The organism is Nocardia sp. NPDC058658, from assembly GCF_042716665.1.
Classification (GTDB): domain Bacteria; phylum Actinomycetota; class Actinomycetes; order Mycobacteriales; family Mycobacteriaceae; genus Nocardia.
The window spans coordinates 1-114,025 of the sequence record NZ_JBHXRR010000020.1 but is presented as its reverse complement, the minus strand read 5'-3'; the positions used below and the strand labels follow the sequence as shown (position 1 = coordinate 114,025).

General features: G+C 66.3%; 114 protein-coding genes (1 of these 114 cut by a window edge). 72 read left to right on the top strand and 42 right to left on the bottom strand.

Annotated elements, in window-relative coordinates; genetic code table 11:
* From ACFWUP_RS24110 to ACFWUP_RS24095, 4 genes are all read left to right on the top strand, one after another.
* On the top strand, nt 1–387 hold the 3' portion of the coding sequence (locus tag ACFWUP_RS24110; RefSeq protein ID WP_379237896.1) for a metal-sulfur cluster assembly factor. The gene continues 18 nt to the left of window position 1, outside the view; the window shows 387 of its 405 coding nt (coding positions 19–405); the start codon falls outside the window, past its left edge; its stop codon occupies nt 385–387.
* A 177-nt stretch (nt 388–564) separates the two neighbouring features.
* The gene (locus tag ACFWUP_RS24105; protein WP_379237894.1) at nt 565–993 is read left to right on the top strand and encodes a DUF4189 domain-containing protein; all 429 of its coding nucleotides are present in this window, start codon (nt 565–567) and stop codon (nt 991–993) included.
* Nucleotides 993–1,421: a DUF4189 domain-containing protein gene (locus ACFWUP_RS24100; protein WP_379237892.1), complete on the top strand. Its 429-nt coding sequence runs from the start codon at nt 993–995 to the stop codon at nt 1,419–1,421. The genes ACFWUP_RS24105 and ACFWUP_RS24100 overlap by 1 nt, the downstream gene beginning before the upstream one ends.
* A gap of 174 nt (nt 1,422–1,595) precedes the next feature.
* Nucleotides 1,596–2,021, top strand: a complete 426-nt coding sequence (locus ACFWUP_RS24095) for a DUF4189 domain-containing protein (protein WP_379237890.1) — start codon at nt 1,596–1,598, stop codon at nt 2,019–2,021.
* Between the two features lie 60 nt (nt 2,022–2,081).
* Here the strand turns inward: ACFWUP_RS24095 and ACFWUP_RS24090 are convergent, their stop codons facing one another.
* On the bottom strand, nt 2,082–2,705 hold the full coding sequence (locus ACFWUP_RS24090) for a TetR/AcrR family transcriptional regulator (RefSeq protein WP_379237888.1): 624 nt from the start codon (nt 2,703–2,705) through the stop codon (nt 2,082–2,084).
* Nucleotides 2,706–2,861: 156 nt separating this feature from the next.
* Here ACFWUP_RS24090 and ACFWUP_RS24085 point away from each other — a divergent pair, with 156 nt between their 5' ends.
* From ACFWUP_RS24085 to ACFWUP_RS24075, 3 genes are all read left to right on the top strand, one after another.
* A complete protein-coding gene (locus ACFWUP_RS24085) occupies nt 2,862–4,139 on the top strand; it encodes a PucR family transcriptional regulator (RefSeq protein ID WP_379237886.1) in 1,278 nt (425 codons plus the stop codon).
* A 113-nt stretch (nt 4,140–4,252) separates the two neighbouring features.
* Complete coding sequence (locus ACFWUP_RS24080) at nt 4,253–4,807, top strand: NADAR family protein (protein ID WP_379237884.1); 555 nt, start codon at nt 4,253–4,255, stop codon at nt 4,805–4,807.
* A gap of 242 nt (nt 4,808–5,049) precedes the next feature.
* On the top strand, nt 5,050–5,550 hold the full coding sequence (locus tag ACFWUP_RS24075) for a DUF4189 domain-containing protein (RefSeq protein ID WP_379237882.1): 501 nt from the start codon (nt 5,050–5,052) through the stop codon (nt 5,548–5,550).
* A gap of 45 nt (nt 5,551–5,595) precedes the next feature.
* On the opposite strand, the gene ACFWUP_RS24070 is transcribed toward ACFWUP_RS24075, so the two are convergent.
* The 6 genes from ACFWUP_RS24070 to ACFWUP_RS24045 all read right to left on the bottom strand — a co-directional run bounded on the left by ACFWUP_RS24070 (nt 5,596) and on the right by ACFWUP_RS24045 (nt 11,010).
* Nucleotides 5,596–6,258 (bottom strand): methionine ABC transporter permease, encoded by a 663-nt coding sequence (locus tag ACFWUP_RS24070; protein ID WP_379237880.1) that lies wholly within the window; start codon nt 6,256–6,258, stop codon nt 5,596–5,598.
* Nucleotides 6,258–7,262, bottom strand: coding sequence for a methionine ABC transporter ATP-binding protein (locus tag ACFWUP_RS24065; RefSeq protein WP_379237878.1), 1,005 nt, complete (start codon nt 7,260–7,262; stop codon nt 6,258–6,260). The genes ACFWUP_RS24070 and ACFWUP_RS24065 overlap by 1 nt, the downstream gene beginning before the upstream one ends.
* A complete protein-coding gene (locus ACFWUP_RS24060) occupies nt 7,259–8,128 on the bottom strand; it encodes a MetQ/NlpA family ABC transporter substrate-binding protein (protein ID WP_379237876.1) in 870 nt (289 codons plus the stop codon). The genes ACFWUP_RS24065 and ACFWUP_RS24060 overlap by 4 nt, the downstream gene beginning before the upstream one ends.
* Before the next feature lie 98 nt (nt 8,129–8,226).
* Entirely contained in the window at nt 8,227–9,486 is a 1,260-nt protein-coding gene (locus ACFWUP_RS24055; protein WP_379237874.1) for an NAD(P)/FAD-dependent oxidoreductase, read from the bottom strand.
* A 78-nt stretch (nt 9,487–9,564) separates the two neighbouring features.
* Nucleotides 9,565–10,101 carry a GNAT family N-acetyltransferase gene (locus tag ACFWUP_RS24050; RefSeq protein ID WP_379237872.1) on the bottom strand — a complete coding sequence of 179 codons (537 nt, stop codon included), beginning with the start codon at nt 10,099–10,101 and terminating at the stop codon, nt 9,565–9,567.
* Nucleotides 10,102–10,116: 15 nt separating this feature from the next.
* Complete coding sequence (locus tag ACFWUP_RS24045; protein ID WP_379237870.1) at nt 10,117–11,010, bottom strand: Ku protein; 894 nt, start codon at nt 11,008–11,010, stop codon at nt 10,117–10,119.
* Nucleotides 11,011–11,144: 134 nt separating this feature from the next.
* Between ACFWUP_RS24045 and ACFWUP_RS24040 the strand changes: the two genes are divergently transcribed.
* The 5 genes from ACFWUP_RS24040 (at nt 11,145) to ACFWUP_RS24020 (ending at nt 18,447) form a co-directional block, all read left to right on the top strand.
* A complete protein-coding gene (locus ACFWUP_RS24040; protein WP_379237868.1) occupies nt 11,145–11,441 on the top strand; it encodes a hypothetical protein in 297 nt (98 codons plus the stop codon).
* A 79-nt stretch (nt 11,442–11,520) separates the two neighbouring features.
* The gene (locus tag ACFWUP_RS24035) at nt 11,521–12,573 is read left to right on the top strand and encodes a lycopene cyclase family protein (protein WP_379237922.1); all 1,053 of its coding nucleotides are present in this window, start codon (nt 11,521–11,523) and stop codon (nt 12,571–12,573) included.
* Between the two features lie 205 nt (nt 12,574–12,778).
* Complete coding sequence (locus ACFWUP_RS24030; protein WP_379237866.1) at nt 12,779–14,350, top strand: glycosyltransferase; 1,572 nt, start codon at nt 12,779–12,781, stop codon at nt 14,348–14,350.
* Entirely contained in the window at nt 14,347–15,921 is a 1,575-nt protein-coding gene (locus ACFWUP_RS24025) for an ArnT family glycosyltransferase (RefSeq protein WP_379237863.1), read from the top strand. Before ACFWUP_RS24030 ends, ACFWUP_RS24025 begins: the two co-directional genes overlap by 4 nt.
* 180 nt (nt 15,922–16,101) lie before the next feature.
* Nucleotides 16,102–18,447 (top strand): MMPL family transporter, encoded by a 2,346-nt coding sequence (locus tag ACFWUP_RS24020; RefSeq protein WP_379237862.1) that lies wholly within the window; start codon nt 16,102–16,104, stop codon nt 18,445–18,447.
* A 71-nt stretch (nt 18,448–18,518) separates the two neighbouring features.
* Here the strand turns inward: ACFWUP_RS24020 and ACFWUP_RS24015 are convergent, their stop codons facing one another.
* Entirely contained in the window at nt 18,519–19,283 is a 765-nt protein-coding gene (locus ACFWUP_RS24015; RefSeq protein WP_379237861.1) for an SDR family oxidoreductase, read from the bottom strand.
* 123 nt (nt 19,284–19,406) lie between these two features.
* Here ACFWUP_RS24015 and ACFWUP_RS24010 point away from each other — a divergent pair, with 123 nt between their 5' ends.
* Nucleotides 19,407–21,038: an ABC-F family ATP-binding cassette domain-containing protein gene (locus ACFWUP_RS24010; RefSeq protein ID WP_379237859.1), complete on the top strand. Its 1,632-nt coding sequence runs from the start codon at nt 19,407–19,409 to the stop codon at nt 21,036–21,038.
* A gap of 129 nt (nt 21,039–21,167) precedes the next feature.
* Nucleotides 21,168–21,440, top strand: a complete 273-nt coding sequence (locus tag ACFWUP_RS24005; RefSeq protein ID WP_379237857.1) for a helix-turn-helix domain-containing protein — start codon at nt 21,168–21,170, stop codon at nt 21,438–21,440.
* Nucleotides 21,441–21,452: 12 nt separating this feature from the next.
* Here ACFWUP_RS24005 and ACFWUP_RS24000 read toward each other — a convergent pair whose 3' ends face one another.
* The 4 genes from ACFWUP_RS24000 to ACFWUP_RS23985 all read right to left on the bottom strand — a co-directional run bounded on the left by ACFWUP_RS24000 (nt 21,453) and on the right by ACFWUP_RS23985 (nt 24,135).
* Complete coding sequence (locus tag ACFWUP_RS24000; protein WP_379237856.1) at nt 21,453–22,412, bottom strand: hypothetical protein; 960 nt, start codon at nt 22,410–22,412, stop codon at nt 21,453–21,455.
* A 15-nt stretch (nt 22,413–22,427) separates the two neighbouring features.
* Entirely contained in the window at nt 22,428–22,847 is a 420-nt protein-coding gene (locus ACFWUP_RS23995; RefSeq protein ID WP_379237854.1) for a hypothetical protein, read from the bottom strand.
* Nucleotides 22,848–23,132: 285 nt separating this feature from the next.
* A complete protein-coding gene (locus ACFWUP_RS23990; RefSeq protein WP_379237852.1) occupies nt 23,133–23,552 on the bottom strand; it encodes an acyl-CoA thioesterase in 420 nt (139 codons plus the stop codon).
* A gap of 88 nt (nt 23,553–23,640) precedes the next feature.
* The gene (locus ACFWUP_RS23985) at nt 23,641–24,135 is read right to left on the bottom strand and encodes a cupin domain-containing protein (RefSeq protein ID WP_379237850.1); all 495 of its coding nucleotides are present in this window, start codon (nt 24,133–24,135) and stop codon (nt 23,641–23,643) included.
* Nucleotides 24,136–24,200: 65 nt separating this feature from the next.
* Between ACFWUP_RS23985 and ACFWUP_RS23980 the strand changes: the two genes are divergently transcribed.
* Both ACFWUP_RS23980 and ACFWUP_RS23975 read left to right on the top strand, forming a co-directional pair.
* A complete protein-coding gene (locus ACFWUP_RS23980; RefSeq protein ID WP_379237848.1) occupies nt 24,201–24,701 on the top strand; it encodes a MarR family winged helix-turn-helix transcriptional regulator in 501 nt (166 codons plus the stop codon).
* 179 nt (nt 24,702–24,880) lie between these two features.
* Nucleotides 24,881–25,672 carry an alpha/beta fold hydrolase gene (locus tag ACFWUP_RS23975; RefSeq protein WP_379237846.1) on the top strand — a complete coding sequence of 264 codons (792 nt, stop codon included), beginning with the start codon at nt 24,881–24,883 and terminating at the stop codon, nt 25,670–25,672.
* A gap of 10 nt (nt 25,673–25,682) precedes the next feature.
* Here the strand turns inward: ACFWUP_RS23975 and ACFWUP_RS23970 are convergent, their stop codons facing one another.
* The 5 genes from ACFWUP_RS23970 to acnA form a co-directional block, all read right to left on the bottom strand.
* Nucleotides 25,683–26,288 (bottom strand): response regulator, encoded by a 606-nt coding sequence (locus ACFWUP_RS23970; RefSeq protein WP_379237844.1) that lies wholly within the window; start codon nt 26,286–26,288, stop codon nt 25,683–25,685.
* A complete protein-coding gene (locus tag ACFWUP_RS23965) occupies nt 26,285–27,442 on the bottom strand; it encodes a sensor histidine kinase (RefSeq protein WP_379237842.1) in 1,158 nt (385 codons plus the stop codon). Before ACFWUP_RS23965 ends, ACFWUP_RS23970 begins: the two co-directional genes overlap by 4 nt.
* Nucleotides 27,435–28,628, bottom strand: coding sequence for a hypothetical protein (locus ACFWUP_RS23960; RefSeq protein WP_379237840.1), 1,194 nt, complete (start codon nt 28,626–28,628; stop codon nt 27,435–27,437). Before ACFWUP_RS23960 ends, ACFWUP_RS23965 begins: the two co-directional genes overlap by 8 nt.
* A gap of 229 nt (nt 28,629–28,857) precedes the next feature.
* Nucleotides 28,858–29,427, bottom strand: coding sequence for a TetR/AcrR family transcriptional regulator (locus ACFWUP_RS23955; RefSeq protein WP_266290299.1), 570 nt, complete (start codon nt 29,425–29,427; stop codon nt 28,858–28,860).
* A 146-nt stretch (nt 29,428–29,573) separates the two neighbouring features.
* Nucleotides 29,574–32,387 carry an aconitate hydratase AcnA gene (acnA, locus tag ACFWUP_RS23950; protein ID WP_379237838.1) on the bottom strand — a complete coding sequence of 938 codons (2,814 nt, stop codon included), beginning with the start codon at nt 32,385–32,387 and terminating at the stop codon, nt 29,574–29,576.
* Between the two features lie 282 nt (nt 32,388–32,669).
* On the opposite strand from acnA, the gene ACFWUP_RS23945 reads away from it, so the two are divergent.
* From ACFWUP_RS23945 to ACFWUP_RS23900, 10 genes are all read left to right on the top strand, one after another.
* Nucleotides 32,670–33,212 carry a DUF6676 family protein gene (locus ACFWUP_RS23945; protein WP_379237836.1) on the top strand — a complete coding sequence of 181 codons (543 nt, stop codon included), beginning with the start codon at nt 32,670–32,672 and terminating at the stop codon, nt 33,210–33,212.
* Between the two features lie 266 nt (nt 33,213–33,478).
* Nucleotides 33,479–34,903 (top strand): NlpC/P60 family protein, encoded by a 1,425-nt coding sequence (locus ACFWUP_RS23940; protein WP_379237834.1) that lies wholly within the window; start codon nt 33,479–33,481, stop codon nt 34,901–34,903.
* Between the two features lie 308 nt (nt 34,904–35,211).
* Nucleotides 35,212–36,153 (top strand): nitroreductase/quinone reductase family protein, encoded by a 942-nt coding sequence (locus ACFWUP_RS23935; protein ID WP_379237832.1) that lies wholly within the window; start codon nt 35,212–35,214, stop codon nt 36,151–36,153.
* Between the two features lie 298 nt (nt 36,154–36,451).
* Complete coding sequence (locus tag ACFWUP_RS23930) at nt 36,452–37,612, top strand: AAA family ATPase (protein WP_379237830.1); 1,161 nt, start codon at nt 36,452–36,454, stop codon at nt 37,610–37,612.
* Nucleotides 37,613–37,641: 29 nt separating this feature from the next.
* On the top strand, nt 37,642–38,592 hold the full coding sequence (locus tag ACFWUP_RS23925; RefSeq protein ID WP_379237828.1) for a DUF58 domain-containing protein: 951 nt from the start codon (nt 37,642–37,644) through the stop codon (nt 38,590–38,592).
* A complete protein-coding gene (locus ACFWUP_RS23920; protein WP_379237826.1) occupies nt 38,589–39,593 on the top strand; it encodes a VWA domain-containing protein in 1,005 nt (334 codons plus the stop codon). The genes ACFWUP_RS23925 and ACFWUP_RS23920 overlap by 4 nt, the downstream gene beginning before the upstream one ends.
* Before the next feature lie 85 nt (nt 39,594–39,678).
* On the top strand, nt 39,679–40,395 hold the full coding sequence (gene fabG1, locus ACFWUP_RS23915) for a 3-oxoacyl-ACP reductase FabG1 (RefSeq protein ID WP_379237824.1): 717 nt from the start codon (nt 39,679–39,681) through the stop codon (nt 40,393–40,395).
* A 123-nt stretch (nt 40,396–40,518) separates the two neighbouring features.
* Nucleotides 40,519–41,355, top strand: a complete 837-nt coding sequence (gene inhA / locus ACFWUP_RS23910; protein ID WP_379237822.1) for an NADH-dependent enoyl-ACP reductase InhA — start codon at nt 40,519–40,521, stop codon at nt 41,353–41,355.
* Nucleotides 41,355–42,404 (top strand): ferrochelatase, encoded by a 1,050-nt coding sequence (locus ACFWUP_RS23905; RefSeq protein ID WP_379237820.1) that lies wholly within the window; start codon nt 41,355–41,357, stop codon nt 42,402–42,404. Before inhA ends, ACFWUP_RS23905 begins: the two co-directional genes overlap by 1 nt.
* A gap of 86 nt (nt 42,405–42,490) precedes the next feature.
* A complete protein-coding gene (locus ACFWUP_RS23900; RefSeq protein WP_379237818.1) occupies nt 42,491–42,883 on the top strand; it encodes a hypothetical protein in 393 nt (130 codons plus the stop codon).
* A 20-nt stretch (nt 42,884–42,903) separates the two neighbouring features.
* Here ACFWUP_RS23900 and ACFWUP_RS23895 read toward each other — a convergent pair whose 3' ends face one another.
* Complete coding sequence (locus tag ACFWUP_RS23895; RefSeq protein ID WP_379237816.1) at nt 42,904–43,716, bottom strand: hypothetical protein; 813 nt, start codon at nt 43,714–43,716, stop codon at nt 42,904–42,906.
* Nucleotides 43,717–43,788: 72 nt separating this feature from the next.
* The gene (locus ACFWUP_RS23890) at nt 43,789–44,613 is read right to left on the bottom strand and encodes a DUF3097 domain-containing protein (RefSeq protein ID WP_379237814.1); all 825 of its coding nucleotides are present in this window, start codon (nt 44,611–44,613) and stop codon (nt 43,789–43,791) included.
* A 107-nt stretch (nt 44,614–44,720) separates the two neighbouring features.
* On the opposite strand from ACFWUP_RS23890, the gene ACFWUP_RS23885 reads away from it, so the two are divergent.
* Together ACFWUP_RS23885 and ACFWUP_RS23880 are read left to right on the top strand one after the other, a co-directional pair.
* The gene (locus tag ACFWUP_RS23885) at nt 44,721–45,152 is read left to right on the top strand and encodes an NfeD family protein (protein WP_379237812.1); all 432 of its coding nucleotides are present in this window, start codon (nt 44,721–44,723) and stop codon (nt 45,150–45,152) included.
* Nucleotides 45,153–45,155: 3 nt separating this feature from the next.
* Nucleotides 45,156–46,391: an SPFH domain-containing protein gene (locus tag ACFWUP_RS23880; RefSeq protein ID WP_379237810.1), complete on the top strand. Its 1,236-nt coding sequence runs from the start codon at nt 45,156–45,158 to the stop codon at nt 46,389–46,391.
* Nucleotides 46,392–46,502: 111 nt separating this feature from the next.
* Here the strand turns inward: ACFWUP_RS23880 and ACFWUP_RS23875 are convergent, their stop codons facing one another.
* From ACFWUP_RS23875 to ACFWUP_RS23865, 3 genes are all read right to left on the bottom strand, one after another.
* Nucleotides 46,503–47,711 carry a molybdopterin-binding protein gene (locus ACFWUP_RS23875; protein ID WP_379237808.1) on the bottom strand — a complete coding sequence of 403 codons (1,209 nt, stop codon included), beginning with the start codon at nt 47,709–47,711 and terminating at the stop codon, nt 46,503–46,505.
* A 276-nt stretch (nt 47,712–47,987) separates the two neighbouring features.
* Nucleotides 47,988–49,061: a tartrate dehydrogenase gene (locus ACFWUP_RS23870; protein WP_379237806.1), complete on the bottom strand. Its 1,074-nt coding sequence runs from the start codon at nt 49,059–49,061 to the stop codon at nt 47,988–47,990.
* Between the two features lie 9 nt (nt 49,062–49,070).
* Nucleotides 49,071–50,564 carry an NAD-dependent succinate-semialdehyde dehydrogenase gene (locus ACFWUP_RS23865; protein WP_379237804.1) on the bottom strand — a complete coding sequence of 498 codons (1,494 nt, stop codon included), beginning with the start codon at nt 50,562–50,564 and terminating at the stop codon, nt 49,071–49,073.
* A 107-nt stretch (nt 50,565–50,671) separates the two neighbouring features.
* On the opposite strand from ACFWUP_RS23865, the gene ACFWUP_RS23860 reads away from it, so the two are divergent.
* Both ACFWUP_RS23860 and ACFWUP_RS23855 read left to right on the top strand, forming a co-directional pair.
* Nucleotides 50,672–51,913 (top strand): aspartate aminotransferase family protein, encoded by a 1,242-nt coding sequence (locus ACFWUP_RS23860; protein WP_379237802.1) that lies wholly within the window; start codon nt 50,672–50,674, stop codon nt 51,911–51,913.
* A 157-nt stretch (nt 51,914–52,070) separates the two neighbouring features.
* Nucleotides 52,071–52,565 carry a DUF3830 family protein gene (locus ACFWUP_RS23855; RefSeq protein WP_379237800.1) on the top strand — a complete coding sequence of 165 codons (495 nt, stop codon included), beginning with the start codon at nt 52,071–52,073 and terminating at the stop codon, nt 52,563–52,565.
* 83 nt (nt 52,566–52,648) lie between these two features.
* Here the strand turns inward: ACFWUP_RS23855 and ACFWUP_RS23850 are convergent, their stop codons facing one another.
* On the bottom strand, nt 52,649–54,043 hold the full coding sequence (locus tag ACFWUP_RS23850; RefSeq protein WP_379237798.1) for an amidase: 1,395 nt from the start codon (nt 54,041–54,043) through the stop codon (nt 52,649–52,651).
* A gap of 11 nt (nt 54,044–54,054) precedes the next feature.
* On the bottom strand, nt 54,055–55,020 hold the full coding sequence (locus ACFWUP_RS23845) for a D-2-hydroxyacid dehydrogenase (RefSeq protein WP_379237920.1): 966 nt from the start codon (nt 55,018–55,020) through the stop codon (nt 54,055–54,057).
* A gap of 101 nt (nt 55,021–55,121) precedes the next feature.
* On the opposite strand from ACFWUP_RS23845, the gene ACFWUP_RS23840 reads away from it, so the two are divergent.
* The 5 genes from ACFWUP_RS23840 (at nt 55,122) to ACFWUP_RS23820 (ending at nt 60,646) form a co-directional block, all read left to right on the top strand.
* On the top strand, nt 55,122–55,862 hold the full coding sequence (locus ACFWUP_RS23840; RefSeq protein ID WP_379237797.1) for an Asp/Glu/hydantoin racemase: 741 nt from the start codon (nt 55,122–55,124) through the stop codon (nt 55,860–55,862).
* Between the two features lie 218 nt (nt 55,863–56,080).
* Nucleotides 56,081–56,812, top strand: a complete 732-nt coding sequence (locus ACFWUP_RS23835) for a maleate cis-trans isomerase (protein ID WP_379237796.1) — start codon at nt 56,081–56,083, stop codon at nt 56,810–56,812.
* Nucleotides 56,799–57,455, top strand: a complete 657-nt coding sequence (locus tag ACFWUP_RS23830) for a GntR family transcriptional regulator (protein ID WP_379237795.1) — start codon at nt 56,799–56,801, stop codon at nt 57,453–57,455. Before ACFWUP_RS23835 ends, ACFWUP_RS23830 begins: the two co-directional genes overlap by 14 nt.
* 226 nt (nt 57,456–57,681) lie before the next feature.
* Nucleotides 57,682–58,536 (top strand): isocitrate lyase/phosphoenolpyruvate mutase family protein, encoded by an 855-nt coding sequence (locus ACFWUP_RS23825; RefSeq protein WP_379237793.1) that lies wholly within the window; start codon nt 57,682–57,684, stop codon nt 58,534–58,536.
* Nucleotides 58,537–58,918: 382 nt separating this feature from the next.
* Nucleotides 58,919–60,646: a BCCT family transporter gene (locus ACFWUP_RS23820; protein WP_379237791.1), complete on the top strand. Its 1,728-nt coding sequence runs from the start codon at nt 58,919–58,921 to the stop codon at nt 60,644–60,646.
* Here the strand turns inward: ACFWUP_RS23820 and ACFWUP_RS23815 are convergent.
* From ACFWUP_RS23815 to ACFWUP_RS23800, 4 genes are all read right to left on the bottom strand, one after another.
* Nucleotides 60,643–61,557: a 3-methyladenine DNA glycosylase gene (locus ACFWUP_RS23815; protein WP_379237789.1), complete on the bottom strand. Its 915-nt coding sequence runs from the start codon at nt 61,555–61,557 to the stop codon at nt 60,643–60,645. The two genes, ACFWUP_RS23820 and ACFWUP_RS23815, sit on opposite strands and share 4 nt — an antisense overlap.
* 141 nt (nt 61,558–61,698) lie before the next feature.
* Nucleotides 61,699–62,892 carry a tyrosine-type recombinase/integrase gene (locus ACFWUP_RS23810; RefSeq protein ID WP_379237787.1) on the bottom strand — a complete coding sequence of 398 codons (1,194 nt, stop codon included), beginning with the start codon at nt 62,890–62,892 and terminating at the stop codon, nt 61,699–61,701.
* Nucleotides 62,893–63,127: 235 nt separating this feature from the next.
* Nucleotides 63,128–63,319 (bottom strand): helix-turn-helix domain-containing protein, encoded by a 192-nt coding sequence (locus ACFWUP_RS23805; RefSeq protein ID WP_379237785.1) that lies wholly within the window; start codon nt 63,317–63,319, stop codon nt 63,128–63,130.
* 700 nt (nt 63,320–64,019) lie between these two features.
* The gene (locus ACFWUP_RS23800; RefSeq protein ID WP_379237783.1) at nt 64,020–64,796 is read right to left on the bottom strand and encodes a helix-turn-helix domain-containing protein; all 777 of its coding nucleotides are present in this window, start codon (nt 64,794–64,796) and stop codon (nt 64,020–64,022) included.
* 781 nt (nt 64,797–65,577) lie between these two features.
* On the opposite strand from ACFWUP_RS23800, the gene ACFWUP_RS23795 reads away from it, so the two are divergent.
* The 23 genes from ACFWUP_RS23795 to ACFWUP_RS23685 all read left to right on the top strand — a co-directional run bounded on the left by ACFWUP_RS23795 (nt 65,578) and on the right by ACFWUP_RS23685 (nt 88,933).
* Nucleotides 65,578–66,270: a hypothetical protein gene (locus tag ACFWUP_RS23795; RefSeq protein ID WP_379237781.1), complete on the top strand. Its 693-nt coding sequence runs from the start codon at nt 65,578–65,580 to the stop codon at nt 66,268–66,270.
* A complete protein-coding gene (locus tag ACFWUP_RS23790; RefSeq protein ID WP_379237779.1) occupies nt 66,267–67,490 on the top strand; it encodes a cutinase family protein in 1,224 nt (407 codons plus the stop codon). Before ACFWUP_RS23795 ends, ACFWUP_RS23790 begins: the two co-directional genes overlap by 4 nt.
* A complete protein-coding gene (locus ACFWUP_RS23785; RefSeq protein WP_379237777.1) occupies nt 67,487–68,611 on the top strand; it encodes a lipase family protein in 1,125 nt (374 codons plus the stop codon). Before ACFWUP_RS23790 ends, ACFWUP_RS23785 begins: the two co-directional genes overlap by 4 nt.
* A gap of 57 nt (nt 68,612–68,668) precedes the next feature.
* Nucleotides 68,669–70,357, top strand: a complete 1,689-nt coding sequence (locus tag ACFWUP_RS23780; protein ID WP_379237775.1) for a cutinase family protein — start codon at nt 68,669–68,671, stop codon at nt 70,355–70,357.
* Between the two features lie 398 nt (nt 70,358–70,755).
* Nucleotides 70,756–71,286: a hypothetical protein gene (locus ACFWUP_RS23775; protein ID WP_379237773.1), complete on the top strand. Its 531-nt coding sequence runs from the start codon at nt 70,756–70,758 to the stop codon at nt 71,284–71,286.
* 1 nt (nt 71,287) lies between these two features.
* Nucleotides 71,288–71,947, top strand: coding sequence for a hypothetical protein (locus ACFWUP_RS23770; RefSeq protein WP_379237771.1), 660 nt, complete (start codon nt 71,288–71,290; stop codon nt 71,945–71,947).
* Nucleotides 71,944–72,237, top strand: coding sequence for a hypothetical protein (locus tag ACFWUP_RS23765; RefSeq protein WP_379237769.1), 294 nt, complete (start codon nt 71,944–71,946; stop codon nt 72,235–72,237). Before ACFWUP_RS23770 ends, ACFWUP_RS23765 begins: the two co-directional genes overlap by 4 nt.
* Before the next feature lie 2 nt (nt 72,238–72,239).
* Nucleotides 72,240–73,064 carry an alpha/beta fold hydrolase gene (locus ACFWUP_RS23760; protein ID WP_379237767.1) on the top strand — a complete coding sequence of 275 codons (825 nt, stop codon included), beginning with the start codon at nt 72,240–72,242 and terminating at the stop codon, nt 73,062–73,064.
* A complete protein-coding gene (locus ACFWUP_RS23755) occupies nt 73,061–73,291 on the top strand; it encodes a hypothetical protein (protein WP_379237765.1) in 231 nt (76 codons plus the stop codon). Before ACFWUP_RS23760 ends, ACFWUP_RS23755 begins: the two co-directional genes overlap by 4 nt.
* 16 nt (nt 73,292–73,307) lie before the next feature.
* A complete protein-coding gene (locus ACFWUP_RS23750) occupies nt 73,308–73,928 on the top strand; it encodes a hypothetical protein (protein WP_379237763.1) in 621 nt (206 codons plus the stop codon).
* Between the two features lie 9 nt (nt 73,929–73,937).
* Complete coding sequence (locus ACFWUP_RS23745; protein WP_379237761.1) at nt 73,938–74,726, top strand: hypothetical protein; 789 nt, start codon at nt 73,938–73,940, stop codon at nt 74,724–74,726.
* Entirely contained in the window at nt 74,723–76,150 is a 1,428-nt protein-coding gene (locus ACFWUP_RS23740; protein WP_379237759.1) for a hypothetical protein, read from the top strand. Before ACFWUP_RS23745 ends, ACFWUP_RS23740 begins: the two co-directional genes overlap by 4 nt.
* Nucleotides 76,147–77,622 (top strand): SCO6880 family protein, encoded by a 1,476-nt coding sequence (locus ACFWUP_RS23735; protein WP_379237757.1) that lies wholly within the window; start codon nt 76,147–76,149, stop codon nt 77,620–77,622. The genes ACFWUP_RS23740 and ACFWUP_RS23735 overlap by 4 nt, the downstream gene beginning before the upstream one ends.
* A complete protein-coding gene (locus ACFWUP_RS23730) occupies nt 77,619–79,328 on the top strand; it encodes a hypothetical protein (protein WP_379237755.1) in 1,710 nt (569 codons plus the stop codon). The genes ACFWUP_RS23735 and ACFWUP_RS23730 overlap by 4 nt, the downstream gene beginning before the upstream one ends.
* 32 nt (nt 79,329–79,360) lie before the next feature.
* Entirely contained in the window at nt 79,361–80,446 is a 1,086-nt protein-coding gene (locus ACFWUP_RS23725; RefSeq protein ID WP_379237753.1) for a C40 family peptidase, read from the top strand.
* Nucleotides 80,443–80,991, top strand: coding sequence for a hypothetical protein (locus ACFWUP_RS23720; RefSeq protein ID WP_379237751.1), 549 nt, complete (start codon nt 80,443–80,445; stop codon nt 80,989–80,991). Before ACFWUP_RS23725 ends, ACFWUP_RS23720 begins: the two co-directional genes overlap by 4 nt.
* A complete protein-coding gene (locus ACFWUP_RS23715; RefSeq protein ID WP_379237750.1) occupies nt 80,988–81,968 on the top strand; it encodes a hypothetical protein in 981 nt (326 codons plus the stop codon). The genes ACFWUP_RS23720 and ACFWUP_RS23715 overlap by 4 nt, the downstream gene beginning before the upstream one ends.
* Before the next feature lie 27 nt (nt 81,969–81,995).
* On the top strand, nt 81,996–82,871 hold the full coding sequence (locus ACFWUP_RS23710; RefSeq protein WP_379237748.1) for a hypothetical protein: 876 nt from the start codon (nt 81,996–81,998) through the stop codon (nt 82,869–82,871).
* A gap of 43 nt (nt 82,872–82,914) precedes the next feature.
* Nucleotides 82,915–83,847, top strand: coding sequence for a hypothetical protein (locus tag ACFWUP_RS23705; protein ID WP_379237746.1), 933 nt, complete (start codon nt 82,915–82,917; stop codon nt 83,845–83,847).
* The gene (locus ACFWUP_RS23700; RefSeq protein ID WP_379237744.1) at nt 83,847–84,779 is read left to right on the top strand and encodes a hypothetical protein; all 933 of its coding nucleotides are present in this window, start codon (nt 83,847–83,849) and stop codon (nt 84,777–84,779) included. The genes ACFWUP_RS23705 and ACFWUP_RS23700 overlap by 1 nt, the downstream gene beginning before the upstream one ends.
* 203 nt (nt 84,780–84,982) lie before the next feature.
* Complete coding sequence (locus ACFWUP_RS23695) at nt 84,983–86,215, top strand: hypothetical protein (protein WP_379237742.1); 1,233 nt, start codon at nt 84,983–84,985, stop codon at nt 86,213–86,215.
* A gap of 73 nt (nt 86,216–86,288) precedes the next feature.
* Nucleotides 86,289–88,094 (top strand): type IV secretory system conjugative DNA transfer family protein, encoded by a 1,806-nt coding sequence (locus tag ACFWUP_RS23690; protein WP_379237740.1) that lies wholly within the window; start codon nt 86,289–86,291, stop codon nt 88,092–88,094.
* The gene (locus tag ACFWUP_RS23685) at nt 88,091–88,933 is read left to right on the top strand and encodes a DUF4913 domain-containing protein (RefSeq protein ID WP_379237738.1); all 843 of its coding nucleotides are present in this window, start codon (nt 88,091–88,093) and stop codon (nt 88,931–88,933) included. Before ACFWUP_RS23690 ends, ACFWUP_RS23685 begins: the two co-directional genes overlap by 4 nt.
* Here the strand turns inward: ACFWUP_RS23685 and ACFWUP_RS23680 are convergent.
* From ACFWUP_RS23680 to ACFWUP_RS23665, 4 genes are all read right to left on the bottom strand, one after another.
* Nucleotides 88,930–90,372, bottom strand: a complete 1,443-nt coding sequence (locus ACFWUP_RS23680) for a serine/threonine-protein kinase (RefSeq protein WP_379237736.1) — start codon at nt 90,370–90,372, stop codon at nt 88,930–88,932. The genes ACFWUP_RS23685 and ACFWUP_RS23680 overlap by 4 nt on opposite strands.
* Before the next feature lie 782 nt (nt 90,373–91,154).
* Nucleotides 91,155–91,547 (bottom strand): hypothetical protein, encoded by a 393-nt coding sequence (locus tag ACFWUP_RS23675; protein ID WP_379237734.1) that lies wholly within the window; start codon nt 91,545–91,547, stop codon nt 91,155–91,157.
* Between the two features lie 35 nt (nt 91,548–91,582).
* Nucleotides 91,583–92,149: a hypothetical protein gene (locus ACFWUP_RS23670; protein ID WP_379237732.1), complete on the bottom strand. Its 567-nt coding sequence runs from the start codon at nt 92,147–92,149 to the stop codon at nt 91,583–91,585.
* A gap of 70 nt (nt 92,150–92,219) precedes the next feature.
* Nucleotides 92,220–93,332 (bottom strand): hypothetical protein, encoded by a 1,113-nt coding sequence (locus tag ACFWUP_RS23665; RefSeq protein WP_379237730.1) that lies wholly within the window; start codon nt 93,330–93,332, stop codon nt 92,220–92,222.
* Between the two features lie 659 nt (nt 93,333–93,991).
* Between ACFWUP_RS23665 and ACFWUP_RS23660 the strand changes: the two genes are divergently transcribed.
* Nucleotides 93,992–94,258 (top strand): DUF6083 domain-containing protein, encoded by a 267-nt coding sequence (locus ACFWUP_RS23660; RefSeq protein WP_379237918.1) that lies wholly within the window; start codon nt 93,992–93,994, stop codon nt 94,256–94,258.
* A gap of 201 nt (nt 94,259–94,459) precedes the next feature.
* On the opposite strand, the gene ACFWUP_RS23655 is transcribed toward ACFWUP_RS23660, so the two are convergent.
* The 6 genes from ACFWUP_RS23655 to ACFWUP_RS23630 all read right to left on the bottom strand — a co-directional run bounded on the left by ACFWUP_RS23655 (nt 94,460) and on the right by ACFWUP_RS23630 (nt 97,763).
* On the bottom strand, nt 94,460–94,591 hold the full coding sequence (locus tag ACFWUP_RS23655) for a hypothetical protein (protein WP_379237728.1): 132 nt from the start codon (nt 94,589–94,591) through the stop codon (nt 94,460–94,462).
* 177 nt (nt 94,592–94,768) lie between these two features.
* A complete protein-coding gene (locus ACFWUP_RS23650; RefSeq protein WP_379237726.1) occupies nt 94,769–95,113 on the bottom strand; it encodes a hypothetical protein in 345 nt (114 codons plus the stop codon).
* Nucleotides 95,114–95,295: 182 nt separating this feature from the next.
* The gene (locus ACFWUP_RS23645; RefSeq protein WP_379237725.1) at nt 95,296–95,751 is read right to left on the bottom strand and encodes a type III secretion system effector protein; all 456 of its coding nucleotides are present in this window, start codon (nt 95,749–95,751) and stop codon (nt 95,296–95,298) included.
* The gene (locus tag ACFWUP_RS23640; RefSeq protein ID WP_379237723.1) at nt 95,726–96,427 is read right to left on the bottom strand and encodes a M91 family zinc metallopeptidase; all 702 of its coding nucleotides are present in this window, start codon (nt 96,425–96,427) and stop codon (nt 95,726–95,728) included. The genes ACFWUP_RS23645 and ACFWUP_RS23640 overlap by 26 nt, the downstream gene beginning before the upstream one ends.
* A gap of 311 nt (nt 96,428–96,738) precedes the next feature.
* Entirely contained in the window at nt 96,739–97,047 is a 309-nt protein-coding gene (locus ACFWUP_RS23635) for a WXG100 family type VII secretion target (RefSeq protein ID WP_379237721.1), read from the bottom strand.
* 488 nt (nt 97,048–97,535) lie between these two features.
* Nucleotides 97,536–97,763 carry a hypothetical protein gene (locus ACFWUP_RS23630; protein WP_379237719.1) on the bottom strand — a complete coding sequence of 76 codons (228 nt, stop codon included), beginning with the start codon at nt 97,761–97,763 and terminating at the stop codon, nt 97,536–97,538.
* Between the two features lie 227 nt (nt 97,764–97,990).
* Here ACFWUP_RS23630 and ACFWUP_RS23625 point away from each other — a divergent pair, with 227 nt between their 5' ends.
* Nucleotides 97,991–98,476: an ankyrin repeat domain-containing protein gene (locus ACFWUP_RS23625; protein ID WP_379237717.1), complete on the top strand. Its 486-nt coding sequence runs from the start codon at nt 97,991–97,993 to the stop codon at nt 98,474–98,476.
* An 84-nt stretch (nt 98,477–98,560) separates the two neighbouring features.
* On the opposite strand, the gene ACFWUP_RS23620 is transcribed toward ACFWUP_RS23625, so the two are convergent.
* Nucleotides 98,561–98,968, bottom strand: a complete 408-nt coding sequence (locus ACFWUP_RS23620) for a hypothetical protein (RefSeq protein WP_379237715.1) — start codon at nt 98,966–98,968, stop codon at nt 98,561–98,563.
* A gap of 320 nt (nt 98,969–99,288) precedes the next feature.
* Nucleotides 99,289–99,900 (bottom strand): hypothetical protein, encoded by a 612-nt coding sequence (locus ACFWUP_RS23615; RefSeq protein WP_379237713.1) that lies wholly within the window; start codon nt 99,898–99,900, stop codon nt 99,289–99,291.
* Nucleotides 99,901–100,023: 123 nt separating this feature from the next.
* Between ACFWUP_RS23615 and ACFWUP_RS23610 the strand changes: the two genes are divergently transcribed.
* From ACFWUP_RS23610 to ACFWUP_RS23580, 7 genes are read left to right on the top strand one after another with little or no spacing between them, the layout of a single operon-like run.
* On the top strand, nt 100,024–100,341 hold the full coding sequence (locus tag ACFWUP_RS23610; RefSeq protein WP_379237711.1) for a hypothetical protein: 318 nt from the start codon (nt 100,024–100,026) through the stop codon (nt 100,339–100,341).
* A complete protein-coding gene (locus ACFWUP_RS23605; protein ID WP_379237709.1) occupies nt 100,338–102,119 on the top strand; it encodes an alpha/beta hydrolase in 1,782 nt (593 codons plus the stop codon). The genes ACFWUP_RS23610 and ACFWUP_RS23605 overlap by 4 nt, the downstream gene beginning before the upstream one ends.
* Nucleotides 102,119–102,739 (top strand): LppA family lipoprotein, encoded by a 621-nt coding sequence (locus ACFWUP_RS23600; RefSeq protein WP_379237707.1) that lies wholly within the window; start codon nt 102,119–102,121, stop codon nt 102,737–102,739. Before ACFWUP_RS23605 ends, ACFWUP_RS23600 begins: the two co-directional genes overlap by 1 nt.
* Nucleotides 102,740–102,772: 33 nt before the next feature.
* Nucleotides 102,773–103,144: a hypothetical protein gene (locus tag ACFWUP_RS23595; RefSeq protein ID WP_379237705.1), complete on the top strand. Its 372-nt coding sequence runs from the start codon at nt 102,773–102,775 to the stop codon at nt 103,142–103,144.
* Nucleotides 103,141–103,779: a DUF3558 domain-containing protein gene (locus ACFWUP_RS23590; RefSeq protein WP_379237703.1), complete on the top strand. Its 639-nt coding sequence runs from the start codon at nt 103,141–103,143 to the stop codon at nt 103,777–103,779. The genes ACFWUP_RS23595 and ACFWUP_RS23590 overlap by 4 nt, the downstream gene beginning before the upstream one ends.
* Before the next feature lies 1 nt (nt 103,780).
* The gene (locus ACFWUP_RS23585; RefSeq protein ID WP_379237701.1) at nt 103,781–105,265 is read left to right on the top strand and encodes a hypothetical protein; all 1,485 of its coding nucleotides are present in this window, start codon (nt 103,781–103,783) and stop codon (nt 105,263–105,265) included.
* A complete protein-coding gene (locus tag ACFWUP_RS23580; RefSeq protein WP_379237699.1) occupies nt 105,262–105,993 on the top strand; it encodes an ESX secretion-associated protein EspG in 732 nt (243 codons plus the stop codon). The genes ACFWUP_RS23585 and ACFWUP_RS23580 overlap by 4 nt, the downstream gene beginning before the upstream one ends.
* Here ACFWUP_RS23580 and ACFWUP_RS23575 read toward each other — a convergent pair.
* Complete coding sequence (locus tag ACFWUP_RS23575; RefSeq protein WP_379237697.1) at nt 105,954–107,057, bottom strand: DUF1152 domain-containing protein; 1,104 nt, start codon at nt 107,055–107,057, stop codon at nt 105,954–105,956. The genes ACFWUP_RS23580 and ACFWUP_RS23575 overlap by 40 nt on opposite strands.
* Before the next feature lie 71 nt (nt 107,058–107,128).
* Here ACFWUP_RS23575 and ACFWUP_RS23570 point away from each other — a divergent pair, with 71 nt between their 5' ends.
* The 3 genes from ACFWUP_RS23570 to ACFWUP_RS23560 all read left to right on the top strand — a co-directional run bounded on the left by ACFWUP_RS23570 (nt 107,129) and on the right by ACFWUP_RS23560 (nt 109,441).
* Entirely contained in the window at nt 107,129–107,878 is a 750-nt protein-coding gene (locus ACFWUP_RS23570) for a GntR family transcriptional regulator (protein ID WP_379237695.1), read from the top strand.
* Between the two features lie 211 nt (nt 107,879–108,089).
* Entirely contained in the window at nt 108,090–108,554 is a 465-nt protein-coding gene (locus ACFWUP_RS23565) for a hypothetical protein (protein WP_379237693.1), read from the top strand.
* An 8-nt stretch (nt 108,555–108,562) separates the two neighbouring features.
* On the top strand, nt 108,563–109,441 hold the full coding sequence (locus tag ACFWUP_RS23560; RefSeq protein WP_379237691.1) for a hypothetical protein: 879 nt from the start codon (nt 108,563–108,565) through the stop codon (nt 109,439–109,441).
* Between the two features lie 136 nt (nt 109,442–109,577).
* Here the strand turns inward: ACFWUP_RS23560 and ACFWUP_RS23555 are convergent, their stop codons facing one another.
* On the bottom strand, nt 109,578–110,411 hold the full coding sequence (locus ACFWUP_RS23555; protein WP_379237689.1) for an HNH endonuclease: 834 nt from the start codon (nt 110,409–110,411) through the stop codon (nt 109,578–109,580).
* Between the two features lie 1,023 nt (nt 110,412–111,434).
* On the opposite strand from ACFWUP_RS23555, the gene ACFWUP_RS23550 reads away from it, so the two are divergent.
* A complete protein-coding gene (locus tag ACFWUP_RS23550) occupies nt 111,435–111,761 on the top strand; it encodes a hypothetical protein (RefSeq protein ID WP_379237687.1) in 327 nt (108 codons plus the stop codon).
* Complete coding sequence (locus ACFWUP_RS23545) at nt 111,758–113,650, top strand: tetratricopeptide repeat protein (protein ID WP_379237685.1); 1,893 nt, start codon at nt 111,758–111,760, stop codon at nt 113,648–113,650. The genes ACFWUP_RS23550 and ACFWUP_RS23545 overlap by 4 nt, the downstream gene beginning before the upstream one ends.
* Nucleotides 113,651–114,025 lie beyond the last annotated feature (375 nt).

Genomic DNA, 114,025 nt, shown 5'->3' with positions numbered 1-114,025 from the left:
ACCGCACAGACCCCGGAAGCCGTCGAGGCCGAGGTCGCCAAGCCCGCCGAGGTCGAGTTGACCCCCGAGCAGGCCCAGCACATCGACGACCTCGAGGAAGCGATGCGCGACGTCGTCGACCCCGAACTCGGCATCAATGTCGTCGATCTCGGCCTGGTCTACGGCCTTTCGGTCGACGACGAGAACATCTGCACCCTCGACATGACGCTCACCTCGGCGGCCTGCCCGCTGACCGACGTCATCGAAGACCAGTCCCGCAACGCGCTGGTCCGCAGCGGTCTGGTCGAGGACCTCAAGATCAACTGGGTCTGGATTCCGCCGTGGGGCCCGGACAAGATCACCGACGACGGCCGCGAACAGCTGCGGGCCCTCGGTTTCACGGTGTAGCACGGTCTTTCACGAGCCCGGATCCCGCGTGGATCCGGGCTCTTTCATGTGCTGACGGTATTGCACCGCAAGCTTCGATTGTGACCTTGCGCCGTGAGGTTGGCTATCACCGGGCATTCGGTGATGATCTTGAAGGTTCCGGACTTCCGGAACAGCTTTCAAGAGGAGAACTTTCGAATGAGTTTCATGGGTAAGGTCGGCTTCGCCGTCGCGGCGTCGGTTCTTGCGGCCGGGTCGGTGCTGGGCCCCGGTACGGCGAATGCGGCGGGCGACCAGTGGGGCGCGATGGCCGTAGACGGTGACTGGACGAACTTCGGTCGTTCGGTCGACTACCCCACGCGTGCCGAGGCCGAGGCCGCCGCGATGGATCAGTGTGCCGCCGACGGTTGCTTCATCGAGGTCACGTGGGCCAACGGCTGCCTGGCCCTGGTCGACAACGAGGAGTTCATCGCCTGGGGCAAGGGCTCGACCCGCGCCGAGGCCGAGCGTGAGGCCCACCTCGCGCTCACCGAGGGCACCCCGCAGCACCTGCTCGTCAACCTCGGCTCCTCGCAGCTGGCAGGCGGTCGCGTGATCGACACCCTCTGCACCAGTAACGCGGGCTGATGCGTTTCATGGGTAAGGCCGGCTTCGCCGTCGCGGCCTCGGCTCTTGCGGCCGGGTCGGTGCTGGGCGCCGGTGCGGCGAACGCGCAGAGTCTGTACGGCGCGATCGCCTACAGTCCCTCGCACATGACTTTCGAGTCGAGCTTCGACTGGCCGAGTGTCGAGGCAGCAGGTGACCGGGCGGTGGTTCGCTGTGTATACGACGACTGCGAGGTGCTTTTCACCTGGTCCAACGGCTGCGCGGCGGTCGTTACGAACACGCAGGGTTATACGGGCGTGGCATCGGGACCCAACCGCGCCGAGGCCGTGCGAAACGCCATCGCCAAGGTGTCCGAGCTCGCTCCGATGGCATTGCTGGCCAACGTCGGTTCGTCGGAGCTGAGCGGTAACAAGGTCGTCGACGTGATCTGCACGTCGAACGCCGGCTGATCTGGGTTCCCGAGTGCCCGGTGCCGGAGGGGCCGGGCACTCGGTGTTCGGGGTGATCATGTGCCGACCGTGGTGCTGTGATGTTTCACCGTGCGGTTGGCTATCACCGGGCCTTCGGTGATGATCTTGAAGGTTCCGGACTTCCGGAACAGCTTTCAAGAGGAGAACTTTCGAATGAGTTTCATGGGTAAGGCCGGCTTCGCCGTCGCGGCGCTGGGTCTTGCGGCCGGGTCGGTGCTTGGTGCCGGTGCGGCGAATGCGGCGAGCATGCACGGCGTGATCGCGTTCAGCCCCGAGGAATGGGCCTACGCGGTCAGCGTCAACGAGGCTCGCTTCGACGACGCCTACAACGAGGCGATGGAGATCTGTGACGCCGCGGATTGCTCGGTCATGATCTCCTGGACCGATGGTTGCGCCGCGATCGTGGAAAGCGATGAGGGCGTCGCCGCCGGAGCGGGCGCCACTTCGGCGGACGCGACGCGTGCGGCGTTCCAGCGGCTCACCGAGATCACCCCGACCGCCCTGCTGGCCAACGTGGGGTCCTCGGACCTCAGCGGTGCCGAGGTCGTCAAGGTCATCTGCACGGCGAACGCACGCTGACCATCGCAGAGCGAACAGGCCCGGATCCTCATCGAGGGTCCGGGCCTTTGTCGTTGTGCGCTAAGCGTTTTCGGCCGCGGCGACCTGGTCGAACCAGGCGCTGATCATGTCGGCGGTACCGACGATGATGGCGTCGAGTTCGGCGTCGTCGAGTTCGACCGAACGCAACGCGGTGGCGAAGCCCGCGTTGAGTACGACGAAGGCCATCACGTCGATGTCGGCGTGCTTGATCGGGCCGACGATCTGGAGGATGTAGAGCTTGATCAGCATCCGCAGCCGGGGTTCGAATTCGGGGATGCCGCTGCCGTGGAACTGCAGATCGGTGACAAGGGCCCGCACGAGCGGTCCGTTCGAGACGAGAATGTCCACGGCCGAGCGGATCAGGCTGACCACTGCCTCGCGCGGGGATTGCTCGGAGCTGTTGGTCAGCAGCTGGCTGTAACGCTCTTCTACCTGCAGAAACAGGCTGTCGTTGAGTTCTTTGACGATCTCGTCGCGGTCGTTGAAATACCGGTACAGTGTGCCGATGCTCATGCCCGCTTCGGTGGCGATCCGGTTGGTCGAGGTGTTGCCGATGCCGCGGGTGCCGAAAAGATGAGCGGCTACCGAGAGAATGCGCGTTCTCGTCTCCTTCGCCCGGTCCTGCTTGGGGTGTTTGCGCTGCTTATCGGCCTGCGTGGGCATTTATCAACCTCGACGGAAAGAAGAGTAGAAGGTGAGCTGGTGCTCACCCTACAGTCATGATCACAGAGAAACCGAAGTGCGGGTCATCACATAGGCCAACACGACGGAGGCACAACCACCACCGGCGACGCCGGGGTGTAGAAGGAGGAGTCGACGATGACGATCCCACTGGACGAGACGGCACTGTGGCAGCCCCTGCGTGACGTCCGGACGATGACCAGCCGATTGGTCGGTCATTTCGTCGACAACGTCGCGACCTGCCGGACGCTACCCGGCGATGTGATCGCCGGCGACGTCACCTCGGTCACCCGGATGTGCCTGGAAATCGTCGGCGGCATGCTCGACGGCCGCGACGAGGAGGTGAAACTGAACCGGCTCGCGGTGGCGGCGGCCGGCTGGGCGCGCGAGGGCGTGCCGATCGACACGATCCTGCACGCCTTCCACGAGGGCTTCCGGCTCGCGTTCGACGCGGTCTACGACGAGGTAGCCGACACCGATCGCGCGAGCTTGATCCACGGCTTCCGCCGGACCGTCGAGATCTCGGATCTGTTGTGCACCACCGTGACCCGGTCCTACATCCGCGAGCACCGTGAGGCCGTCGGCGAGCATCACACCGCCGTGCACACACTCACCTCGGCGCTGCTGGCCGGTCAGTCGACCGTCACGATGGCCCGCGAGGTCGGGATCACCGTCGCCGACGCGTACTCGGTGTTGGCCATCTCGATCGGGACGCATCCCGACGAGCGTGACCCGCGCGTGAACGGCGCGGTGGTGGCCCGGCGCAAGCTGCGCAGGGTGCAGACCGCGCTGGCGCACCGCTGCGGTGAGCAGGTGTTGTCGCTGCTGTCGGTCGACGGTGGCACCCTGCTGATCCCGTCCGATCTGATGGTCGACGAGCAGCTCGACGCACTGGTCGAGGGTCTGTCGCGGGCCGCGCACGTCGACATCACGGCCGCCCTGGTACCCGCCACCACCGACGAGATCCCCGACGCGGCCCAGCGCGCCCACGAACTCCTCGACATGGTGGAGCGTCTCGACAGCGCCCCCGGCCTGTATCGCTTCGGCGATCTCGCCCTGGAATACCAGCTCACCCGCCCCGGCCCCGGCCGTGCCCGCCTCGGCGAGCTCCTGGCCCCCCTCGACAACCACCCCGAGCTCTACGAAACCCTGCGCGTGCACATCGCCAACAACATGAACCGCCAGCGCACCGCGCGCCTGCTGCACATCCACACCAACACCGTCGACTACCGGCTGCGCCGAGTAGCCCAACTCACCGGCCTCGACCCCGCCCAGTCCTCCGGCCTGTGGCAATTGCGCTCCTCGATGATCGCCCGCAGCTTCCATACCGGCCCCGCCCCCCAATCGACCACCGCCGCCGACACCAGAATCCGCCGCCACCCCTACCCTGACCTGGACGGCGCCCGATCGGCCTGACCCTGGAATCCGCTACATCGAACACCTCGACACAACCGTGCCGAGGTGTTCGCGTGCAGGGGGTAGCACCATCTTCCTTTATATGGTTGCATTGACCAAAACGAGGAGGGGTGATGGCTTTCGAATCCGTAGAGCAACTGTGCCAGGCGATCTCGCAGGGTGCTACGCCGAAGTACCTGGCGTTCTGGGGGCACAGTCCACGTCGGGACGGGACACTCGGCTCGAGTCGCCTGAGTCAGTGGTGGCCTGCGAGTTTCGTGGTCGACGGGGTGGAATTCGCCAGTGCTGAGCACTACATGATGTGGCGCAAGGCGTTGCTGTTCGATGACGCGGCCACGGCGGCGAAGGTGCTCGAGGTCGGTCACCCGAGCCAGGCGAAGAAGCTCGGAAGGCAGATCAGGGACTTCGACGAAAATGTTTGGGTGGGTGCGCGATTCGACATCGTTGTCGCGGGGAGTGTGGCCAAGTTCGGGCAGGATGACGCGCTGCGGAAGTTCCTGACCGGGACCGGTTCTCGCGTGCTCGTCGAGGCGAGCCCGGTGGACCGGATCTGGGGGATCGGGTTGGCCGCCGACGATCCGGACACGACTGAGCCGGGTCGGTGGAAGGGGTTGAACCTGCTCGGGTTCGCGTTGATGCGGGCGCGGGATGAGCTGATTCGTCAGTAGGTGGTTCGACGCTACTTGTCGGTGGGCGTTGTTAGTCTGTGGCGGATGAACGATCCGGGAGGAATCGGACGTCACAATGTGCGAAAACCGCTGTGCCCGGGGCTGTCTCGGTGCCACGGTGGGATTCGCTGATGGGCCGTCGCCGCTATGCCGGAAAACTATTTCCGGGGGAGTGGGCGGGGAGTTCATGATTGGTTCGGCTTCGAGGCGCGGAGTCGGTATTTCGATGGGGAGAATCTCTGATGTCTGTGCTGGGCAAATATGCCCTTGGTGTGGCTGCTGTGTCGGCGGTGGCGGCGTTCACCGTGGTGACCGCGGGGCCTGCTTCCGCGGGGGCGAGCGGGGTCGCGATCGCGGAGGTGCCGGGGTACACCGCCGTGTCACGTGATGGTGGATTCCAGGCCGCGGCGGGCGATCTCTACGGGGCGCTGGCGTTGTCGCCGGGCAACGCGGTGGTGGCCTCGGCGGTGAATTACGGCAGCTGGGCGGCGGCCAGCCGGGCCGCACTCGACGAGTGTGGGGTCAGGGACTGCCAGGTGGTCGTCGAATTCCGCAATGCCTGCGGTGCGGTGGCCCAGGGTGCGGACTACCGGTTCGGCTGGGCATGGGATCACTCCCTGGCCGCAGCCGAGCGGGCCGCGGTGGATGTGCTCGGCTTCAGCGCCCCGCCCTTCCCCGACCTGGGTTCGGCGTCGCCCCGCGCGGCGAGCGTGATCCTGTCGGCCTGCACGGCCAACGTCTGACGCAAGTAGGGGCACAGAGTGAACAACTCTGTGCCCCTACTGTTTTCAGCGGCGCAGCACTTTTCTGGCCAGCCAGTTGCCGAAGAACTGCACACCCTGCACGCCGACGATGATGATCAGCACCGCGACCAGCGTGACCTGCCACTGGAACTGCTGATACCCGTAGACGATGGCGAAATCACCGAGCCCACCACCGCCGACCGTCCCCGCCATCGCGGAGATGTCGACGATCGAGATCACCACGAACGTGTAGCCGAGGATCAACGGCCCCAACGCTTCCGGGATGATCAGCGTGACAATGATCCGCAGCGGTCCCGCGCCGACCGCGCGAGCCGCCTCGATCACGCCGGGATCGACCGTCACCAGGTTCTGCTCGACGATCCGCGCGATACCGAACGACGCCGCGACGATCATCACGAACAGCGCCGCCTCGGAACCGATTGTCGTGCCGACCACCTCCAGGGTGACCGGACCGAGCGCGGCCAGCAGAATGATGAACGGAATCGGGCGCACGATATTGACCAACACATTGAGCACGAAGTAGGTCGGCGCGTTCGCCAGCAACCCGCCCTTGCGGGTCGTGTAGAGCGCGGTTCCCAGGACGAGCCCGATCACCCCGGCCACCACGAATGTCACGCCGACCAGGTAGACGGTGGTCCCGATCGCCTCGAACAGTGTGGGCCGCAGCTTCTCCCAGTTCGTTTCCATCAGCGGGCCTTCCGTTCCAGGTCGGCGACAACACGATCCAGCGCGGCATCGGGGCCGTGCAGCGCCAGTGTGACGCTGCCGAAGGTCTTGTCCTGCAACGTGCTCACCCCGCCGTAGACGATCTCGAAGCGCACGTCGGCGGCGGTCGCGGCGGCCAATGCCGCGCCGAGCCCGCTGTCGTCATCGATGTCGACGGTGACCAACCGCCCGCCGTGCAGTTCGCGCAAGCGATCCAGTTCCGTCGCATCGGGCCGATTGTGCAGCACGGTCGCCACGAACGACCGTGTCGGCGCGGCCTGCGGTGCCGCGAAAACATCGAAGGTGGAAGCCAATTCGACGATCCGCCCCTCGGCCAGCACCGCGACCCGGTCGGCGACCGCCCGGATCACATCCATCTCGTGGGTGATCACCACGATGGTCACCCCGAGTTCGGCGTTGATCTTCTTCAGCAGTCGCAGCACCTCACCCGTGGTTTCCGGGTCGAGCGCGGAGGTGGCCTCATCGGCGAGCAACAGTGAAGGCGACGTCGCCAGCGCCCTGGCGATCCCGACCCGCTGCTTCTGCCCACCCGACAGCTGATCGGGGTACGCGCGCGCCTTGTCGGCGAGCCCGACGAATTCCAGCAGTTCGGCGACCCGGGCCTTGCGCTCGGCCCGCTTCCAGCCCGCCACCTTCAGCGGATACTCGATATTGCCTGCGGCAGTGCGGGATCGGAACAGATTGAACTGCTGGAACACCATGCCGATATCGCGGCGCAGCCTGCGCACCTGCGCCTCCGGCACCCCGGTGATGGGGGTGGCGGAGATCGTGACAGTGCCGGAGGTGGGCTTGTCGAGGGCGTTGATCAGCCGCACCAGCGTGGACTTGCCCGCGCCCGCGTAGCCGATCACCCCGAAGATCTCACCGGGTTCGATCCGCAGGTCGATGTTCTCCAGTGCGGTGTGCTGGTCTTTGCCGCTGCCGAAAACCTTCGTGACGGAACGGAATTCGACCGCCGCGTTCACTTGGTCGTACGGATGCCCTGCTGCACCCGGTCCAGGATCTGCTCGAGCTCGGGGCCGGTGCGGTTCACCGCGACCGCGGTGCCCTTGGTGACCTCGGCGTGCGCGGTGGCCACGGCCTGGTCTTTCCAGATCTCGGTCAGCTTCAGATAGGTCGGATTGTTCTTGTCCTCGGCGCGGCTGACGATCACATTGATGTAGGGCTCGGCGGCCGGATTCTTCGGATCATCCTTGTACAGCGCCGATTTCGGATCGACACCCGAGCGCTCCAGGAAGGTGTTGTTGATCACCGAGCCGTCGACCGACGGCAGCGACAGTGCGGTCTGGGCGGCGTCGACCGGGGTCACCCGCACCTTGGAAGCGGCCTTGTCGATATCGGCCGGGGTCGGCTGGGTCGGCGTGCCGCTGAGCTTCAGCAACCCGGCCGCCTGCAGCACGAACAGCGCGCGCGCCTGGTTGGTCGGATCGTTGGGAATCGCGATCTCGCCGCCGGCCGGGATATCGGCCAGCGTCTTGTGCTTCTTCGAGTAAAGACCCAGCGGCACAATGTAAGTCGAGCCGATCGGGGTGAGCGTGTCCGAGCTCGCCACGTTGTACTGGCCGAGGAACTGCAGGTGCTGGAACAGGTTGAGGTCGATCTGCTTCTGCGACAGCGCCGTGTTCGGCTGCTTGTAGTCGGAGAAATTGGTGACCTTCAGGGTGATGCCCTGCTCCTTGGCCTTCTGTTCGAAGACCTCGAACGCCTTGTCCTTGTCGGTGGTGCCGATCCGCACCACCGTGCCCGACGCGTCATCGGAACCGCACGCGGTGAGGGTGAGGGCCGCGGTGGCAATCAGCACCGGGATCGCCAGTGTTCTAGAGAATTTCACTCGGCAATCCAAGCCGTCCCAGCAACCCTCGACAATGGTTTAGCTTGCCGCGAGCGAAACCCTCGCCAATACCTGGACGAGCGTCTAACTTTGCGACGTCAGTCGTGCAGGAACTTGTGGACCAGCATGACGGCCATCGATCCCTCGCCGACGGCGGCGGCGACGCGGTGGCCGTTGAACGCGCGCACGTCACCGGCCGCGAACACCCCAGGGACCGTGGTTTCCAGGTGGAGGGGTGGGCGTTCCAGGTGCCAGGCGGCGGCGTCGACGGTGGCGATGTCGGGGCCGGTGAGGAGGTAGCCGTGGTCGTCGCGGGCGAACGAATCATCGAGCCAGCCGGTTGCGGGGTTCGCGCCGATGAACGCGAACAGCCAGGTGGCGGGTACTTCTTCCACGGCGCCGGTCTTGCGGTCGCGCAGGGTGAGGTGTTCGAGGTGGGTGTCACCGGAGGCGTCGACGACTTCGACGCTGGTGCGCACCTCGATGGTCGGGATCGACGCGATCTGCTCGATCAGGTAGCTCGACATCTCTACGGCCAGGGAATCGGCGCGGACCAGCATGATCACCTTGCGGGCGCAGGAGGAGAAATAGACCGCCGCCTGACCCGCGGAGTTCGCACCGCCGACGATGTAGACATCGGAGCCCGAGCACAGCGGTGCCTCGGTGAGTGCGGAGAAGTAGAACACGCCGCGGCCGTTGAACTTGTCGACACTCGGGATGTCGAGGGTGCGGAAGGAGGCGCCGGTCGCGATGATCACCGAGCGAGCGGTGACGGTGACGTCGTCGGTGCAGTGGACCGCGAAGCCGTGGTCGGTGGGGCGCAGCTGGTCGGCCTGCAGGCTGATCACCAGTTCGGCGCCGAATTTGGCAGCCTGTCTGCGGGCGCGGTCGGTGAGGTCGGAACCGGAGATGCCGTCGGGGAAACCGAGATAGTTCTGGATGTCGGAGCTCAGTCCGGCCTGGCCGCCGATCGCCCACCGTTCGAGCAGGATCGTGTGCAGCCCCTCCGAGGCGCCGTAGAGCGCGGCCGCCATGCCGGCGGGTCCGCCGCCGACGATGAGCAGGTCGTAGTCGTCGGCGGTGGGTTTCGTATGTAGACCCACCCACTCGGCGAGCTGTTCCTCGCCGGTGGGTTTGAGGGCGCGTCCGTCCGAGGCGATCAGCACCGGCGTGTCCTCGGCGGTGAAACCGTGTTCGTCGAGGAGCTTTTGTCCGGTCGGATGGCTGGGTTGCACCCAGCGACAAGTGATTTCGTTGCGGGCCAGGAAGGTGCGGATCGCGGTGCACGCGGGCGACCACATGTCGGCGACCACGGTCAGCTCGGCGTTGTCGTGCTCGTCCTGCGGAGTAGGAGCCACCTGTCGAGAATAGGCCGGACCTGGGGATATGGGTGCGCGGCACTCCGTACCTCCGGGCCGACCCGGACCCGGCACGAATCAGCGCAGCGGGTGCTCGACCGACAACCGCCCCCGGCGGACGAGGTCGCGTTTGGTGATCGGCGGCAGCGTGGCGTCGTCGTCCGGGGTCGCGGGATTGGCGCGAACCAGCAACGTGACGGTCGCGGCGGGCACGAAGCCGCTGCTGGTCATCAGCGCGGCCGAGGCACTGTTGCGGTCCTCGACATCGGTGACGATATGGCGGGCCCCGCGCGCGAACAGCGCCTCCGAGCACACGTTCACCAGCCGCCGCGCGATCCCGTGGCCCTGCATATCGGGGGCGACCGCGATCCATTCCAGATACGCCCAGTCGTCGCGATGCTCGAACTCCATCGACCCGAGCACGAACCCGACCACCCGGTCGGAATCCAGGGCCACCCAGCAGGCGTTGTCGGGGCTGTCGAGGTGCTGGGCGACGGCCGTGAGCGACCACGATGTGTACGGCTTGATGGTGGTGTCGAAGACCTGATGGCCGAGGTCGAGGACTTGGCGCAGGTGTCCCAATCCCATCGGCACGACAGCGATGGCGGTGTCCATGGCCGCCAGTGTGCCCTACGCGCCCTTGCGGGCCTTGGACGCTGTGGTCTTGGCCGCGGCTTTGCGCGGTGCGGCCTTCTTGGCCGCGGTCTTCTTCGCCGGCTTCTCCGGGGCGGCTTCCCTGCGCCCGCTGGCCTCGAGACTGCGCTGCAGCGCGGCGACCAGATCCACGACCTCGGCGTCGGCCTGTTCGGCGGGCTCGGTCTCCGCCGCCGGTTCGACCTTGCCGGTGCCGCTGGCGATCGCCTCGTCGAGGAGTTTCTGCAGTTCGATCTGGTATTCGTCGGTGTATTCGGACGGATCGAAATCACCGGACATCGACTCGACCAGAGTCTCGGCCATCTTCAGTTCCTGCGGGCGCGGGGCGGGCGCGTCCTCGAGCGACGGGAATTCGACCGCACGCACCTCGTCGGGCCACAGCAGCGTCTGCAGCACCAGCACACCGTCGCGCACGCGCAACGCGGCCAGGCGTGTCTTCTGCCGCAGGGTGAAGTGCACGAGCGCGGTCTTGTCGGTCCGTTCGAGGGTCGCGGCCAGCAACTGATAGGCCTTCGGGGTCGTCGAATCGGGTTCGAGGTAGTAGCTCTTGTCGAACAGGATCGGGTCGATCTCCTCGGACGGCACGAACTCCAGCACCGGAATCTCGTGCTTCTCGGCCGCGGGCAATTTCGAGAAATCCTGATCGGTCAACACCACCTGCTCACCGTCGGGCGAGGTATAGGCCTTGTCGATATCGGCGAACTGCACAGAATTCCCACACACCTGACACACCCGGTCATATTTGATCCGGCCCCCGTCCTTGGCGTGGACCTGATGGAACCGAATGTCGTGATCCTCGGTCGCGGTATAAACCTTGACCGGCACATTGACCAGCCCGAAAGCGATCGAGCCCTTCCAGATCGACCTCATTTCCCCATCATGGTCGATATGTTGCGCCCTGGCGAGCAAGCGGCATCGAATCGCCGCTGGTCCGTAACCGGGGAGAGCTTGAAAAAGGGACTCGCGCGGCTCCGAATTGGTTGATAGACAAGCGCATGGCCGTTATGTCAGTACCCGCTCTGTTGGCGTTCGCCGGGCTCTGTCTGCTGCTGGCGATTACGCCGGGGCCCGACACCTTTCTCGTGCTGCGCCATTCCCTGTCCGGTGCGCGGCTCGGCATAGCCGCCGCGGCCGGTTCCGGGCTCGGATCGTTCGCCTGGCTGCTTGTGGTCGCCGTCGTCGCAGCTCGTGCGGGGCGATGGTTGCGCAGGCCGAAGGTCGCCCGCGCGCTGGGCAATCTGAGTTCCCGCGCATTGGCCGTCCTCGGTGTCGCCACGCTCTCGGCCCGCACGACTTCGTAGCAGGTCGCCGGGCGCGGCTCGGTGGTGCGGCGGCAGTGGGCGATATCGGGTCTGGTCCAATCGTGGGGTGCGTGCGGACCTGATCGTGTGTGGGCTCGGTCCTGCGGGGCGGGCGGTGGCTCATCGTGCGGTTGCACAGGGGTTGGCGGTGGTTGCGGTTGATCCGGCGCCGGAGCGGGTGTGGACGCCTACTTATGCGGCTTGGGCTGATGAGTTGCCGGGGTGGCTTGGTGCCGAGGTGGTGGCGGCGACGGTGGCGGGGCCGTTGGCTTGGGGGGTGGGGGAGCATCGGATCGAGCGGGTTTATCGGGTGTTCGATACTGCGGGGCTGCAAGCTTCGCTGACGCTGGATGGGGTGACGGTGCTCGCGGATCGGGTGGTCGAGGTCGATGCGCGGGGTGGGACGGTGCGAACCGCAGAGGGGGTGACCTGTACCGGACGGGTGGTGGATGCGCGCGGATTGGGGCGCAGGCCCGGGCGTGCTGAGCAGACTGCCTATGGTGTGGTTCTCGATCGCGACCACGGCGAGACGTTGTTCATGGATTGGCGTCGCGACAACGGTGCCGGGCCCGATGAGATGCCGTCGTTCCTCTACGTGGTGCCGCTCGGTGGCGATGCCGTGTTGTACGAGGAAACCTGCCTGGCAGGCCGACCCGCACTCACGCCGGAAGTGTTGCGGCACAGGCTGGAACATCGGCTCGAGGCGCGCGGGATCGAGCTGTCCGGAACCGAACCGGTTGAGCGAGTGCGATTTCCGGTGCAGGGTGGCACACCGGGGAACGGGCGGTTCGGTGCGGCCGGGGGACTCACACATCCGGCGACCGGTTACAGCGTCGCCGCCGCCCTCGCCGCAGCCGACATCGTCGTCGCGGGCGGGAACATCTGGACCCCGCAGGCTCGCGCGGTCGCTGCCCTGCGCCGCGCCGGATTGCGTGCGCTGCTGGCCCTTCCGCCGCGCGAGGTACCGATCTTCTTCGATGCGTTCCTCGGTTTGCCTGCCCCGCTGCAACATTCGTACCTGTCGGGACGCGACGACCTTCGCGGAACTCTGGCGGCGATGCGCGCATTGTTCGCTGACCTACCCCCGCGCCTGCAACGCACCCTCGCTACCTCGGTCATCGGCATCGGCTAGCCGGTAGCGGAGAACCTGTTTACCCAATCGTCAATTTCTCAAACATGCCGGGGCGCAACACCCTTGCTAGGATTTCGCTGTCCGGCGTCGTGGCCGGGCATGCCGCCTACCGCACGCCATCGTGCCGACCGGTTCGGGGCGCGGGGGCTGACGTCGGGGTGGTCACCGGTCAATCTGTCGGTCGTCGAAATCCGGGTGATCAAACGTGCATGTCGAAGCCCCACCCCCGCGCACTCGCGCCACCCACCTGGTGCACGGCGAGAACAGTCGCAAGGTATCGCGAAAAGCCATGTTGGGCTTGCTGATCGGTGCGCTCGGCAGTGTCGCCGTCTGCTATCTCCTCGTCGACGACCTCCGGGTGTTCCTGATCGTCGCCGGTGTCAGCTTCTCGGTGTTCGCCATGGTGATGAGCTGTTCGTTCCTGGTCTCGCTGGTTTACATGCACCGCGAATCGGGGCTGGAAGGTCAGCTGCTGCTCGCCGAGCCCGACGGGCCCGCTCGCGAGGCCATCGCGGTGCTCATCCCGGCCAGGCACGAAACCGATGTGCTCGCCCACACCCTGCTCAACACCGCCTGGACCCAGCGTGATCATCCCGCGCATCGCGTCGTGACGGTGATCAACGACGACGATCCCGAAACCTGCGCTGTCGCAGCGACTACCGCGCATGTCGTCAACGAGGGCTTCGCCCGTGGGCACGGCTACGACCGCATCCGCCGCGACCTCGACGAAGCCCTTCGCTTCGCACCCGCCCGCACCCACGAAACGCCCGGCCCCGTCCAGCTGCTGATCTACCCGCTGCGCGACCGTCCGCCGAACAAACCGCAGCAGCTCAACTACGCGTTCTGGCAGTTGCGCGACGAGTTCACCGTGTTCACGATCCTCGATGCCGAATCGCTGGCCGCGCCCGGTCTGCTGTGCGCGGTCGACCAGGCCTTCCAGGACCACCCCGAAGTCGAGATCATCCAGGGCGGCATCCAGCTGATGGACCCGCAGATCACCGGCACGTTCCGGCGCCGCGTCGGCCAGCGCCTGCACCGCTGGTACGCCTGGCACAACCTCCTGGAATACACCCGCTGGTTCTCCTCGCAGATGCGCTACCAATCCGACCGCGGCTTCATGCCGCTGGGCGGCAACACCGTCTTCTTGCGCGCGGAACTGCTGGCCAAATCCGACGGCTGGCCGATGTCGCTCACCGAGGACTGCGAACTCGGCATCCGCGCCACCGCGGTGCACCGTGCCCGCACGCTCACCTTCTACGACCCGCGCCTGACCACCCGCGAGGAAACCCCGCCCAGCTTGCTGACGCTGGTGAAACAGCGGCGCCGCTGGAACATCGGGTTCCTGCAGAGCCTGGTCGCGGGCAACTGGCGGTCGCTGCCGACGGTGCGCAGTCGCATGGTGGCGGTGTGGATCCTGTCGATGAGCCTGTTCCAGACGATCTCGCTGGCCATCCTGCCGCTGACCCTGATCACCCTGTTCTGGATCAAATCGCCCGCGCCGCTCGCGGTGGCGGTGTGCCTGCCGACAATTCCGATCGTGCTCGGAATCGCCTTGCAGCTGTTGCAGATTCGCGAATACGGCCGGATCTACGCGCGCCGGGTGCCGTGGCATGTGTACCCGCTGTTCGTGGTGACCTTCTATCCGTATCAGCTGGTGCTGTCGTTCGCCGCGCTGCAGGCCGTGGTCTGGTACGCGATGGGCAAACTCGGCTGGGACAAGACCGCGCACGTCGGCGACCACTTCGACGTCGCCCCGGCGCTGAGCAGGACCGCATGAGCGCGCCCGCCATTGACGCACTCGCCCCGGTCGTCGAACTGGTTCCCGCGAAACCTCGGCTCACCCCGCGCCGCAAGACCCAGCTCCTGATCGCCGCGCTCGCCCTGTGCTCGGGTATGGTGACCGCGATCGGCATCACCGGCTATCCGATCCGTTTCGGTGACGAGGGCGTGTATGTCGCTCAGGCATGGGCGATTCCGAATCTGGGTGCCCTCGCGCACTACACCTACTGGTACGACCATCCGCCGCTGGGCTGGGTGCAGATGTCGATCTGGTTCGAACTCACCCGCGGCCTGCAACGCTGGTCGGACAACACGGTGATGGCGGGCCGTGAGTTCATGGTCGTCATCCGAATGGCCACGGCCGCACTGCTGTTCGTGCTCGCCCGGCGCATGGGGTTGCGCACCGGCTGGGCCGCCGTCGCGGTGGTGCTGTTCGTGTTCAGCCCGCTGGCCGTGCACTACGGCCGAATGGTGTTGCTGGACAACATCGCTCTCGCCTGGCTGCTGGCGAGCTTCGTGCTCGCGCTCTCGCCCCGGCGACGATGGGGCGCGGCGGTCGGGGCGGCGGTGTGCTTCGCGATCACCGTCACCACGAAGGAAACCCTCGCCATCGCCGCACCCGCCCTGGCCTACGCGCTGTGGCGGCACTATCGCGGGGCGGGCAACCGGGAGTACGTCGTGGTCTCGGTCGCGGTGGTGTTCGTGATGTCGGTGTCGCTGTATCCGCTGTTCGCGGCGGTCAAGAGCGAATTGCTGCCCGGTGTGGGGCACGTCAGTCTGTGGGAGGCGATCGAGTGGCAGCTGTCGGCTCGGGCGGGTAGCGGCTCGATCCTGGATCCGGACAGCGATGTCCGCAGGCTCATCGACACCTGGCTCGAGCTCGACCTGTTGCTGCCCATCGGCGGTGTGTTCGCCACCGCCGCACTGGTTTTCGTGCCTCGGTGGCGACCGGTGGTGGTGCTCGTGGTCGCCCAGCTGCTGATGCTCGCGCGCGGGGGATATGTCCCCGCCATGTACGTGGTGACGGTGCTGCCGTTCCTGGCGCTGGCACTGGCCGCTGTCGCCGATCTCGGGCACGCGCGCATCGCCGCCTGGTACGTCGAGAAGCACTGGCGCGTCACCGCGCTCGCCACGGTCGTACTGCTCGTCGCACTGCCGATCGCCGCGACCACCCTGGCCGGCACCTGGCCGACCACCTTGGCGCGACAGTTCACCCTCGACGAGGACCGCCCCGAACGCGAAGCGGTCGCCTGGATCGCCGCCAACGTCCCGCGTGACGCGCTGGTGGTCACCGAAAGCGAACTGTGGCTCGACCTGCTCAACGCCGGATTCGACGCCGAGCACAATGTCTGGGTCTACAAGGTCGACAGTGACCCCGGCGTCGCCACCGACATCGGCACCTGGACCGCCATCGACTACCTCGCCCTGTCCGCGGCCACGATCTCGGCCCAATCACCGGCCACGATGCCGTGGGTGTTCACCGCCATCGACCACGCTCAGGTGGTCGCGACCTTCGGTGCGGGCGCCACCGAAGTCACCGTGATGCGGGTGGTGCATACCGTTAGCTGACCGGCCTCGACAGCGGTCCGGCCGAGGCCCGGCGGCACCGCCACGATGTTGCTACGATCGCCACGCGAACGCGCCGACCCGCCAACAGGATCGGGTGAGACGAGGCGGTCGGCCGGAACAATTCCAGCCCCGCGCGTCGAAGTGCGCCTCGCGTCAGAGCGTGATCAGTTAGGGGTTTCGGTGTTCGAATTCACCAGGCGGCGCAGTCGCTGGGTGCTCGGCGTTTTCGCGGTGCTCGCAGTGGTGCTCGGTGCACTGGGCGCCACGCTGTTCGAGCGGGTGGAGGGCGGCGGATACACCGACCCCGGCAGTGAATCCAGCCGCGCGCTCGAGGTGTTGCGTGACGAGTTCGGGCAGGCACCACCGAACCTGCTGCTGCTGGTGGAAACCGAGTCGTCGGTCGAGGACCCCGAATCCACCGCGGCGGCAACGGCATTGGTCGCCAACCTGCAGGAACGCGCCGGTGTCACCGACGTGATGTCGTACTGGACCACTCACCTGCCCGCGCTGCGCAGCGTCGACGGCAAGCAGGGCATGATCGTCGCGAGCGTGCTCGGCAGCGAACGCGAGATCGACGAGCGCGTCACCGCCATCTCCGAGGAGTTGACGGGCGAGCAAGGATCGTTGCAGGTCAGGGTGGGCGGATTCGCCATGCTGATGCACGAGACGGTGCAGCAGAGCAAGACCGATATCGTCAAGGGCGAGGCCATCGCCTTCCCACTCACCCTGATCGCGCTGATGTTCGTCTTCGGTGGCCTGGTCGCCGCGAGCCTGCCGCTGCTCGTCGCGATCGGCACCGTGCTCACCACCATGGGCGCGCTGTGGTTGCTCACCCTGTTCACTCCGTTGTCGGTCACCGCGACCAACGTGGCGACCCTGCTCGGTCTCGGGCTGGCCATCGACTACAGCCTGCTGATCGTGAGCCGCTACCGCGACGAACTCGCCGAGGGCCGCACCCCGGCAGGCGCGGTCGCCACCACCATGCGCACCGCTGGCCGCACCGTCGCGTTCTCCGCGCTCACGGTCGCGGTGGCGTTGGCCGGGCTGTTGTTCTTCCCGCTGCTGGCGATCCGGTCGATGGGCTACGCCGGCATCGTCGTCGCGGCGCTGGCCGCGCTGGTGTCGCTCACCGTGCTGCCCGCCGCGCTGTTGCTGATCGGCACGCGCATCGACAAGGGCCAGCTCGGCTGGTGGTTCCTGCGCGCACCACGTCCCGCACCTGGCGAGGGCGCCTGGCACAAGCTCGCCACCGCCGTGATGCGTAAGCCCATCTCGATCGGACTCGCTGTCACGGCGCTGCTGCTCCTGCTCGGCGCGCCGTTCCTGGGCGTGAAACTCGGTTTCCCCGACGAACGAACCCTGCCCGCATCGATGAACTCGCGTCAGGTCGCCGAGATCGTGGCGCGCGACTTCGGCGAGAGCGACCAGCACACCCTCGTCGCGGTGCTGCCCGAGAGTGCTTACAGCGCAGCGGGACTCGACACCATCGCCCGCGACATGTCCGACCTGGACAACGTCCGCCGCGTCGACACCGCCACCGGCAGCTACGCCCAGGGCGGGTTGCTCGTCGAACCCACCGCGGCCAACGCGCGATTCCGGGTCGAGAAGGCCGTCTACCTGTCGATCGTGCCCGCCACCGGCGACAGCGACGCCCTGGCGAACCTGGTCCACCAGGTGCGCGCGGTGCCGACACCGAGCGAGTTGCTGGTCGGTGGCGTGGCCGCGGCCAACGTCGATTCGGTGGCCGCCATCGAGAACGAACTGCCGTGGGCGCTCGGTTTCGTGGTGATCATGATGCTGATCGTGCTGTTCGCGCTCACCGGCAGTGTGGTGCTGCCGGTGCTGGCGGTGATCCTCAGCGCGCTGAGCCTGACCGCGACCTTCGGTGCGCTGGTGTGGATCTTCCAGGACGGGCACCTGTCCGGGGTGCTCGGCTTCACCGTCACCGGGGACCTGTCGGCCACCGTCCCGGTGATGCTGTTCGCCGCCGCCTTCGGTCTCGCGATGGACTATCAGGTGTTCCTGCTCTCGCGGATCCGCGAGGAATACGACCGCACCGGCAAGAACGAGACAGCGGTCGCGCTCGGCTTGGAACGGGTGGGGCGCATCGTCACCGCCGCCGCGATCCTGATCTCACTGGTGTTCCTCGGCTTCCTCGCCTCCGACATCACCTTCATGAAGGCCTTCGGCATCGGCCTGCCGCTGGCGGTGATCGTCGACGCCACCCTCGTGCGCGGGTTCCTGCTGCCCGCCGCGATGAAGCTGCTCGGCGAAGCCAACTGGTACGCACCGGAATTCCTGCACCGCCTGCACGACCGGTGGGGCCTGGACGACAGCGGTTCGGCACGTTCGAAACGCGAAGTGGTGGTGCGTGATCCGCTCGCCGCTCGGTCCGAGGAGATCGTCGTCATGGATCCGCTCGCGCGCGCCGAGGCGGCACGTGCCGCCTCGGCGCGGGAGGCGGCGATGGCCGAGGAAAGCGCCAGCCTGACGGCATCGGCGGGAAGCCGGGAAACCTCGGACTGACACGCTTGCGCAGCCGACGTGACGAGGGCGACACCGGACTTCCGGTGTCGCCCTCGGTCGTTGCGGCAGCTTCAGATGCCGCCGGTGGCCAGCAACCCGCCGTCGACCCGCACACAATCCCCGGTGATCCACGCAGCCTCGTCGGAGACCAGAAACGCGATCAGCCGGGCCACGTCCTCGGGCACGCCGAGCCGCTTCATCGGATACACGCTCGCGGCGCGCTCCTCGTCGTCGGCGTACAGCGCATCGGCGAACTTGGTCTTGATCACGCCCGGCGCCACCGCGTTCACCCGGATCTTCGGGCCCAACTGCCAGGCCAGCTCCTCGGTGAGCCGGATCAGCGCCGCCTTGGACGCGCCGTAGGCGGAGATCACCCCGGACGAACGAATGCCGGCCACGCTGGCCACGTTCACGATCGCACCGCCGTGCTCGGCCATCCACGCGCGGTAGGCCTGCTGGATATAGCCCAGCGAACCCACCACGTTCACGTCGAAGATCTTGCTGACGCCACCCAGATCGGCATCCATCAGCGCCCCGTAGACCGGGTTGATGCCGGTGTTGTTGATCAGGATGTCGAGCGATCCGAACTCGGTGACGGCCCTGGCGACGGCTTCCGTGCGCGCGTCGGCGTCACCGGCGTTGCCTGCGATGAAGCTCACCTGACCCGGGTGGCCCAGCGCCCGCAGCTCGGTGGCCGCGGCTTCGAGTGGTTCGGGTTTACGGGCGGTGATCAGCACGTTCGCGCCCCGGCGGATCAGTTCTGCCGCAGTCGCGAGGCCGATGCCACGGCTGGCTCCGGTGACGAGAGCGGTGCGGCCGAGTAGGTCGGTAGTCATGGGACGAGAGTAACCACGCTCACATCGGGCAACGCCGGGTTCGGCTTCCGGCGGTGTCGACGGTAAAATAAGTGGTTCTTGCCGATATGCCCTTTCCGTTTGTCTTACTCTGAGGAGAACTCTGTGATCACGGCGACCGACCTGGAGGTCCGGGCCGGAGTCCGCACCCTGCTCTCGGCCCCTGGGCCGGCGCTGCGGGTGCAGTCCGGCGACCGGATCGGACTGGTCGGTCGCAACGGTGCGGGCAAGACCACCACCCTGCGCATTCTCGCGGGCGAGGGTGAGCCGTACGCCGGAAAGATCACGCGCTCCACCGACATCGGTTACCTGCCGCAGGACCCGAAGGAAGGCGATCTCGATGTGATCGCCAAGGACCGGGTGCTCTCGGCGCGCGGGCTCGATGTGCTGCTGCGCGACATGGAGAAGGCCCAGGTCGAGATGGCCGAGGTGGCCGACGATGACGCCCGCGACAAGGCAATTCGCCGGTACGGGCGCCTCGAGGACCAGTTCTCCTCGCTCGGCGGTTACGTCGCCGAGAGCGAAGCAGCGCGTATCTGCAACAGCCTCGGCCTACCCGACCGCGTGCTCGATCAGCAGCTGCGCACCCTCTCCGGTGGTCAGCGCCGACGGATCGAACTGGCCCGAATCCTGTTCTCGGCCTCCGACGGTTCCGGCGGGCGCTCCGATCGCATCCTGCTGCTCGACGAGCCGACCAACCACCTCGACGCCGACTCCATCACCTGGCTGCGTGGCTTCCTGCAGAGCCACGACGGCGGCCTGATCGTGATCAGCCACGATGTGGAACTGCTCGGTGACGTGGTGAACAAGGTGTGGTTCCTCGACGCCGTGCGCGGCGAGCCCGACGTCTACAACATGGGCTGGAAGAAGTACCTCGACGCCCGTGCCACCGACGAGCAGCGTCGCGTGCGCGAGCGCGCCAATGCCGAGAAGAAGGCGGGCGCGCTGCGTCAGCAGGCCGCCAAGCTCGGCGCCAAGGCCACCAAAGCCGCTGCGGCACACCAGATGGTGCGTCGCGCCGAACGGTTGATCAACGAGCTCGACGAGGTGCGTGTCAGCGACAAGGTCGCCAAGATCCGCTTCCCCGAGCCCGCACCCTGCAGCAAGACCCCGCTCATGGTGAAGGACCTGACCAAGCTCTACGGCTCCCTCGAGATCTTCACCGGCGTGAACTTCGCCGTGGACAAGGGCAGCCGCGTGGTCGTGCTCGGCCTCAACGGTGCCGGTAAGACGACCATGCTGAAACTGCTCGCCGGTGTCGAGACACCGACCGCGGGTGGTGTCGAAACGGGTCGTGGGCTCAAGGTCGGCTACTTCGCCCAGGAGCACGACACCCTCGACGACTCGGCCTCGGTGTGGGAGAACATCCGCCACGCCTCGCCCGACGCGGGGGAGCAGGAGCTGCGCAGTCTGCTCGGCGCGTTCATGTTCACCGGTCCGCAGCTGGATCAGCCCGCAGGCACGCTGTCCGGCGGTGAGAAGACGCGTCTGGCACTGGCCGGGCTGGTGTCCTCGGCGGCGAACGTGCTGCTGCTCGACGAGCCGACCAACAACCTCGACCCCGTCTCGCGTGAGCAGGTGCTAGAGGCGCTGCGCACCTACGCGGGCGCGGTGGTACTGGTGACGCACGACCCGGGCGCGGCCGAGGCGCTCAACCCGGAGCGGGTCATCCTGCTGCCCGACGGCACCGAGGACCACTGGTCCGCCGAGTACGCGGAGCTCATCGATCTCGCGTAAGAACGACGGTGTGTCGCACGTGAAACGCGGTGTCGCGCCGGGATCGCGTGAGTTCGATCACTGTTTTCGTTGATCACCGAGTGCGGAGTGTCTAGCCTGGAAGAAGTGCTCGGGGACTCGGAGGAAGCCATGAGCGACAGTGCCAGACAGGCCGCTAGGTCGGCCAAGGGTAAATCGACGATCGGCAAGTCAGCCCTGGGCAAGGGCACCCGGGTGACGGGCAAGTCCCGCGACCGGTTGCAGTCCCAGCTGAAGAAGCAGTACGAGGCGGGCGCGTCCATTCGCTCCCTGGCCCGCTCCACCGGCCGCTCGTACGGCTTCATCCACAATGTGCTCGTCGAGTCACACGTGGAACTGCGTGGGCGCGGCGGCGCCAACCGGCGCAAGAATCCGGCCGACTGACCCCGCGCGCCGCTACCAGCCCGCCACTGCTCCGTCGCCGCGGACCAGCAGGTTCGCCAGGCTGGTGAACAGCGGCAGCCCGGTCTTGATCTCCAGGTACGCGAACTGGCCCTGCGGGTTCACCTCGAGGAAGTAGTACTCGCCGTCGCTGCCCAGGCGCAGGTCGATCACGCCGAAGCTCAATCCGAGGGCACCCATCAGGGTGGCGAGGGACTTGCTCACCGAGGCGGGCAGGCGTTCGCGCGAGAACGCGACCGAGGTGTCGAGGCGGGAGTCGATCCGGCCGACGCCCGCCTGCGAGTCGATCCGCACACTCCACTCGACCCCGTCGACCCACACCACCCGCAGATCGCAGCTGGCCTCCACATAATCCTGGAAGGTCGTGGGCGTCGAACGGATCGAGTCGAGCCTACTCAGCTCGGGTCTGGTGATGATCCTGGTCTCGGAGAACTCCCCACGTCCGGTGCCGGTGCGCTTGTACACCACTGGGCCGCACCGTGATTCGACGAAACTGCGTGCCTCGTCGGGGTCGTTGGTGATCAGCGTTTCCGGGATCGTGAAGCCCGCTCGCTGCGCGGTTTCGAGCTGCACGATCTTGCGGGTCGCGGTGCGTTCGGCGGCCGGGTCGTTGACCCAGTACGCCGGGATCGACCAGAGCATGCCCTGGAGGAACCCGTCGCACTCGGCCTGGCGGAACTCGTCGTCGGCGACGCGTACACCGTGTGGTACCTGGCACGGGTGCGGTCTGCGCCACCACACCGCGCGCACGTCGTCGAGGCCTTGGACGTGCGACAGCGCCCGGTTGGTGCCCGCCTTGTCGAGGCGGAAACTACCTGTCTCCCTGGGGAAGTCACGCAGATCCAAGCGAATCGGGTCCAGCCCGTGGTGTTCTCGCAAGGTCGACGCCAGCGCATCGGCGTGCAGGTCGTCGGTTTCGGAGACGATGAGCACGGCGTCGGTCGCGCCTTCCATGACCTGGGTTCCGCTTCAGTCGAGGCTGTCGCAGTTGATGCCGTCGCGGAAGGTGAACGTCGCCCCGGTGACACCACCTCGTTCGGCGATGCGCAGTTTCGCCGCCCAGCTGCGGGTGGCGTCGGCCAGTTGTTCGTCGCCGAGTGCTTCCGATGGTTCCGGCGCCAGCGTGATCGGCCGGTCGACGAGCTCGACGCGCATGCGGCGCGTGAAATCGGCGGTGGCGCCGGGGCGGATGTCGACCCGTACCTGCCGTTCGCCCACGCACGCGCGGTCTTCGGTGAGTCGCACGACATCGCTACGGTCGAAGGTCCAGGTACCACCGTCGACGCGCACCGAGATATCGCGATCGGACTCGGCCACCAGCAGTCCGCGCAAGGCGGGGCCCCGATCTCGGGACGACGCGGTTGCGGGGAGGTGGATGGCGTCGGTCATGGGCACTCACTCCGATCTTCTCGTCTGCTCGCGATTTGCCAGAACCCCAAAAGGTGCTTCGGATCATAACGTGCAGGAGTGCTCCACCGAGCGGGTTCGCGAGATTTGCGGAGCGCCGGGCAAACCGCCGAGCGGCGCGTGATCGCCTCGAGGAGGCAGAATTTCGGACAACTCGGGTGCTGAATCGGTCTGCGCGTCGGCAATTGGTCAGCAAACATATACGACAACGGCGCGGCAGGTGTCCCGGCTTCGAGCCGGGAGTTACCTGCCGCGCCGTGCGGGTGTTTACAGGCCGAGCAGTGCGGGGTTGTCGGCGAGCTCGCGGAAGTGATCGGCGGGGTTCGCGACGAGCCGACGGGTGGTCAGATCCATGGCGCCCGCCACGACGGTGATCTCCGCGGCGACGGTACCGTCCAGCTTGATGATCTCGTGGTGGAAGCGGAAAACCTTCTGGCCTTCGACCCACTCGAACGCGCACGTGACGGTGACCTCGTCGCCGCCGCGCAGTTCACGCTTGTATTTGATGGTCGACTCGAGCACCACGGCGCCGACACCGCTGGCGATGAACTTGTCCTGCGCGATACCGGCCGCGCGCAGCAGTTCCCAGCGGGCGTGCTCGCCGTACTGGTGGTAGACGGCGTGGTTGAGGTGGCCCTGGGTGTCGAGCTCGTAGCCCCGGACGAGGACAGGTACGGAGAACGTCATACGGTGTATAACTGTCGGCTTCGGGGGCGTTGTTCCCGATTCGGGTGCAATCTCGGCCACAGTGCCACGCGGGACCGCATGATCACGATCAGGCTCGATGGGCGTTGCGCTCGGCCCACCAGGCGGGCGCGTCGACGAAGCGATTGTCGAATTCCTCTTGGGCGGAAACCAATTCGTCCCCGGTGACCTCGCCGCGGAGGAGCCGATCGAGCAGCTGGAAGTACTCGAAGCGCTGCACGCCGGGCATCAGGGCGATGAGAAGGCGCGCGCCGCTGTCGGGGGTGGCGCCGAAGGCGTGCGGCATCTGGCGCGGCACCACCAGTGAGCCGCCCGCGCCGACGGTGAGGATGCGATCGCCCGCCATGACCTGCAGTTCACCGTCGGCCACGTAGAACAGCTCGTCGGACCGGGTGTGGAAGTGCGGTGCGGCGCCGTCGGCACCCTGGGTCATGGTCACTTCCAGGGTGCTGACCGCGCCGTCGCTGGCGTTGGCGTCGGTGAGCAGGCGCATGCGCACGTTCTCGGTGCCGAGGATCTCGGCATCCTCGGGCAGACAGAGGGCGATGTCGCGGGTGTTCGTCATGACCATTCCGTTCGTCGGCTGATAGTTCGTCACCGAACTATATCTCGGCGAATAGAATCATGTCCATGGATGAACGCGAACCGGATGTCGTCGATGCGATCACCGCGCAGTGGCAGCGCGAGCGACCCGACCTCGAACTCGAGGCGATGGCGGTCTTCGGCCGACTCGGCAGGCTGATGACCATCGGCACCGCCCGCATCGAATCCGTCTTCGCCGCACACGGACTGCAGCGCGGCGAGTTCGATGTGCTTGCGGCACTACGCCGTTCGGGCACACCGTTCGAACTCAACCCCTCGGTCCTCGCCGACACCCTGATGCTGTCGCGCGCGGGAATGACCGGCCGCATCGACCGCCTCGAAGCGGCGGGCCTGGTCCGTCGGATCGCCGACCGCGAGGACCGGCGTGCGGTGCGGGTCGCGCTCACCGAGGAAGGCCGCGTACTCGTCGACAGAGTCGTCGTCGCACATACCGAGAACGAGACGGCGATGCTGGCGGTTCTGGAGCCCGCCGACCGCGCCGCCCTGGACCGCATCTCGCGAACTCTGCTCAGCCGATGGGCGGACTGACCGCCCGATCCCGACCGGGGCAACGGTGTCCCGCGACGATCCCGACGGGCGCAAGAGCGAAAAGAGTCCGGCGCCAGTGACATTTGCCATCGACTTCCGCGTACATCGGCATCTGTCCGTAAGCCGGGGCGGACTGTGATTCTCAGTCGAGAGATCGACGACTACGAGAACGGAACGCCATGCGCAAGCTTGTCCGGTTCACAGTGCTCACCGCCACCGCGGTATTCGCCACGACCGCGTGTGGGAGCGACGCGGAGTCCACCTCGACACCTACCGCTGACGCGGTGAAGCCGACGATCGTGCTGGTGCACGGGTCGTTCTCCGACAGCTCGAGCTGGGACGCGGTTGCCGGGTTGCTGCGCGACCAGGGGTATCAGGTGGTCCAGCCGGACAACCCGCTCCGTGGTCCGAGTTCGGACGCGGCCGCCGTCACCTCGGCCATCGCGAATATCTCCGGCCCGGTGGTCCTGGTCGGGCACTCCTATGGCGGTGCGGTGATCAGCAATATCCACCGGCCCGATGTCCGGGCGGCAGTGTTCATCGCTGGCTTCGCACCCGCGAAAGGTGAAACAGTGCAGGCACTCTCGGATCCCGCGAAGTATCCGGGCAGCATGATCGGACCGGCCCTGCTGATCGAGCCCGTCGGCACCGGGGCGGAGGTCACACTGAAACCCGAACAGTACGGCGCAGTGTTCGCCCACGATGTGAGCGCCGACGTCGCATCGAATCTCGCTGCGCGCCAACGACCTACGTCCGCGGCTGCGCAGGCGGAACCGAGCGGCGACCCGTCATGGGCATCGGTTCCGTCGTGGTATCTGGTCTCGACCGAGGATCAGATCCTGCCACCCGCTGCCCAGCGATTCCAGGCCGAGCGCGCGAAAGCTCAGGTGAGCGAGGTGAAGTCGTCACACGCGTCGCCGGTCTCGCACCCCGGTGAGGTGGTCGCCACGATCACCGCCGCCGCCGGCTGAGTGGGCGCGGTCACAGCCAGCCTGCGTTGCGCGCGATCCGGATCGCGTCGATCCGGTTGCGCCCACCGATCTTGGTGATCGCGTTCGACAGATAATTGCGCACCGTCGCCGGTGACAGGAACAGCGTCGTCGCGATCTCGTCGGTGCTGATTCCTGTCTCGGCGGCCCGGATGACCTCGGCCTCGCGGCTGGTCAGCGGACTCGAGCCGGTCTCCAGTGCCGCGGCGACCAGGTCGGGGTCGATCACCCGTTCACCGGCGACGACCTTGCGGATGCTGTCCGCGAGCGTCTGAGCTGGTGCGTCCTTGACCACGAATCCGCGCACGTGTGCCTGCAATGCGCGCAGCAGGTAACCGGGCTGACTCAGTCCGGTCAGGATCAGCACCTGGGTTTCGGGCACGCGTTCGGTGATCAGGGCGGCGACGCTGAGGCCGTCGAGGCCGGGCATATCGATGTCGAGCAGGGCGATATCGGGTCGGGTGCGGGTGATCTCGCCCATGACGTGGTCGCCGCGGTCGATTTCGGCGACCACGTCCATATCGTCTTCGCGGGACAGCAGGGCGACCAGCGCACCTCGGATCATGTGCATGTCCTCGGCGATCAGAATGCGAATCATGGTGTCCCCTCGGGGATTACGAGAATCAGACGGAACCGTCCGTCACCGCCGCGCCGCGCGGATACGGTACCCGACAGGGCGGAGGTGCGTTCGGTGAGTCCGGACAGTCCCTTTCCGGTGCCATTCGCGTGGTGTACGCCGTCGTTGACGATTTCGAGGAAGAACGCTCCCTCGCGTCGGCCCGCGACGATGGAACAGGCGCGGGCCGTGCTGTGGCGCAGTACGTTGGTAGCGCCTTCGCGGGTAGCCCACGCGAACACCTTGTCGACCTCGGGCGGCAGCGGCAGGGCCAGATCGTGGTCGATGGCGATCCCGGCGGCCGACAGCAGCTCGGTGGCGCCGAGAACTTCCGCGTGCAGCGAGATGGTGTGCTCGCCGAGGGTGACGCGCCGCATGGATCGGAGCGTGTCGCGCGCGAGCCCGCCGATGCCGTGGATTTCCGACTGTGCCGCGTCCGGATCGCCGGGCAGCAGTGCGGCGGCCAGGTCACCTTTGAGTGATACCGCCGAAAGGCTGTGGCCGAGTAGATCATGCAGATCTCGCGACACCCGTAGCCGTTCACGGTCGGCCGCTTGGTCGGCGAGTGCGGTGCGGGTGCGGTCGAGTCGGTGCACCGCGCGGACCAGCTGGGTCGCGCCGACGAGGCAGCCCGCCAGCGTTGTGAAGACGGCCACCACTTCGACCGCCGGGATCAGCTGTCCGGTGCCGGCCGCGGTTGCCGCGATCGGTGCTGTGACGAGGAATCGGCGTAGCCCGCCACGGAACAGCAGTGCGGCGGAGGCGACGACGAACACCTGGCTGATGCCCCACGTTGTCGGCGCCCAGATCATCGGGAGATAGACGAGCGCGGTCAGCAGCGCGAAACTCACTCGCCATTTGCGCGGACGGTGGTCGCCGACCGTGTGATCCGTGCTCTCGCCGGTGAACCCGGGGGACGGGCCGATCGTGCCGAATGCGTGGTACAGGTGGACAGCGACGAGCCCGGTCGCGAGCGCCCACCACGCCACCGTGGGTCCGACCTGCTCGGCTCCCGCGAACGTCGCCCGCGCCGGCGCGAGAACTCCGGTCGCGCAGGTCGCGCCGATCAGGAGTGCGCGCGCGGTGCGCGGTGTCGCCAGCCAGGGTCCGGTGAGTGGGCGCGCGACCTCAGTCATGTCGAACCGCCGAGGTGGGGCAGGTCTTCGGCGTGCCGTGATCACCGTCGGCAGCGATCGCGGCGCGACTGGAGCTACTGGCGAATCCGGTCCTGATGTGGCGGCTGTGGTCCGCGAATCCGGAGAGGTCAGCGGAGTCGGTGGTGACGGCTGGGTCGACCGTGACCGCGAGGTCGGGGGAGCAGCTGAGTAGCCAACCGGTATCGACCTGACGCACGGCGATCAGCACCGGCCCGGCAGCGCCGTCGCGAAGCAGCCGGGCGAGCAGGCGGCGCAGGTCGGCGCGCAGTGGTTCTTCATGCTGCGCGGGCGGGCCGGAGGTCGGTACATCGATGCGGGCGGAGATGCCCGCCGCTGCCAGAAGCGCGGTGGCGGAGAGGAGTTCGCGGCGGAGGTCGGTATTTCCGAAGCTGCGGATCAGGTGTCGTGCCTGTGCGAGGCCGCTGCGTGAGGTGGCGACCAGTGCGCCGAGTTCCTGGCAGGCCGACCCGGTATCGCCACGAGCGACGAATTCGGTTGCCCTGTCGGCAGATTCGGCAATCGACTCGAGGGACGTCTCGATGGTTCGGGTGACCGCGCTGTCGGCGCGTAACCGTTCTCGCGCGACGGCCTGCTCGGCGAGTGCCGCCCCGGCACTGCGCGAACGGCGCAACGCGACGACCATCCACACCAGGGTGTAGACCGCGACCACTCGCATCCCCGTGGTCACCGCCGACCAGATCGCCTCGGGTGTCGATGCGCCGAGCCGGACGGCCAGCGGCGTGACACCGGCGACCAGCATCGAGGCGATCGGCAGCGCCGGAAGCGGTCGCAGCGTCAGCAGCACGACCACGGCGACGAGATGCACACTGCTCAACCATGCGGCGCCCAGTACCGGTGACGCGCCGATCACCAGCAGGGCCAGTACCGCTGAGCTGCGATGTGCGCGCGGCGGGATCGTGTCACGGACGGCGCAGGTGATGTGCCACAGGTAGATCGGCAGACACGCTGCCAGCAGCGCGGCGGTCGCGCCCACCTCGGCTCGGGAACCGGTACCGGTGCTGGTCGCGAGCAATGTCAGCGCACCGAGTGCCGTCGCGGCGAGAACCGTCCCGGCTGCCGCGACATCGACGAGATCGCGTGGCAGCAGTGCTGACCACCTGCGCAGCGCACCTGGCCCGTCCGCCGCGGACGCATTTTCCGGCACGACCGCCACCACCCTATGACTGCTCCGCGGATCGGGACCGCCCCGGAATCCAATGTAGGCGCAATCGAGCACTGACGCAGAGACAGGCGAACACCGCAGGGCCGCACGGGAAGCCGGGCGCGATCGAAGGATGGGCGGCCACGGAGGCGGGAATCGAACCCGCGACCTCCGTCTTTGATGGGTCGGTGTCCTACCTACTGAACTACTCCGTGGCCACGTCGAGCCTAACTCAGGATTCCTTGCGCCGCACGGATGCTTCGACCAAATCCAGTACGGCGGAAAGGTTTTCGTTGGTGTGGCCCGAGGCGATGCGGGCGATCAACCCGTCGAGAACCAGGTCGAGGTAGCCGAGGAGCACGTCGGTGGGGACGTCGTCGCGCAGGGCGCCTGCGGCCTTGCGGCGTTCGAGGCGGGCGAGGGTGGCCGCGGTGAGTTCGGCGGAGCGTTGGGTCCAGCCCGCGCGGAATTCGGGGTCGGTGCGGACTCGGCGGGCGATTTCGAGGCGGGTGCCGAGCCAGTTGAATTCCTCCGGTCGCGCGAGCATGTCGCGCATCACCTGGACGAGGCCCTGGTTGGCGGCGACGTCGGCCATGCGTTCGGCGTCGTCTTTGGCCAGGGCGAAGAAGAGGGCGTCCTTGTCGCGGAAGTGGTGGAAGATGGCGCCGCGTGAGAGGCCGATCGCTTCTTCCAGGCGGCGCACGGTGGCGCCGTCGTAGCCGTATTCGGCGAAACAGCGTCGTGCACCGTCGAGGATCTGGCTGCGGCGGGCGGCGAGGTGGTCGTCGCTGACCTTGGGCATGATTCCTCCAACTAGCGGATACACGGAGCAGATATATACGAGCCCCCGCCCCGGCGAACCGAGACGGGGGCTGTCGCATTATTCAATGGGCACGCGAATGCCCTTGTGGTGCAACACTTTACGGTGTCACGTCACCGGTCCAGCAATTAGCCGCGGATCATGTTGCGCAGCACGTACTGCAGGATGCCGCCGTTGCGGTAGTAGTCGGCCTCACCGGGGGTGTCGATGCGGACGACCGCGTCGAACTCGGTGACCTTGCCGTCTTCGGCGGTGGCGGTGACCTTGACGGTCTTGGGCGTGACACCCTCGTTCAGCGCGGTGATGCCCGCGATGTCGAAGGTCTCGGTGCCGGTCAGGCCCAGCGACGCGGCGGACTCGCCGGCCGGGAACTGCAGCGGCACAACGCCCATGCCGATGAGGTTGGAGCGGTGGATGCGCTCGAACGACTCGGTGATGACGGCCTTCACGCCGAGCAGGCTGGTGCCCTTGGCGGCCCAGTCACGCGAGGAGCCCGAACCGTATTCCTTGCCACCGAGCACGACCAGCGGGATGCCGGCGGCCTGGTAGTTCTGCGAGGCGTCGTAGATGAACGCCTGCGGGCCGCCCTCGACGGTGAAGTCGCGGGTGTAGCCACCCGAGACGTCGTCGAGCAGCTGGTTGCGCAGCCGGATGTTGGCGAAGGTGCCACGGATCATGACCTCGTGGTTACCGCGACGCGAGCCCAGCGAGTTGTAGTCCTTGCGGGCCACACCGTTGGCGTCGAGGTACTGCGCGGCCGGGGTGCCCGGCTTGATCGGACCGGCGGGGGAGATGTGGTCGGTGGTGACCGAGTCGCCCAGCAGCGCGAGGACGCGGGCGCCCTTGATGTCGGTGACGGGGCTCGGGTCCATCGACATGCCGTCGAAGTACGGTGCCTTGCGCACGTAGGTCGACTTCTCGTCCCACGCGAAGGTGTCACCCTCCGGGGTCGCCAGACCCTGCCAGCGCTTGTCACCGTCGAAGATGGTGGCGTAGGAGTTGCGGAACATGTCCTGGCTGATCGAGGACTTGATGGTGTCGTCGATCTCCTGGGCCGAGGGCCAGATGTCCTTCAGGAAGACATCGTTGCCGTCTGTGTCCTGGCCGAGCGCGTCGGTCTCGAAGTCGAAGTCCATCGTGCCCGCGAGCGCGTAGGCGATGACCAGCGGCGGGGAGGCCAGGTAGTTCATCTTCACGTCGGGGGAGATGCGACCCTCGAAGTTGCGGTTACCGGAGAGAACGGCGGTGACCGAGAGGTCGTTGTCGTTGATCGCGGCCGAGATCGCCTCGGGCAGCGGACCGGTGTTACCGATGCAGGTGGTGCAGCCGTAGCCACCGACGAAGAAGCCGAGCTTCTCCAGGTAGGGCCACAGACCGGCCTTCTCGTAGTAGTCGGTGACGACCTGCGAGCCCGGGGCCATGTTGGTCTTCACCCACGGCTTGGTCGACAGACCCTTCTCCACCGCGTTGCGGGCGAGCAGGGCGGCGCCCAGCATGACCGACGGGTTGGAGGTGTTGGTGCAGGAGGTGATACCCGCGACCACGACGGCGCCGTGATCGAGGACGAACTTGTTGCCGTCTTCGCCCACGACCTCGACCGGCTTGGACGGACGACCGTTGGCACCGTTGGCGGCCGAGTGGGCCGGGACGTAGGTGTCGTCGGCCGCGCTGGCCGACACCGCGGTCGAATCCGAGGCCGGGAAGGACTCCTCGACGCCCTCGTCCAGCGCGGTGAGCTCACCTTCGCCGACGTAGTTGACGATGTCGGAGCGGAACGCGCTCTTGGACTCGCTGAGCAGGATGCGGTCCTGGGGACGCTTCGGGCCCGCGATCGAGGGCACCACGTCGCCCAGGTCGAGCTCGAGGTACTCCGAGTAGACCGGCTCGCGCTCGGGGTCGTGCCACATGCCCTGTTCCTTGGCGTACGCCTCGACGAGCGCGAGCTGCTCGTCGCTGCGGCCGGTGAGGCGCAGGTAGTTGATGGTTTCGCCGTCGATCGGGAAGATCGCTGCGGTGGAACCGAACTCGGGGCTCATGTTGCCCAGGGTCGCGCGGTTGGCGAGGGGAACCTCGGAGACGCCCTTGCCGTAGAACTCGACGAACTTGCCGACCACGCCGTGCTTGCGCAGCTGCTCGGTGACGGTGAGCACCACGTCGGTGGCGGTGACGCCCGGCTTGATCTCACCGGTCAGCTTGAAGCCGACGACGCGCGGGATCAGCATGGAGACCGGCTGGCCGAGCATCGCGGCCTCGGCCTCGATGCCGCCGACGCCCCAGCCCAGCACGCCCAGGCCGTTGACCATGGTGGTGTGCGAGTCGGTGCCGACACAGGTGTCGGGGTAGGCCTGGCCGTTGCGGACCATGACCGTGGGGGCCAGGTACTCGATGTTGACCTGGTGGACGATGCCCATGCCCGGGGGGACGACCTTGAAGTCGTCGAAAGCACCCTGGCCCCAGCGCAGGAACTGGTACCGCTCGCCGTTGCGCTCGTATTCGAGGTCGACGTTGCGCTCCAGCGCGTCGGCGCGGCCGAACACGTCCAGGATCACCGAGTGGTCGATGACCATGTCGGCGGGGGACAGCGGGTTGACCTTGCTCGGGTCGCCACCGAGGACGGTGACGGCCTCACGCATGGTGGCCAGGTCGACGATGCAGGGCACGCCGGTGAAGTCCTGCATGATCACGCGCGCGGGGGTGAACTGGATCTCGACGCTCGGCTGTGCCGAGGGGTCCCAGTTCGCGATCTCGCGGATGTGGTCGGCGGTGATGTTCGCGCCGTCCTCGGTGCGCAGCAGGTTCTCTGCCAGCACCTTCAGGGCGTAGGGCAGCTTCTCGGTGCCGGGAACAGCCGAGAGACGGAAGATCTCGTAGGAGTTGCTTCCGACCTCGAGCGTGCCTTTGGCGCCGAAGGTATCAATCTTCGTCACGTCAGCTCCACTCATGTGTGAGGGTGTGCCGCCGGCGGGGCTGTGCCGGCGACTCGCGTCTTCGGAGGGGTATCCGGCGCCGTTATATGCCGGTTTCCTCGCCGTACGAGCCTAACAGTACGCTTGTCCTATGAAATACGCGGGGGCCGTCGGTGGTGCCGCGCGGACGTAGTAGCGCGTTCCGTCGCGTACTGTGCCTGACGAGCGAAGTCGGGGAAGACGCAGTGACGCTCACCTTGGCAGTGTTGGACGCCCGTCGCGACACCGGCGATCGTGGCTCGACAGACCGGATGGAAGATGACCACTTTTGCGCCGATGGCGGCCGAACTGCCGCCGAACACCGTGCTGAGCAGCGTCGCGTCCGACCTCGCCGACAATCACGTCGCGGCCCCCAAGGGTCAGGATCAGGAGAAGCTGGCGGCGATCGTCGCGCAGGCGCGATCCGAGGGGATCCCGCTCAGCGTCGTGATCGTTCCCGGTAATCCCGGCCACGATTCGAGCCTACGTGACCTGGCCACCGAGGTCGGCGAGAACACCCACGGCACCGTCGCGGTTTTCAGCGACGACTGGCTCGGCACCTACAGCGACAGCATCAGCCGGGTTCGCCTGGAGTGGGCCGAGGATGCGGCCAAGTACAAGGGCAACCATCCCGAAGAGGCCGTGCAGGCCTTTGTCGACCGGTTGGAGCAGCCGGAGGGCATCTCCTGGGGCGCCATCACCGTGGTGATGCTGGGGCTCATGGCGCTGGCGATCGCCGGGCTGTATCTGGTGAAGGTCCGCCGCGGTCCCGACGCACCTGTGGTCACCTCGCCGCGCATCGATGCGGGTTCTACCAACTAACTGGTTTCACTCCAGTCACATTTCCAGACCAACGGTCTGTTCCATGCGGTAGAAACCTGTCTCGCATCAGGCTAATTCTGAGCAATCGATGAATTGCCGCCGCGCCCCACTGTGGCAGATGTTTCCTTTGGGAACTATGTGTCGTACGGTTGCTTTTGATCGTGATCGTGAATGCAGTGGTACAGGGGGCATTGGTCGACTCTTGTGGTCGGTGTTTCGGCTGATGTGCCGGTGGCGTATGTCGAGTCGAGATACTCGGAGGTGCCGTGCGCGGTGCGGGCAGGCAGGACGAACCAGGTCTATTACGAATAGCGATCGGTTTGCTGTCGGTGCTGGTGGTACTCGGCGCCGCGGGACCGGTCGCGGCGGTACCACCTCCGCCATCGAACCCTTCCGACGGTGAGATCGCCGGGGCGGGCGCCCAGGTCGACGCGCGGGTCGGCGAGATCGGCCTCCTGATCAATCGCGTCGCCGCGGCCGATCAGCAACTGCGTGCCCTCGACGACCAACTCGCCGCCAAACGCGAAGCGGTCAACCAGGCGCTCGTCGACCTGCAGTACGCCCGCGACGCCGCCGACGCCGCCGCGGCCGCGGTCACCGACAGTCAGACCCAACTGGCCGACGCGGGCGCGAAAGTCGGTGTGGCACGCCAGGATTTCGATCAGGTCGCCACCCAGGCCTATGTGCGCCCGGCCAACAGTTCGGTCGTCACCTACCTCGCCTCCTCGACCCCCGATGCCGCGATGGATCGCGCGCAGGTGCTCGGCATGGTGTCGAAGAACCAGCGCCAGGTCCTCGACGGGCTGCGCCGCGCCCAGATCGACCAGGCCAACCAGAACTCCGCCGCCCGCCAGGCCAAGGTCGACGCCGACAACGCCGCGGCGGGTGCCGAACAGAAACGCGACGCCGCCCAAACCGCGGTGAACATCGCGAAATCCGAGTTCGACACCCAGGCCGTGGCCCGCGACACCCTGCAACGCGACCGCAGCGCCGCCCAGGCCGCCCTCGACGTCGCCCGCTCGACCGTCGCCGGTCTGCAGGGCCAGCGCGAGATCTTCCTGACCTGGGACGCCCAACGCGAAGCCGAGATCATGGCCCTGCTGGCCGCCGCCAACGCCGCCGCCACCCGCGCCGCCGAAGACAAGGCCGCCCGCGAACGCGCCGCCGAACTCAACGAGGGCCAGCGCCCCCACACCGACCTCGAATCAACCCCCGCCTCCCCGCGCCGAACCAAACCCCGCCCCTCCCAGCCCCAGATCACCGGTTCGGCCGCGATCGAAACGGTGGTCGACCGCGCGATGTCCCAACTCGGCGTCACCTACGCCTGGGGCGGCGGCGACGAGGACGGCCCCACCCTCGGCATCCGCGACGGCGGCACCGGCGACGCCCACGGCGACTTCAACAAGGTCGGCTTCGACTGCTCGGGACTGATGCTCTACGCCTTCGCAGGCATCGGTGTCTCGCTCCCGCACTACAGCGGCTACCAGTACAACGCGGGCACCCGAGTCGACGTCGACGACCGCGAACGCGGCGACATGCTCTTCTGGGGCCCCGGCGGCAGCGCGCACGTGGCGCTGTATCTGGGCAACGGCACGATGATCGAGGCGCCACAGAGCGGCGACATCGTCAAGATCTCCCCGGTCCGCGAAGACGGCATCATGCCCTACGCGGTCCGCATCGTCACCGACTGAGCGCTGCTGCGGACAGTCCGCGGGTTGAACTGCACCGCAGCGGAATTCGATGGTGGGCGGTTGTCCTGATCGGGCGGCCGATGATATTCTGACGGCGAGCCCCGGATGGGCCTACTCACGGAGGTAGCGGCTACTCCAGCCACCGCAAGAGTTCGACACTCTTCTGCGAATTTCGCTGTTGCGATCCTCCGGGTGAATTCTGCCGTCCGGATGGATCCTGCCTCCATGTGACCTGCGGCGTTCCTTGCGTGTCCGATTCTTGTGGTCTTGCGCCTCCGATCGATTCCTCGTCATCGGAAAGGGTCGACATGACCGAACAGGACAACACCCTCACCTCGAACTTCGACTTCCAGGACTTCCAGCAGGGCGTGATCGCGGAGTTCCGCGCCAACGCCGGACGGGTCGGCGGCATGTTCGCCGACTCGACGCTCGTGCTGCTCACCACCACCGGCGCCCGAACCGGGCTTCGCCGAACCACCCCGCTCGGTCGGGTGGAGGTGGATGGCAACGTGGTGGTGGTCGCTTCCGCGAACGGAGCGCCGATACATCCGGCCTGGTTTCACAACATTCGGAAGAACCCTATGGTGACCGTCGAACTCGGTCCCGAGACCTTCGACGCGATCGCGGCAATCCCCGGTGGGGCAGAGCGGGACCAACTGTTCGAAAAAGTCGTGGCACAAGAGCCCGGCTACGGGGTCTATCAGGCCCAGACGACCCGGGTCATCCCGGTCGTGATCCTGCACCGGGTGAACCCCGCAGACGGCGTGGATCGCGTCCGTGGCCTCGGCGACTTCATCGTCGAGAGCCACGACTGGCTACGCCGCGAACTGCGCGATCTGCTCGATCAGGTCACGAGAACGGTCGAGGACGGCGCGGAGCTCGGCGTTGTCGCCGCCCCGAAACCCGATCTCGCGCACCAGCTGCGAACCCACTGCCTCGACTTCTGCGGCGCTCTGAAACAGCATCATCGTGGCGAGAGCATGGGTGCCTTTCCGATGCTGGCGCAGCGCTTTCCCGGTTTGCGCCCGGTACTGGAGAAGCTCGGTGAGGAGCACAAGACGGTGGCAGCGCTGCAGGAGCGAATCGAGCTCGCTGTTCAGGAATATCGCCCCGGCGAGAGCGACCCCCGCGCATTGCTGGCGGAGCTGACCGATCTCGCCGGCCAACTCGAATCGCACTTCGCCTTCGAGGAGCAGTCGATCGTCACGGCGCTGAACGCGCTCGGCCCGGCACCGGACCACATCGAATAGCGCATTTCCGGCCGCCGATCGGCCGCTCCCACAGCGAACGGGCCGGCGGGTGTAAGGCCCGACGGCAGAATTCTGCTCGCGAATTCTCCCCGGCCCGTTGGCCCGGCCCGAGCCGGGCGAACGGGCCATCGCCGCTGGTAGCGGCATGTTCGGCCGCCATTGATCGCATCGAGGGGCGAAGGCGTGAGCGCCGTCACGCACATGACGAATCCCCGTCTAGTGCTGGCCGGTTGCGGCGCACTGGACGATTCAATGGAATAGTTGGTGCCGCACGCACAGGACCAAAGCGAAAGCGGGGATGTTGGTGACTTCGACGGAAGGTGTGAGCGGGCCGAAGCTGGCGAAAGACGCCGGTACGGCTGCGCCGAGCACCCTGGAGCGTGACGTCCAGACTCTCGAGAAGGCGATCTACGAGGTCAAGCGGGTTATCGTCGGTCAGGATCGGCTCGTCGAGCGTCTGCTCGTCGCCGTGCTGGCACGTGGACACGTGCTTCTCGAAGGTGTGCCGGGCGTCGCGAAGACTCTTGCGGTGGAAACCTTCGCCAAGGTCATCGGCGGTTCGTTCTCCCGGGTGCAGTTCACCCCGGACCTCGTGCCCACCGACCTCATCGGTACCCGCATCTACCGGCAGGGCCGCGAGGAATTCGACACCGAGCTCGGCCCGGTTGTCGCGAACTTCGTGCTCGCCGACGAGATCAACCGCGCACCCGCCAAGGTGCAGTCGGCACTGCTCGAGGTGATGGCCGAGCGCAAGCTGTCGATCGGCGGCAAGACCTACCCGATGCCCGATCCGTTCCTGGTCATGGCGACCCAGAACCCGATCGAGAGCGAAGGCGTGTACCCGCTGCCCGAGGCGCAGCGCGACCGCTTCCTGTTCAAGGTCGTCGTGGACTACCCCTCGGTCGAGGAAGAGCGCGAGATCATCTACCGGATGGGTGTGAGCGCGCCCGAGCCGAACCAGATTCTCGACCCCGAGGACATCATCCGCCTGCAGAAGGTGGCCGCCAACGTCTTCGTGCACCACGCGCTCGTCGACTACGTGGTCCGCGTGATCAGTGCGACCCGTACGCCCGCCGAGTTCGGCATGGACGATGTGGCGAGCTGGATCTCCTACGGTGCCTCGCCCCGCGCGAGCCTTGGCATCATCGCCGCCGCCCGCTCGGTCGCGCTGATCCGTGGGCGCGACTACGTGGTGCCGCAGGATGTCGTCGAGGTGATCCCGGACGTGCTGCGCCACCGTCTGGTGCTGTCGTACGACGCACTGGCGGACGAGGTTTCGCCCGAGGACGTCATCAAGCGCGTGCTGCAGACCGTCGGTCTGCCGCAGGTCGCCCCGCAGGCCAACGGTCAGGCTGCCCCGCAGCAGCCGCCGGTGCCCCAGCCGCCCCAGCAACAGCCTGTGCCGCAGCCGGTGAACGGGCAGCAGTCCCAGCCCGCCGGCTCCGTCGCACCCCAGTGAGTGCGCCGGAACCCGTTGTCCGCGTGCCCATGTCGTCACACGCTCCGCCGTCGTTTCGTGCCGGTGAACTGACCGACCCGAAACTGTCGGCCGCGCTCAAGACCCTCGAGTTGACCGTGCGGCGCCGCCTCGACGGCGTGCTGCACGGCGACCACCAGGGCCTGATCCCCGGTCCGGGTTCGGAGCCGGGGGAGGCGCGGCTGTACCAGCCGGGTGACGATGTGCGACAGATGGATTGGTCGGTCACCGCCCGCACCACCCATCCGCACGTGCGGCAGATGATCGCCGACCGCGAGCTCGAGACCTGGCTCGTCGTCGACCTGTCGTCGAGCCTGGACTTCGGCACGGGCCGGGTGCACAAGCGCGATCTCGCGATCGCGGCGGCTGCGGCCATCACCCACCTCACCTCCGGTGGCGGCAACCGCATCGGCGCCGTCGTGGCGACCGGTCAGGATCTGGTGCGCATCCCCGCCCGCAGCGGTCGCATGCACGCCCAGACCCTGCTACGTGGCATCGCGACCACCCCACACGCCCGCGACGGGGTGCGCGGTGATCTCAAGGCCGGGATCGAATCGCTGCGTCGTCCGCAACGCAAACGCGGCCTGGCCGTGGTGATCAGTGACTTCCTCGGTGACGTCGACTGGCAGCGTTCGTTGCGCGCGATCTCCGCCCGCCACGACCTCCTCGCGGTCGAGGTGCTCGACCCACTCGACATCGCGCTGCCCGACGGCGGCGACGTGGTGCTCCACGATCCCGAATCGGGCCGCACCCGCGAGTTCAGCGTCACCCCCACGCTGCGCGCCGACTTCGCGGCCGCGGCCGGAGCCCAACGCGAACAGGTGGCCCAGGCGCTGCGCAGCTGCGGCGCGCCGGTCCTCACCCTGCAGACCGACCGGGACTGGATCGCCGACGTGGTCCGCTTCGTGTCCACCCGGCGCCACAGCCTCGGCGCCCCGAGCGGACGGGTGCCGCGCCAGTGAGTATTTCGCATTTCACGGCCGTCGCCTGGCTGGGTTTCCTCGCGGTCGTCGCCCTGCTCGTGCTCGGCTACGTGCTGGTGCAGCGCGCCCGGCACAAGCGGATGCTGCAGTTCGGCAACATGGCCATCCTCGAACGCGTTGCCCCCTCGCGACCGAGCCCGATGCGCCACGCGCCGATCGCGCTGATCCTCGTCGGCCTCGTGCTGCTGACCATCGCCGCCGCGGGCCCGACCGCCGTGCAGAAGGTGCCGCGTAACCGCGCGACTGTTGTTCTGGTGATGGACGTTTCGCTGTCGATGGAAGCCACCGACGTGGAGCCCGACCGGTTGCAGGTCGCGCAGAAGGCCGGTAAGGAATTCGTCGACGGTCTGACACCGGGCATCAACCTCGGTTTCGTGACGTTCGCAGGCACGGCCTCGGTGATGGTGTCGCCGACCACCAACCGCGAGGCGGTGAAGCACTCGATCGACAACATCAAGCTTGCCGAGCGCACCGCTACCGGCGAGGGCATCCTCACGGCGCTGCAGTCGATCGACACCCTGGCCGCCGTGCTCGGTGGCGCCGAAACCCCGCCGCCCGCGCGCGTGGTGCTGATGTCGGACGGCAAGCAGACCGTGCCCGACGACAAGGACGTCGACAACCCACGCCACGGCTTCACCGCCGCGCGCCTGGCCAAGAACAAGGGCATCCCGGTCTCGACGATCTCCTTCGGCACCGAATGGGGCACCGTCGAGATCCCGGATTCCGACGGCAACGGTTCCCAGCGAGTGAAGGTGCCGGTCGACAACGACTCGCTGCGCGAGATCGCCGAACTGTCCGGCGGCGACTTCTACACCGCCTCCTCGCTGGCCGAACTCACCGCGGTCTACGACACCCTCGAGGAACAGATCGGCTACGAGACCACCCGTGGCGACGCGAGCAGGCCGTGGTTGCTGGCCGGCATGCTGGCCATCGCGGCCGGTGTCGTGGTCAGTTTGCTCTATCGTCAACGCCTGCCCTAGCTCGCACCGCCCCCGCGTTGTGAGGTCTCGCAACGGCGCGACCCTGACGCGGGGCGCACGAATCGGAACAGATAGGTTGGACCCTATGTCGAACGTCACATCCCGGTCGGTCCTGGTCACCGGCGGTAATCGCGGTATCGGTCTCGCCGTCGCGCAGCGTCTGCAGGCCGACGGCCACAAGGTCGCCGTCACCCATCGTGGATCGGGGGTGCCCGAGGGTCTGTTCGGTGTGAAATGCGATGTCACCGACAGTGATTCGGTCGATCGTGCGTTCTCCGAGGTCGAAGAGCACCAGGGTTCGGTCGAGGTGCTGGTCGCCAATGCGGGCATCACCGATGACACGCTGCTGATGCGCATGACCGAAGAGCAGTTCACCAACGTCATCGACGCCAACCTGACCGGTGCCTTCCGCTGTGCCAAGCGGGCCAACCGCGCCATGCTCAAGGGCCGCTGGGGTCGCCTGATCTTCCTCGGTTCCGTGGTCGGCCTGAGCGGTCAGGCCGGTCAGATCAATTACGCCTCCTCGAAGGCGGGCGTCATCGGTATGGCCCGCTCGATCAGCCGCGAGCTTGGTTCGCGCTCGATCACCGCCAACGTGGTCGCGCCCGGTTTCATCGAGACCGATATGACCAAAGACCTGCCCGATGACCTCAAGGACATGGCGAAGAAGTTCATTCCGCTGCAGCGTCTCGGCCAGCCGGAAGACATCGCCGCCGTGGTCAGCTTCCTCGCTTCCGAGGACTCCCGCTACGTCACCGGCGCCGTCATCCCGGTCGACGGCGGCATGGGCATGGGTCACTGATCCGCAATGGCACGACCGTCCCACGTCGACGGCTGTTCTTGCATGGGTCACTGACCCGCTGACACTCCCGCGGCGGGCGATCAGCCCCGCCGCACCCCCGACTCGCAGGAGAACCGAAAACCCATGGGCGGACTGCTCGAAGGCAAGACCATCCTGATCACCGGCATCATCACCGATTCCTCGATCGCGTTCAGCGCGGCGGCGGTCGCGCAGGAGCAGGGCGCGAAGGTGATCATCACCGGCATTCCCGAGCGGCTGCGCCTGATCGACCGCATCGCCAAGCGCCTGCCGCAGGAAGTGCCCCCGGCCATCCCGCTGGACGTCACCAACGAGGAGAACCTGGGCGCCCTGGCCGATGCCCTGCGTGAGCTGGCGCCCGAAGGCGTCGACGGCGTACTGCACTCGATCGCCTTCGCGCCCAAGACCCTGATGGGTCCGGACGCGGTGCCGTTCCTCGAGGGCCCCGGCCCCGATGTGGCCAAGTCCTTCGAGATCTCCGCCTGGAGCTACGCCTCGCTGGCGCGCGCGGTGCTGCCGGTGATGAACGAGGGCGGCTCGATCGTGGGCATGGACTTCGATCCGCGCGTGGCGATGCCGTACTACAACTGGATGGGCGTGTCCAAGGCCGCGCTCGAGTCGGTGAACCGGTACGTGGCCCGGGAAGTGGGTGCCGCCAAGAAGATCCGCTCGAACCTGATCGCCGCCGGTCCGGTGAAGACCCTCGCCGCCAAGGCCATCGCCGGTACCGCCACCGACGATGCCCGCCAGCTGCGTCAGCTCGACGAGTACTGGGACGGCGCGTCGCCGATCGGCTGGGACGGCGCCGACGCGCGCGCGGTCGGCAAGTCGATCGTGGCGTTGCTCTCGGACTGGCTGCCCGCCACCACCGGCTCGATCATCTACGTCGACGGCGGCGCCAGCCACAACATGTGGTTCCCGGAGAACTTCACCTCGAACTGATGCCGGACGCCCTGCTGCTGCTGTCCTTCGGTGGCCCCGAAGGCCCCGAGGACGTGATTCCGTTTCTGGAAAACGTCACTCGGGGCCGCGGGGTACCGGCCGAACGGCTCGCCGAGGTCGCGCAGCACTACCTGCATTTCGGCGGGGTCTCGCCGATCAACGCGCTGAATCAGCAGATCATCGCCGCGCTCGAAGCCGACCTCGCCGCTGCCGGACTGGATCTGCCGGTCTATTTCGGCAACCGCAACTGGCACCCCATGGTCGAAGACACCGTCGCGCGGATGACCGCCGACGGCGTGCGCTCGGCCCTGGTCTTCCCCACCTCGGCGTGGGGTGGTTACTCCGGTTGTCGCCAATACGACGAGGACATCACCCGTGCCCGCGCCGCGGTCGGTGAGGATGCCCCCGAACTGGTGAAACTGCGCCAGTACTTCGATCACCCGCTGCTGATCGAATCCTTCGCCGACGCGATCACCGCTGCGGTGCAACAGATTCCGGCCGATCGCCGCGCCGGGGTGCGGCTGGTCTTCACCGCGCATTCCATTCCGATCTCCGCCGATATCGCCGCGGGACCACCCGCCGACGGCGGTCGCCTCTACAGTCGGCAGGTCGCCGAAGCGGCCCGATTGTGCGCTGCCGCAACCGGATTCGCCGACTACGACGTGGTGTGGCAGTCGCGGTCGGGGCCGCCGCAGGTGCCGTGGCTCGAACCCGACATAGTCGACCACCTGGATGTGTTGCACGGCAAGGGCATCGACGCCGTGGTGGTGTGCCCGGTCGGTTTCGTCTCCGACCATCTGGAAGTGATCTGGGATCTCGACAACGAAGCCTCGACCCGTGCCGCCGAACTCGGCATGGCCTTCGCCCGCGCGGGCACTCCCGGCGCCGACCCACGGTTCTCCCGGATGATCGTCGAACTGATCGCCGAGCGGGTGAGCGGCGGGCCGGTGCGCGAACTCGGTGAAGTCCCCGGCTACGGCTGCACCGTCGACGGCGCCCTGTGCGCTCCCGGCTGCTGCGAACTACCCGCGCGCCCGGTCCGGCGCTGAACACAACCGGATAACCATTCACCGGTACTACCCGGTTCGCGGGGTAGCCTTTTCGCAGTTGTGCTCGACTGATCGGAGGTTTTCCGATGATCTCGATATCGCCGCACCGCGCGACAGGGCTTGCCCTGGTACTGACCGCCGCCGCGCTCGGCCTGACCGGCTGTGGCAAGGAGGGCTACCAAACCGAGCCGGTTCCGCCGCCCCCGACCACGATCTCAGCCGAAGCGGCGGGCAGACTGTGCGGCATTCTCGACGGGCAGAAGGGGACGTGGAAATCGCTGGGTCCGCAGGTCGCGCAGGTGGCGTTCACCGGCGTGATGAACCTGTGGACGATCGACGACACCGTCGCGGGTGCCGCCGTCGCCTACAACCGCGACCTCGTCGACACCGCGACGACGCGCGCTTGCCCACAGGTCCGCAGCGCCGTCCTGAAAACGCTCGGCGTCCCGGAGTTCAGGGCCGCGCTCGGCGGATTCTGAAGCGGCACAACGAGTCCGGTCTAGCCGTCGCGGCGGGCGGCGGCGTGGACCGCGACGAGCCGGGCTTCGCGGATCGTGTTCCACAGCGGGCGCAGCAGGGACTCGTGCGCGCCGATCGCGGTGGCCGAGGTGGGCGAGGACGCCGGTTCGTGTTGCGCGACAGTGAGAATCGCGGCGACATGATCGGCGGTATCGAGAATTCGTTTGGCCCGCAACGGGATCGAGTCCGGGTAAGCGTGGCGCGAATAGGCCGCCAGCTGCGCCTCGATCTGCTCGCGCGGGTCGTCGTCGCCGTTGCCGATCGAGGTGGTGTGCAGTTGCATCAGCGCGTCGGCGGCGTCGCGCACCGATTCGCGCATGGTGTACTCGGCCTCACCGAGCGACATGTCGTGACCGGCGATCCGGGGCAGGTCGACGCCGTAGACCGTCCACTGCAAGGTGTCGTCGTCGTCCCACTGGGGGATCAGGCCGGTGCCGGGTTCGCCGGGAACGCCGAGCAGCAGCCCTTCCTCGGCGTCGATCGCGTCGGCCGCGAAAGCCGTGCCGACGGGTAGCCCGCGCACGTCACCCGGCGCGGGCAGGACCAGGCGCAACTGCGCACCGGCCGGGGCCATCGCCTCGCGGATCACCTTGAGCAGTGGCATGGCGCCGTTGCCCGCGTCGCCGCGCGAGGTCCACGGCAGATCCGTGCGGCCTCCGGTCACCGGGTCGCCCGCCGCGATGGTGTGGCGCGGTGCCCAGGCGTGCAGTGCCTCCAGCACGTCGTCGGGCGCGCTGGTACCGGCCAGCCAGGAGCCGGCCCACAGCGTCAGCGTGGCACTGGGAGAGCACATAATCATCGAGCATAAAGGTTTGCCGGGTATCGCGTGCGCGCACTGAGCGGCCCGCCTGACCTGGGTGTGCGTTCAGTCCGGTTCGGTGACGAAGTCGATGAGCCGTTCGACGGCGCCGATGAGCGGTGGTTCCAGATCCCGGAACGAGTCGACCGCATCGTAGACGCGGCGCCAGCCCTGCTGCGGTGTTCCCCAGCCCAGTCGCGCGCAGATTCCGGTCTTCCAATCCTCGCCGCGGGGCACCGTCGGCCAGGCGTCGATCCCGACCGCGGCGGGGCGAACGGCCTGCCAGACGTCGATGTAGGGGTGCCCCGTGACCAGCACGTGCGGGCCGAGTCCGGTGGTCAGGTGCGACTCCTTCGAGCCGGTCACCAGGTGGTCGACCAGCACCCCCACCCGCGCGCCGGGGCCCGGTTCGAATTCGGTGAGCCGGGCGCCGAGATTGTCCAGGCCCTCCAGATGTTCGACGACCACGCCCTCCACCCGCAGATCGTGCCCCCACACCCGCTCGACCAAGGCCGCGTCGTGCACGCCTTCCACCCAGATCCGGCTCGTCCGCGCCACACGTGCGCGCAGGCCCTCGACGCGGGTGGAGCCCGACGCCGACCGTGCGGGCTGCTTGGCGGTGGTCGGCGCGGGCTTGGTCAGCGTGACCGGTTTCCCGTCGATCAGGAACGCGGCCTCGCGCATCGCGAACAGCCGCACCGCACCGCGCGCGTCCTCGAGCTTCACGAACTCGCCATCGTAGCTGCGATCGAAACCGACCACGGCACCGCAGAATCCGCTCGCCGCGTCCTCGACCACCAGGTCGCGTTCGGCGCTCACTGTCGGCACCGGCTTCTTCTTGGTCCGATCGTGTCCGGAATAGATGTCGCCGTAGCTGTCTCGTGCACTCACGCCCCCGAAACTACCGCGCCCGGAACCCGCTGCGCCGCACCGGCGCACCGGACGAACTGATCACGCGAGCCCGCCCGCAAACCGGTCATCGAGGCTAGGCTGGCGGTGTGGCCGCAATAGTCTGGCTGATCGCGGGCATCGTTCTCGCGGCGGCGGAAATGCTCACCGGGGATCTCATGCTGCTCACGCTGGGCGTGGCGGCACTCGGCACGGCGGGCGTGAGCGCCGCGACCGATCTGCCGATCTGGGGCGATGCGTTGGTGTTCGCCGCGATGGCCGGTGTGCTGTTCCTCGGGGTGCGCCCGGTGTTGCGCCGCAAGTTCGGTTCGCCGCCGCCGACGCCGACGAATGCCGATGCGCTGCCGGGCAAGTCGGCGCTGGTGCTCGAGCAGGTCGCGGAGTATTCGGGTCAGGTGAAGCTCGGGGGTGAAGTCTGGACGGCGCGGCCGCTCGACCCGAGTGAAGTGTACGAAGCCGGTGTGACTGTCTATGTGATGAAGATCGACGGTGCTACTGCCGTCGTCTGGAAGGGTCCCTAGAACATGGTTGCCTTGATCGTGGCCGCCGTCCTCGTCCTGTTGGTCGTGGTGGTGGTCTTCAAATCGATCGCGCTCGTCCCACAGGCCGAGGCGGCGGTGATCGAACGGCTCGGGCGGTATTCGCGCACCGTGTCCGGTCAGCTGACGTTCCTCGTCCCGTTTGCCGACCGCGTCCGCGCGAAGGTGGACCTGCGTGAACGGGTCGTGTCGTTCCCGCCGCAGCCGGTGATCACCCAGGACAACCTCACCCTGCAGATCGACTCGGTGGTGTATTTCCAGGTCACCAGCCCGCAGGCCGCCGTCTACGAGATCAGCAACTACATCGCCGCGGTCGAGCAGCTCACCGTCACCACCCTGCGCAATGTCGTCGGTGGCATGACCCTGGAAGAGACGCTGACCTCGCGCGATCAGATCAACAACCAGCTGCGCGGGGTCCTCGACGAGGCCACCGGCCGCTGGGGCCTTCGCGTGGCCCGGGTGGAGCTCAAGTCCATCGATCCGCCGCCGTCGATCCAGGAATCGATGGAGAAGCAGATGAAGGCCGATCGCGAGAAGCGCGCGACGATCCTCACCGCCGAAGGCAACCGCGAAGCCCAGATCAAGACCGCCGAGGGCGCCAAGCAGGCGGCGATCCTGACCGCCGAGGGCGGCAAGCAGTCCTCGATCCTGTCGGCCGAGGGTGAACGCCAGAGCCGCATCCTGCGCGCCCAGGGTGAACGCGCCGCCTCCTACCTGCAGGCACAGGGTCAGGCGAAGGCGATCGAGAAGGTCTTCGCCGCCATCAAGAACGGCAAGCCGACCCCGGAACTGCTTGCCTACCAATACATGCAGACGCTGCCGATGGTCGCCAAGGGCGACGCGAACAAGGTGTGGTTGGTGCCGTCCGACTTCGGCAAGGCCCTCGAAGGCTTCGCCCAGAACTTCGCGTCCAAGGGCGAGGACGGCGTGTTCCGCTACGAGCCGTCCAACGACGAAGCGCCGGTGCAGATCGCCGACGATTCCGACGTCGAAGACTGGTTCGAAACGGCGTCGGACCCCAAGATCGCCGAAGCCGTCCGCGCCGCCGAAGCCACCGCCCGCACCCCGGTCGAAGGTTTCGACACCCCCGTCCCACGCCCGAAAACCTCAGTGGCCAAGGGCAACAACCCGGAGCTCCCCACCCCACCGACAAACCTGGACGCGGAGCAGCGCCCGAACGACCCCTACGGCCGCCCCTGGCAGCCACCCCAACACGGCTGACCCCACCCAAGTGAATGGCCTCGATGCGCATCGGGGCCGTTTTCTCTTGTCCGCCAACCGTTTCGACGTCAGCACATCGAGGTGGATGGAGCCGGAACAGAAGGGGGTGAGTCAGTGGGGGAGGGGGAGGAGTTCTACGAGGGTGCCTCGGCCGGTGCCAGGGGGGAGGATTGCCAAAGCTTGGCAGCCGATCAGGCCGGCCAGATGGGGGGTGTGGGCGGGGCCGGTGCTGCGCCAGACGCCGCCGGGGTGTTGTTGGACGCCGACGATGCGGGTGGCTTCGCCTTCCATGACGCCCGCGTCGGAGAGGCGACCCCACATCGTGGGGCCGGGGGTGCGCTGGGTGAGGGCGTCGACGATGGCGGGGCCGACGGCCAACAGGGCTGCGACGGCGGCGAACGGGTTGCCGGGCAGGCCAAGGAGGACGCGGCCGTCGGGGAGTTGGGCGACGACGGTGGAGCCGCCAGGGCGGATCGCTATGCGTTCGATGATGATGCGGGCGCCGAGGTCGGCGAGCAGGGTGCGGAGGTGGTCGGCGGCGCCGCGGCCGGTGGCACCGACCATGACGACCAGGTCGGCATGGGATTTCAGGGTGAGCCAGGAGCGCACGAGGTCTTTACTGTCGGCGAGATGCCACAGGCCGGTGCTCTCGATGTCGCACGAGCGCAAGAACTCCGGCATGACGGGGCCGAGGGAGTCGCGGGTTTCGCCGGGGTTGAGTGGGCCGACGGCGCGGATCTCGTCGCCGGTCATCACCACATCAGCGCGCAAAGGTCCACGCACAGTGACTGTTTCGGACTCCGCGCTCAGTGCCGCCGAAGCCAAGGCTGCTGAGACGCGCACGCCCGCTCGGGCCAATTCTGTTCCGCTGCTCCAGTGTTCGCCTTGGCGGCGGGTGTCATCGCGGACCGGTGCACCGGGCGCGCGCATCACCACCGGTTTGCCCGAGACGGTCGTGGTCACGATGTGTTCGTCGCGCAGGGTCGCAGTGGTGCCCAACGGAGTCGCGGCGCCGGTCGCGATTCGCACCGCCTCACCGGGCGCGAGCACTACCGAGCAGCCGCGTCCGGCGTAACTGACCTGCTGGTGCAGACGCCACCACGGCCCGGGGCCCGCGACCGCATATCCGTCCATGGCGGCACTGTCCACGCGCGGCAGGGGAGTGCCCGCGGCAAGGGCGACCGCGAGGGTGGCCCCCACGGCCTCGGCGACAGGTCGCTCACGCACCGCGATCGGCTCGAGCTCCGCCGCTATTCGCGCACGCACCACACTCAGCCCACACTGCACCGCCGGCACTACGCCCACCCGTGCGCTCGTCACCACGTCTCGCCTTCTGCAGGAATCGTCACCGACACTGCGACTCATGGTGCGCACCACCGATTGCCTGCGATTTTCCCAGCAGTTGCCTCGCGATGACGTTGTGCTCACGGAAGAGCGGGTCCGGCGGTGCGAACTCGGGCGTCACGCGCCGGCAGGAGTTCCCCGCTGTCAACCGTCAGACGGCGGAGACCGTCGGATTCGAGGCCTGCTGCGGCGCGAAGTGCGGACCGCGATTCGGCGAGCCGGATTCGCGCTGGTTCGCCGCTGGTGTTCGGCTCAGGCTTCGGCGAGCGAATGCGCGAGTTCGGCGGCGCGGTCCGCGATGGCGCTGCCGAGTTCGGCAGTGGTGGCTGTGCCGCCCAGATCCGGTGTGCGGACCGTGCCAGCGGCGAGGACATCGCAGACCGCCCGGTCGACGGCGGCGGCCGCGGCATGTTCGCCGAGGTGGGCCAGCAGCATGGCACCCGCCAGAATCTGCGCGACCGGGTTCGCGATGCCCAGACCGGCGATGTCGGGGGCGCTGCCGTGCACGGCCTCGAACATCGACGGTGCGTCGGCTGCGGGGTTGATATTGCCAGAGGGGGCGAGGCCGAGGCCGCCCGTGACGGCGGCGGCGAGGTCGGAGAGGATGTCGCCGAACAGGTTCGAGCCGACGATCACGTCGAGGCGGTCGGGGTGCAGCACGATTTCGGCGGCCAGCGCGTCGACGTGCATCTGACGGATCTCCACCCCTGGATACTCGGAGGCGATCCGCTCGAAGATGCTGTCCCAGTACGGCATCGAGTGAATCAGCCCGTTGGACTTCGTGGCCGAGCAGAGCTTGCCCGACCGTTCGGTGGCGCGGTCGAAGGCGTAGCGGATGATCCGTTCGCAGCCCGTTCGGGTGAACACCGATTCCTGCAGCACGAATTCGTCCGGCCTACCGGGATTGTGCATGCCGCCGATCTCGGAGTACTCACCCTCGGAGTTCTCGCGCACGATGAGAATGTCGAGGTCCTCGGCCGTGCGGTCGCGCAGCGCCGATTCCGTGCCGGGCAGCAGTCGCACCGGTCGGAGATTCACGTATTGACTGAAGGCCCGGCGCAGCGGAATCAGCAAGCCCCACAGCGAAATATGGTCGGGCACACCGGGGAATCCGACAGCGCCCAACAGGATCGCGTCGAACTCCGCGAGCCGCGCTGGTTCGTCGGCGGGCATCATCGCGCCGGTCCGCAGATAGTTCTCACACGACCAGTCGAACTCGGTCCAGCTGATTCCCGGCAGGACCCGGTCGAGCACCTTCACCGCCTCGACGGTCACGTCGACGCCGATTCCGTCGCCCGGAATGGTCGCGATCCGGTATGTGCGCACGCTGTCTCCCTATACCTTGACGCCGATGTATTTGGTCTCGAGGAATTCGTCGATCCCGGTGAACCCGCCCTCGCGCCCGAGTCCCGATTCCTTCACCCCGCCGAACGGCGCGGCTGGATTGGACACGACGCCCTGATTCAGGCCCACCATCCCCGTGTCCAGGGCTTCGCAGACGCGCAGTCCACGCCGCAGGTTTTCGGTGAACACATAGGCGACCAGTCCGTACGGGGTGTCGTTGGCGCGGGTGATCGCCTCCTGCTCGGTGTCGAAGGTGCCGATCGCGGCGACCGGGCCGAAGATCTCGGTGTGGCACAGCTCGGCGTCGTCGGGGACGCCGGTGAGCACGGTGGCCGGGTAGAACGTGCCGGGTCCGTCGATCGCTGTCCCACCGAGCAGCACCTCGGCGCCGCGTGCGCGTGCGTCGGCCACGAGATGCTCGACCTTGGCGACCGCGTCGGCGTCGATGAGCGGCCCGACGACAACACCCGCCTCGGTGCCACGCCCCATCGGCAGCGCCGCCATCCGCGCGGCCAGTCGTTCAGCGAACTCCCCAGCGATGCCGCGCTGCACCAGGATTCGGTTCGCGGCCGTGCACGCCTGGCCGATATTGCGCATCTTGGCCGCCAGTGCGCCCTCGACTGCTTCGTCGAGGTCGGCATCGTCGAATACGAGCAGCGGCGCGTTGCCGCCGAGCTCCATGGAGGTGCGCATGACGGTGCGGGCGCACTGTTCCAAGAGCAGTTTCCCGATGGCGGTGGAACCGGTGAAGGAGAGCTTGCGCGAACGCGGATCGGCGATGAGCGGTGCCATCAGCGCGCCGGGGTCGGCGGTGGTGACCACATTGACGGCGCCCGCGGGCACCCCGGCATCGGCCAGAATCGCGGCGAGGGCCAGCATCGAAAGTGGTGTCTGTTCAGCGGGTTTCACGACGCACGTACATCCGGCGGCCAGCGCGGGCGCGATCTTGCGGGCGCCCATCGCCATCGGGAAGTTCCACGGCGTGATGAGCAGGCTCGGTCCCACCGGCTGCTTCGTCACGAGGAACCGGGAACCGCCGGTCGGCGCGGGCATGTACCCGCCGTCGAGCCGGACGGCTTCCTCGGCGAACCAGCGGAAGAACTCTGCGGCATAAGCGATTTCGCCGCGCGCTTCCGTCAGCGGCTTGCCCATTTCGAGGGTCATGATCAGGGCGAGGCGTTCGGTGTCGGCGAGGAGTGCGTGGTGCGCGCGCATCAGGATGTCGCTGCGGGTGCGGGCCGGGGTGTTCGCCCAGTCCGCCTGGGCCTCGGCGGCGGCAGTGAGGGCATCGAGTCCGTCTGCCGCCGTCGCATCCGCCACCGCGCACAGTTCCGCGCCGGTCGCGGGATCGAGGACGGGCAGCGTGGCGGGGGAGTCACGCCATCGGCCGCCGATGAACAGCCCCTTCGGGACGCTGTCGATCGCGGCGGACTCGTCGGCGCTCAGGTTGTCGAGCAACTGTGCGCTGCTCCCGGACTCGTTCATGCGGTGCCCTGCCTCCCGACGCGGTGGATCAACCATTGCTGTGAACCCTCCCGTCATGTTATGCATATTGTCAACAATCCGACAATAGACAATCTGGGGAGTCGTTGATGACCGAGCTGTCTCCCGTCCTGAAGCAGGCCACGCCCGTTCACGTCGACCACGGCGCAGGCTGCTACCTCTACGACACCGACGGTCGCCGCTACCTGGATTTCACCGCCGGGATCGGCGTCACCAGCACCGGACACTGCCATCCCACCGTGGTCGCGGCCGCGCAAGCCCAGGTCGGCAAGCTGATCCACGGGCAGTACACGACGGTGCTGCACCGGCCGCTGTTGGAACTCACCGAGCGCCTCGGCACGGTCCTGCCCGAAGGACTGGATGCGCTGTTCTTCGCCAATTCCGGCAGCGAGGCGGTCGAGGCGGCGCTTCGCCTGGTCCGGCAAGCCACCGGTCGCCCGAACGTGGTCGTCTTCCACGGCGGTTTCCACGGCCGTACCGTCGCCGCGGCGACCATGACCACCTCGGGAACCCGGTTTTCGGCCGGGTTCAGCCCGCTGATGTCGGGTGTGCACGTGGCCCCGTTCCCGACCGCCTTCCGCTACGGCTGGAGCGAGGAGGAAGCCACCGACTTCGCACTGCGCGAGCTCGACTATCTGCTTGCCACCCTCACCTCGCCCGCGGAAACCGCCGCGTTCATAGTCGAACCGGTCCTCGGCGAAGGCGGCTACATCCCCGGCAACACCCGGTTCTTCCAGGGCCTGCGCGAGCGCGCCGACCGACACGGCATCCTGCTGGTCTTCGACGAGATCCAAACCGGGTTCGGCCGAACCGGAAAGTTCTTCGGCCACCAGCACTTCGACGTGCGCCCCGACGTGATCACCATCGCCAAGGGCCTGGCCAGTGGGTTCCCGCTGTCCGGCATCGCGGCATCGCGGGAGCTGATGGCGAAGGCCTGGCCAGGGTCCCAAGGTGGCACGTACGGCGGTAATGCGGTCGCGTGTGCCGCGGCTATCGCGACCCTCGAGGTGATCGAGGCCGAGGGGCTCGTCGACAATGCCGCGGTCCGTGGGGCGCAGTTGCTCGCCGGTGTCGAAGAGCTCGCTACGAAGGCGATCGGGGACGTTCGCGGCCTCGGTCTGCTCGTCGGCGCCGAATTCACCACGGCGACAGGCGAACCCGACACCGCGACCGCAACGGCGGCCCAGAAGTCCGCCGTCGACAAGGGACTGTTGCTGCTCACCTGCGGCGCGCACATGAACGTGGTGCGCATGATCCCGCCGCTGATCGTCACCGACACCCAGGTCGACGACGCCCTGGCGATCTGGTCGGAAGTCCTCACCGAGCTGTAGTGCTCCGTGCTAGCCCCGCCCGAGGTTCCGGCGGGGCGCGCACGGCGCCGGACCCGGGCACGGCGGGCTGTGTGGGCGATCCCCCGCTCATGCAGCCGCCGATCCCACCCACGCTGTTCGCACCGCCACCAGTTCGCACCGCGCAGGAAGCAGGAACATGGCCCGTTACATGAGCATCACTCTCACCAAAGCAGGCGTCACCTGCCGCGCCCGCCTCCTCGATGACGAAGCACCGCTGACGTGTGCCGCCGTCTGGGATGCGCTCCCGCAAGAGGGCGACGCCTTTCACGCCAAGTACGCCCGCAACGAGGTCTACACCCTGGTGCCGCGCATCATCGCGGCACCCCATCGCGAAAACCCCACCGTCACACCGATTCCCGGCGACGTCTGTCTCTTCGACTTCGAACCGTGGGAGATCGGCAACCCCGCCTACGGCTACGAACCCGGCTCGGCCGCCCATCACGCCCAGGGCGCCACCGACCTGGCCCTGTTCTACGGCCGTAACAACCTGCTGATCAACGGCGACCTCGGCTGGGTCCCCGGCAGTGTCTTCGCCACCATCGAGGACGGCCTCGCGGACTTGGCGGCTGCGTGCAACGGCCTGTGGTTGCGCGGCGTGGAAGGCGAGACCCTGTCGTTCGCCCGCGCCTGAGCCCGGCATTTTCACGCACTTCGACCGCCGCCGGTCAGTTTTCTGACTGAACGGCGGCGAAGTGCGTGAAAATGCCGGTGAATTCAGGCGCTGAGCACGGACTCCGCGTGCCGGGCGACCGCGAGAACAAGATCGTCGGAGTGCCGCGGTCCGACGATCTGCATCCCCACCGGCATCCCGGCGCGCGTCGTGCCGACCGGAATGCTGATGGCGGGCTGCTGAGTCATGTTGAACGGGTAGGTGAACGGGGTCCAGTCGGGCCAACCGTTGAGTCCGCTGCCGGGCGGCACATCGTGTCCGGCCTCGAAGGCGGTGATCGGCATGGTCGGGGTGATCAGGACGTCGTAGGCCGTGTGGAAGTTGCCCATCGTGATGCCGACCTCGGCGGCGACGTGGCGGGCGTCGAGATAGTCGATGGCACTGACGGTTTCCCCGCGCGCCCACACCTGCGCCAACCCGGGATCGACCTTGTCGCGGGACCCGGCGGGGAACTTCGAGAGCATGGTCGCCGCGCCGGCGGCCCACAGCGTCTCGAAAGCCGCACGCGGATCAGCGAATCCGGGATCCACCGCGTCGATGGTCAGCTCGGCCTCGGCCAACCGCGCGACCGCGCTCTCGACGATCGCGGCGACCTCGGGGTCGACCCGCGCGTACCCGAGCGTGGCCGAATAGCCGACCGACAACCCGCGCACGTCCCGCTGCATCTGACTGCGGAAGGTCGTGAAAGTGGGCGCCAGCGCGGTCGGATCCCGCGGATCGGGCAGCGACAGAATGTCCATCAGCAGCGCCGCGTCCTCGACGGTCCGCGTCATCGGCCCGGCGTGGGCGAGGGGTCCGAACGGGCTGGCCGGGTAGAGCGGAATGCGCCCGTGCGTCGGTTTGAACCCGACGATCCCGCAGAACGACGCCGGAATCCGGATGCTGCCACCACCGTCGGTGCCCACCGACACCGGCGTCATCGCCCCCGCCACCGCCGCCGCACTACCCCCCGAGGAACCGCCCGCCGTCGTGGCGGGGTCGACAGGATTACGGGTGATGCCGGTCAGCGGGCTGTCGGTCACGCCCTTCCATGCGATCTCCGGCGTGGTCGTCTTGCCGACGAACACCATCCCGTCCTCGCGCAGCCGCGCCGCCACCGGACTGTCCACCAACCACGGTCCGCCCGCGTCGACACAGGTGGAACCACGCAACGTCGGCCACCCTTCCGTCAGGAAGATGTCCTTGATGGAAATCGGCACACCGTCGAGTAGTCCGCGCGGATTACCCGACTGCCAGCGCGCCTCGGAATCCTTGGCCTGCACCAGTGCACGATCCGGGTCGACCAGACAGAAGGCGTTGATCGCGCCGTCACGGGTGGCGATCGCGTCCAGGCAGGCCTGGGTGGCCTCGACGGGGGAGAGCAGGCCGGCCGCGTAGGCCGAAACCAGCTGCACCGCCGTCATCGCGGTGGGGACGGTGGGGAGGTCGGGCTGCGTCATGGCGGGCTCCTTCAGCCGGGCACGTACCCGAGCGTCTTGTCGACAACGTTGTCCAGGGGGAGACCGGCTGCCCACCTGTCGAAGTTGTCGGTGAATGCGCGGACGATCTCGGTGCGCCAGCCGTGGAAATCGCCCGAATTGTGGGGCGTGAGCACCACATTCGGCAGATCCCAGAGCGGGTGACCGGCTGGCAGCGGTTCCGGGTCGACCACGTCCAGTGCGGCCCCGGCGATCGAACCTCCTGCCAGCGCGGCGACGAGATCGTCGGTAACCACTAGTTCCCCGCGCCCGACATTGACAAACCTGGCGTGGGGTTTCATCGCGGCGAAAGCGGTCGCGTCGAACATGTGCCGGGTCTGCGCGGTGAGCGGCGCGATCGCGATCACGTAGTCGGCGCCGGGCAGTTCGGCGTGTAGGTCATCGCTGACGGTGTCGAAATCCGGGTCGCTGGTGCGCGCCCGGCGTCCGACTCCGCGCACGGTCATCCCCGCGGCGCGCAACAAGCGGGCGATCGTCCGGCCGATGGAGCCGGTGCCCACGATCAGCGCCGTCGCGCCCGCCACCCGTTCGGATTCACGATGTTTCCACTCGTGCCGCTGCTGCAACCGGATCGAACCCGGCAGGTCCTTGGCGAACGAGATGATATGTCCGAGAACATATTCGGCGATCGCGGAATCGAAAACATTGCGGGTGTTGGTGACGACCACATCGGAGGCGCGCAGTTCCGGGAACATCACCGCGTCGACGCCGACGCCGCCCATGTGCAGCCACCGCAAGCGGTCCGCGCTGGGCCACGCGCCCGGTACCGCGCGGGATTGGAAGTCGTAGACGAACAGCACATCGGCGCCGCGGAGCGCAGTAGCGAGCCCGTCGGCCTCGGTATAGCGCACTTCGGCGCGCTGGGCCACGGGGGCCATGAGGTCGGATTCGGGCACACTGTCACGATGTAGGACGGTGACAATCGGCCCGTGCTCCACAATTTCACCGCCCACATTGACACCGTAAGTTCAGATCGTATGATTGTCAACAATCCGATCGTGTTCGGAGGTCTGCCCGGCTGAGCGCGAGAGGGGCCGCAGTGGAGTTCAGCTTCCCGGACATCGATGGGCCGGTAGCCCAACGAGGCATCGGCGTGATCGCGCCGTTCGACCTCGCCCTCGAACGGGAACTGTGGCGGTGGGCGCCCCTCGAGGTGAGCCTGCACCTGGCCCGCACCCCCTACGAACCCGTGCCGGTCTCCCTGGCCATGGCCGAACTCGTCTCCAACCCCTTGCACCTGACCGCCGCCACGCACGACGTGCTGCACGTGGAGCCGGAAGTCGTTGCCTACCTGTGTACTTCGGGCAGTTTCATCAACGGACTCGCCTACGAACGATCCCTGCGGGAAACGATCTGCCTGGCCGGTGCGCCCGACGCGGTCACCACCTCCGGCGCCCTGGTGGAGGCGATCAAACACCTCAACATCACCCGCGTGTCGGTGATCACCCCCTACGACGAGATCCTCACCGGCAAACTGCACGACTTCCTCGACGAGGCCGGCTGCGCCACGATCAAATCCGATCACCTCGGGCTCGGCGGTGGCATCTGGAAGGTCAACTACCGCACCATCGCCGAACGGATCCTCGGCGCCGACGACCCGCGCTCGGAAGCGATCTTCGTCAGTTGCACGAACCTGCCGACCTACGACGTGATCGAGCCACTCGAACAGGCGCTCGGTAAACCGGTTCTGACCGCCAACCAATTGACCATGTGGGCATGCCTGGGGCGAATGAAGCTGCCCATGATGGGTCCAGGAAAGTGGTTGGTCAATGTCTTCTGACCGAATGAGGACGCGACATTCTGTCCAGGAAAGTGGTTGGTCAATGTCTTCTGACCGAATTGGGGACGCGACATTCTGTCCAGGAAAGTGGTTGGTCAATGTCTTCTGACCGAATGAGGACGCGACATTCTGTCCAGGAAAGTGGTTGGTCAATGTCTTCTGACCGAGTTCGGACTGCCCAGAAAAGCGGCCCGTCGATGTCTCATGAACGGAGCGAGATGCATACGCCGACAATCGGATTCATCTACCCCGACCATGCCGCCGAGGACGACTACCCCCGCGCCGCGGCCCTGCTCGACGCAGCCTTGCCGGTGGCTCACATCTACGGCACCGACCTGCACGCGGTCGCCGAACTGCTCGACCTGGGCAGCCCGGAGAAGCTGAACCACGGTGCGTCGCTGCTGGCGCCCGAAAAGCCCGACGTCGTTGTCTGGGCGTGCACCTCGGGCAGTTTCGTCTACGGCCCGGAAGGCGCTCGCGGCCAGGTCGACAGCCTGGCCGAAGCGGCAGGCGTCCCCGCGTCGAGCACGAGCTTCGCCTTCGTCGAAGCAGCCCGCGCGCTCGGCGTACAGCGCGTAGCCGTCGTCGCGAGCTACCCCCAAGATGTCGCGCGGCTGTTCGTCGATTTCCTCGCCGACGCGGGCATCGACGTGGTGTCGATGTCGAGCGCGGGCATCGACACCGCCGCCGAGGTCGGCACCCTCACCCCCGACCAGGTCCTGACCCTGGCCGTCACCAACGACCACGCCGACGCCCAGGCGCTGCTCATCCCCGACACCGCCATGCATACTCTCGAGGTGCTCCCGAAACTCGAAGCCGCGCTCGGCAAGCCGGTGCTCACGGCGAACCAGGTCACCATCTGGGAAGGTCTGCGCTTGGCCGGGCACACCCCGGTCGTGCCCGAACTCGGTGCACTGTTCGCGGAAGGGGGTACTCATGTCGATCATTGATTTCGAGCCGGTCAACCAGCAATCCACCGCCGAGATGATCGCCGACCGATTACGCGAGGCGATCATGCGCGGCGCCCTGGCCCCCGGCGCTCAACTCGGTGAAGCCGACCTGGCGACCAGTTTCGGCGTCTCCCGGGGCCCCGTCCGCGAGGCCATGCAACGCCTCGTCCAGGAGGGCCTGCTCTTCAGCATCCGCAACCGCGGCATCTTCGTCATCGAACTCACCACCGACGACGTCGTCGACATCTACCGCGCCCGCGCCGCCCTCGAAGGCGGCGCCCTCGACCTCATCCTCGACGACCGCCGCGAAATCGCCTACGCAGCACTGCAACCCAGCGTCACCGCCATGCAGCTCGCCGCCGAAGCCGGTGACGCCCCCGGTGTCTCCGACGCCGATCAAGCCTTCCACGAAGCCCTCGTTACCGCCACCGACAGCCCCCGCCTCGTCCGCGCCGCCCGCACCCTCCTCATCGAAACCCGCATGTGCCTCGGGGCGTTGCAGACCACCTACCCCGACCTGCGCGAACAAGCCCGCGAACACGTCGAACTCCACGAAGCGATCGGCACCGGCTCCCCCGAACACGCCCGCACCCTCCTCGTGGAACACATGGACGACGCGGTCCGCCGACTACGCGACCGCTAGGCGTACCTCCGCACCGGTTCCGGCCGCTGCGTCTGACGTTCGCTGCGCGTGTGGGGCGGTCGGGGTACCTCCGCATCCGTTCGGGCCGGCGCGTCGCTAGCTGCACGACTGTGCGGATCGGTGTACACCGGAATCGTTCCGGCCGCGCGGGTCTGCGCTGATCGGATCAGGTGTGCGGGGGCAGAATGGACCCGGTACGGTCCCCCGACTCACAGCAGGAGCACTCGTGGACAGCGAACAGCGGGCACGCGCACAGGCTTTCGTCGATCTGCACCGCTCCGGTTGCTTCTTGCTGCCCAACGCCTGGGATGCGGGTAGCGCGCGGATTCTCGAGTCGGTGGGATTTCCGGCGATCGCCACCACCAGTGCGGGTGTCGCGTTCTCCTTCGGCCGTCCCGATCATGATTTCTTCGCCGAGCACGGCGAGCTGGGGCGGGTCGATCGGCCGACGATGATGCGTCGGATCAGCGAGATCGCCAGTGCGGTGCGGGTGCCGGTCAGCGCCGATCTCGAGGAGGGGTACGGGCCCGATTCCCAGGATGTGGCGACCACGATCTCCCTCGCGATCGACGCCGGTGCGGCGGGCGGCAATATCGAGGACTTCACCGGTGATCGCACGACCCCGCTGTTCGATGAGGTGCACGCGGTGGACCGGGTTCGGGCGGCGCGCGCGGCGGTGGCCGCGAGTGGTGAACCGTTCGTGCTCGTCGGACGCACCGACGCGCTGCTCGTGGACGCGGGTCTCGACGAGGCGATTCGCCGCGCCAACTCCTATCTCGCCGCGGGCGCCGACTGCGCCTTCGTCCCCGGGGCCGCCGACGCCACCACCATCGCCACCCTGGTCGACGCGCTCGACGGACCACTCAACGTCGTGATGGGACTGACCGGCGGCGCCCTGTCGATGGCCGAACTCGCCGACCTCGGCGTCCGCCGGGTCACTGTCGGCGGCAGCATCGCGCGCCTGCTCTACCGCCACCTCCTCGACACGGCCACCGAGCTCGCCGAACACGGCACCTTCACCTACGGCGACACGCAACTCTCCCAATCGGCCCTCAACGCCCATTTCGCCGACCGCACCTGACGGGCGGATGCACGGTTTGTCCGCATTTCCGCACGGCCGAGCCTGGTGATCAATTGATCAGGAGAAGGGACGCGCACCCCGAAGGTCCAGGAGCATGCCGAGATACCTGGTCATCACCGCGCACCGCACGAAAGATTTCCTCGCTGACGGCATCGTTGCCTCCCCGAATCGCTGATGCAGACAACAGCAACTGGCCCAGACGGTTGTGTCGTATCACGAATAGTAAGCCACGCAAATGGTTGCCGAGGTGGGTTTCGGGGAACAGGGGTTTGATGGGCGTCGCGAATACCGGGGGTCATCGCCGACACGCTGTACGGTTGCTCTGACTGAAGGCGTGTCTGCGAAGACCGCTGTGTCCGCGACCGGAAAGGACTCGGATTTCATGTCGAACGATGTCATAGGGAGTTCCGGTGACGCGGAGACCTCCGGCGGCGCGGTAGCCGAAGGGTCGCGGGGTAAACCCCGATTGGATCTACTCGTGTTCTGCGCCACCGCCATCGGCGCACTCGCCTTTGTCGCCTGGGGTGTGCTCGACGACGAGAGCCTCGCCTCCGCGGCGAGCACGGCCCAGAAATGGGTCATCACCAACACCGGCTGGTTGTTCGTGCTCACCGCGACAGCGTTCGTCGTCTTCGTGATCTGGCTGGCGATCAGCCGCTACGGCCGGATCCCGCTCGGCGCCGACGACGAGAAGCCCGAATTCCGCACCGTGTCCTGGATCGCGATGATGTTCAGCGCGGGCATGGGCATCGGCCTGATGTTCTGGGGTGTGGCAGAACCGTTGTCGCACTTAGTGAATCCGCCACCACACACCGCCGAAGCCGGATCGCCGGCCGCCGCGGAGGTCGCGATGGCCACCACGCTGTTCCACTGGACGTTGCACCCGTGGGCGATCTACGCCGTCGCCGGGCTTGCCATCGCCTACGGCACGTTCCGAAAAGGCCGCTCGCAGTTGATCTCCTCGGTGTTCCGGCCGCTGCTCGGCCACCACGCCGACGGCATCGGCGGCCGGGTGATCGACATGATGGCGATCTTCGCGACCCTGTTCGGATCGGCGGCCTCCCTCGGCCTCGGCGCGCTGCAGATCGGCGCGGGCATGGAGTTCAACGGCTGGATCGACAGCATCGGCAAGATCGGCCTGGTTGCGATCATCGCGGGCCTGTGCGTGGCCTTCGTGCTGTCGGCGGTCTCCGGTGTCGCGCGCGGCATCCAGTGGCTGTCCAACATCAATATGGTGCTGGCCCTCACTATCGCGGCGTTCGTGTTCATCGCCGGGCCGACGCTGTTCATCCTCAATATGCTGCCGACCTCGCTCGGTGACTACATCGAGAGCCTGCCGACCATGGCCTCACGCACCGGCGCCGGTGACGAGGCGATGCAGGCGTGGCTGTCGAGCTGGACGATCTTCTACTGGGCCTGGTGGATTTCGTGGACGCCGTTCGTCGGCATGTTCATCGCCCGGATCAGCCGCGGCCGCACCATCCGCCAGTTCGTCACCGGCGTGCTGCTGGTGCCCAGTGTGGTGAGCCTGATCTGGTTCGCGATCTTCGGTGGCGCGGGCATCGCGGAGCAGGCCAGGAACGGTGACCTCACCGAACCCGACGGCTCGGTCGACTCCAACTTCGCCCTGTTCCACCTGCTCGACCAGTACCCGATCACCTCGGTGACCACGGTCGTCGTGATGATCCTCGTCGCGATCTTCTTCGTCTCCGGTGCCGACGCGGCCTCCATCGTGATGGGCACGCTGTCCGAACGCGGCAGCATCGAACCGTCGAAGTGGGTCGTCATCTTCTGGGGCGCGGCCACCGGCGCCGTCGCCGCGATCATGCTGGCGATCGCCGATTCCGACAACCTCGGCGGGGCTCTGACCGGCCTGCAGGCGTTGACAACGGTGGTGTCGCTGCCGTTCCTGGTGGTGATGGTGGCGATGTGTGTGTCGCTGTACAAGGACCTCAGCGACGACCCGCTGATCCTGCGGATGGATCGTGGTGTCGAGCTGGTCGAGGGAGCTGTCGACCAGGGCACCGAATTGCACGACGGCGATTTCGCGCTCGTCACGGAACCGGCGGTCGAGGAGCCGGTGAGTCCGACTCTCGACAAGGACGTCTAGTTCGTAGCGTCGAATCCGGCCTGCGCTGAGGACAACTCGGCGCAGGCCGTTTTCATGTGATGCCGCAGTGAGTCGGCCTGGTCTGCGATAGCGGCTTGGGCGCGGACGTAATCGGCTCGGCCGGTGGGGGTTTCGATGCGGACCGGTGCATAGCCGAAGTCGGACAGGTCGTACGGGCTGGCTCGCATATCGAGTTCGCGTGCGGTGCAGGCGAGTTCGAAGCAGTCCAGCAGTAGGTCCGAGGGGATCAGTGGGGCTAGCTTGAAACCCCATTTGTAGAGATCCATATTCGCATGAAGGCACCCGGGTTGTTCTGTCGCCACTTGGTCTGCGCGAGTGAGTGGTTCGGCATTGCGGCCCACCGCTTCCGGGGTGAAGAAACGGAATGCGTCGAAGTGTGTGCAGCGCAACGACATCGACTCCACCACCTGGTCGGTGCCCGCACTGCCGAGCCGGAGCGGAACCTGCTGGTGGCGCACCTCATCGGTGCGGTAGACCATCGCCCACTCGTGCAGTCCGAAGCATGACAGCTGTGCCGGGCGTTGGGCGGTGGCGGTGAGCAGCCGGGAGACGAATTCGATCGTGTCGCGCCGCTTCGCCAGATAGGCCGGATCCGCGGTGAACACGCCCCGCCCGTGCTCGTAGTACCCGCGCGCACCCTGGTACTCGCCCGCATCGCGCAGCCCGATCCCGAACCCCGGATGCCACCGCCGCAACTGCGCGGGCTTGTTTCCGTAATAGGTGAACAGGAAGTCGATGACCGGGTGGGTGGTGCCCGCTTTGCGCCTCTCGAGATACGGACCGACCAACCGATCGAGCCGATCCCGGTGCTCGCGCGCCGCCGCCTGCCACTCCGACGCTGGCAATACGCGCAGGTCAGGGGAGTGGTCGAGGTAATCGGCGGTGCTCACTCAACTATTGTCCCGCACCGGTTCGGAGCCTCTGAGGGAGCCTGAACAGGGGGCTCCGTGCGTGCCGTTCCAGGGCTCGAAAAGGGTCGGAGTTTGACTTCTGACACGCTTTGGACACTAGTTGAGGCAAAGTTCGACAATTCACGCCAATCCCGGACCCAGCAGTCCGGTGTAGTCGGCGACCTCGCTGGGGCTGTCGATGTAGTGACGGGCAGCAGTGGTGCCGTTGTCGCTGTGGCCTAGTTGGCGCGCGGCGTGGCTGGCGCCGTACTCGTTCGCGATGAGCGTGGCGATCGACTTGCGGAACGTCTTCGGGGTTACCCAGGTGAATCGGCTGCCGCGCGCGGATCGCCAACTCCGGCGGTAATTGTGCGGGTCGTAGATGCCGCCTGTGCGCGCGGTGAACACCAAGTCCAATGGGTTCGCAAGCGCGACGGCAGCTCGTCGGCGCAGCGTCTCGACGACGAACTTCGGCAGGACGACAGACCGGTAGCCGGCGTCCGTTTTGGTCCATCCTTGCCGGATCGGACGCAGCTTTCCGTCGGGATGCCTGATCCGCACGATCGTCCCGCAGATCGTCACGCGCGGCGTTTCCGCATCGAGATCGAGATCACGCCACCGAATCGCGAGTGCTTCGCCGATCCGTACGCCGGTCCCCAGCAGGACGTCGGTGACGTCAAGGACGATGCGGGATCGGGGGATGCCCTTCGTGAATGCGGGGGTCCCGGGTATCGCGTCACCGGAAACCCACGTCTCGAGCTGTTGTCGAAGTTCGTGCAGTGTGGCGAGGTCTGCGGCCCGAGGGCGTTGGGCATTGCGTGGCAGGCGGGCAACGTTGAGCACCGGATTGTGCCTCAGCACGTCGTGGCGTACGGCAAGGCCCATCATGCCTGTGAGCACGACGCGATGAGCCCTGGCCTTCCCGGGCCACCTGCGAGATACCTCCCTGAGATAGGCATCGAGGCGTGCGGTGGTGGCTTCGCGGATACGGAGCCCGCCCAGTGAGGTATTGATCTTCACGGTGCCGCTTCGGCCACGCGTCTTCGCGACGTGGATATGGCTGCGGTAGTGCTCGATCGTCTGTGGGGTTGTGCGGTTCTCGAACTCCAGTTCGGCAAGCCACAGATCGGCGAGCTGGGACAGGCGGGTGTCCGCCGTAATCTCGACGTCTCTGGTAAACGAACGGCGCCGCTCCTTCAACCTGTCTTTCAAAAGGGCTATGGCGCGAGGCTTGGTGGGACCCGCCGCCTGCACCGTTCGGGTCTCACCGTCCTCGTCACGGAAGCGGGTGCTCGCGCGCCAGCTGCCGTTGGGCCGCTTTTTGGCGCTGATCACTCCGTAGGTCCCGATCGCGAGCGGGGGATTCGACATGCGGCCTCCAAACTGGCGGAAGACTTTCGAGCGCGCTGACAGAGTCGGCAGTGGCCGACTACGGCGACATGGCCGTGCACCGCGGTGAGGGCATTGGGGGGGCGGCTCAACCGGTTGCTCCGGTGGGCTCGTTCGATGTGGTTGCGCTGAGCGGAAGCGCAGCGCAACCACATGCGCGGTCTGCGGTGAGAGGTGGGGCTCAGCGCTCGTCGGGCTCGAGTCGGTCGTTTTCCCATTCCTCGAGGTCGATGAGCCGGTATCGGCGGTAACGGCCGATCTTGGCGAAGCGCGGACCGGTGTGCGTGGACGCCCATGCGGAGAGGGTCTTTGGGGGGATCTTGAGTCTCTTGGCGACCTCGTTGGTGGTCAGCCAGACTTCCGCGTCGCTCATCGCGGCTGTCCTGACACTGGCGTTGTCGATAACCGCTGGCTGCGAACTACCGAGGCGCACCAACGTTGAGCAGAAATCGCGTCTGCGGAAGGTGAGCAGGAGTTGGCATTGAGCCGGGCGATGGCGTCCACGCATGGCACCTGTTGAGGTGCGGAATGATTCGCGATGGTCAGGAATCGGCCAGAACGGTGTCGGCACGCAGAAGGGCCTGATGTTTCGAGCATGGGGCTGCTCTCCTACACCCAGACGGTTCTCCCACCACCATGAAAGCGCAGTTCGCGGCGAGGCGCCACCAGGTCGGCTCCTGGGAAGAGTTTCCGGCGAGACCGTTCGACTTGCACGCCGAGGTTTGTGTTGCCGACCGCGTGTGCGATTGCACACTCAAATGTGTTTGCAGATGACGTGTCAACTTGCCAGTCGTGAACACGCATGTTTATTGCAAGAATGGCGAAAGTTGCAACGCGTAGTGGCATGTTCTCAATTGATGCAAGATCCTGCAATTCGCTACAGGGAATCGCATTCAAGCCATTCCGGCGCAACGGGGATTGGTTTCCAGAGATTTGCTGAATGGTGCCGAACTGGCCAGCGGGGTCCGAATGCGGGTGTGTGACGGGGCTGAGGCCCCGGCGGTCGGCCCTGCTGGCTCAGTGCGACTACGTCGCTATCCGGGCTGTCGGGAGAGCGGTTGGCAGTGTGGGCCTCATTCCGGGACCGCGGTAACCAGGTGGATGTGGCGGACAGGGTCGATTTCGGAGAAGGCGAGCCGGTACGAGCCGTGGTTGCCGTTGGGTGTGCGGACGTGAACGAGGTCGTTGGCGTCTCGGCCGTAGGCGACCGAGCTCGACGTCAACCAACGACGGGCGAACTCGGGGTCGGCGCCGAGGTATCGCACGACGTCCGCGGCCTGTTCGGAAACGCGGAAGCGGCCGGTCTCCGCGCGCAGCCGCGCCACGATCTGGTCGGCCTCGTGCGCGTGGTCGATCAGGGTTGTTCGACCTGGTTGGCTGAATATCCAGCGGGGGATCGAGGGGAAGTCGTCGAGGTCGATCAAGGCTGCATGGAGCAAGGAGTTGGCGGCTAGGACGTTGAACATCGGGTCGATGTAGGCGGCGAGGATTCCTCGCGTGTCGAGACCGGCGAGGTACTCCGCAGCGCCTGGCCGGGTGAGGATGTGCTCGCGCAGCGCCGCGATCGAAGCCAGCGGCAGCGCGGGATCCCGCAACTCGCGCAGGTGACGCTCCATCGGGGCGCCGAGGCGATATCCAGCGATCAAGGTGTCCAGGGCCGCTGCGGGCGGAACGCCGGTGCCGGCTTCGTACCGGAACAGTTGGGTGGGGCTGATCCCGTGCCATCGCTTGGCTTCGGCGCGTGAGAGGTTGCGGTTCTCGCGTATTCGCTTGCAGGTTGCTGAGAATGATGGAACGGCGACGATGGCGTCGTTTGTTGGGAACCCGTTCTGGCCTTTTTCAGTATTCATGTCTCCCCCGAGAATGTGTGACGCAGGCCACCGAATTGGCGGTCTGGTGTGATTTCTCCCCGATGAATGCTGTTCTATCAGAACAGGATTAGCTCGGCAAGGTGGGGGTGCTGGGAATGATCACAAACGGAGGCAAAGGGGGGTGACGGGGGTTCATCGACATGGCTCGGATCGGCCATAAGGTGATCATTTTTCGATGCCTTCATTTGACCACTCCGAGGTCAAGTCGGAGCATTGCCGCAGGTCGCCGCCTATTTCGTATTGACCATGAAATGGTTTGACCAAGAATTGGTTTAACCACTTTCTCGCTTTATGTCGGTTTCTGGGCTTTTGATGGGGATGCAAGCCATCCACCCAGAAAGGCAAAACATTGGATCCGTTCGTCATTGTCAGCTACATCAACGCCGGTCTGGCGTTGATGTCCAACGTGGTGTCGATTGCCGGCCAGGTGCTCTACCTGGCACTTGTTCTGCTCTGAGCTCGCGTGCCAGGAGCCGCTGGTCCGGGCGCGCCCGGCCGGCGGACCTCCGGCTCGTATGGCCCGTTCTCGGGCGTCGCCGCTGGTGCGGCATTCCACTCGCTGACCTCGGAAAGAAGGTTTCAGGTGAAGTCTCATATTCTCCCCGGCACGCAGAATGCGAACCGCGGTCTATGCAAGTCCCTGTTGAGGACGGGGCAGGCGATCTTGCTGGCCGGTGCGGTGCCGGCGGCGATTGCTCTTGGTGCTCCGGGTTCGGCGCAGGCAGCCGGGGAACCAGCGTTGGTCGCTGATCAAGGGGGCGTGACAACCCCCGATCAACCAGGTGTCGAAACCCCGGCTGCCCCTGCGCCCGAACCAGTCCCGGCGCCGCAGTACTACGAGCAACCCCAACAGGTCCGCACCGCCCCGGAACGGCCTGCGCCCAACGCGGTGGAATCAGTCGAGCCAGTGCGGATCGAGGAGCTTCACCTGCCCGAACCCGTCGAACCGGTCGCACCGGTCGCGCCGACCGAGGGAATGCTGCGGATCGGCCAATGGGAAACCGTCAGCCCGGACTGGGTGCCGATCGAGGTCCGCGACGCGGTCAACACCACCGCGGCCGGCGCCGAAGCCCAGATCGCGACCGCGTTGGACTCGGTGGGCATCCCGGCGGGCCGCTCCGATCGGGTCAGTGGCGCGATTCTGGCTGGTGCCGGACTCGGCGGGCTCGCCGCCGGGACCGCGCTCGGTGCGCCTGCCGCAGCGGTAGGCGGCACAGTCGGTGGACTGATCGGGGGCACAGTCGGTGGGATCGCCGGTGCCGCAGCCGGATTGGTGATCCCGGTGCCGATCGTCGGCGAGGCCACGAGCGGGGTCGCGGGAACTGCCCTCGGCGCCGCTGCCGGCGCGGCCGCGGGCGCGGCGATCCTCGGGGTCCCGGCCGCGTTGGTCGGCGGTGTTGTCGGCGCGACCGTTGGCGCAGGGTTCGGCGCGGGCGTCGGAGTCGGCCAGTGATTCGATACAGGCCGTCGGTGGCGGGACTTGTCGCCACGGTGATGGGCGCGGCCACGATCAGCGTCACAACCGCGCACCCGGCCGTCGCGGTCCCGCTCAGCGGATGTCCAGCCCTGTTCATCCTCGGGGTTCAGGGCACCGGACAGTCCTCGCCGACCGCGGACCCGTTGTCCGACACCGGGGTAGTCGGGTCGCTGATCGGACCGGTCGTCGCCGCAGTGCCGGAGTTGGTACAGCGTTCCTACATCGCCTACCAAGCCGGGTTCGGCGGCATCGTGCCCGGCGGCGGTGATGACCCCTACACCCAATCCGTCGCACAAGCGCGGACCGCGTTGGACGTAGCCGCCCAACAAATCATCGATTCATGTCCGGAAACAATGCTGGCCGGTGTCGGGTATTCCCAAGGCGCCCAGGCGATGTCGTCGTTCGCCCGCGATGTCGGCGCCGGGGCCGGCTCAGTGCCCGCCGACCGTGTCGCGGCGGTGGCCCTCTACGCGAATCCTGATCGCGCCACCATGGAACCGGTCTTTCCTGGGCGGCCAGACCAAACCACCCCCGACCCGGCCCCAGGCACCGCGGGCGCGGCGGTGTCGATGGTCCAGATCCTTGCCGCGCCCGCGAGCGGGGCCGGGATCGCTACCAGCGCACAGGGATACGGTGCGTTGACTGGTCGGGTCGCCGATGTGTGCAGCGACGGCGATCTGGCGTGCTCGGCGCCGGCGAACACTTCCTTGCTGCGGTGGGGCGCTCAAGTGCTGGCCCAAGCCGATCTCACCGATCCCCTCGCCGCGCTCACCACCGTCAATCACACGCTCGCACACGCTCTCGGTTCAGCATGGAATGCCGTCATACTCAACGACTTTCACGTGTCGGGCGGGGCTGTGACCTATCTACCGGAAATGCGTTTGGGGGAGCGGTTGGTCGAGGCCGCCGACCCCCGCGGCGCCGACACCGATGCGAGTGCGGCGGGTGCGCACTGGGACCAGATCACCGCCGCGATCGCTGCCGACCCCGCCCAACTGGGGCCGGTGCTGGCTCAACTCGTCGGCGCGGTGGCCGAATTGGCTACCGACAACGCTGATGTGGTGAATCCGGCGGTGTGGTTGCGGTTCGCTGACACCGTCGGGCGGCACAACTCCTACGCACAGACCGGCCAACTGAGCTCGGGAACGGCGTGGATGATCGCGCTCGCCCACGATCTCGCGGGGGCACGGTCATGACCGAGACCAGCGTCGACGACTTCTACGCCAACACCCCGCTGGGTGTGGGCACCGACCCCGGCACGGTTCTGCGGTCGCGCGAGATCACCATCGATCACCTGGCCGGGGTTGCCAACACCTGGCAACTGGTCTACACCACGACCACCAGCTTCGGGTTCCCGTGCGTCGCCTCAGCGACCGTGCTCGAACCGCGACGACGCCGCGACAACGGCGGTCGAAGCCGAGCGTTGGTGGTGTTCTGCCCGACCTTCCACGGATTGGGTGGCGCGTGCGCGCCGTCGCAGAAACTGGTGCGCGCGTGCGAACCCGACGTCGGGAGCATCGCCGCGGCGCTGGCCAACGGGTGGACGGTAGCGGTACCCGACGGGATCGGGTTGGCCATCACCGGCGCGCACCCACACCATTTCCTTGCCGCCCAAGCGGACGCGCACGCGGTCTTGGACTTGGCCCGCGCGCTCAGCATCGCGCTGGTCCCACCAGGGCGGGCTCCGATCCCCGTGGCGTTGTGGGGATACGCCGACGGCGGGCGCGCGGTGGCGTCCGCCGCCGAGTGGCACGCGCAATACGCCTCCGAGTTGGACTTGCGGGCGGTCGCGGCCGGTGCGGTCATCGCAGACCCCGGGGCGTTGATCACGACCTTGGACGGTGGGGCGTGGGCAGGGTTGGCGTTCGCGGGAATGATCGGATTGGCGCGCGCGTACAGCCATCTGCCGGTCGATCACATCCTGACCGACGCCGGAGTCCGGGCGGTCGCGGCCGCGAGCAGCCTGGATGTGTCGGCGCTGCTGTCGGACTACCGATTTCCGCTGGCGCGATGGTGCGAACGCCCTGACCCGTGGAACGACCCAGTCTGGGCGCACATTCTCGACAGCGAACGCCTCGGGTCGAAGACACCGATCGTCGCCGTGCACCTGTACCACGGGCGCCTCGACGCGCTGGTGCCCATCGATTCAGGTCGAGGTCTGTTCGCTGAGTACCTGTCGCGGGGTGTGGACGTGTCGTGGTCGGAATACGACTGCCCGCACGTCGGTGCCGCCGACCAAGCAACCCCCGACGTCTTCCGTGTTCTGCGCGCGGGTTTCGCGCTGCCACCCCCGGGACGAACCTCCAACTCCAGCTGACTGCCACGTCCCGGCCGCCCACTACCTGATTCGACTGTCCGAAGGAAGGCGAGATCGATGCACGACACCCCTACCGCACCGCCCGCGCGGCATCGCGCCCGCGACAGGGCACCGCTGAACCCGAAATCCACCTCGACGGACAACGTCGCGGCGGTCGTGTTCGCGGCAGTAGTCGCGGTTCTCACGGTCGGCTGCGGAACGGCGCCCGCACTCGCGGACCCGACCACCGCCCCTGCCACCGCGACGCCGACACCTTCGCCGCATACAACCTCGCCTGTGACAACGGTACCGACGCCTACATCGTCGCCCTCGGCGCCGCGTTCGTCGTCGTCCACGACGGTCTCGCTGACCCCCACATTGCCGCCGTCCCCGTCCAGCACAGCTACGGGCTCCACGACGTGTCCGGCCTTGTATCTGATCGGGGTACAAACCGGTGACGAGGGCGCGGCGAGCTCGGTCGACACCGGCGACACCGGGATGCTCGGCCAGGTCTTCGGCCCGATCACCGCCGCCGTCGGGGATTCGGTTGCCCGCGAATACATCGGGTTCGGGGCATCAGACACAAATTCGGCCACCTACCGGTCCGATGTCACCGCAGCTGGTGACCGCATCGAACAGACCGCCACCGCGGTCACCGCTCGATGCGAACAAACCCGGATCGGTGTCGTCGGTTACGCCCAAGGAGCGGCCGCAGCGGCAGTGTTCGCCGAGAACGTCGGCGCGGGCCGATCTGGGGTACCTGCTGACAAAGTCGCCGGGATCGCGTTGCTGTCCAACCCTTCTCGGCGAGCGGCACAGCCAGTCCTGCCCGGTACCGACTCGGGCACCCCCAACGCAGTTCCGGGCACGGGTGGTACCCACGTCGGCAAGGTCGCGTTGTCGAATGTGGGGCTGTCCGGGGCGGGCATCGACGCCGCCGCACAACCGGCCAACTACGGAACACTGGCCGGACGAGTCGCGGACCTGTGCGTGGCCGGAGACGCCACCTGCGACGTCACCTCCGGTAGCCCCCTGGCGACAGCGGTAGCCAACATCGCCGGCCAAACCGAGGGTAAGGACCCGGTCGCGGCGATCACGACCGTCGCTCGAGCGTTGGCCGCGACGGTGTTCACGACCGCGGTCGGGGTGGTCAACGACGACCTGACCGGCACCAGCCTCGACCAACTCACCTACGACCCGACCCAAACGTTGGGCCAACGTATCGCGACGGCGTCGTCACCGACCGCGACCACCGCCACCAGTTCCGACGCCCTCTCGGCGTTGTTCAAGCTCGGGTCGATCGGCCTGAACGCGGTGGTCTCGGTGGCGCGCACGGTGTTCACCGCCTCGACCATCGCCGAACTCGCCACCGTCGGGTTGGCCAACCCGTGGGCGGCGGTAGCGACACTGGGCGCCAAGGTCGCGACCGCAGTGGTCGATCTGGTTCCGCCGCAGTCGATCAGCACCTGGGTCAACTCGGCGTTCGAGGCGATCACGTCCACGATCACCGACTCGGCCGATCTGTACACGACCTCGGCGACCGCCCAATATTCCGACTCCACCGGTCGACGCGCCAGCTACAGCACCGTCGCCGCGACCACCGACGGCCACAGCCCGGTGACCGCTGTCGCGGACTGGTTCACCGCTGCGGCCCACGACCTCGCCCCGCCCGGTACGGAAATACCCGCGCGCACAACGACTCCCACCGTGACCGACCTCCCGGCAACGCCCCGGACTTCGGCGACGACCCCTCCCCATACGCGGTGACGACAACCCCGCGTCCTTGAACCCCTTCGGGGGCGCTGACCGGCCCACGGGTCGTACCCAACAGACCCCGTCGGTTCTCCCACGTTCCGGTGGGCCAGCGCCCCCGAAGGGCCCCTACAACCACGGCAACCGTCAGAGGAGGTGACAACCCCATGACCGGCGACGACGAACGACAACGATTCCACGGCGAGGCCTGGCTGATCGACAACTCCCCAAGCACGGTCAGCACGGACGGCGACACCGACGGCGATGACCGCTTGTCGCGTCCGGGTTGGTCCCATCCGATCGACCTATCCTCACGCGACCGCGTGTCTTTACCTGTCAACGAATTGCCCAGGTGCGCCGAACCGACGGCTGAGAAGCGTTGGAAAGCACTGAGTCTCGGTGTTGCTTGCATCGTGACTGCCGTGATGACCGGCGCGGTCGTCGCCGCTGTCCTCGAAAGTCGGCCTGAGGCGAACGTCCCGGCTGTCACAGTGTTGTCCACTGTGGCTGTGGCCGCCTCGGCGACGGTCACGACAACTACCCCGTCATCTTCAGCACCGCCGACGCCGGCTTGTCGGGGCTTGTCCGCGCCGACCATCACCGCCGGTCCAGGCGACACCACGACATTCGCGGGCGTGGTGGCGGCTTTCGAATACGCCTACTACGTGCGCCGTGACGTCGACGCGGCGCTACAGGTCACCGATCCCCGCGCGGGCCTCACCCGTGAGGTGCTGGCGGCCGCGATCACAGCACTGCCGACCGGTACCACCCACTGCGTCGCGATCACCCCGATCACCGACGGCGCAGGCGAGGTGCACGTGGTCGAACTACACCCCGACGGCACCCGGTTCGACTACCTGCAACTGGTCAACACCAGCCGATCCGCCACCGGCCCCGATCCCGCTGGTCTGGTCATCACCAACATCCAGCGACGAGGAAACTGACATGAACCCTGTTGCCGCACAACCAGTCTCACCAGAAGTGAACCCGCCGCCGCGTTTCGGTCCCGTGACGGTCGAACCGCCCCGGCACGGACGCATCGCGGCGATACGCAACGACCCGTTGCCGGTCACCGGCGCCCATCCGCCCTTGGTCGCGATCGTCGGCGCGCACGGCGGGGCCGGGGCAACGACGCTGGCGAGGTGGTGGGCGCCGGCGGCCGACAGCGAACGGTGCTGGCCGGCCTCCCCGCACACCACCCAACTGGTCACCATCGCCGCCCGGCTGTGTCTGCCCGGGCTGATCAGCTGCGCTGAGCGGTTACGGGAATGGCGCGCCGAGTTGGCCCCCGACGGGGTGGTCGTGGTCGGGGTCGTCCTCACCGCGGCTCGACCGGGCAAGGTCCCGGCAGCGATACGCCGCTACCGCACGCTGATCGAGGACCTGGCCCCAGCGGTGTGGGCGATCGGCTGGCACGAGGAACTGCTCGAACGCGAACTCGACGAACTCGCCCGATTCCACCCAGGCGACCGGCCACCACCCCGGCGCGCACCACTGACCTCCACGGTTCCCGCCGATGTGCACCACGTCGGCACGGACCTGATCGACCACATCACCCGAATCCGGAAAACCTCTCGGAGACAGCAAGATTGGAACAAATCGTGACGACACTTCTGTCGGCGGCCCGGGATGTGACCGTGCTCGCCCAGGAAATCAAGATCACCCCAACTCGCCCACCCGGCGGCGACAAACTCACCAACCTCGTCGGATACCTCTCCTGGCTGGTCATGCTCGCCGGGATCGCGGCCCTGATCTACGCCGGGGGCAAGTTCGGCTGGGAACGCTGGCAAGGCGGCGCGGTCGAGTCACCCAAGATCGTGTTCGCCGCACTCGTGGGCGGCATCATCGCGACCTCGGCCGGAGTCATCATGAACGCCGCCGTGAGCGGGGGATGACGATGACCCACACACCATCCACCTCCGCGAACACGCGGTTGTCGTTGCCCACCGGCGACGGGCACCATGTGGAGGCCACCTTCGGTGGACCGCTCGACGCGCCGGCGACCATCGTCTACCTGCACGGCCCCCTCGGCGGCTCGGCAGACTACGCCGCCGTCGGCCTCGAACTGGATTCGCGGCTCGACGCCACCATCGCCCACCTGGTCTACGACCAGCGTGGCCACCAACCGACCCATGCCGGTGACGCGCCCACGATGGAGCAACTCCTCGACGACCTCGACCTCGTCCTGGCTCACGCGAGCGGCGAAATCATCCTCGTCGTGTCATCGCTGGCCGTGATAGTGGTGCAGGAGTGGGTGTTTCGCCACCGCCACCATCAACTGCCAGTGGCGGGGATCGTCACGGTAGCACCAACCACCGACCTGCCGCGCAGACGCGACAACGGCGCCGTCGGCTCGAGGCAGTACACCCTGGCTACGGTGACCAGTGCGCTGGTGACCAGCGGATCTGGTGGGTGTGCCAGTACTGGTGGTGTGGACGCGGCCATGCGGTTGCTCAGCTCCTATCGAGGCGGAAACGCCGACCTCGCCGTCGTGGAAGAGATTCTGCGCCAAACCCCGACCTGGGTGCTGAGCGGTCGCGACGACCCGGTCGCGGTACCGGCGCGGGTGCTCGATTTCGCTGACCGGGTGTGGGCCGAGGTCGCGATCATCGACACCGCCGCCCATAACCTTGCCCGCGCCCACCCGTGCGCAGTCGCGGACACGATACTGGCCGCCCTGCGCGTCGCCCACGACACGGCCCGATACAGGGCAGCGCCATGACCGCGAAAACCCTACCTGCACAGGTCCTTTCGCCGCTGACCCAGCTACTGGGCTGGTTGGCATGGATCGTGCTGCTGCTGTGTGTGGCGCGAGCGATCTGGGTCGGCGGCCAACTCGCGATCCGGCTCTACCGCGAAGAAGCCGTCGAGGGCCTCATTGCCTCGCTCACCGCCGCGGTCTTCGTCGGCTCCGCCAGCGCGCTGGCCGTGGCCATCATCCCCGCCTGAGAAAGCGACCGAACCCATGCCAGTGACCTCCTCCACCACACTGCTCCACACAACCCTCGCGCTGACGGTGCTCGCCGTCGCCAGTTGCGCCGCTGGCCACCAACCCGCCACATCGACTCCCGCCACGGAATCCCTGGCGCCGATCGCGCCCACGGAGTTGCGATGGCACAGCTGGCGCGGCATCGACCTGCCCTACGCGCGGCAAGGCCCCCGCAACACCGACACCGCGGCGGTGTCCGGGTTCGACCAGAGCCCAGCAGGGGCGGCGTTGGCCGCGATCCACGCCAGCGTGCGCATGGCCATCGCCCCGGACAACCAATGGCCCCAGGTCGGGCAGACGATGCTCGCGCCCGGACCGGGCCGTGACGCGTGGGCCGGTGCCCGCGCCCAGGTCTCGATCGCCGAACCCGCCGGGCCCGAGGGGCCGACCATCCTCGGCTACACCGTCACCACCTTCCTCGGCGCTGATGCCGCGATCGAGATCTACAGCTCCTACCGCGACGGGTCGTTGACGTGTCACCACGCCAATGTGGTGTGGCTCGACAACGACTGGCGTTTGCGATTGAGCCTGCCCGGCCAGCCCGTCGTCGCGGTGGAGTCCACGCCAGCGGCCATGCTCACCCTGGCCCGTCGGTAAGGAAACCCCGTGCGCGCCTATCGATTACTCGCCGCCCTGCTCATCACTGTCACCGCCATCGTGATCGCGGTGTTCGTCGTGACCGCCACCGGCCACAACCCCGACCCGCGCCCACAGGTACCTCCGGGCGTGGGTGCACCCGCGACGACGGTCGCCGCGTCGACGTCGCGGCCACCCACGGTCGATCTGTTCGGCAACCGCCTGGAAGTACCCGCCACCGATTCCGGTGTGCCGTTGCCCCAAACCGGGTTGCCGGTCGACCCGACCCACGCCGACTACCTCACCGCAGCGCCGACAGGGCTTGTGTGGCAACGGATCTGGGACGGCGCCGGAGTCCCGGTGTCGAGTAGCGACGGGCCTGCCCGCATCGTCGACGGTGTCGCGTCGGGATACGCGCGAACCCCGCAAGGCGCGATCCTGGCTGGTCTCGACGCGCTCGGCCGCGCTCTGGCCGCACCGGACCCGACGTGGAAACGCGTGGTCGCCGACCGGTTCTACGGCGGCGGTCAACCTCTCATCGACCGGTTCGCGCGCTCACGCACCATCACTCCGGACGCGGCCCGCTACGTCGCTGTCCCCGACGGAGTTCGGGTACAACCCGGGTTCGCCCCGGACATGGCGGTCGTCGAGGTCGCCACCCGAGCCAGTAGCGGGTACGCGGTATCGACGTGGCCGATGGTGTGGGTCGACGGCGACTGGCGGCTGCGCGTACCCGACGACCTCGAATCCCTGTGGCGCCCCACCACCACCCGCGTCCCGACATCGGCGGGGTTCGGGAACTGGAAACCACGCTCATGAACACCGACCTCCACACCCAACTCGTCCCGTTGCTGCTGTGCAACCTGCCGCTGCTCAGCGGCACAGTCTGTTCGGTCGCCGCCGAATCGGCCACCTCCGCCGTCGCGGACACCGCCATCGAGGGCTTGATCGACCTGGTTGTTTCCGGGTTCGTGTTCCTGCTGCAACTGGTCATTTTCTGGTGGACATCCACCCCATCCCCGGAATTGATGTCGACCACCGGCGGCAGCGGTAGCGCGCTGGCGGCGATTCGTGACTACACCAGCGGCCTGCAAGTGCTGTTCCTGACCGCGGGGATCTTGTTCTCCGCCGCCCGCCTCGCCCTGGCCAAACACCGTGCCGCCGCGGGGGAAGCGCAGGAGACGTTTCTGATGTTGGCGCGCGCGATCATGGCCTCGACGTTGCTGGGCGCGGCGATCGCGGTCGCCACCAACGCCGGTGACACGTTCTCCGACTGGGTCCTCAACGACGCCGCCGAAGGGGATCTGGTCGCGGTGGTGGACCGGCTCACCCAGTTCGACGCCTCCACGCGGAGCGGGCTCGGCGGTGGCGTGCTGTTGATCATCGGGTTGCTGGGGTTGATCAGCAGTTTGGTGCAACTGGTGATGTTGGTCGTGCGCCAAGCCTTGCTGATCCTGGTCGTGGCGGTCCTGCCGATCGCGGCCGCCGCGTCGGGCACCCCGGCGGGTGGGCAGTCCTACAAGAAGCTGTTGTCCTGGGCGTTGGCGTTCGTGCTGTGGAAACCCGTGGGCGCGTTGGTGTACGCGATCGCGTTCACCGTCGCCGGGCGCGCGGATCAGTCCGACACCCAAACCTTCCTGCTCGGGTTGATCTTGATGGTGATGACCGTCCTCGTGCTCCCTGCCTTGATCCGGCTCGTCGCACCTGCCGTCGCCACTCTCGGTGGTGGCGGCGGAGGCGGGGCCGTACTCGCTGGAGCAGGGGCCGGGATCGCGATGTCCGCAGCCGGGAATCGACGCCAAGCACGCACGATGACCGAGACCGGAGGCGGCGGTGGGACACCACCCAACAGTGGGCCACCGCCGGGCGGTGGCGATCCACCCCCACCGGGTGGCGGAGGTGGATCGCGGGCGATGACACCGACTCCCACGGGATCGGGTGGGAGTGCGGGATCAACCACGGGGACCGGTAGCGCACCGAATGCTGGGGCAGCGTCGGCGAGCGGCAGCGCGGCCGGTGGCGGCGCCGCGGCTGGCGGAGCGGCTGGGGCAGGTGCTGGCGGTGGGTCAGCCGCCGCGGCCGCTGGTGCGGGTGGGGCGGTCGCGGGTCCGGTCGGAGTTGTTGTCGCCGGAGCTGTCGCCGCTGGTGCCGCCGCGGTGCGGACGGCCGGTTCGACCGCACGGCAAGCAGCCGAGGGCGGGCCCGACCCGCAGGCGTTGGGTCCGGGGGAGGTTCGACGATGAACGCGCCACGGGTCTACGGGCGGTGGGAACGGCCACGCTCGGCCGGCTTCTTCGGATTGACGTGGGGCGTCTCGCTGCTGGGGTTGGGGCTGATCGTGGCCGTGATGGCCAGTTTCATGCTCATCCAGTCCATCCAGATCAGCGCGACGCTGCTGGCCGGGGCGGCGGTGATCTTCGTGCCGTTGGCGATCACCCGCGACGGCCGCACCGGGTGGGAGTTGCTGCTGCTGCGCACCCAGTTCGCGATGGCGCGCGCACGCGGAGAACTGACCTACCGATCCGGGAGATTCTCCCGCATGCCAGGGCTGGCGAAACTGCCTGGGCTGCTGGCTGATTCACGACTCACCGAGTACGAGACGGCAGGCGGCAAACGATTCGCGATGCTCCACATCCGTCGCACCGACCACTACACGGTGGTGCTGCGGGTCCTCGCGCGCGGCAAAGAACTCGTCGACCAACACCAGATCGACACCTGGGTCGAGGGCTACGGCCAATTCCTCGCCGCCCAATCCAGAGGCGGGGAAGTCGTCGCGATCACCGCAGTCCTGGAGAACACGGTCGAAACCCGGCTCAAACACACCCTCGAGGTCGCGCGCCTGGTCCGCGACACCGCACCCGCGTTCGCGAAGCAGGTGATGGGCGAAGCCGCTGCTGACAGCGGCGGAGTCGGTGTTCGCATCGACGCGCGGATCGCGATCACGTTCCGGGCGATCGGGAAGGGCCGCATCCGCCGCGACCAACCCGAACAGGCCCGCGAAATCGGCCAACGCCTGCAATCAGTGCTGTCCCAACTCGCCCACGCCGGCCTGCCCGCCACCCCCATGCAGGCCTGGGAAGTGCTGGCGCTGGTCCGCAGCCGCTACGACCTCGCCTCGCAACGCGACGTCGAGACCGCCGGTCGCGCGATCACCGAGTCTCAGTCCTGGGATTCGGTCGGCCCGATCGCCCACGCTGACCGCTGGGACCACTATGTTCACGACGCCGCCCGCTCGATCACCTGGGAAATGGACGGCGCACCCCGCGGCGCGGTCATGGAAACCGTCCTGGAAGAGCTGCTACGCCCACGCCCCGATGTCCCGCGTAAACGGGTCGCGATCGTCTACCGACTCCACAGCGCCGCGGACGCCACCTCGCTGGTGGACTCCGACTTCCGCGACGCGATCGCCGCCGAACAAACCGAACGCGGCATCGCCTCAGCATCGGCCCGAATCCGCGTCGCCAACACCTCGGCCGCCCGTGAGGAACAAGCACGCGGGGCCGGGCTGACGAGATTCGGTGTGCTGGTCACCGTCACCGACCACCTCGACGGCGACCTGCCCGGCATCGAGGCCTCGGTGAAAGGAATGGCGGCGGCGAGCAGGTTGTCGGTGCGCCGCTGCTACGGCTACCAAGCCGCCGCGTTCGCCGCGTCCCTGGGCATCGGCCTGGTTTTGCCGGAGCACACTTCGATTTCAAAGGGCGTGTCGGCATGAACACCTCGCACCCGCAGCGCCCCGGTGCTCGCGCACCAAAGACCGTGGTCATCAATGGAATTCGGGTGCTCACGACGCAGCAGCGCGTCGCTGTCGAGGCGAGAACGCGCTTGTCGGGGATCAGGGGTTGGTACGCGCGCGCCCTGCTCACCCGCGACGATGCCCGCCACACAACTATCTCGGGACGGACCGAGAGTCGCGACAGCGACGGATTCGGCTTGGACACAACGGTTCTCACCGATCGTGGATATGGCGGGATCGGTGGGGGTCGGGCCGCGGTGGTCGCGCGGACGCCGGAGTGGCGTGCGACCACGGTCCAGGTCGCGGGGCTATGGCCGTTCTGCGTCGGGGCGACCGCCCCGACGGTGGGGGTGCCGGTCGGGGCGCACTACATCACCGGCGCCCCAGTGCATTTCGACCCGATGAGCTGGTTCCTGCGCGGATTCATCACCGCCCCCATCGCCTTCGTCCTGGCGCTCAACGGGTTCGGCAAATCCTCCCTGATCCGACGACTGGTGACCGGTGCGGTCGCGGCCGGCGAAACCGTGCTGTGTATGGGCGACACCAAACCCGACTACCGCGAGCTCGTCGAACAGCTCGGCGGACAAATCGTGGAGATCGGGTACGGGCACGGCACCATCAACCCCCTCGACGTCGGCGCCCTCGGCGGTGTCATCGATCAGTTGACCGACCCTGATCAGCGACGCCAGGTCGCCGCACGGGTCGAAGCGGGCCAGGTCAACATCGTGGCCGGTTTGATCGAGCTGGTGCGTGGTGATCGGGTCGCCGACTACGAAGAAGTCCTCCTCGCCGCAGGTCTGCGCGAACTCTACGGTTCGACAACACCATTCACCTACGCCGATCCGCCGCTGCTACGGGATCTGCTGGCGGTGATCTCCGACGGCTCGGACCGATTGCGTGAGTTCGCCGAGGAAGACGACACCACCGCCTACCGCACCTCGACCAAACCCCTGCGACGGTCTCTGCGCGCCTTGGTGGAAGGACCGTTCGGGGCGATCTTCAACGGCCACACCACCACTCGCCTCGACCTGGCCACTCCCGCGATCTGCGTCGATATCTCCCGCATCCCCGAAGGCGACACCAAACTCCTGGCCGCGGTGCTGATGGTGTGCTGGAGCGACGGCTTCGGCGCTGTCGCCGCCGCGCACGCCCTCGCCGATGCCGGTCTCGCACCCAAGCGAACCTTCGAGGTCGTCATGGACGAGATCTGGCGGGTGCTCGGGGTGGGGGAGTTCATGGTCGACCGCGTCGACGCCCTCACCCGCCTCAACCGTGGCCTGGGCACCGGGCTGATCATGTGCTCGCACACCATCAAAGACCTCGCCGCGTTCGATTCCGCCGCCGCACAAGCCAAGGCGTTGGGCTTCTTCGAACGGGCCCGCGCGAAAATCATCGGACCTGTCGGCCCGGAGGAAGCCCACCGGATCGCCGCGGTCGCGGGCATGACCGACACCGAGAAACTACTCGTCACCTCCTGGGCCGCGCCCCGCCCACCCACCGACGACGACCTCGACGGTACCGGACGCGAAACACCGCCCGGAACAGGATGTTTCCTGCTCAAGACCGGCGAAGCCGCCGAACCCGGAATTCCGTTCAGGATGGAATTCACGTGGAGTGAGCGGGTTTCCGACATCCACAACACCAACCGCCGGTTCACCTTCGACCCTGATCCGGCTGGACGGTGACCATGATGGATTCGGCCGCACCTCGTATAGCGATGTTCGCGTTCGGCGCCCCCATCGGGGTCTTGCTGCTCGTGCTGTTGGTCGTCGTAGCCATCGACACCCCCGCTCGAACATGCGCTGCCGGGTACAGCACAGGCGTCACTGGCGACATCGGAACGACCGTGGCGGGGCTGTCGCAATCACAGCTGAGGTTGGCCCGCGATGGTGTGGTCATCGGCATGCAGCGGGGGATGCCGCAGTCGGTGATCGTCGCCGAGCTCGCCGCCCAGGCCACCGAGTCCAGCTTCCGCAACCTCGCCAACTCCGCCGTCCCCGCGAGCCTGGGCTACGCCAACGACGGTGTCGGGACCAACTACGACAGTGTTGGGCCCCATCAGATCCGGGTCAGTATGCACGGCGAGGTCGGGGTCGCGACCTTGATGGACCCGATCTACCAGATCAACTGGTTCTACGACCGAGCCGAGACCATCGACGGTTTCGAGTCGATGGCGCCAGCGGAGTTGGCGCAAGCGATCGAACGATCCGAACCCAACGCCTACGCCGCCCAACTCGACCTCGCCCTGCGACTTTTCCACGAGTTCGAAACAACCGAACCCGGGTCTGGTACCGGAACGGCCGGGTGCGGTAGCACCGGCTCGGGGCAGCCGCTCACCGCGGCGGATGCCAGCGGGTTCGGGCAGGCGGTGATCGCGGCCGCCGAACGGTGGATCGGCACCGACTACGTCTGGGGTGGCGGCGACGTCAACGGCCCCACCGGCGGCGGGTTCGACTGTTCCGGACTCACCCTGTACGCGATCTACCAGGCATCCGGTGGCGCGATCCGCCTACCGCATTACACCCAAGCCCAACAAGACGATCCCCACGCCATCCCGGTCGCCTTCGCCGATCGTGCCCCCGGAGACCTGATCTATTTCACCGCCGCCGACGACCGAGACTCCCACCACGTCGGCGTGTTCTACGGCCGTGACGAGCAAGGCCGCGATCAGTTACTCCACGCCCCGCAGACCGGCGACACCGTCAAAGTGAGCTTTCTGAGTGGGTGGGACGGGGAAACCATGTCGGTCAGACGGTTCGAGGTCAGCGCTGTTTCGGACCCGTCGCAGGGAGCACGGCTATGACAGGCATCGGAGTGAACTCCGCTCGACGTCTGCTGACGGTGGTGGCTGTCGCGACCACAGTCCTGGCCGGGTGCGGCGTCGGCGTCCCGGTCGTGACCGAACCGGCTTGTCGGGCCCACCAATTCCCGACGCCCTTCGACCGGGTTCCGCCGTGTTCGGGTCCTGAGGTTCTGCTCGCCGCGGTGGCAGGGCTGTTCGCCTACGACCCAGCGACCGGCGTCGACCCGCCGACAACCTTCGACCGGGTCCGCCCGCTGATGAGCGCGCCCTTCCAAGCGAAAGCCGCTGCGTCGGTGTGGGTGCTGTCACCGGTCACCATCGTCGACTGGAACTCCTGGGTGAAGCGCGGAGTCACGATGCGTTCGGAAGTCGCGATCACCGGCGACGACCACCCACCGGACACAGCCACGACAACCGCGCGCGTGCTGTCGGTGCGGCTGGCACCGGCGAACATGACCCCGATTGTCTTCGCGGTGTACTCACGCGCGGTCCGTGTCAGCGCCGAAAGCGCTTGGCTGATCACCGATCTGAGGATGCCGTCATGAGTGGTGCCGACCCGGTCGAGGAAAGCGGCCAAGCGATGCGGCAGGGCTTCGTCCAAGCACTCCAAACCGCGCACATGACGCACGCGTTGATGAACGGACGAGGCGGTGAATCCCGCTCGCAAGCCGAATCCGACCAACGCATGCAGTTGGCCCAGGACAAGGACCACCGTTCCTGGGTCGAGCATCGACTCCGCGTCGCCAAAACCCACGCGGAGGTCGAGCAGAGCTCCGACCTCAACGCCGTGCGAATCGAGGAGATCCGCGCTCGCATGAGTAACGCGAGCAAGGTGACCGATGTCGAGCTGGACAACAAGCAGCTTCAACGCGAACGAGCCGACAAGGACTTCGACCGGCGCGAGCAGGCCGGACGACTGGACCGCCGAGACAACGCAGAAGCACACGACTATCGCGTCACCGGCTACCGCCAGCGTGAGGCCCGCAGCGTGGAGTTGCACAAGCTCGACGTCGAGTACAAGAAGCTTCTGATCGAGATCCGCCGTCGCGCTGCGGGATTCAGCGAATCCTTGCACCTCGACGACGACAGCGATGCCGCACGCACGATGTCGTCAGCGGCACGGTTCGCCGCAGCGGATGCCACGTCGGGCCTCTCGACCGAGCACGCCGCGACCGCAGACGCTTATCGGGAGCGGTTCGCCGCCGACACCGGTACCACCGCGCACTCGATGGTCGGCGAGGTGCCTGGCCCGGTCGTATCTGACGGCATGCCGACTTCGCCAGACTCACTTGGCGGAATCGTAGAGGCCCTCACTACCGAGTCGCACCACCGAGCACCGTTCGACCCTCCGATGCACGCCGGGCATTTCGATCAGCTTGGTCCTGCCGGGCACGTGCTAGATGACGCCGTCGCGGCAACCGGCACGAGCGAGTTCGATCCTCTGAACCCTGACGGAGTCGATCCGACACCGAATTCGCCATCCGGGCCGGGAGTCTCGTCGGATCTAGGGGTCGACCCGTGAGCGGGCCGTACGGGCGGAGCTGGTGAGATGTTCACGCCCACACCACTGCAGACCCAGCTGCTCAAAGCGGTGCAGAACTTGTCCGCCGATAACCGGCGGCTGATCAACCGTTCCCATGCCGATGGCAATGACCGCCTCCCCGCAGTCACCCAGGCCCATATCGAAGTGAGCATTCGGGCACGCGAACACCTCGAAGATGTCTCCATCGCCGTCGGAATTCCGAGATCGATCGTCGACTATCACCGCGTCGCGGGGGAGCGAGGAAGCGGCTTCGAACCTGGCCAGCCCATGCTGAGCACCGAATTCATCGCCCGTGGCACACTTCTGGCCGGCTATCAGGCACTCGTCCACGACCTCCAGGACGCCGCAGGAATCGGCGCGACGTCCGCCGCGCGCGGCCATCTCGGGCGAACCGCGTTCGGCGACTTCCGGCGCGTCATCGGTGTGCGCTGGCAACGCACGGGAGCGATCGCCCACGCCCTCGAGCTCACCGCCGTAGAGCGGAGCGCCGTATGGACACGCGGTGCGACCGCGTGGCAGGCGGTGGTCGCAGAGAAATTCACCGCGCTGGACACCGCGGCGTTGACACGGCGACTGAACGAGATCACCCGAACCGACTTCTCCGCGGCCGCTGTGCCGGTTGTCGTTTTGCAGGCCGCGGGAATCGGGCCCGACGACATCGCCGCCCAGATGCCGGCCTCGCCCGATCAGATGGTCAAACTCGCCACCCACGCGGTCAGCGAAATGACACGCCAAACGGCTCTGAAGACGACCGGCGAGCGAATCGACGCCGCGATCGACGCCGTTGGCAACGACTCTCGCGACGACTCGGAACCGGAACCGCACCGCGACCCAGGTCCCGGGCTCGCGCCGAAATCGACTGAGGCAGGGCGAGATCCATGACTGCTCTCCCGGCATCCGAACGCTTTCGACTAGGAGATTCTCGATGAGTAACCCGCTCTCAGCCGCCGATCAGCTGCCGTCATGGCAGCTGCGCCTGCTCGAACGCGTCCAGTCCGCGAGCTACTACCACTGGCGGTTGATGCAGAATCCGCCCAGTTGGTCGCGAAACATCGGAGTGGGCGAGACCGAGCTTTTCAGGTGGCAGACCGGGGTCCGAGCACAAGAAGCCGAACTTGCCGACTACGAACTCCATGCCGCCGCGGTCGAGATCCCCGACGAGATGGTCGGGCAGGTGCGGGCCGCGGGTGGACGAGGCCTGCGGTGGGGCGATGACGAGGCGACGGCCCGGTTGCCGATTGTCCCGGAGACCGAAAGCGCGGTCCGGATGATGCTGGTGAGCCAGATCGTCGACGATGTGTGGCAGCTCGAACACATGGCCCTCGTCCGCGCGGAATACCTCCATCGCGAACACACCGGCCGATACCGCGCCGACGAACCAGCGCTACGCCAACTGCATGACAGCATGTCCGCGGTGTGGCGCCGGGCCACCCTCACCGCGGCGCACGCCGAACTCGACGACGTTGACCGTGGCCAGCTGTGGGCGCGCGACGCCGAGTCCTGGCGTGGGCTTGCCCGGCTGGTAGGGGCATCAACGGCAGATACCGAGCTGCGACGCCGATTTCAGCTCTTCGCGTGGAAAGGAGTCGAGATCAAAGCCGAACAGGAGCTCGCGACGTTGTCGGTGACCGGGCTGGTTGTCGGACCGCCCACCCCGATTGAGCTTGCTGACAGCGCCGAGACCGCGCTCAACGAGGTCAGCGTCGCAGACGGGCGCGGCGCGCGCTTCGAGCAGTCCATCGGTTCGGCGGTGGACGCGACCACCACCAGTGCCCAATCCGAGTGGGACCCTGACCCCGACCCCCACCCGCCCCCTGACCTTTCGGCGCAAACCGGCCAGGGACAGGAGGTGTGGTGATGACCGACAACCTGTCTGAGGCAGCCCGCTGGGGGCAATGGCTTCGCCGAATCCAATACCTCGCGGGCGAACACCAACGAATCCATGACGCGGGTCCCGCCCTCTTCGACGGCAGCGGCAGTACCGACCCTCCTGAGCAGCTATGGCGGCAACGGCTGCACCAACTCGAAACAGACCTCGACGCGACTCAACGCGACGCCATCGTCGACGGTGTCGACCCCGGCTGGGCCGAGGACGCGCGCGTTCTCGGCGCCCGCGGACCCCACCGATACGGCACCCGCCAACACCCCGACCACGCGGCCGGGTACCAGGAGTTCTACGTCGACATGCTCGAAGTCGAGCTGTGGCACCTCGAGTGTATGGCGGGCTTGCACGTCGCACGCGACGACCGAATCAGGACTGGGCACTGGATGTTCGGGGAGGACCCTGATACTGAACGCTGCTTCGTCGAGCAGATGACAGCCCGCTGGACCCAAGTCGCGGCCTTCGCGGCGGCCGCGCAAATCACCCACAGCGAAGGCCAGCACCTGTGGGGTTCCAGCATCGACGGACTGCGCCGCGTACAAGCGGTCACGATCTGCGCGATGACTGACCAGCAACTCGCAGAGCAGTGGTACGCCTACGCCACCCCTGCCCAACGCCTGCATCCCTACCTGCAAACCGACACCCACACGGCACATCTGCTGCTGGACGGCCCAGCCGTGCCGCCGTCACCACAGCAGATGATCGCTGACGCCGCAACGGCTTTGCGATCGCAGAACGGTCGGAGCCAACTAAATCCTGGCGTGTCGCCGGACCTGGCATCGGAGAGCACGGCGATAGCGGCGACGCTCGACGCCGCCCTCGGCGACACCTCTGAACAGGTGTGGGAAACCGACACGGACCCGCCTGGTTGGTCCACCTCCGACGCCGGGATCAGCCCGGACTTCTAAACCTTCACGAGCACACGCTTTGTCGGCACGATGGCCACGGGTACTGGCCGCCGCGACCGAACCACACACCGGGACATCACACCACCCCGCTCACGCGGCGGGTGGACCACGCCTTCGCACCCGAGGTAGCAGCCGATGCCCACACAACGTTCAAACACATCGACCCCATATACGACACTGTCGCACCCCGTCGGCGGGCAGCGATGACCTGGATCAACGCCGGGTCAGGATTCACCCGGCCGCAGTACTACACCGACGCCGCCGATGACACCGAGGCACGGCTACGCGCGGAATTCGCGGCGTGGCACCAGCTGCGGGAGATCGCCTCGTCCGGGCGAACCAATTCCGATGTCGTCGAGTACTTGGCCCGTGCCCACCAGATCCACCGGCGCTGGACGACCGATGTCGACGCGGAGTCGCGCGTTCGCTGGCAAACGCTCAGCGATGTCCGCGATGCCTGGCTCCGCGACCCCGAAGCAGCCCGCAGGTCCTTCGCACACATGCGGAACACCGTCGGCGAGAACACGACAGAGCCGATCGCCGTGCGTGATCAGCACCAGATGGCCGAACTCACCGGCCACGCCGAACCACCCAACCTCCGCTCCAATCAAGATCAAACACGCTTCCGGCCAACCCATCTGAGCCTGGTACGCGACACCGACCCATCTCGGCACCTGTCGGCCGCGCAACGAGCACTCGGTGGCGAGGCGACGACAATGCTGACGCCCGATGAAGTGGCCGCGATCATCGACGCCACCGACGACCATCTCACTGTCGAGGAGTCCCTCGGCGATGCCGACACCGGGACCGAGCGAATCCTCGCGTTGATCCCACCGGACCAGCGGTTCGCGCCCGTCACCACCGATTACACCGCCGAAACCTCGACCGCGCTGTCGCACATCGGTGCGCTTCGGCGCTTGCAGGACCTGTATGCCGAACACGTCCACCTCGCCGAAGCTTTCGATGGCTCACCCGAACGCGGACAAGATCTCATCGATCAGCTGGAAAAGCTGTTGGAAGCCGGCCGGTCGGCTCGCGATCACGCGGTAGCGGTCGGGGTGAGCAGGGTCGATATCGACGCCGCCTACCAATCCGGCGTCCACGGCAACTTCTGGTCTGCCCAACCCGGCGTTCCCCGGCTAGGCATGCTCGCACAGCTGCTCGAGCACCGCGCCGCAGACCACGCCGAAATCGAGCACCTGCGAGGCCAACTCGAACACGTCCACGCACCACCACCCGTCCTCGCCCTCGGCAGCGAACACGATGCGCTCGACCCGGCGTCATCACCGTCTGACACCGCGACGGCGATCTCCTTCGCGGTAGACGCCGCGCTTCCCGACAGCGATGCCACCGCCGGAACAGCCTGGGCCGCACCAGAACTCACCGGAGTCATCGAACCGATCCGGCCAGCGCCGGTCACCGAACCCACAATCTAGAAGGGACCGAACTATGTTCTCTGCCAGGGAAACACGTCGCCGAACTCTCGGCGGGTGGGGAGAAGAAGCCAGCATGCTGGCCATCCTTGTCGCGCTGATCGCGATGGTCGGGCTCTTGTGGCTGGCGTTGGCGCTGGGGAGTTGGTTGGTCGGCTACCCGATCCGATGGAATCCCTTCGAGGCGCTGCTGTTAGTCGTCGCCGGGGACTCGCCGTGGCCGTGGCCATCGACGGTGATCGCAGTCTCGCTGCTCGCGATGGGCGGAGCCGGGAGCGTATGGGCGGTGCAGCGCTTCACCGCCGATCGCGAGATCGATGCTTCGGCACGAACAATGCAGCGCCCCAGCAAGATCCGTATGGCCCGCGTCGCGGACAACCTCGCCGAGAACCAACGCCTCCTCAAGGACGCACCACCCGCGGTCCAGCTCAATCCCGGCCCGCTCATGGGCCGCACCATAATCGGCGACATCGCACTTCATGTACCCGCCGAAATGAGCGTCACCGCCACGGCAGGGCAGCGGACCGGCAAAACCGTCGCATGGGCCATTCCCGCCGTCTTGACCGCGTGGGGACCGTGCTTGGCGACCAGCAACAAGCCCGACCTCTACCGAGCCACCTGCTACGGACGCGAACGTGTCGGCAGGGTTTGGCTGTCAGACCTCCAAGCCGTCACCGGACGACCCGAGTGCGGATTCTGGGTCAACCTCTTCACCCAGGTCACCACCCTGGCTGCCGCACGCAAGCTCGCTGGATTCTTCGTCTCCGGGGAATCAGGATCAGCAGCCCAAGCCGCCAACACCCGCACCGACGCCTACTTCGACGGCGGCGCGAAAGAGCTGTTCGCCCTGCACCTTTTCGCCGCCGCCACCGCCGGAGGCGACCTGCACCATTGCGCCGAATGGCTCGGCCGCGACCAAGACCCCACACCCGCGTTGATCCTGCGTCACTACGGCTTTCACCGGCCGGCGGCTCGGATCCTGGAGGCTCAGGCCCTCTACGCCCGCCAACGCGACGGGCTCTACGACATGGCTCGCCGATTCCTCAACGTGCTCTCCGACGACGGCTACGCCAGCCTCGTCACCCCACCCCGTCGGAAAACGATCAGGGCACACGAATCCGGCGCAGCCGATCACACCAACGGAACCGTGCTCGACATCGTCGAGCACGAGAAGACCCACGAACTACCCGAATTCAAACCCACCGACTTCGTCACCTCGAACGACACATTGTTCGCGCTCTCGCAGGCAGGACCCGACGGCGCGACCCCACTCACCGCCGCCCTGGTCGGACAAGTACTGGAAGCGGGCTTGGCGACCGCGCGCGCTCGCGTCGACGGACGATTGGCGGTACCGCTGCTGTGTGTACTGGACGAGGCCGCGAACTGCGCCCGTATCGCCGAGCTGCCGACCTACTACACCTACGCCGCAGGCGCGGGAATCATCTTGGTGACGATCCTGCAGGTCATCGAACAGGGCGAAGACCTGTGGGGAGTCAACGGTTTGAAAACTATGCGAGCCCAGTCGATCGAGATCTACGGAGGGTCGATCGCCGCGACCGATTACCTGGAGCACTGGTCTGCGATGGCCGGCCAGCACGACGTCGCTGAACGATCCCGGACCCACGCTGTCGGCGGGATCCAACGAACGCTGTCCTGGCGCGCGGAACCCATTCTCGATGCCGCGAAACTCGCCGCGCTCCCGAAAGACCGTGCGCTCGTACGCCTTCCTGGCCACGGCCCGGTCGTGGTCCGCAAGATCCCCTGGACCGAATCCGACCTCGCACCCCTGGTCCGAGCCTCACTTGCTCAGTTCGAGGACCGACCTTCCGCGCTGACGAAACACCTCGGCGACTTCACCTTCGAAGACGGGACCCGGCCATGACGGCCCCCAACGCGCCCAGCTCGGCGGGCGGCCGGTCGATGCCCCCGCAGTTCCCGAACTTCGTGTCCTTCACCCAGGACTGGTTGCTGCCCACAATCAGCGTCCGCCTCGCGGAAGCGAACCGGGAGAACACCTACACCTGGTGTGGGAAATGGTGGGCTCACCGCAGCGTGGCGGTCCGATTCGCCCACCTACACACCGCTTTCGAGGCGATGCGTCGTTCCAAATCTGGTTCCAGCCTGAGCTCCTTCATGCTGTCGCACGTTGACGCGCACCTGCAGGTGATCCTCGACGCCAGCAACGGACCCCTGCACCGATGCACCCGTGTCGCGCATCAGCTCAACCCGTCGCTGCCGTTCGACCCCGTCCCGGCGGGCTGGTTCCGCATCCCGGAAATCGATGCGGCCATATCCGAGAGGAAGTTTCGCCACCATAGCCTCTTCGTCGAGCAATGGTTGTTGCCGCTGATCTCGGTGCGTATCGCGGCCAACAACCGGGAGAACCAGTACACGTGGTGTCGGCAGTGGTGGCGCCACCAAGCCGTCGTCGTCCGCTTCGCAGGTCTGCACGCCTGCTTCGAGGCAGCGATCAAAGCTGACGACAAGATGGCGATGAGCAGCTTGTTCACTCGCTACATCGACCCCACGATGCGCCATGCTCTCGACGCGGCCAACGGTCCGATGCACCGCTGCACACCCGACAAGCACGTCGACATGTTCGGGCTCGTGGGGGAGGCGATCCCTGCGCATTGGTTCGAACTTCCCGGCGTCACAACCTCGCGTGAATGGCTCGGATTCGGACCAGATTTTCGTGGCCTCGCTGGTGACGCGGTGGTCTAAATCGGCGGTTGAGCCAGAATTTCGAGATTCTGGATGGCTCCCGCGTGACCGGACGTGGCGGCCCTCCGCCACCAGTCTGTGGCCTGAGAGGTATCGCCACGCTGATGAAGAATGACGCCGAGGTTGTACATCGCGTCAATATCTCCGGTGCGAGCGGCTCTTCGGGTCCACAGCTCGGCTTCGCTGGCGTGTCCTTGCCGCGCGAGCAGTGCCCCCAAGTTGTACATGGACTTGGCATAGCCGACGTCGGCGGCTCGGCGCCACCAGGACTCGGCTTCGGTGGGATCACCGCGCTGCCTCAACAGGACTGCAAGGTTATGCATCGCTTGGCAATCTCCTGCCTGAGCGGCCCGGCGCCACCAGATTTCGGTTTCGGCAGTATCACCACGCCGCTGGAGTGAAATCCCGAGGTTGTACATCGCGGTGATGTCGCCAGCGTCGGCGGCGCGGCGGGTCCACACTTCGGCTTCGACCGTGTCGCCCTGCTGGTGGAGCCACGTACCAAGGCCGGTCATGGCTTTGACATCGCCAGCCTTGGCGCACTGGCGCAGTTCAGATTCGGTTCCAGCGTGGTGCACCGCTCCCGACGCGACGGAAGTCGTGGACGTGACTGCGCGGGTTAGGTTGTCCGCCAGTTCGCTGCACGTCGAGTAGCGATGCTCGGGATCCTTGGACAACGCCGTTGCGATCACGATGTCCAGGTACGTGGGCAAGCTCGGCTGTCGATCACGAGGACGCGGCGGGGCCTGTGAAAGATGCGCGGCGATCGCGGCGGCGGGATCAGTCGAGTCAAACGGATGTTGCCCGGTCAACAGGTGAAATGCCGTGCAGCCCAATGAATACACGTCAGCTCGGTGATCAACAGCCTGGCCGACGAGTCGTTCCGGGGCGGCATAGGCCAGGGTCGCGACGACACCGGACGCGGTAGGAGTCGCGGTCGCGCCGAGCGCGCGTGCGATACCGAAATCGGTGAGGACCGCGCGTTCACCGTCAGGGTGCTCTTCGATGAGGATGTTGGCCGGCTTGACGTCGCGATGCAGCACCCCGTTGCGATGGGCGTGGTCGAGACCGTGCGCGACACCGGCGATCAACCGCGCCACGCGATGGGGTTCCAGGCCCGATGGGTTTGCGGTGATCTGCGCATCCAGGTCACCGCCCGTCACATGACGCATCGACAACCACAGGTGCTCATCGTCGCGGGCGTTACGGTCATAGACGGCGACAATGTTGGGGTGATCCAGCCTCGCGATCAACTCGGTTTCGCGGTCGAAGGCGGAGCGAACCCCTGGGTCTGCGGCGTACCCGGGGTGGAGCACCTTGAGCGCGACGCTGCGTTGCAGCCGCGGGTGCTGAGCCAGGTAGACCGCACCGTATCCGCCAGCTCCGAGCATGCCGGTCAGCAGGTATCCACCCACTGTCGTCCCCGGCTGCAACCTCATCGCTTCCCCTGGATCGCGGCGATCGCTGCGAAACGCATGATGCAATGGCGTTGCGCTCCAATGCAATCTATACGACGGCCAGGACCGCGTCCAGGCTGACCGGTCGCCGCTAACCGGGCCAGCCGGGTTGTCACTGCCAGTGCTCGCCGTGTTCTCAGCAGACCGCTTCCACGGCATATTGCGAGCAGTGCAAACGGCTTCCGAACTGGCTGAACCACGGGCTGCGTTGCGCCACCTCGTCGTCACCTGAACGATGTACGGGAGCGTCGTAATGTGCAGTCCAACTCGCGCTCGACCGCAGCGGCATCTGGTCTGTCACGCGAGCATCGCCGACAGATCGAGGAGGAGCCCATGGGTGAGCTCGCCGATCAGTTCCGCCGCAGCAGGTTAGAGCGGGCCGATTTTGCTGAGCAACAGCGCGAGCGCCGGCCCCCGGAAGACACGCGTCCTTCTTCATCGACGGCACCGACTCAGGTGACCAACGACCCCGGTAACCGTCTGCCCCTGGCGCGGCCAGCCGCGCAGGATCTTCTGTCCAGCGAATTCGACGCCCTCGGGTGGTATTCGAAGCGGTCGGGCGACGCACGCTGTTCTCTGCGGTCGATGAGGTCCACTACGAAGCCTGCCATTGCCATCGCCCGTGGAGTTCAGAGCACGCCTTCGCGATTTCTGGTGCAGCTCAGATGGCATTTCCATGACCGGTCGAGGCTAAACATGTCGCGCTCCGGTCGGGGCGGCTCAGACTGATATCCAGCTCAAGACAGGTATGCCGCAGATGGAGATCAGCAGTTCGCGCGGGCGAAGATTCGTATGTGCTCAGGATCGAGCTGGTGAATTGCCACGGCGCGCTCGCGGCTACCGTCGGATTCCTCGAAATACTCGTTCCCGGCATCGTTCTGGAGCACAGATGACTCGGGCATGCCCTTCCAGTAGTGCTTTCGCGAGTAGGCCGGCACCCCCGTAGCGAATGATCCCAAGCTCGATTTGGACTTGAAATCGGTCAGGTCCGATGCCGCGAGATCGACGATGATTTCCACGATCCGATCACCGCCGAACATATCTTCGCGATTGTCGGCCACCACAGTATGCCTGGCGGGGAAGTGGATTCGCCCACACTCGGCGATGTCGTCCGTCGACGCTGTATCCGAATTTCCGCACGCGGCGGGCAGGAGCATCAGTGCAGCTAGAGCAATCTGTCGCTGGACTCGATTCACAGTATTCCCGTCCAGTAGAATGACATCGCCGATTCGCCGCGGGCCTTGAAGCTCCGCGCCCACCCAGCCTCCTCAAGCTGACGCATGTCGTTGTTCAGGCCGGTCTTCAATGTGCGTTCGAGATCCCAGGACCATTCGGTCGTTTTGTCCCAGTCGTAGAGGTCGTAGACGTAAACGCGATACCAGATATCGGCTTTGACTGTGCCGCCCTCGTTGGAGAGGATCGTCGTATCGCTGCCAACAGCGACGGAGAAGTTACCTAGGGCTAGGGTGACATCCGAATTGTCGGTGACATTGACGACCTTCCAGTTCGACGTCAGTTCCTGCCGGACGCCGACTGCCGCACTGTTGTTCTTCGCCTCCTCCTTGATCGAGAGGAGGTTGGCTTCAGTGGCGTCCTTCACCACTTGGCAGGCAACTACCTGTTCGACGTTCCTCGAACTAATTCGGTACTCGTATCCCTCCCGGTTATTGCCTAGGTAGGCGCCCAGTATGTCGGAGGCGAACGAGTACCCCTTGACGTCGAAATACGCCAGGACTCCTGCCGCTTCGGCACTGATCACGGCACATTCGGCTTTGTTCCAGACGCTGGTGTTGGAGCCGAATTTCGGATGGCTCGACGGGATCTGTGGGTCAGGAGGCGGATGCAAGACTGTCCTCCCACCACACACCGTCGTTGAACCCGTACCGGCGGGCAACGGTTTCGAATGAAACTTTTTCCGGGACTTCGAAGGCTGTCGGATCGAATACGGGCGCCTGCCGACCGGCCATGTAGGCAAGGGCCTGGGTGATCGCGGTGACGGCCGTTGTGATGGCGGTTTTCCGCGATTCCATTGCTGTTTTCAACTCGTCGACCGCAGCGGAAATCTGCGAGCGAACTGACTCGTGCATCGGCCAGTCGACGATCTGCGCCCAGGCGCTGAGTGGCAGCGCGAATCCGAGAAGGTTTATCGGCTTGGTGAGGGCTTCGCTGATCCCGGCTGCCTGGTTGTAAACCAAGCGCTCAAGCAGAGTGCCGCCATACTCGACGATCCTTGAGGTAGCTTCCAGGTCCAAACTTCGGGTCGCCAGCGATCGCGACAGGCTAGTTATGCTGGTGTCGAAACCTTGGGCTGCATCACCGGACCACCGGCTTTGGAGCCACCTATTGCCGCCGGCGAGGTTCTCCGAGGTGACGTAGTCGACGATGCCGAGCGATCCGATCCGTTTGCCGACCGCCTGCAGTGCTTCCCAGTCTGCGGTCAGCGGCGTCAGGTAATCGGCTGCGGGCTTCACTCCGATGGCCTTGCTGAGCACGTCGTCATAGGGAGCGACCGCGTTGATGCAGGCAGTGACAGTACCGCAGACGGTGAACTGATTGTCGGTTGCGTCCGGCAGTGTGGGCAACTGCAGGCCGGGATATCGTTCGACCTCGACGCCCGTCATGACATTTGCTGTCATGTTGCCCTGTGCTGCTATTGCCGCAGCGGTATCGCCATCTGTGGATTGGTAATTGTTACTCGTGGTTTTCAGGCCGGTACTCAAGGTATTCAGCGCGCCACGGTCAGCGCCGTGTGCGTCGGATAGAGCATGTTCGAAGCCGGTGATAGAGGTGCCGATCTCGGCCAACAGGCCAGTCGTTCCGGCCGGTACGACCAGTCCGGCAAACAGCCTGGTGCCATTCGACGTGAAGTTGGATTCAATCTCCTCCAAGTCCATCGCGTAGCCCTCAATGCTCGACACACTGGCCGACATTTGCCCCGACATCGCTCCCCTCCTGCTATCACGGTTTCGGTTGTCTGACAATGGTTTTGACACCAACCCCATCGTGACCCTATCAGAACCTTGGTGTTCTTCGAATCGAGACGGTGACCTGCTTGTCTCGATCCTTCTCGGGGCTGACGTGCTGGCCTGAGCGGCTTCGGATCCGGTGTTTCGGTCGTTTTTCCGGTTGTGGGTCCGGCTGGCGGTCCGTGCAGCGGGCTGGCTGCCGGGTTCCACGCGCCCGGAATCGATTACTCGAATAGTAGGGACGTCGGTGATGCCGGTGACTCGACGACCCAAGCGCTGGGCCGAAGCTGGCCTTCGGAGTCGTAGACCGGAGGCCAATCCTGATCCGGCAGATGGGAGTTTGTAGAGCCGGACCAACTGGGTGCCGATGTGGGTCACGAGCTCGCACCCGCCCTGCTCGGGGCTGATCCGGATCAACTCGATCATGTGAGCCGCAGTGGGACCGAACGTGATCGCCGAGGTGATCTTTTTGGTTGACATAACTGTCACCGTGTACGGCATCGGCGGCTTGAAACCCGGAGCATCATGTCGGCCGGGCAGCATCTAGCCTGGTAGCACGATAAAGAAGGAATAGCGGAAAGCCGTTGGCTCGCAACGTAATCGTGGGAGTCTCCGATGTGAGCATATTGGCGTGCATGGTCTATGGGGCGGGCGCGGGAGCGGAGGAGAGACCAGTTCCTCTCCGGACCGTTGCTTGCGACTTCGAAGATCCCACCGGGCAACGCTGGCGCGTTGCTGGGGACGGCACAGCGGTCAACTTGGGCGGCGCCAACCCGACGGACGAATGTAGGATCACCCACTTCGACGTCTGTCCGGCCAAACGAGCTCCCGAAGATGGCGCTTTGTTGCTCGGTGTATGGCGTGGCAATCGCAGGGACTGGATGGTCAGACAGAACCTCTGACTCCGTACACGTCGGTGGCGAATAGATCTGCCGGGCCACAGCACGACGACATGCCGCCCGGCTCGCCAACACCAAGCCCGAAAATTCACCCGTCGGTTGTCAGTCGGTCCGTCGTGTATCTCAGACCGATGGATCGCGTATTCGTGCGAAGGCGCGGCCGACGGCTTCGGCTTTGCAGAACGGTTCCGCAGCAGCTGACGGTCACGACGGCTTGCCCAGCGCAGAGAGAACGAGACTGCGGTAGCGGTCGGCCCGATTGCCGTGCTTGGCGCCGTTGGCGGCGGAGTAGTGCGGCACGTCGACGCTACGAATCTGAGCCAGTCCTGCAACCATCGCCAGCTGGTCACTCTGCCACGCACGCCGCACTGGGGTTCACACCATGTTCGCCGGGCCGCAGATGTTCACTTGCTTGCCGAAGTCGAAATCCATTGCCTCATAGAGGTTTGAGTCCCTATGCGGGCGTGGTTGATCGACCGTAGGCGGTACGACGCCGATGCAGAAGACTACTCGTTAGGGGCGCGGGGGCATCGGCGCCAAGAATTCGTCGTCGTCGGCGAGCAGCGGATGATTGCCCACGAACGGGACGGGCACATCGAATTCCTCGTTGACCGTCTGGCCCGGCTGCACCCGCAGCGTCGCAGGTAGCGGAGGCGGGGCATACATCAGCACCGGGCATTGGGGCGTGGTGTATTTGCGACGGCTGATCTCGACGACGCCGTCGCTTCGGGGCACGAGGTTGGCCGGGCCGATGGTCGAGTTCGCGCGATTCGCGAAGTAGACGTCGTTGTCGCGGAGGTTGGTGACCTGGAAACCGATGGTCAGCCGGTCAGGGCTGACCATGAACTCGGTGGCCATCTCGATACTGTCATCGGATGTGACGACCACGCTTTCCTCGCATGTCGCTGGATCGGGATTCGGGATGGTTGTGGTTACCGGTCGGCTCGTCGCCACTGGTGGGTTACCGCAGGCCATACATAGCCAGACGACTAGGGCTGCCAGCAACGTCGTGCGGGTTGATGAGTGCCGGATCATTGTGCTCATTGGTGGTCGTAGTGTTCGCGCAGCGGCAATCCGAGTTCGGTGCGCATCGCGTTCTCGGTCAATGCGCTGGGGTGTTCGGGCACGACTTGTTCAGGCGTCGACGGGTTGTTGTCGTGGTCGATCGGTAGCCCGACAGCGACGCGTTCGCCGTCACGAATGCCGCCGGTGTTGGAGTCGATCGTGTCCGCGCCGTCGTAACTGCCACCTCGGAAAGTTCCGTGTGCGAGGTCACTGGCGTGTGCCAACTCGTGGTAAAGAACCACGGATGGCGTTGTCGTATCACCCCAAGGGTTCTTCTGGTTATCGACGCCCAGATCGGTGGTTTGTGGGTCGTATTCCACCGTCGTGCTCGTTCCGGCACCTGGCGTGCCGGTTGCCTCGTCGTAATGGGCAGGGTTCCAATCCGCCGGTTTCGCCGCACTCCGGTCAGGGCTGGTTTCGACGATAGTCACGGGTGTGGTCGGTGTTGGCGAGACTCGCGAGCATCTGCTGACCGGTCGGTGATGACCGCATGAACTCGAGGTCGCTGCGGACGCGTTCTTGGAATTCCGGTGACCCGGTGACGACGATCTTGTCCGGGATCTGTGTCAGCTCGATATTGACGACGGTGGGTTGGTCGCCGTGGCGATTGATGGTGTCGACACCTTCTTGCGCGTAGATCGTGTCTTTGTCGTCGGCGTTCGCTGGGGTGTTGACTCCGCTGCCTGCGACGTCGTCGGTTCCGTCGCCGGCATAGATTCTGTCGCTGCCCTCGTTGCCTTCGATGAAGTCGTCCCCGAGTCCACCGGAGAGGATGTCATTGCCGACGTGGCCAGCGATCTTGTCGTTGCCCGACCCGCCTTCGACGTAATCGTCACCTTCACCGCCGAGCAGGCTGTCGTCGTCGGCGCCGCCGTAGATGACATCGTTGCCCTCACCGCCATGGACGGTGTCCTGGCCCGCACCGCCGTCGAGGTAGTCACGGCCTTTGCCGCCGAAGAGGGTGTCTTTCCCTTCGCCGCCTTCGGCTTTCACGCCGACTGTGGTTCCGTTGGCGACGGTGATCTGGTCATCTCCACCGCGTGACTTGATGACGATGTTCTCGGCGTCGGTGCCGGTGAAGGTCTGTTTCTCGCCGTTGACCGTCACGGTTGCTACTTTGGTGTTCGGGTCGTGGTCGACGGTGATGACGTCGTCTTCGTCGGTGGTCTCGATGATTACCGACAGACCGTCGCGGCTGATATTCGGCTTCGCGCCGAGCGCCGTCGGATCGTCACCGAGGGCGGATCCGCGGTGCGTACCGCATCTCGAGCTTCGGTGATCGATCGGTTGACCTGTGTGACGGCGGTCGTCAGCTCGTTGCGGGCTTGGTCGATGAGGTTCTGGTGGGCACTGCGATCGTTGTCTTTGGCAGTGTCGTTGGTGGTCACGGTCCAGTCGTCGCCGACCGTGAAACCAGCTCATTCGGCATCACCGACTCGAGCCATCACGACACCCCGGTAGCTGGTGATCGTGCCGGCACCAGCGATCATCGCCTCGGCGAGGGCGGTGACTTCCTGGGCGAGTTTGGTACCCGCGTCGTGGTCCTCGCCGATTCGGTTGTAGGCGGCCCAATACGCGTCGCCGTCCCAATGCGAGCCCGCGGATCGGATGTCGGTGCGCAACCGGTCGATACCGGAGATGAATTCCTGGTTCTGGGTCAGGATCCGCTGCCCAGCGTCGGCGAGCAGCGTGGGATTCCACTGGTTGACCTCGGCGCGCGTTGGCATTTACGCCTCGCCCAGTGCGGTGATGCGCTTGCTGAACTCGATGTCGGTGATCTCGAAGGTGTCGGCGTTGCCTTTGGCGATTTGTGAGATTCGGCGGCACCGGGCGCCCATTCGGCGGAACGCGGTCTCGGTGACGTCTCCGGAACTGGCGCAGATATCGGCGAGGTCCGCGCCGGCAGCGCGGCACCGACGGCGTTCGCCGCGGTCCGGACTTCGAGTGCGTCCAGCGCGCCGGCGACTGACTCCATCGACGAAGCCAGGCCTCGCAGCTCGTCGGGATTCACGTTCAGCATCACAGCCCCCTCGAAATCGAGTTCCCAACCCCTCCAGGCACGGTACCGCATGGCTTTTCCGGAAGTCTGACACTCTCGCCGAGCCCGGCACAGCGCACGTGATGCGTCGAGAACCTCGTCGAGTCAGCCCGCGATGTTCGGAATCCCGTTGTGCGGGTGGGTACCCCGCCACTTGAGATGCGCACGAGAACCCGACTATTCGTTTTCCCACTGGGCTTGCTGGGCGAACTGATCCCAGTGTTGGTTCAACTGGGTACTCATCGACGGCGGACCGTCGTGGTGCACCGTGAACTCGAAGTCGGCCGCGTCGGCGATCGTGCGTAGCTGCATCCACACCAGTGATGCCAGATTCGCGTAGAGCTTCGGATCGAGGGGTTCGTCGAACTCGATGGTCAACTTCTTGCGAGGTCCTCTCGCGCTCATCCGTTTTCACGCCTCCTGGCCGGGTGCATTCAGTGCCGGGGCGATCATAGGGTGAAGGCTCCTCGCCCGTTGTCGCAAACGCTATTTCGACCAGATCGGTATTGCTGGCTTGTGCGCACCGTCGTGGAGACTGATCGGCCAGGTCGGTGCGCCGTGACCGGGCTTGTGATGAGAATGCGGCAACCACCGCCCACCGTGACGAATCGCCAAGGCAGGGATCTGAACCCATGTGGAAACGAGACAAGAAGACGCCGGCCACCCGCGACCGTGGGGGCAGAATCGCGTTGCACTATGCCGCCGTCGATGCGCGAGGAGCCGTCGGCGTAGACCGAGTAAGGGAGTTGCTCGCCCAGGGGCAGGACCCTAACGACCGGGACTATGCCGGATTCACGCCGTTGCACGGTTCTGCCCAATTCGACAGCGTCGAAACGGTGCGGGCTCTGCTCGACGCGGGAGCTGCCGTCAACGCCGTAGACGACCAAGGAAACACGGCATTGGAGTACGCGGTGAGGAGCCCGTGGACCACACCTCAGGTCGTGCAGTTACTGCGCGATCGGGGCGGGGACCCCACCATCGCGAACCACCTCGGCCAAACTCCGCTCGGTCGGGTCGCTGCGGTCGACAACAAGCCCCTGATCAGGGCCGTCTTCGCTGATTTGCTCGGTGGGCCCAATGCCGGGTCGACCACTCCTCCCGGGAACAGCCACCAATAGCTGAGCTGGGGTGAAATCCGAAGCGCCGGAACGCAACTACAGTCCTGGCAACGGCAACTTCGCGCGACGCCCCCTCAGGTGGTGTCACGAGAATGCGAATCCGAACGCCGCGATCCATGTCCACGCCAGAATCGCGGCGCCGATCACGGCGACAGGGAGGTGGGGCCACCGCAACCGTGTGCACAGTGCCGTGCCGGCAAGCCCGACGACGACCGCGGCGGCGGTGCCGAGCGCCAGCTCTTGAAGAATGTCGTATGGCTCCATGCACGTTGCTGGATACGCTTGGCAGTCCTGTGACCCCGCGACGATGATCCAGGTACCGGGAAATACCAGGGTCGCCGCGATGAAGACCAACGGCAGCGTCCACAGGATTGCCGACAGGCCCACATCGAGCGCGAGCCACCTACTGCTCCGCCGATTCTGCGCCTGGCGCTCCCGGGGGTTCGAGTTGTGCGGAGAGTTCGGTGGATTCACGTTCGGGTGGTAGGTCATGGCTATGTCCTTGGTGGAGGTCGATGTGCACGACCCCACGGTGAGTGGCGCGGTCAGCGCGTCGTGCGGCGTCGGGGTGCTACGAGGTAGCCGGTGGACTCAGCTGTGGGGGATGCGCGCAATTCCGTCTGCGGGCTGGTCTCTGCCTCGGATGCGTGGGACAGGTGAGCCCGGTGCCGCTGCGTAGTCGGTCATGTCGGTGACAGTAGGGGCAGCGGGGCGTCGCGGGATGGGGGAGCGTGCGTGGTCGGGCTGGGTAGATCTACCTACCGGGTGGCTGATGCGCGGATTGCCCACCGGGGATGCTCGGTGGTACTGCGTCAATGCTCGAGCCAGCTCTTGCGGTTGTAGTACCGGTCCATCTCTTCTTCTTCCTCCTGCGTCGGCTGACGACTTCGGGTCCGGGGCTGTTCGGCCGCGTGTGGAGGTGGTGGTGGAGCGCTGTCGAATCGGGCAGCTGGTGCGGACGCCCTGGGGGTGGCGGGGCGAGCGTAGGGCGATGGTGCCGGTGGGACGGCGGGTCGAGGAGGTGGCGTCGGAGTCGGCTGCGGCGGGGTTGGGCGAGCGGCCGGTGCGGAAGTATGAGTCGGCACGGGCGGCGCCGACCGGACCTCGGGAAGGGGTTGGTTGATCGCGTCGGCCTTGCGTTCGGTGAGTGCGGCGAGGCGCGGGTCGGCTTCGAGTGCGGCGATGGCGGCCGAGATCGCCTTCTGGGATTCTTCGATGGCCGCGGTGTGTACTCGGACGATCTCGGTGACGAGAGCGTCGGGCGTCAGCGCTCTGGCTGCGGCAGATAGTTGGACGTTGCGGATCGTCCCGTCCGGGCCGACCTCGAGTCGGACGAGGTCGCTGTCGGAGCGGACGGCGGATGGCGTGCCGAGCGAATTCTGCAGGTGGTTGACGTTGTCGGCCATCGGATCGATGTCGCCCACGATTTATCTCCCCTCGACGTCGCGTTGACCCAGAGTATAAGGTGGCGGCGGAATGATCACGGTTGAGTGACGGCACCTGGGGGGCGCTTTCCAGGGGTTTTGCCGAGAAGGTGGGGGACTGCTGTGGGCGCTTACGATGATCTCGACCTGGACCCGGCCGCCGCGCGGGTGCTGGCCGATGGGTTGGGGACCGCGGGCCAGGACACTCAGGTGATCGGCAAGGGTGGTGCGCTGCCGGACGGGATGCTCGACGCATTCCCCGGCGGTGACATTGCCTGGGCGTGCAAGGACGCAGCACGTGCTGCCGATAAGTCGATGCAGTCCGCGGGTACCGCGTTGGCTGAGTTGGGTGGGTTGACGGTCGCCGCGATCATCGCCTTCCAGCAACGCGATCAAGCCAACGCCGACGGCATCACTCGGGTGGGCGGCGGGATCAAATGAGCAAGCATTTGACCGTCGCGCAGGTGTTGGCTTGGAAGCCCGAGTCGCTGACGGCGCTGGCGAACGAGTGGAATCGGCAAGCGACCGAGCTTCGTACAGAGATGGACGAGCAGTGGCGAGCGGTCGACGGCTCGCGTGAAACGTGGAAGGGCTCGGCGGGCGAGGCGATGCGCACTCGGTTCGAGACGGTGCGCGCACAGTCGTTGGTCGTGTTGACCGCGCTGGACAAGGGCCGTACGACGGCGATGTTCGCCGCGTCGAACTATCAGGTCGCGAAGACGCTGGTAGCGGACGCGAAGACCAATGCCGAAGCCGCACCCAAGTACTTCGACGTCTTGCCCAACGGTCATTGCGAGATCACCGAGGTCACCAAGCGAATTCTGTACTCCGCTGTCGGTGGTGACGCGGATCGGTACAGCACCGCGATCGCGGCGTTGTACACGGACGCAGACGCGTGCACCGCGGTGCTGAAGCGAGCACTGGCCAACGCCGCTGATGTCGATACCGTGGCGACCAATGCGATCAAGGCCGCGTTCGCCGGTCTGCCCGACGATGCCAAGTTCGAGAACAGCACCCTGCCGAAGGCTCCCGTCTCCGTACCTTCACCGCCGAAAGGTGGTACGGCTGAAGAGAATCGGAAGTACTGGGACTCGCTGACACCCGAACAGCAGGCGGAGGCAATCAAGACCCAGTCCGCCGCTATCGGCAGTCTCGACGGGCTACCAGCAGGCGTGCGGGACGAATCGAACAGAAACTATCTCGCGAGCGAGACGTCCAGGCTCAAGGCCGAGGTGGCGACCACAGCCGCACAGCTCGCCGCTGACCCGAATGACCAGCATTTAGCGGAGGTGCTGAAGACGCAGCAGAAGAACCTCGATGATGTGAACGCCGTCGCGAAGTCGCTCGATCCGAACGCCGAAGGCCAGCCCCGCAAGCTGTTGATGCTCGACACGACCGGGGGACGCCAAGTGCGGGCCGCCGTCGCGGTGGGAGATCCTGATACCGCTGACCACATCTCGGTGACGACGCCGGGATTGACATCGAACGTGCGTGATTCGTTGGGCTCGATGGTCGGCGAGGCCGCCGCGTTGCGGAATGAGGCTGCCGATCAGCTGGGCAGTTCCGAGGACAAGATTGCCACTGTGGCGTGGGTGGGTTATGACCCGCCGCAAGCAGACCCCAGCTACGTGACTGTGGCACTCGAAGGTCGCGCGCAGGAGGCCGCTGTGCCTTTGTCGAACTTCTACCAGGGTCTCGATGTCGCTAATCAGAATACCGATCCTCATATCACCGCGCTCGGACATTCTTACGGTTCTCTGGCGACCAGTCTTGCATTGCAGGAGAAAGCTGGCGTGGTCGATGATGTCGTGTTCTACGGATCGCCGGGGCTCGGCGGTGAAATGGGAAATTTCAAGGGGCCGTGGAATGAAGCGTTCGGTGGTTTGAACGATGCGGTCAAGTCGGAAGCGGACCTGGGAGTACAGCCGGGCCACGTCTTCGAGATGACGGAACGGGACGAAAAGGTAGGCCATTTCAACGCCTTTGGGCGAAGTCCGAATGAAATGCCTTGGGTCACGCATCTGAGTACCGACGAAGTGACAGTTCCGCGAGGCAAAGAAGGCCCTGAAGGAGATGCGACGTTCACTGGTGCCAGCGGCCATTCCGAGTACGGTCGCGTCGATGGGAAGACCGGTGAGTTGCATCGTAGCGGATATAACTTGGCTGCCATCGTCGCGGGATTGCCTGAGAACGCGATCGCTCCGGGCAGTGCGCGCTGATGGGCGAGTTCAAGAAGATTGACAATGCCCGAAGTATGAGGGTCGGCCTTGTCGCGGTTCTCGTCGTCTTAGCGGCCACGACCGCCGTTTACTTCGGTCCGTGGATTTGGGCTCTTGTCGACATTGAATCCGACAAGAGTGACGAGCGGCAAGCGACCGAAAAGTTCGTGGCGGAGATGCAGGGGCGAAGCAGCTTCGAGAGTGTGGACGCAAGATCGAAGCTCGTGATTGATCGAATCGCAGCGGCAATTATCGAGGGTGCTCCTACCGTGGCATTCCCCGAGGGCCCCAGTAGTGGAGTGGGCAGCTGCCCTCGGTATATCACTGATGGCAAGCGGATCAACGGTCGGTCGCAGGTTGGGACACGGAAGATTCCGGACGATGTTTGGATTCTTGTTCGCGAGCGCGTTATCGCCGAGGCTCAGGCCCTCGAAATTCCGCTCATCGAGGTGGACGATAGTACTCCCGGCAAGCAATCGCTTCGGCTCTCCGACGTCGATAGCGATTTCGGTCTAGGGATAAGTAACACGAACCCGCAGGCACGGGCGATCATCAGCGTAAGTACCGACTGTCACCTGCCTGCGGCCCAGCTCAGCACATCGATTCGCCCCACATCATGACCTCCGATTCGATCTCCAACGATTGGACCCCTAGTGAGCGCTGACCCGGCTTACGCCAGACAGCTCTTTGCCGCAGCCGAAGCGGGGACGTTCGTCCTGACCGAGGAAGCCGCGCGCGAGTGTGCCGGTCACTTCAGCTGGTATGCCGATCGGCTCGTCGCGTTCCAAGACAAGATAAAGGAACAACGACGGCTGGCGGGTTTCGGAGGGTTCGAATCCGCAGGAGAGCTACAGGCAGGGTTCGAAGCAAAAGCAGACCAGGGATACGACGCCCTCGTCCACGCAGAACGTGTCGCGCACCAGATGGCCGCTGCAATCTACCGAGCCGCAGGACTCCTCGGCGAGGTCGATGCTGCGAACGCGGCCGCTCAGAACGCGATTGCAAAGGAGGTGCCTGAACAGTGAAGAAACCAAATCGGCGCGCACTCGTAGTGTCGTCGGCAGTGATGACAGCGGCAGTGCTGGCAGCGTGCTCATCTGGCGGCGAGGGTAATCGCGACCCCGCGAAGCTCACTGAATCACCGGTGGCATCACCATCCGCTGCTGCTCGACCGACACTGACGGCACCCAATTTGCAGCCGCCCTTGCAGGACAACAAATACACCAAATCGAGTTCGCGACCGAAGGTCGTTGTTGATCCGTGCACCTGGGTTGCTGATTCGGCAATACAGGAAGCAGGGTTCGACCCGGGTTCTCGCAGGCGAGGCAGTGATGTGGTCGCCGAAAACATCTTCCTGACATGCAATTTCAAACAAGGTGAAGATGCCGTTCTCGCACTGGAGTCGGGAAACGTCACCCTCGACGAGGTTCGTAAGAAATACCCTGGCGATACCGAGGAGTTGATCATCAACGGGCGCCTAGCCGTCAAGTCCAAGAAGGACGACTCATCGGGTTGCTCCATTGATCTCCAGACTAATGCCGGCTACTTCGGCATTACCGTTCGAACACACACGTCCGGACGGACGAAGGGCATGCAGTCCTGCGACAACATCGTCGAGATCGCCACGGTCCTCGAGCCGTCCATCGGCAAGGAGAACTGACGTGACCGGCCCGGGCATGACCCCTGAGGGCATCATCGCGGCGATGACCGGTCAGACCCCGGAGGTCCTCGCTGCGAATCAGGGTGCGGCCACGACCCGGAAGCGGGCCGGTGAGCTCGCGCAATCCGCCACCAACGCCGAGCACGACCCGGACTACATTCGCAACCTCGAAGACTTCAAAAGCCGTCCGCATCAAGAGATCTACGACCACGCCCAGCAGATGCAGCCCGGTGTTATCGCCGCGTCGGCGGAGGCGTGGAAGTTGATCGGGTCCGGGATGCAGTTCGCGACGATGGCGCTTGGTAGCAAGGTGCGCAAGTCGGCGGCGAGTGGGTGGGAGGGTGCGTCGGCTGATGCGATGTTGGCGGCTCTGGACCGCTACGTCGGCGAAATGTCAGGGATGCAGGATGTCGCGAACGGTGTCGGGTGGCGGCTCGAGTCGGCTGCGCTCGCGGCCGAGGCGGTGAAGGCGTCGGTGCCTGCGCCACCATCGGGGACCAGCCCGTCGGTGTTGCTTGTCCCCGGTTTGGAGAACCCAGCGGTTCGCATCGGCTCCACGCAGGCTGCCAGCGACGCCCACCAGGAAGCTGTCTGGGCCATGACGAACCACTACGTCCCGAACTACAAACCGGCAGGGCAGGGCGTACCGACCTTCGGCACGGCCACAGAACCCGGTGACGGGGCGAATGTGCCCGGCGTACCGGGGAATTCGAATCTATCGACAGGGTCACCGCAAAACACCGGTGCTCCTTCGTCCGCGGGTACGCCGGACCAATCGAACCAGGGCGACCAGCCGGGTAGTGAGAACGCAGAGTCGAATGCCGGTGACGGTTCGTCGAACGGCGACACCAACAGCGGTGGCACCGGCGATACGCAGGAGTCGTCGTCGAACGCCGATGCCGGCAGCACGACGGCTGCGGGCACCGATACCGGCACCACGGCTGGTACGCCGAGTACAGGTTCGCCGAACAGCGCTGGGGGAGTGCCGGGTTCGGTAAATCCTGGGTCGCCGGGCGGCTCCGGAATTCCCGGCGGCGCAGGGTCAGGCGCACCGGGTGTCCAAGGCGGGGTTGGTGTGCCGGTTGCGGGGCGCCCTGTGGCGGGTAGTCCCGCGGTACCTGGTGCGGTCGGTGCCGGCGGTGGCGCTGCTGGGGGTACAGGTGGGCGGACAACCCCGGGAATGGGTGGGATGCCAGGGATGGCCGGTGGAGCCGGTCGACGGCAGGGCGATCAGGACGGCGAGCACAAGGGCGTCCCGGAATGGATGATCAACCAACGCAACACCGACGAGCTGATGGGACCGAGGACGCCGACGACACCAGCGGTGTTCGGCATCGATGCGGGGCCGATCCCGGACGGCGAATGGGAAACTGTGCGACGCGACGACGTGGCAGAGTCGGCTGGTCCTGCCGCCTTCGCGGCTGATCAACCGGCGCAGGACGACTGGAGCGCGACACCAGCGCAACGGGGCGAGCAGCCTCGATGAAGTGGCGTTTCACGGCTGACGAGTTCATTTATGTGGCACAGGAATTCGGGGCTGATCGGTATCCGGCGCCGCTGAGTTTGTTGAGCTCGACCCGGTATCAGTCGGAGTGGGAGGCGCTGGAGGCGTCGTTCCGTTCGCGGATACCTGTGCGTGGCGATGCGGACCTTGTCCCGGTGCTGCGGACGATCTTCGAACCGGAAACCAAGGTCGAGGTGATAGGTCTGCGTCGGTCACCGATCCGTGCTTATGGTGCGATCGTGTCCGATATCGGGGTCGCGGTCGTGCAGCATCCCGGTGTATCCGACGAGCGTGGTGGTGATGTGTCGATTCACGTCGGCTCGGTCAACATCGTGGCGCGGATGGTCGCCTCGGTCGCGGGCAGCAGCGGTGCTGGTAGCGCGGGCCGGTTGGTGGAAAGCATGGTGCGTTTGCAGGGGCGCGACCCGAATGACTCGTGGACCTCGGGTCGGAGCCGGGAGTCGATCCGAATGCGCGAGCTACTGGCAGCGCCCCGCACGAGCAGCGGGCACGTCGAGATCAGCCGCGGTTGCCAGACATCGCGACCCTCACCGCCGAGGTTCGTGAGCTGGTTCGACGTCCGCGGCGACGGCCGATACCTGTACTCCCGCCGAGGTGAAGATATTTACATCGATCCGTGTGGTGACCAGCAGTTCGTCGACGGCCTTCGTCAGCTGACCGGACCTGATCGGCACGGGCGGACCGTGTAGAACGGCGGCTGGAAGCTTCCGGGTCGCTCACGCGAAAGCAGTTCGCGCAGCGAGGTGGAGGCCCGTATGTCGGTCGCTTCCGCGAGCTCGATGACCCTGCGGACGGTGAGCGCGTCGATGCCGCGATGTGCCGCATCGATTGCGTATCGGTCGATTTCGGCAAGCACTTCGGGGCCGGGCGTCCGCGTCGCTGAGCGGTTCGTCAGACGGTTGCGTTCGATGTCTATGTCGCTGTAGCCGCGGCGGGCGCGTAGCAGTTCTTCGACCTCCACCAGTGTGGTTGAGGACGCGACGAGTGCCGCCAGCGAATCTTCCGCGAGAGCTTCTGCGCTTACCTGGTAAACGTGCGTGACGGCATCAACGAGCTGGACGACGCAATTCCGCTGGGTTTCAACGCTGCCGCGCCAGCCGGTGGCGGCTGCGGCGAGCAGTCCGTTCGCTTCTGACGGGTGCCAGAACCATATGGGATCGAGCCCGAGTACGTCTGTGGGTGTGAGGACCGCGACGTCGTGCGCGCCGAGGTGTATGAGTCGGTCGCTGGCCTCGCTGATGGAGAGCTCGCCGTCAAGTCCGATTCCTGTGACGAGGACCTGGGATTGGAGACCGGATTCCACTGCTGCGGCCAGGGCTACCGAGTCTGCCAACGGACTCCGCAGGCCCCGCTCGTGGCCGACCGCCACGATATCGCCACCGATGTCGACGACTATCAGGTCCGAAGCATTGAACGCGGCGGCAGCGTTGCTGATTTGGTGGGCGAGCCCTGCCGTGCCCGCGCTGATATCCATGAGCAGAATCGGCAGGTCGATGTGTTGGGAGAGTCGGGGAAGTGTGGACTGGCCACCCGTGCGTAGACCCGCGGTGGGGGTGAGTTCGTAGACTCCGCCGCGATCAATCAGGCCGTCGAAGTCTGCGGAGCCTCGTGGGCCAGGTGTCGGGTCGATGAGCAGCCGGTCCCAGGAGTAGCTCATGATCGCCGCAACATTGAGGTCCGGCATCTTCCGGGCGAGCACGGCTGCGGTGACCGCGTCGCCACCTCCGCCTGCGGCGATCGCGATTGCCGTCATTGCTGCGTGGTCGACCTATCTGTAACCCGTACACTGGCTAGTGGCATATGGTACTCAACGAAGGATGCGGGTTGCCGGAAATCGAAGTGGTCTTGCCGAAGTACCTGCAGATCGCTGGGTACCTGCGCGATCAGATCGTACGCGGCGACCTCCCGCCGGGCGCCGAGGTTCCCTCCGAGCGTGATTTGGCTGCGATGTGGCGGGTGGCTCGTCCCACCGCGACGAAAGCGTTGCAGGCGTTGCGGCAGCAGGGTTTCGTCGAGGCTCGCCGAGGTGCTGGCACGTTCGTCCGGGATGTGAGTCCTGCGGCGCCGCGGGCGCGTGAGCGGTACGAGCGGGCTGCGGCGATGGGCACGATGTATTCCGACGTCGAGCGTGTCGAGTTTCCGTTCGTCGGCATCGTAGAGGCGCCGGCGTACGTCGCCGCCCAGTTGGGCCTTGGCGAGGGCGAGCGCGTTGTGAAACGGCAGCGGGTGATCAGCAACGAAGCCAGCGGCCCGACCGAGCTCTCGACGAGCTGGTTCCCGGCCGTCACGACTGAGGTTGCGCCGAAACTGCTGGTGGCCGAGCGGCTTCGCGGTGGCACCGTCCCTCATCTCGTCGAGGTGCTCGGCTTGCGTGGAGCTTTCGCTCGTGACCAGGTTTCTGCGCGATTGGCTGGTGACGAAGAGCGACTGGCGCTCGGTCTACCGAATCCGTCTGCCGTGCTGGTCTATTGGCTCGTTGTATTCGACTCCGAAGGCGGGCCGGTGGAGTTCGACGAGGCCGTGTATCCGCAAGAGCGTTGGGCGTTCCGGCAGGACTACCCGATCACCGTCTAACTCCTGGCCGATCTACCGGAGTTTTTCCGATGCCTGCTCAACTGGACTATGCCACTAGGTAATTTAGTGGCATAGTCCAGTTGTGCAATCCTTCCGTACGCCGGTGGGAGAGAAGCGGAGTCAGGTGTCAACGCACACGTCTGACGCGAACCGGCGATCGGGGTGGAGGGCACGACGGAACGTCCAGTAGACGACACCAGGGGTGATGAGCATGCAGCTCGCATCACGTCCAGGGCCGCGACCTTTGCGGATCCCGGCGACCGAAACAACATTGGACCGCTGCCTGCGCTACCGGCAGAAGCTGGGGTTCCCGGCGGTGATCGCGCCTGGAACCGAACGAATCATCGTGCACTGCCTCGACGGTCGAATCGGGGCAGTCATCGCACCGGCCGCACTGTGCACCTCGGCAATCACGCGGCTGGGCACCAGCCTGGTCATCACCCATCCTCGGTCTTCACGAATGACATTCCTGACCAAACCCGGCCCTCACCCCGACATCGAACCCTTCAGCCAAACGCTGCTGCTCTGCAACATCGCTGTCGATACGACCTGGGTGGTTTTGCCCTCGCCGTGTGATGAGCTGTACGGCTACCGGCGGTGGGTAGCGCCGCCGAGCAGCGGGGCTTTGCTTCCGATGTTGACGGTGCTCGGTGCGATTCTCGGAGGCCGCCGATGAACGCCCCTGTGTTCGCCTACTATCGACGCCCGTTGGTTCACAACAGAATTCGGTCGGTCGAAACCTGGATCTCCGAGGTCGCGGCGCGCTACGGATGTGACGACCCCACCGGTCGGACGTTCGTCGAGTTCGAGTCACCGATTCGCCTGCTGTGGTCACTGGGGGAGTTCCTGGACCAACGAATCGACGCGAATATTGCCGAACAGGTGCGTGACCTCGCGCGCGAACATGGCTACGACTACGACCGCATGCACTCTTACCCGACGCCAGCTCCCGCGCTGTGGCAATTGATCGGAGCGATCGAATCGGCCGGTGGCGGAATCGTGTTGATCCCGTCGCTGCATCACCTCGCAGATCTCGAGATCCCGGAAACCGCGATTCTGCAACATTTTTCGGCGAATCTGAACGCACGTGTGGTCTGGATCGATCCTGCGGTCGGGACAGGTCGGCCGACTTGCGCAGGGAATCGTCCTGGTCCTGGCGGTTCACCGACTGGAGTGCTCGGTGAATTCCGGGTCAGCCCGTTCTGCGCTGCCGTGAAGATGGCGCGCTTCTACTGTGAGGAGTGCTTGTCCCGATCGGGGCTTGCGGTATTGGCCGACACGATCGACGAGCTGATGCTAGCGATCGTCGGCCCGGCCGAGCGACGGTGGAGCGGCAACGTCGACATGCTCGACGAGCAGCTGGTGGTGCGGTTGATTCGGCCAGCAGAGCCGGGTGTGTTGGTTGTCGAAGTGGCCGAGACTCGTGAGTACGGCGACGCAACCTTGGACAACACGCTACGGCGAATCTGTGCCGCAGGAGTCAAGGTTCGCCGCCAAATCCCTTCGAGCGGTGGGATATTGACGCGGTATGAGGTGCCGATTCCAGGCTCGGTGAGGCGCTGATGTGGGAGCTTGCTCTGCCTATTGCGCCGTGTCTGGGCGTCCTGCTGTGGTGCATCCGAGGTCCGCGTTGGACCGCTGAGTTCACCCGCCCGAGTCTACGAACTGGGCGCAAGTCAGAGGCGGGCGGGAAGTAGCGTCAGCGAGCCATCCGCTCATCGCGGGTCGCGGATCGCTGATGTTCAGCGAGTTTGTCACTGAGAGGGCGTTCTGAGATGCGTTCTGGCAGGCGGAGTTTGCGACCATGGAGGTATCCATACTCGGTGTCGTGAAGCGATCGATGGACCGCGACGCGCATCGCCGCAGTCACCCAGAGCAGGCCCCGGTCGAACAGGTCGTGGACATCGGCGCGCAGGAGCAGACCATTGCCGATGTGGTTGGTACCCGTGCCGGAATAGGGATCGATATGCGCCGCTTGCAACACTGCCGGAACATCGCAGCCGGTGATAGCGCAGCGATCGCCGTAGGCGCGGCGAAGATTGTCCCGAAAGATGCCTTGGCCCTGCCGCTGCGCGACTTCCCGCAGTCGCCGAAGCTTGTTCTGTGGCACCCACTTCGGTGTCATAGGCACGCCTGGCTCGTCGGCCAGCAGGAACCGTAACTGCGGTTGCGGCAGCATCGCGCCGTAGACGGCGGTGGTCTGGTGGGCATAAGGCTTGAGCGGTGTCGATGCCATCGCGCTTGACTCCGCATTCGTCGCCGCAGCGTCCATCCACCGGGTCCACAGCCCGGCCAGGACGCGGGCGGAATCTGCCCGTCCGTCGCTGACGAGAGCACGGACAGTCTCGGTGTCGCCGGGGGCGAGATTGACCTCGTAGCGGCGATCGTCGTCGTCGACCAGAATCAGGTCGACGCCGCCGGTCTCGTCGTTTGGGATCGGATGCCGGACTATGGCGAATGCCGGTAGGCCGTCGACATGAACTCGCACCCTCTGGCCGCGGCGAAACACAGACCCACCTTCGTTTGCACTCATGAGAACATCACGGAGATGTTTGGGAACGGACTGACCAGGACTGCAGTAGCACCAGAGCGCTCATATGCTGGAACTGCGTCGGACCAGATGAAACCACAGAGGGTGCTCACATGGCTCCTTACGAGACGCTGTCGACGATGAATGGTGGACGAAGCCCGTGCGATCCGCCCGAACTGGCGGCGCATAGGCGGTAGCAGTCGGTGCGTCACAGGACCATCATCGCGCATGACGCACCCCGCGTGTCAGGAGGTCATCGGTGAGCGGAGGTCGACGGACAAATCCCGTCGACTTCTATGAAGGCAGCCAGGTTGGCTGCGGTCGACAGTCGTGGATCATGACCGCGTAGCTGATAAGCTAACTGAGTTGATCTGCGGCACTGTGGGTTTGCTCCGATTCGGGGCAACAGATGACGGACGACATGTTCCACCCCAGCGCGGAGCTCGAAGCCGTACACCACGCTGTTGGACGCAACCGTGCCACGGTGGCCCCCGGCTACGGTCTCCCGGAGCTGACAGTTGATGCAGATCGAGCGGCCGAGTAGTCGCCACCCTGCGCACCCTCTTGGGCGGCCTGCACCGCGGGGAGCGGATGCCCTTCCACGAACATGGCCATGATCTCGGTTCGGCGCGTCCAGGCGCCCACTGCTCCTGAGCCGTCTACGGCCGAAGTCCGGGCTTGAGCCCGCGCGAACAGTTTGGCCGTTCCCGACCGCGGCAAGCTTCGCCCGGAGATCTGGGACGCCTGGCGTGCCGCACATCGATGACCGCCCGCTGGTCCGCATCGTCTCCAGCGTCGTTCTGTGTAGATCCAGCGACTGGTGACATGACGGTATTCCGCACCTGCGGTGTTCGGTGCGTCGTCGACCTGCGTCACCTCGAACTCGCCTCCAACCTGATCGCGGAGTCTGGGCCGTCGCTGTAACCAGGATCAGGTGGCACGGCAGCGTTTTGCTGACATTCTAGGAATAAGCCGTTGCCAGGCAACACGTCCGGTGACCGGCGGGCCGAGAATAGGGGAGGCAGGATGAGTTCGGGATCATGGGTGTCGGTGGCGGCACCGATTACGGTGGCGGGAGCGGTGAGTACCGGGCTGGCGGTGGCGGTGAATCTGGCGACCGGCGGCGGGCCATGGTGGCTGTGGGCGATCGTGGCCGCGCTGACAGTGGCTGGCGTCGCTACCTCGGTGTGGTTATACCACCAACAATCCCCGGGTCCCTCAACCCCGCCATCGGGCACCGCCCCGTCCACATCCGGCGCGCACGCCGAGGGTGGTTCGATCGCGATCAACGGGCCCATGCGCGGCGACATCACCCTCGGCGCCCAGCACCACCACGGGCCCACAGCACCATGAAATGGCGGCACCGCTCCGACCCCAAGGGCGAAGCAGACGACATCGCCGCGAGTCAGCCGGTCACCGACAGTGCGATCGCGAGGGGCGATCGTGCGCTGGCTATCAACGGTCCCATGATCGGCGACATCTCGTTCGGCGGCACGGTGATCCACATGCCATCGGAAGCGCGCACGCAGCCGGCCGACATCGATGCCCCGCCCGGGATCGACAACCTGCCCGCGCGCCCGGGTGAGTTCGTCGGCCGTGCAACCGAACTCGACAGACTCACGGCCACGCTCGCCGCCCCAGGGCCGGTGGTGGTCGCCGCAGTCAACGGTCTCGGCGGCATCGGCAAATCGACCCTGGTCGCGCACTGGGCGGCCACGCACCGCCATGGGTTCGCACCGATCGTGTGGATCACCGCCGAATCCGATACCGAGATCAGGGGAGGGTTGGTCGGACTGGCGACACGTCTACAACCGACCGTGGCGCAGGTGCTCGACGAAGCCAACCTCGCCGAACGAGCGGTGCAGTGGCTGGCCAGCCACACCGGGTGGCTGTTGATCCTCGACAACGCCGACGACCTCGCCCTCGTCTCCGCACTGCTGGCGCGGATCGGCACCGGCGGTCGGGTCGTTATCACCAGCCGCCGATCCAGCGGTTGGCAGCCAGGCACCACGGTCCTCGCCTTGGACGTGCTCGACCCCACAGAGTCCTTACGGCTACTCACCCGATTGACCACCGTCGACGGGCCACGCGACCTCGACGGCGCCGCCGAGTTGTGCGAGGAGTTGGGGCATCTACCGCTGGCTATCGAGCAGGCCGGCGCTTACCTGGCGCAAGACCGGTTCCTCACCCCGCGCGGCTACCGGCAGCTGCTCGCTGACCACCCGCAGCGAATGTTCGAGCACGGCGGACTCGACACACCGGCTGAACGCACCATCGCCCGAATCTGGCGAGTCACCCTGAACCGCATCGCCGACACCGAACCCGCCGCAGTCGACCTGCTACGCATGCTGGCCTGGTACGGCCCCGACGACATCCCGCTCGCCTTGTGCCAACCGGCGGACCTCGACCCGCTCACACGTAGCACAGCTTTGTCAGTGTTGTCCGTCTACAGCATGGCCACCCCAGACCTCGCCGGCAGGACGGTGTCGATCCACCGACTGGTCCAAGTAGTCACCCGCACCTCTGACCTGAACGATGCACTACGGCAACCAGACGAGATCGCGCGTGCCCACACACGTGCCGCCGACACCTTGCTCACAAGCCTGCCCGATCGCAAAGATCCGGCGAACTGGCGGGCCTGGCGAAACCTGATACCTCACATCGACAATCTCATCAACAACACCCGAACTTGCGATGACACGACCACCCTGACGATCGCGTCGATCCGCAATGACAGCGGGCTTTTCCTATACAACGATCGCGCGGTATTCGAAGCTCAAGCTCATTTCCACCAAGCCTTCACGGCCCGCGAGCGGATCCTGGGGCCAGACGACACCGCGACCCTGACAGCCCGCTTTAACCTCGCCATGGCCTACGGTGCCGCTGACCGCGTCGACGACGCGATCACCTTGCTCGAATATATCCTCTCAGACCTTGAGCGGCGCTGGGGACTGGGTGGTAGTCCTTTCATCTCGATCGTCCGCCTCAACCTTGCCTCCGCGTACCGAACCGCTGAACGCGTCGACGACATGTTCACCCTGCTCGAAACCGCCCTCGCAGACTACGAGCGGATCCTGGGACCAAATCACCCCAGCAGTCGGGTCGCCCGCGAATCGCTCGCCTACGCCTACCTTGATGCGGGACGGGTCGACGACGCAGAATCCACCTTCCCCTCAGTCGTATCGGTGACTATGGATGGATCCATCACCAGACCGCGCGAACGGGGTGACTATTCGTATTGATCTGAAACGAATTGATTGCGGCTGCTCGGCATCAACGACTACGTGGCGTCGGAAAACCTGTCCAGCGGTGTTCGGTGGCTCCAAGGCAGCTGGTCCGGGAACACCTCGGAGTCCTTCGCGGCGAGTGCGAGCACCCTCTGGCAGGCCATCTCCACGCGGAGCATCGACCTGGACGTCGTGGCGAAGATCATTACAAACGGTGGGGCTTGCCTCGAGCGTCTGGTGTACAACCAAGCGATGGGCTGGAGCAGCGGGCTGTCCCAGCCGATGAGCTTCCTTGGAGCTCCTATCAGGTTCGATTGCTGAGTCGTCGCCAACAGATCAGTGCCGCACCAAGATTCAGGAATCCGTAGTGGATATCGGTGCGGCGTTCCC

Coding starts and splice junctions, on each gene's coding strand:
- ACFWUP_RS24105 (WP_379237894.1), top strand. CDS start 565: ATGAGTTTCATGGGTAAGGTCGGCTTCGCCGTCGCGGCGTCGGTTCTT.
- ACFWUP_RS24100 (WP_379237892.1), top strand. CDS start 993: ATGCGTTTCATGGGTAAGGCCGGCTTCGCCGTCGCGGCCTCGGCTCTT.
- ACFWUP_RS24095 (WP_379237890.1), top strand. CDS start 1,596: ATGAGTTTCATGGGTAAGGCCGGCTTCGCCGTCGCGGCGCTGGGTCTT.
- ACFWUP_RS24090 (WP_379237888.1), bottom strand. CDS start 2,705: ATGCCCACGCAGGCCGATAAGCAGCGCAAACACCCCAAGCAGGACCGG.
- ACFWUP_RS24085 (WP_379237886.1), top strand. CDS start 2,862: ATGACGATCCCACTGGACGAGACGGCACTGTGGCAGCCCCTGCGTGAC.
- ACFWUP_RS24080 (WP_379237884.1), top strand. CDS start 4,253: ATGGCTTTCGAATCCGTAGAGCAACTGTGCCAGGCGATCTCGCAGGGT.
- ACFWUP_RS24075 (WP_379237882.1), top strand. CDS start 5,050: ATGTCTGTGCTGGGCAAATATGCCCTTGGTGTGGCTGCTGTGTCGGCG.
- ACFWUP_RS24070 (WP_379237880.1), bottom strand. CDS start 6,258: ATGGAAACGAACTGGGAGAAGCTGCGGCCCACACTGTTCGAGGCGATC.
- ACFWUP_RS24050 (WP_379237872.1), bottom strand. CDS start 10,101: ATGGACACCGCCATCGCTGTCGTGCCGATGGGATTGGGACACCTGCGC.
- ACFWUP_RS24045 (WP_379237870.1), bottom strand. CDS start 11,010: ATGAGGTCGATCTGGAAGGGCTCGATCGCTTTCGGGCTGGTCAATGTG.
- ACFWUP_RS24040 (WP_379237868.1), top strand. CDS start 11,145: ATGTCAGTACCCGCTCTGTTGGCGTTCGCCGGGCTCTGTCTGCTGCTG.
- ACFWUP_RS24025 (WP_379237863.1), top strand. CDS start 14,347: ATGAGCGCGCCCGCCATTGACGCACTCGCCCCGGTCGTCGAACTGGTT.
- ACFWUP_RS24015 (WP_379237861.1), bottom strand. CDS start 19,283: ATGACTACCGACCTACTCGGCCGCACCGCTCTCGTCACCGGAGCCAGC.
- ACFWUP_RS24005 (WP_379237857.1), top strand. CDS start 21,168: ATGAGCGACAGTGCCAGACAGGCCGCTAGGTCGGCCAAGGGTAAATCG.
- ACFWUP_RS24000 (WP_379237856.1), bottom strand. CDS start 22,412: ATGGAAGGCGCGACCGACGCCGTGCTCATCGTCTCCGAAACCGACGAC.
- ACFWUP_RS23995 (WP_379237854.1), bottom strand. CDS start 22,847: ATGACCGACGCCATCCACCTCCCCGCAACCGCGTCGTCCCGAGATCGG.
- ACFWUP_RS23990 (WP_379237852.1), bottom strand. CDS start 23,552: ATGACGTTCTCCGTACCTGTCCTCGTCCGGGGCTACGAGCTCGACACC.
- ACFWUP_RS23985 (WP_379237850.1), bottom strand. CDS start 24,135: ATGACGAACACCCGCGACATCGCCCTCTGTCTGCCCGAGGATGCCGAG.
- ACFWUP_RS23980 (WP_379237848.1), top strand. CDS start 24,201: ATGGATGAACGCGAACCGGATGTCGTCGATGCGATCACCGCGCAGTGG.
- ACFWUP_RS23975 (WP_379237846.1), top strand. CDS start 24,881: ATGCGCAAGCTTGTCCGGTTCACAGTGCTCACCGCCACCGCGGTATTC.
- ACFWUP_RS23970 (WP_379237844.1), bottom strand. CDS start 26,288: ATGATTCGCATTCTGATCGCCGAGGACATGCACATGATCCGAGGTGCG.
- ACFWUP_RS23965 (WP_379237842.1), bottom strand. CDS start 27,442: ATGACTGAGGTCGCGCGCCCACTCACCGGACCCTGGCTGGCGACACCG.
- ACFWUP_RS23955 (WP_266290299.1), bottom strand. CDS start 29,427: ATGCCCAAGGTCAGCGACGACCACCTCGCCGCCCGCCGCAGCCAGATC.
- acnA (WP_379237838.1), bottom strand. CDS start 32,387: ATGAGTGGAGCTGACGTGACGAAGATTGATACCTTCGGCGCCAAAGGC.
- ACFWUP_RS23945 (WP_379237836.1), top strand. CDS start 32,670: ATGACCACTTTTGCGCCGATGGCGGCCGAACTGCCGCCGAACACCGTG.
- ACFWUP_RS23935 (WP_379237832.1), top strand. CDS start 35,212: ATGACCGAACAGGACAACACCCTCACCTCGAACTTCGACTTCCAGGAC.
- ACFWUP_RS23930 (WP_379237830.1), top strand. CDS start 36,452: ATGTTGGTGACTTCGACGGAAGGTGTGAGCGGGCCGAAGCTGGCGAAA.
- ACFWUP_RS23925 (WP_379237828.1), top strand. CDS start 37,642: ATGTCGTCACACGCTCCGCCGTCGTTTCGTGCCGGTGAACTGACCGAC.
- fabG1 (WP_379237824.1), top strand. CDS start 39,679: ATGTCGAACGTCACATCCCGGTCGGTCCTGGTCACCGGCGGTAATCGC.
- inhA (WP_379237822.1), top strand. CDS start 40,519: ATGGGCGGACTGCTCGAAGGCAAGACCATCCTGATCACCGGCATCATC.
- ACFWUP_RS23905 (WP_379237820.1), top strand. CDS start 41,355: ATGCCGGACGCCCTGCTGCTGCTGTCCTTCGGTGGCCCCGAAGGCCCC.
- ACFWUP_RS23900 (WP_379237818.1), top strand. CDS start 42,491: ATGATCTCGATATCGCCGCACCGCGCGACAGGGCTTGCCCTGGTACTG.
- ACFWUP_RS23895 (WP_379237816.1), bottom strand. CDS start 43,716: ATGTGCTCTCCCAGTGCCACGCTGACGCTGTGGGCCGGCTCCTGGCTG.
- ACFWUP_RS23880 (WP_379237810.1), top strand. CDS start 45,156: ATGGTTGCCTTGATCGTGGCCGCCGTCCTCGTCCTGTTGGTCGTGGTG.
- ACFWUP_RS23865 (WP_379237804.1), bottom strand. CDS start 50,564: ATGAACGAGTCCGGGAGCAGCGCACAGTTGCTCGACAACCTGAGCGCC.
- ACFWUP_RS23860 (WP_379237802.1), top strand. CDS start 50,672: ATGACCGAGCTGTCTCCCGTCCTGAAGCAGGCCACGCCCGTTCACGTC.
- ACFWUP_RS23855 (WP_379237800.1), top strand. CDS start 52,071: ATGGCCCGTTACATGAGCATCACTCTCACCAAAGCAGGCGTCACCTGC.
- ACFWUP_RS23850 (WP_379237798.1), bottom strand. CDS start 54,043: ATGACGCAGCCCGACCTCCCCACCGTCCCCACCGCGATGACGGCGGTG.
- ACFWUP_RS23835 (WP_379237796.1), top strand. CDS start 56,081: ATGCATACGCCGACAATCGGATTCATCTACCCCGACCATGCCGCCGAG.
- ACFWUP_RS23830 (WP_379237795.1), top strand. CDS start 56,799: ATGTCGATCATTGATTTCGAGCCGGTCAACCAGCAATCCACCGCCGAG.
- ACFWUP_RS23820 (WP_379237791.1), top strand. CDS start 58,919: ATGTCGAACGATGTCATAGGGAGTTCCGGTGACGCGGAGACCTCCGGC.
- ACFWUP_RS23805 (WP_379237785.1), bottom strand. CDS start 63,319: ATGAGCGACGCGGAAGTCTGGCTGACCACCAACGAGGTCGCCAAGAGA.
- ACFWUP_RS23800 (WP_379237783.1), bottom strand. CDS start 64,796: ATGAATACTGAAAAAGGCCAGAACGGGTTCCCAACAAACGACGCCATC.
- ACFWUP_RS23785 (WP_379237777.1), top strand. CDS start 67,487: ATGACCGAGACCAGCGTCGACGACTTCTACGCCAACACCCCGCTGGGT.
- ACFWUP_RS23780 (WP_379237775.1), top strand. CDS start 68,669: ATGCACGACACCCCTACCGCACCGCCCGCGCGGCATCGCGCCCGCGAC.
- ACFWUP_RS23770 (WP_379237771.1), top strand. CDS start 71,288: ATGAACCCTGTTGCCGCACAACCAGTCTCACCAGAAGTGAACCCGCCG.
- ACFWUP_RS23760 (WP_379237767.1), top strand. CDS start 72,240: ATGACCCACACACCATCCACCTCCGCGAACACGCGGTTGTCGTTGCCC.
- ACFWUP_RS23755 (WP_379237765.1), top strand. CDS start 73,061: ATGACCGCGAAAACCCTACCTGCACAGGTCCTTTCGCCGCTGACCCAG.
- ACFWUP_RS23750 (WP_379237763.1), top strand. CDS start 73,308: ATGCCAGTGACCTCCTCCACCACACTGCTCCACACAACCCTCGCGCTG.
- ACFWUP_RS23740 (WP_379237759.1), top strand. CDS start 74,723: ATGAACACCGACCTCCACACCCAACTCGTCCCGTTGCTGCTGTGCAAC.
- ACFWUP_RS23735 (WP_379237757.1), top strand. CDS start 76,147: ATGAACGCGCCACGGGTCTACGGGCGGTGGGAACGGCCACGCTCGGCC.
- ACFWUP_RS23730 (WP_379237755.1), top strand. CDS start 77,619: ATGAACACCTCGCACCCGCAGCGCCCCGGTGCTCGCGCACCAAAGACC.
- ACFWUP_RS23725 (WP_379237753.1), top strand. CDS start 79,361: ATGTTCGCGTTCGGCGCCCCCATCGGGGTCTTGCTGCTCGTGCTGTTG.
- ACFWUP_RS23720 (WP_379237751.1), top strand. CDS start 80,443: ATGACAGGCATCGGAGTGAACTCCGCTCGACGTCTGCTGACGGTGGTG.
- ACFWUP_RS23715 (WP_379237750.1), top strand. CDS start 80,988: ATGAGTGGTGCCGACCCGGTCGAGGAAAGCGGCCAAGCGATGCGGCAG.
- ACFWUP_RS23710 (WP_379237748.1), top strand. CDS start 81,996: ATGTTCACGCCCACACCACTGCAGACCCAGCTGCTCAAAGCGGTGCAG.
- ACFWUP_RS23705 (WP_379237746.1), top strand. CDS start 82,915: ATGAGTAACCCGCTCTCAGCCGCCGATCAGCTGCCGTCATGGCAGCTG.
- ACFWUP_RS23700 (WP_379237744.1), top strand. CDS start 83,847: ATGACCGACAACCTGTCTGAGGCAGCCCGCTGGGGGCAATGGCTTCGC.
- ACFWUP_RS23695 (WP_379237742.1), top strand. CDS start 84,983: ATGACCTGGATCAACGCCGGGTCAGGATTCACCCGGCCGCAGTACTAC.
- ACFWUP_RS23690 (WP_379237740.1), top strand. CDS start 86,289: ATGCTGGCCATCCTTGTCGCGCTGATCGCGATGGTCGGGCTCTTGTGG.
- ACFWUP_RS23685 (WP_379237738.1), top strand. CDS start 88,091: ATGACGGCCCCCAACGCGCCCAGCTCGGCGGGCGGCCGGTCGATGCCC.
- ACFWUP_RS23680 (WP_379237736.1), bottom strand. CDS start 90,372: ATGAGGTTGCAGCCGGGGACGACAGTGGGTGGATACCTGCTGACCGGC.
- ACFWUP_RS23675 (WP_379237734.1), bottom strand. CDS start 91,547: ATGCTCCTGCCCGCCGCGTGCGGAAATTCGGATACAGCGTCGACGGAC.
- ACFWUP_RS23665 (WP_379237730.1), bottom strand. CDS start 93,332: ATGTCGGGGCAAATGTCGGCCAGTGTGTCGAGCATTGAGGGCTACGCG.
- ACFWUP_RS23660 (WP_379237918.1), top strand. CDS start 93,992: ATGGTCTATGGGGCGGGCGCGGGAGCGGAGGAGAGACCAGTTCCTCTC.
- ACFWUP_RS23655 (WP_379237728.1), bottom strand. CDS start 94,591: ATGGTTGCAGGACTGGCTCAGATTCGTAGCGTCGACGTGCCGCACTAC.
- ACFWUP_RS23650 (WP_379237726.1), bottom strand. CDS start 95,113: ATGGCCACCGAGTTCATGGTCAGCCCTGACCGGCTGACCATCGGTTTC.
- ACFWUP_RS23635 (WP_379237721.1), bottom strand. CDS start 97,047: ATGCCAACGCGCGCCGAGGTCAACCAGTGGAATCCCACGCTGCTCGCC.
- ACFWUP_RS23630 (WP_379237719.1), bottom strand. CDS start 97,763: ATGAGCGCGAGAGGACCTCGCAAGAAGTTGACCATCGAGTTCGACGAA.
- ACFWUP_RS23625 (WP_379237717.1), top strand. CDS start 97,991: ATGTGGAAACGAGACAAGAAGACGCCGGCCACCCGCGACCGTGGGGGC.
- ACFWUP_RS23620 (WP_379237715.1), bottom strand. CDS start 98,968: ATGACCTACCACCCGAACGTGAATCCACCGAACTCTCCGCACAACTCG.
- ACFWUP_RS23605 (WP_379237709.1), top strand. CDS start 100,338: ATGAGCAAGCATTTGACCGTCGCGCAGGTGTTGGCTTGGAAGCCCGAG.
- ACFWUP_RS23600 (WP_379237707.1), top strand. CDS start 102,119: ATGGGCGAGTTCAAGAAGATTGACAATGCCCGAAGTATGAGGGTCGGC.
- ACFWUP_RS23580 (WP_379237699.1), top strand. CDS start 105,262: ATGAAGTGGCGTTTCACGGCTGACGAGTTCATTTATGTGGCACAGGAA.
- ACFWUP_RS23575 (WP_379237697.1), bottom strand. CDS start 107,057: ATGACGGCAATCGCGATCGCCGCAGGCGGAGGTGGCGACGCGGTCACC.
- ACFWUP_RS23565 (WP_379237693.1), top strand. CDS start 108,090: ATGCAGCTCGCATCACGTCCAGGGCCGCGACCTTTGCGGATCCCGGCG.
- ACFWUP_RS23555 (WP_379237689.1), bottom strand. CDS start 110,411: ATGAGTGCAAACGAAGGTGGGTCTGTGTTTCGCCGCGGCCAGAGGGTG.
- ACFWUP_RS23550 (WP_379237687.1), top strand. CDS start 111,435: ATGAGTTCGGGATCATGGGTGTCGGTGGCGGCACCGATTACGGTGGCG.
- ACFWUP_RS23545 (WP_379237685.1), top strand. CDS start 111,758: ATGAAATGGCGGCACCGCTCCGACCCCAAGGGCGAAGCAGACGACATC.